The 109,613-nt window shown below is 51.1% G+C and carries 132 protein-coding genes and 2 pseudogenes (2 of these 134 cut by a window edge); 79 read left to right on the top strand and 55 right to left on the bottom strand.

Features of this window, described 5'->3' with window-relative positions; genetic code table 11:
* On the top strand, positions 1-897 hold the 3' portion of the coding sequence (flhA, locus tag AC6I8R_RS12215; RefSeq protein WP_021182941.1) for a flagellar biosynthesis protein FlhA. Its footprint begins 1,191 nt before the window's first position; only the last 897 of its 2,088 coding nucleotides appear in the window; its start codon lies beyond the left edge, outside the window; its stop codon occupies positions 895-897.
* A 1-nt stretch (position 898) separates the two neighbouring features.
* Positions 899-1,294 (top strand): flagellar protein FlhE, encoded by a 396-nt coding sequence (flhE, locus tag AC6I8R_RS12210; RefSeq protein ID WP_497832385.1) that lies wholly within the window; start codon positions 899-901, stop codon positions 1,292-1,294.
* A 36-nt stretch (positions 1,295-1,330) separates the two neighbouring features.
* Here the strand turns inward: flhE and argS are convergent, their stop codons facing one another.
* Positions 1,331-3,061 carry an arginine--tRNA ligase gene (argS, locus tag AC6I8R_RS12205; protein WP_497832384.1) on the bottom strand — a complete coding sequence of 577 codons (1,731 nt, stop codon included), beginning with the start codon at positions 3,059-3,061 and terminating at the stop codon, positions 1,331-1,333.
* Positions 3,062-3,241: 180 nt separating this feature from the next.
* Positions 3,242-3,364 (bottom strand): hypothetical protein, encoded by a 123-nt coding sequence (locus AC6I8R_RS12200; RefSeq protein ID WP_013509482.1) that lies wholly within the window; start codon positions 3,362-3,364, stop codon positions 3,242-3,244.
* 314 nt (positions 3,365-3,678) lie between these two features.
* Between AC6I8R_RS12200 and AC6I8R_RS12195 the strand changes: the two genes are divergently transcribed.
* Complete coding sequence (locus AC6I8R_RS12195) at positions 3,679-4,239, top strand: VOC family protein (RefSeq protein ID WP_021182944.1); 561 nt, start codon at positions 3,679-3,681, stop codon at positions 4,237-4,239.
* Here AC6I8R_RS12195 and AC6I8R_RS12190 read toward each other — a convergent pair.
* Positions 4,236-5,381 carry a MalY/PatB family protein gene (locus AC6I8R_RS12190; RefSeq protein ID WP_497832383.1) on the bottom strand — a complete coding sequence of 382 codons (1,146 nt, stop codon included), beginning with the start codon at positions 5,379-5,381 and terminating at the stop codon, positions 4,236-4,238. The genes AC6I8R_RS12195 and AC6I8R_RS12190 overlap by 4 nt on opposite strands.
* Positions 5,382-5,467: 86 nt before the next feature.
* Between AC6I8R_RS12190 and cutC the strand changes: the two genes are divergently transcribed.
* The gene (gene cutC / locus AC6I8R_RS12185) at positions 5,468-6,220 is read left to right on the top strand and encodes a copper homeostasis protein CutC (RefSeq protein ID WP_021182946.1); all 753 of its coding nucleotides are present in this window, start codon (positions 5,468-5,470) and stop codon (positions 6,218-6,220) included.
* 239 nt (positions 6,221-6,459) lie between these two features.
* On the opposite strand, the gene AC6I8R_RS12180 is transcribed toward cutC, so the two are convergent.
* The 11 genes from AC6I8R_RS12180 to AC6I8R_RS12130 all read right to left on the bottom strand — a co-directional run bounded on the left by AC6I8R_RS12180 (position 6,460) and on the right by AC6I8R_RS12130 (position 11,716).
* Complete coding sequence (locus tag AC6I8R_RS12180) at positions 6,460-6,720, bottom strand: pyocin activator PrtN family protein (protein WP_497832382.1); 261 nt, start codon at positions 6,718-6,720, stop codon at positions 6,460-6,462.
* A gap of 39 nt (positions 6,721-6,759) precedes the next feature.
* Positions 6,760-7,323, bottom strand: coding sequence for a 3'-5' exonuclease (locus tag AC6I8R_RS12175; protein ID WP_497832381.1), 564 nt, complete (start codon positions 7,321-7,323; stop codon positions 6,760-6,762).
* 19 nt (positions 7,324-7,342) lie between these two features.
* Complete coding sequence (locus AC6I8R_RS12170) at positions 7,343-7,687, bottom strand: hypothetical protein (RefSeq protein WP_497832380.1); 345 nt, start codon at positions 7,685-7,687, stop codon at positions 7,343-7,345.
* The gene (locus AC6I8R_RS12165; RefSeq protein WP_497832379.1) at positions 7,680-8,072 is read right to left on the bottom strand and encodes a chromosome partitioning protein ParB; all 393 of its coding nucleotides are present in this window, start codon (positions 8,070-8,072) and stop codon (positions 7,680-7,682) included. Before AC6I8R_RS12165 ends, AC6I8R_RS12170 begins: the two co-directional genes overlap by 8 nt.
* Positions 8,065-8,676 (bottom strand): hypothetical protein, encoded by a 612-nt coding sequence (locus AC6I8R_RS12160; protein WP_497832378.1) that lies wholly within the window; start codon positions 8,674-8,676, stop codon positions 8,065-8,067. The genes AC6I8R_RS12165 and AC6I8R_RS12160 overlap by 8 nt, the downstream gene beginning before the upstream one ends.
* Positions 8,669-8,878, bottom strand: coding sequence for a hypothetical protein (locus AC6I8R_RS12155; RefSeq protein WP_497832377.1), 210 nt, complete (start codon positions 8,876-8,878; stop codon positions 8,669-8,671). The genes AC6I8R_RS12160 and AC6I8R_RS12155 overlap by 8 nt, the downstream gene beginning before the upstream one ends.
* Complete coding sequence (locus AC6I8R_RS12150; RefSeq protein ID WP_497832376.1) at positions 8,878-9,171, bottom strand: hypothetical protein; 294 nt, start codon at positions 9,169-9,171, stop codon at positions 8,878-8,880. Before AC6I8R_RS12150 ends, AC6I8R_RS12155 begins: the two co-directional genes overlap by 1 nt.
* Entirely contained in the window at positions 9,171-9,608 is a 438-nt protein-coding gene (locus AC6I8R_RS12145; RefSeq protein ID WP_497832375.1) for a hypothetical protein, read from the bottom strand. The genes AC6I8R_RS12150 and AC6I8R_RS12145 overlap by 1 nt, the downstream gene beginning before the upstream one ends.
* A 10-nt stretch (positions 9,609-9,618) precedes the next feature.
* Entirely contained in the window at positions 9,619-9,780 is a 162-nt protein-coding gene (locus tag AC6I8R_RS12140) for a DUF1317 family protein (protein ID WP_497832374.1), read from the bottom strand.
* Between the two features lie 411 nt (positions 9,781-10,191).
* The gene (locus AC6I8R_RS12135; RefSeq protein ID WP_497832373.1) at positions 10,192-10,587 is read right to left on the bottom strand and encodes a hypothetical protein; all 396 of its coding nucleotides are present in this window, start codon (positions 10,585-10,587) and stop codon (positions 10,192-10,194) included.
* Between the two features lie 457 nt (positions 10,588-11,044).
* Entirely contained in the window at positions 11,045-11,716 is a 672-nt protein-coding gene (locus AC6I8R_RS12130) for a LexA family transcriptional regulator (RefSeq protein ID WP_497832372.1), read from the bottom strand.
* A 133-nt stretch (positions 11,717-11,849) separates the two neighbouring features.
* On the opposite strand from AC6I8R_RS12130, the gene AC6I8R_RS12125 reads away from it, so the two are divergent.
* From AC6I8R_RS12125 to AC6I8R_RS12075, 11 genes are all read left to right on the top strand, one after another.
* The gene (locus AC6I8R_RS12125; RefSeq protein ID WP_071783556.1) at positions 11,850-12,080 is read left to right on the top strand and encodes a transcriptional regulator; all 231 of its coding nucleotides are present in this window, start codon (positions 11,850-11,852) and stop codon (positions 12,078-12,080) included.
* Positions 12,081-12,111: 31 nt separating this feature from the next.
* The gene (locus tag AC6I8R_RS12120) at positions 12,112-12,648 is read left to right on the top strand and encodes a YmfL family putative regulatory protein (protein ID WP_497832371.1); all 537 of its coding nucleotides are present in this window, start codon (positions 12,112-12,114) and stop codon (positions 12,646-12,648) included.
* A 283-nt stretch (positions 12,649-12,931) separates the two neighbouring features.
* Positions 12,932-13,189, top strand: coding sequence for a hypothetical protein (locus AC6I8R_RS12115; RefSeq protein ID WP_497832370.1), 258 nt, complete (start codon positions 12,932-12,934; stop codon positions 13,187-13,189).
* Positions 13,186-13,404, top strand: a complete 219-nt coding sequence (locus AC6I8R_RS12110) for a DUF4222 domain-containing protein (protein ID WP_497832369.1) — start codon at positions 13,186-13,188, stop codon at positions 13,402-13,404. Before AC6I8R_RS12115 ends, AC6I8R_RS12110 begins: the two co-directional genes overlap by 4 nt.
* A complete protein-coding gene (locus AC6I8R_RS12105; RefSeq protein ID WP_497832368.1) occupies positions 13,401-14,288 on the top strand; it encodes a conserved phage C-terminal domain-containing protein in 888 nt (295 codons plus the stop codon). Before AC6I8R_RS12110 ends, AC6I8R_RS12105 begins: the two co-directional genes overlap by 4 nt.
* On the top strand, positions 14,285-14,698 hold the full coding sequence (locus AC6I8R_RS12100; protein WP_497832367.1) for a MarR family transcriptional regulator: 414 nt from the start codon (positions 14,285-14,287) through the stop codon (positions 14,696-14,698). The genes AC6I8R_RS12105 and AC6I8R_RS12100 overlap by 4 nt, the downstream gene beginning before the upstream one ends.
* Positions 14,695-14,817 (top strand): hypothetical protein, encoded by a 123-nt coding sequence (locus tag AC6I8R_RS12095; RefSeq protein WP_497832366.1) that lies wholly within the window; start codon positions 14,695-14,697, stop codon positions 14,815-14,817. The genes AC6I8R_RS12100 and AC6I8R_RS12095 overlap by 4 nt, the downstream gene beginning before the upstream one ends.
* Entirely contained in the window at positions 14,814-15,650 is an 837-nt protein-coding gene (locus tag AC6I8R_RS12090) for a ParB/RepB/Spo0J family partition protein (RefSeq protein ID WP_497832365.1), read from the top strand. Before AC6I8R_RS12095 ends, AC6I8R_RS12090 begins: the two co-directional genes overlap by 4 nt.
* A gap of 723 nt (positions 15,651-16,373) precedes the next feature.
* Entirely contained in the window at positions 16,374-17,153 is a 780-nt protein-coding gene (locus AC6I8R_RS12085; RefSeq protein WP_497832364.1) for a KilA-N domain-containing protein, read from the top strand.
* Between the two features lie 7 nt (positions 17,154-17,160).
* Positions 17,161-18,177: a DUF968 domain-containing protein gene (locus tag AC6I8R_RS12080; protein WP_497832363.1), complete on the top strand. Its 1,017-nt coding sequence runs from the start codon at positions 17,161-17,163 to the stop codon at positions 18,175-18,177.
* 20 nt (positions 18,178-18,197) lie between these two features.
* Positions 18,198-18,560, top strand: coding sequence for an antiterminator Q family protein (locus tag AC6I8R_RS12075; RefSeq protein ID WP_299454614.1), 363 nt, complete (start codon positions 18,198-18,200; stop codon positions 18,558-18,560).
* Positions 18,561-18,585: 25 nt separating this feature from the next.
* On the opposite strand, the gene AC6I8R_RS12070 is transcribed toward AC6I8R_RS12075, so the two are convergent.
* Both AC6I8R_RS12070 and AC6I8R_RS12065 read right to left on the bottom strand, forming a co-directional pair.
* Positions 18,586-19,455: a hypothetical protein gene (locus AC6I8R_RS12070; RefSeq protein WP_497832362.1), complete on the bottom strand. Its 870-nt coding sequence runs from the start codon at positions 19,453-19,455 to the stop codon at positions 18,586-18,588.
* 1 nt (position 19,456) lies between these two features.
* Complete coding sequence (locus tag AC6I8R_RS12065) at positions 19,457-19,978, bottom strand: KwaA family protein (protein ID WP_497832361.1); 522 nt, start codon at positions 19,976-19,978, stop codon at positions 19,457-19,459.
* Positions 19,979-20,222: 244 nt separating this feature from the next.
* Here AC6I8R_RS12065 and AC6I8R_RS12060 point away from each other — a divergent pair.
* A protein-coding gene (locus tag AC6I8R_RS12060) for an IS3 family transposase (protein WP_303465396.1) occupies positions 20,223-21,427 on the top strand; the annotation gives its coding sequence in 2 pieces (ribosomal slippage) (positions 20,223-20,541 and positions 20,541-21,427; 1,206 coding nt in all).
* A gap of 298 nt (positions 21,428-21,725) precedes the next feature.
* On the opposite strand, the gene AC6I8R_RS12055 is transcribed toward AC6I8R_RS12060, so the two are convergent.
* Positions 21,726-22,148 (bottom strand): type II toxin-antitoxin system HicB family antitoxin, encoded by a 423-nt coding sequence (locus AC6I8R_RS12055; protein ID WP_497832360.1) that lies wholly within the window; start codon positions 22,146-22,148, stop codon positions 21,726-21,728.
* A 46-nt stretch (positions 22,149-22,194) separates the two neighbouring features.
* The gene (locus AC6I8R_RS12050) at positions 22,195-22,377 is read right to left on the bottom strand and encodes a type II toxin-antitoxin system HicA family toxin (protein WP_497832359.1); all 183 of its coding nucleotides are present in this window, start codon (positions 22,375-22,377) and stop codon (positions 22,195-22,197) included.
* 216 nt (positions 22,378-22,593) lie between these two features.
* Between AC6I8R_RS12050 and AC6I8R_RS12045 the strand changes: the two genes are divergently transcribed.
* Genes AC6I8R_RS12045 through AC6I8R_RS12020 form a run of 6 tightly spaced genes read left to right on the top strand, consistent with a single transcriptional unit; the run spans position 22,594 to position 24,549 of the window.
* Positions 22,594-22,932: a phage holin, lambda family gene (locus AC6I8R_RS12045; protein ID WP_497832358.1), complete on the top strand. Its 339-nt coding sequence runs from the start codon at positions 22,594-22,596 to the stop codon at positions 22,930-22,932.
* Between the two features lie 3 nt (positions 22,933-22,935).
* A complete protein-coding gene (locus AC6I8R_RS12040) occupies positions 22,936-23,565 on the top strand; it encodes a glycoside hydrolase family 19 protein (RefSeq protein ID WP_497832357.1) in 630 nt (209 codons plus the stop codon).
* 1 nt (position 23,566) lies between these two features.
* On the top strand, positions 23,567-23,773 hold the full coding sequence (locus tag AC6I8R_RS12035; RefSeq protein ID WP_497832356.1) for a DUF7940 domain-containing protein: 207 nt from the start codon (positions 23,567-23,569) through the stop codon (positions 23,771-23,773).
* On the top strand, positions 23,770-24,162 hold the full coding sequence (locus AC6I8R_RS12030) for a DUF2570 family protein (RefSeq protein WP_497832355.1): 393 nt from the start codon (positions 23,770-23,772) through the stop codon (positions 24,160-24,162). Before AC6I8R_RS12035 ends, AC6I8R_RS12030 begins: the two co-directional genes overlap by 4 nt.
* Entirely contained in the window at positions 24,050-24,310 is a 261-nt protein-coding gene (lysC, locus tag AC6I8R_RS12025) for an Rz1-like lysis system protein LysC (RefSeq protein ID WP_497832354.1), read from the top strand. Before AC6I8R_RS12030 ends, lysC begins: the two co-directional genes overlap by 113 nt.
* A complete protein-coding gene (locus AC6I8R_RS12020; RefSeq protein ID WP_497832353.1) occupies positions 24,307-24,549 on the top strand; it encodes a DUF1378 family protein in 243 nt (80 codons plus the stop codon). The genes lysC and AC6I8R_RS12020 overlap by 4 nt, the downstream gene beginning before the upstream one ends.
* A gap of 139 nt (positions 24,550-24,688) precedes the next feature.
* On the opposite strand, the gene AC6I8R_RS12015 is transcribed toward AC6I8R_RS12020, so the two are convergent.
* Positions 24,689-24,946, bottom strand: a complete 258-nt coding sequence (locus AC6I8R_RS12015) for a biofilm development regulator YmgB/AriR family protein (RefSeq protein WP_013511370.1) — start codon at positions 24,944-24,946, stop codon at positions 24,689-24,691.
* Between the two features lie 374 nt (positions 24,947-25,320).
* Here AC6I8R_RS12015 and AC6I8R_RS12010 point away from each other — a divergent pair, with 374 nt between their 5' ends.
* From AC6I8R_RS12010 to AC6I8R_RS11900, 23 genes and pseudogenes are all read left to right on the top strand, one after another.
* A complete protein-coding gene (locus AC6I8R_RS12010; RefSeq protein ID WP_497832352.1) occupies positions 25,321-25,716 on the top strand; it encodes a hypothetical protein in 396 nt (131 codons plus the stop codon).
* 159 nt (positions 25,717-25,875) lie between these two features.
* A complete protein-coding gene (locus AC6I8R_RS12005) occupies positions 25,876-27,333 on the top strand; it encodes a glycosyltransferase family 2 protein (RefSeq protein WP_497832351.1) in 1,458 nt (485 codons plus the stop codon).
* Positions 27,315-27,905 carry a hypothetical protein gene (locus tag AC6I8R_RS12000; protein ID WP_497832350.1) on the top strand — a complete coding sequence of 197 codons (591 nt, stop codon included), beginning with the start codon at positions 27,315-27,317 and terminating at the stop codon, positions 27,903-27,905. The genes AC6I8R_RS12005 and AC6I8R_RS12000 overlap by 19 nt, the downstream gene beginning before the upstream one ends.
* Positions 27,906-28,125: 220 nt before the next feature.
* A complete protein-coding gene (locus AC6I8R_RS11995) occupies positions 28,126-28,632 on the top strand; it encodes a DUF1441 family protein (RefSeq protein WP_208725512.1) in 507 nt (168 codons plus the stop codon).
* 2 nt (positions 28,633-28,634) lie between these two features.
* Positions 28,635-30,734: a phage terminase large subunit family protein gene (locus tag AC6I8R_RS11990; protein ID WP_497832349.1), complete on the top strand. Its 2,100-nt coding sequence runs from the start codon at positions 28,635-28,637 to the stop codon at positions 30,732-30,734.
* The gene (locus AC6I8R_RS11985) at positions 30,731-30,946 is read left to right on the top strand and encodes a DUF6148 family protein (RefSeq protein ID WP_208725188.1); all 216 of its coding nucleotides are present in this window, start codon (positions 30,731-30,733) and stop codon (positions 30,944-30,946) included. The genes AC6I8R_RS11990 and AC6I8R_RS11985 overlap by 4 nt, the downstream gene beginning before the upstream one ends.
* Entirely contained in the window at positions 30,946-32,418 is a 1,473-nt protein-coding gene (locus tag AC6I8R_RS11980; RefSeq protein WP_497832348.1) for a phage portal protein, read from the top strand. The genes AC6I8R_RS11985 and AC6I8R_RS11980 overlap by 1 nt, the downstream gene beginning before the upstream one ends.
* Positions 32,419-32,467: 49 nt before the next feature.
* Positions 32,468-34,432 (top strand): ClpP-like prohead protease/major capsid protein fusion protein, encoded by a 1,965-nt coding sequence (locus AC6I8R_RS11975; protein ID WP_497832760.1) that lies wholly within the window; start codon positions 32,468-32,470, stop codon positions 34,430-34,432.
* Positions 34,433-34,511: 79 nt separating this feature from the next.
* Positions 34,512-34,871, top strand: a complete 360-nt coding sequence (locus AC6I8R_RS11970) for a DUF2190 family protein (protein WP_497832347.1) — start codon at positions 34,512-34,514, stop codon at positions 34,869-34,871.
* Entirely contained in the window at positions 34,861-35,139 is a 279-nt protein-coding gene (locus AC6I8R_RS11965) for a DNA breaking-rejoining protein (RefSeq protein WP_497832346.1), read from the top strand. The genes AC6I8R_RS11970 and AC6I8R_RS11965 overlap by 11 nt, the downstream gene beginning before the upstream one ends.
* A 3-nt stretch (positions 35,140-35,142) precedes the next feature.
* Positions 35,143-35,697: a phage tail protein gene (locus tag AC6I8R_RS11960; RefSeq protein ID WP_497832345.1), complete on the top strand. Its 555-nt coding sequence runs from the start codon at positions 35,143-35,145 to the stop codon at positions 35,695-35,697.
* Positions 35,694-36,098, top strand: coding sequence for a phage tail terminator protein (gpU, locus tag AC6I8R_RS11955; protein WP_497832344.1), 405 nt, complete (start codon positions 35,694-35,696; stop codon positions 36,096-36,098). The genes AC6I8R_RS11960 and gpU overlap by 4 nt, the downstream gene beginning before the upstream one ends.
* A gap of 7 nt (positions 36,099-36,105) precedes the next feature.
* Positions 36,106-36,570: pseudogene (locus tag AC6I8R_RS11950) on the top strand (phage tail tube protein); the annotation flags it as partial.
* Positions 36,571-36,600: 30 nt separating this feature from the next.
* Positions 36,601-37,002 carry a phage tail assembly chaperone G gene (gene gpG / locus AC6I8R_RS11945; protein WP_497832343.1) on the top strand — a complete coding sequence of 134 codons (402 nt, stop codon included), beginning with the start codon at positions 36,601-36,603 and terminating at the stop codon, positions 37,000-37,002.
* A gap of 20 nt (positions 37,003-37,022) precedes the next feature.
* Positions 37,023-37,328 (top strand): phage tail assembly protein T, encoded by a 306-nt coding sequence (locus AC6I8R_RS11940; protein ID WP_208725196.1) that lies wholly within the window; start codon positions 37,023-37,025, stop codon positions 37,326-37,328.
* Positions 37,309-40,002 (top strand): phage tail length tape measure family protein, encoded by a 2,694-nt coding sequence (locus tag AC6I8R_RS11935; RefSeq protein WP_497832342.1) that lies wholly within the window; start codon positions 37,309-37,311, stop codon positions 40,000-40,002. Before AC6I8R_RS11940 ends, AC6I8R_RS11935 begins: the two co-directional genes overlap by 20 nt.
* Positions 40,002-40,466 carry a hypothetical protein gene (locus AC6I8R_RS11930; protein WP_497832341.1) on the top strand — a complete coding sequence of 155 codons (465 nt, stop codon included), beginning with the start codon at positions 40,002-40,004 and terminating at the stop codon, positions 40,464-40,466. Before AC6I8R_RS11935 ends, AC6I8R_RS11930 begins: the two co-directional genes overlap by 1 nt.
* Positions 40,463-40,945 carry a DUF1833 family protein gene (locus tag AC6I8R_RS11925; RefSeq protein ID WP_497832340.1) on the top strand — a complete coding sequence of 161 codons (483 nt, stop codon included), beginning with the start codon at positions 40,463-40,465 and terminating at the stop codon, positions 40,943-40,945. Before AC6I8R_RS11930 ends, AC6I8R_RS11925 begins: the two co-directional genes overlap by 4 nt.
* Positions 40,946-40,955: 10 nt before the next feature.
* The gene (locus tag AC6I8R_RS11920) at positions 40,956-41,336 is read left to right on the top strand and encodes a nitrite transporter (protein ID WP_497832339.1); all 381 of its coding nucleotides are present in this window, start codon (positions 40,956-40,958) and stop codon (positions 41,334-41,336) included.
* Positions 41,333-44,407 (top strand): host specificity factor TipJ family phage tail protein, encoded by a 3,075-nt coding sequence (locus AC6I8R_RS11915; protein ID WP_497832338.1) that lies wholly within the window; start codon positions 41,333-41,335, stop codon positions 44,405-44,407. The genes AC6I8R_RS11920 and AC6I8R_RS11915 overlap by 4 nt, the downstream gene beginning before the upstream one ends.
* Positions 44,408-44,462: 55 nt before the next feature.
* Entirely contained in the window at positions 44,463-46,598 is a 2,136-nt protein-coding gene (locus tag AC6I8R_RS11910; RefSeq protein WP_497832337.1) for a hypothetical protein, read from the top strand.
* 31 nt (positions 46,599-46,629) lie between these two features.
* Complete coding sequence (locus AC6I8R_RS11905) at positions 46,630-46,917, top strand: hypothetical protein (protein ID WP_497832336.1); 288 nt, start codon at positions 46,630-46,632, stop codon at positions 46,915-46,917.
* 269 nt (positions 46,918-47,186) lie between these two features.
* Positions 47,187-48,230 carry an acyltransferase family protein gene (locus AC6I8R_RS11900; RefSeq protein ID WP_497832335.1) on the top strand — a complete coding sequence of 348 codons (1,044 nt, stop codon included), beginning with the start codon at positions 47,187-47,189 and terminating at the stop codon, positions 48,228-48,230.
* Between the two features lie 92 nt (positions 48,231-48,322).
* Here AC6I8R_RS11900 and AC6I8R_RS11895 read toward each other — a convergent pair whose 3' ends face one another.
* Positions 48,323-49,369: an acyltransferase family protein gene (locus tag AC6I8R_RS11895; RefSeq protein WP_497832334.1), complete on the bottom strand. Its 1,047-nt coding sequence runs from the start codon at positions 49,367-49,369 to the stop codon at positions 48,323-48,325.
* 216 nt (positions 49,370-49,585) lie between these two features.
* Here AC6I8R_RS11895 and AC6I8R_RS11890 point away from each other — a divergent pair, with 216 nt between their 5' ends.
* Together AC6I8R_RS11890 and AC6I8R_RS11885 are read left to right on the top strand one after the other, a co-directional pair.
* Entirely contained in the window at positions 49,586-49,825 is a 240-nt protein-coding gene (locus AC6I8R_RS11890) for a DNA polymerase V (protein ID WP_497832759.1), read from the top strand.
* Positions 49,825-50,148, top strand: a complete 324-nt coding sequence (locus tag AC6I8R_RS11885) for a S24/S26 family peptidase (protein WP_497832333.1) — start codon at positions 49,825-49,827, stop codon at positions 50,146-50,148. Before AC6I8R_RS11890 ends, AC6I8R_RS11885 begins: the two co-directional genes overlap by 1 nt.
* 1,059 nt (positions 50,149-51,207) lie before the next feature.
* Here AC6I8R_RS11885 and AC6I8R_RS11880 read toward each other — a convergent pair.
* The 3 genes from AC6I8R_RS11880 to AC6I8R_RS11870 form a co-directional block, all read right to left on the bottom strand.
* Positions 51,208-51,615: a hypothetical protein gene (locus AC6I8R_RS11880; protein WP_497832332.1), complete on the bottom strand. Its 408-nt coding sequence runs from the start codon at positions 51,613-51,615 to the stop codon at positions 51,208-51,210.
* Between the two features lie 151 nt (positions 51,616-51,766).
* Positions 51,767-52,846: a site-specific integrase gene (locus tag AC6I8R_RS11875; RefSeq protein ID WP_497832758.1), complete on the bottom strand. Its 1,080-nt coding sequence runs from the start codon at positions 52,844-52,846 to the stop codon at positions 51,767-51,769.
* A gap of 197 nt (positions 52,847-53,043) precedes the next feature.
* Positions 53,044-53,232 carry a hypothetical protein gene (locus AC6I8R_RS11870; protein ID WP_021182947.1) on the bottom strand — a complete coding sequence of 63 codons (189 nt, stop codon included), beginning with the start codon at positions 53,230-53,232 and terminating at the stop codon, positions 53,044-53,046.
* Between the two features lie 523 nt (positions 53,233-53,755).
* Here AC6I8R_RS11870 and AC6I8R_RS11865 point away from each other — a divergent pair.
* Both AC6I8R_RS11865 and AC6I8R_RS11860 read left to right on the top strand, forming a co-directional pair.
* Positions 53,756-54,604 carry a hypothetical protein gene (locus AC6I8R_RS11865; protein WP_021182948.1) on the top strand — a complete coding sequence of 283 codons (849 nt, stop codon included), beginning with the start codon at positions 53,756-53,758 and terminating at the stop codon, positions 54,602-54,604.
* A gap of 290 nt (positions 54,605-54,894) precedes the next feature.
* Positions 54,895-55,878 carry an IS110 family RNA-guided transposase gene (locus AC6I8R_RS11860; protein ID WP_497831835.1) on the top strand — a complete coding sequence of 328 codons (984 nt, stop codon included), beginning with the start codon at positions 54,895-54,897 and terminating at the stop codon, positions 55,876-55,878.
* A gap of 27 nt (positions 55,879-55,905) precedes the next feature.
* Here the strand turns inward: AC6I8R_RS11860 and AC6I8R_RS11855 are convergent, their stop codons facing one another.
* Positions 55,906-57,003 (bottom strand): glycerol dehydrogenase, encoded by a 1,098-nt coding sequence (locus AC6I8R_RS11855; RefSeq protein ID WP_497832331.1) that lies wholly within the window; start codon positions 57,001-57,003, stop codon positions 55,906-55,908.
* Between the two features lie 175 nt (positions 57,004-57,178).
* On the opposite strand from AC6I8R_RS11855, the gene AC6I8R_RS11850 reads away from it, so the two are divergent.
* A complete protein-coding gene (locus AC6I8R_RS11850) occupies positions 57,179-57,799 on the top strand; it encodes a LysE family translocator (RefSeq protein ID WP_021182950.1) in 621 nt (206 codons plus the stop codon).
* A gap of 3 nt (positions 57,800-57,802) precedes the next feature.
* Here AC6I8R_RS11850 and cmoB read toward each other — a convergent pair whose 3' ends face one another.
* From cmoB to AC6I8R_RS11835, 3 genes are all read right to left on the bottom strand, one after another.
* Complete coding sequence (cmoB, locus tag AC6I8R_RS11845) at positions 57,803-58,771, bottom strand: tRNA 5-methoxyuridine(34)/uridine 5-oxyacetic acid(34) synthase CmoB (RefSeq protein ID WP_497829116.1); 969 nt, start codon at positions 58,769-58,771, stop codon at positions 57,803-57,805.
* The gene (gene cmoA, locus AC6I8R_RS11840) at positions 58,768-59,496 is read right to left on the bottom strand and encodes a carboxy-S-adenosyl-L-methionine synthase CmoA (protein ID WP_013509473.1); all 729 of its coding nucleotides are present in this window, start codon (positions 59,494-59,496) and stop codon (positions 58,768-58,770) included. Before cmoA ends, cmoB begins: the two co-directional genes overlap by 4 nt.
* Positions 59,497-59,588: 92 nt before the next feature.
* Positions 59,589-60,410: a DUF72 domain-containing protein gene (locus AC6I8R_RS11835; RefSeq protein ID WP_415174510.1), complete on the bottom strand. Its 822-nt coding sequence runs from the start codon at positions 60,408-60,410 to the stop codon at positions 59,589-59,591.
* Positions 60,411-60,631: 221 nt separating this feature from the next.
* Between AC6I8R_RS11835 and aspS the strand changes: the two genes are divergently transcribed.
* From aspS to ruvB, 6 genes are all read left to right on the top strand, one after another.
* Positions 60,632-62,413, top strand: coding sequence for an aspartate--tRNA ligase (gene aspS / locus AC6I8R_RS11830; RefSeq protein ID WP_036624961.1), 1,782 nt, complete (start codon positions 60,632-60,634; stop codon positions 62,411-62,413).
* A complete protein-coding gene (gene nudB, locus AC6I8R_RS11825; RefSeq protein ID WP_021182954.1) occupies positions 62,413-62,844 on the top strand; it encodes a dihydroneopterin triphosphate diphosphatase in 432 nt (143 codons plus the stop codon). Before aspS ends, nudB begins: the two co-directional genes overlap by 1 nt.
* Before the next feature lie 161 nt (positions 62,845-63,005).
* On the top strand, positions 63,006-63,749 hold the full coding sequence (locus tag AC6I8R_RS11820) for a YebC/PmpR family DNA-binding transcriptional regulator (protein ID WP_021182956.1): 744 nt from the start codon (positions 63,006-63,008) through the stop codon (positions 63,747-63,749).
* A 37-nt stretch (positions 63,750-63,786) separates the two neighbouring features.
* Positions 63,787-64,314, top strand: coding sequence for a crossover junction endodeoxyribonuclease RuvC (ruvC, locus tag AC6I8R_RS11815; protein ID WP_084875399.1), 528 nt, complete (start codon positions 63,787-63,789; stop codon positions 64,312-64,314).
* 91 nt (positions 64,315-64,405) lie between these two features.
* Positions 64,406-65,020 carry a Holliday junction branch migration protein RuvA gene (gene ruvA, locus AC6I8R_RS11810; RefSeq protein ID WP_013509467.1) on the top strand — a complete coding sequence of 205 codons (615 nt, stop codon included), beginning with the start codon at positions 64,406-64,408 and terminating at the stop codon, positions 65,018-65,020.
* A gap of 8 nt (positions 65,021-65,028) precedes the next feature.
* On the top strand, positions 65,029-66,033 hold the full coding sequence (gene ruvB, locus AC6I8R_RS11805; protein WP_021182958.1) for a Holliday junction branch migration DNA helicase RuvB: 1,005 nt from the start codon (positions 65,029-65,031) through the stop codon (positions 66,031-66,033).
* 7 nt (positions 66,034-66,040) lie between these two features.
* Here ruvB and znuB read toward each other — a convergent pair whose 3' ends face one another.
* On the bottom strand, positions 66,041-66,826 hold the full coding sequence (znuB, locus tag AC6I8R_RS11800) for a zinc ABC transporter permease subunit ZnuB (protein ID WP_021182959.1): 786 nt from the start codon (positions 66,824-66,826) through the stop codon (positions 66,041-66,043).
* Positions 66,823-67,578: a zinc ABC transporter ATP-binding protein ZnuC gene (gene znuC, locus AC6I8R_RS11795; protein WP_036624966.1), complete on the bottom strand. Its 756-nt coding sequence runs from the start codon at positions 67,576-67,578 to the stop codon at positions 66,823-66,825. The genes znuB and znuC overlap by 4 nt, the downstream gene beginning before the upstream one ends.
* Before the next feature lie 77 nt (positions 67,579-67,655).
* Between znuC and znuA the strand changes: the two genes are divergently transcribed.
* The 3 genes from znuA (at position 67,656) to lpxM (ending at position 71,074) form a co-directional block, all read left to right on the top strand.
* Complete coding sequence (gene znuA / locus AC6I8R_RS11790; protein WP_021182961.1) at positions 67,656-68,624, top strand: zinc ABC transporter substrate-binding protein ZnuA; 969 nt, start codon at positions 67,656-67,658, stop codon at positions 68,622-68,624.
* A 14-nt stretch (positions 68,625-68,638) separates the two neighbouring features.
* Positions 68,639-69,973 carry a murein DD-endopeptidase MepM gene (gene mepM / locus AC6I8R_RS11785; RefSeq protein ID WP_497832330.1) on the top strand — a complete coding sequence of 445 codons (1,335 nt, stop codon included), beginning with the start codon at positions 68,639-68,641 and terminating at the stop codon, positions 69,971-69,973.
* A 126-nt stretch (positions 69,974-70,099) separates the two neighbouring features.
* Positions 70,100-71,074 carry a lauroyl-Kdo(2)-lipid IV(A) myristoyltransferase gene (gene lpxM, locus AC6I8R_RS11780; RefSeq protein WP_021182963.1) on the top strand — a complete coding sequence of 325 codons (975 nt, stop codon included), beginning with the start codon at positions 70,100-70,102 and terminating at the stop codon, positions 71,072-71,074.
* 42 nt (positions 71,075-71,116) lie between these two features.
* Here the strand turns inward: lpxM and AC6I8R_RS11775 are convergent, their stop codons facing one another.
* From AC6I8R_RS11775 to AC6I8R_RS11760, 4 genes are all read right to left on the bottom strand, one after another.
* Positions 71,117-72,055 carry an omptin family outer membrane protease gene (locus AC6I8R_RS11775; RefSeq protein ID WP_021182964.1) on the bottom strand — a complete coding sequence of 313 codons (939 nt, stop codon included), beginning with the start codon at positions 72,053-72,055 and terminating at the stop codon, positions 71,117-71,119.
* A gap of 503 nt (positions 72,056-72,558) precedes the next feature.
* Positions 72,559-73,791: an MFS transporter gene (locus AC6I8R_RS11770; RefSeq protein ID WP_497832329.1), complete on the bottom strand. Its 1,233-nt coding sequence runs from the start codon at positions 73,789-73,791 to the stop codon at positions 72,559-72,561.
* A gap of 86 nt (positions 73,792-73,877) precedes the next feature.
* Positions 73,878-75,320, bottom strand: coding sequence for a pyruvate kinase (gene pyk, locus AC6I8R_RS11765; protein ID WP_021182967.1), 1,443 nt, complete (start codon positions 75,318-75,320; stop codon positions 73,878-73,880).
* Between the two features lie 106 nt (positions 75,321-75,426).
* Positions 75,427-76,305 carry a MurR/RpiR family transcriptional regulator gene (locus tag AC6I8R_RS11760; protein ID WP_200864652.1) on the bottom strand — a complete coding sequence of 293 codons (879 nt, stop codon included), beginning with the start codon at positions 76,303-76,305 and terminating at the stop codon, positions 75,427-75,429.
* Positions 76,306-76,670: 365 nt separating this feature from the next.
* Here AC6I8R_RS11760 and zwf point away from each other — a divergent pair, with 365 nt between their 5' ends.
* Positions 76,671-78,146, top strand: a complete 1,476-nt coding sequence (gene zwf, locus AC6I8R_RS11755) for a glucose-6-phosphate dehydrogenase (RefSeq protein WP_021182969.1) — start codon at positions 76,671-76,673, stop codon at positions 78,144-78,146.
* A gap of 77 nt (positions 78,147-78,223) precedes the next feature.
* Here the strand turns inward: zwf and dhaR are convergent, their stop codons facing one another.
* A complete protein-coding gene (gene dhaR, locus AC6I8R_RS11750) occupies positions 78,224-80,209 on the bottom strand; it encodes a dihydroxyacetone kinase operon transcriptional regulator DhaR (protein WP_497832328.1) in 1,986 nt (661 codons plus the stop codon).
* A gap of 447 nt (positions 80,210-80,656) precedes the next feature.
* Here dhaR and AC6I8R_RS11745 point away from each other — a divergent pair, with 447 nt between their 5' ends.
* From AC6I8R_RS11745 to AC6I8R_RS11725, 5 genes are all read left to right on the top strand, one after another.
* Positions 80,657-81,385, top strand: a complete 729-nt coding sequence (locus tag AC6I8R_RS11745; protein WP_497832327.1) for an MIP/aquaporin family protein — start codon at positions 80,657-80,659, stop codon at positions 81,383-81,385.
* Positions 81,386-81,433: 48 nt separating this feature from the next.
* Complete coding sequence (gene dhaK, locus AC6I8R_RS11740; protein ID WP_415174513.1) at positions 81,434-82,498, top strand: dihydroxyacetone kinase subunit DhaK; 1,065 nt, start codon at positions 81,434-81,436, stop codon at positions 82,496-82,498.
* 73 nt (positions 82,499-82,571) lie between these two features.
* Positions 82,572-83,195, top strand: coding sequence for a dihydroxyacetone kinase subunit DhaL (gene dhaL, locus AC6I8R_RS11735; protein ID WP_021182973.1), 624 nt, complete (start codon positions 82,572-82,574; stop codon positions 83,193-83,195).
* A 31-nt stretch (positions 83,196-83,226) separates the two neighbouring features.
* Entirely contained in the window at positions 83,227-84,651 is a 1,425-nt protein-coding gene (dhaM, locus tag AC6I8R_RS11730; RefSeq protein WP_497832326.1) for a dihydroxyacetone kinase phosphoryl donor subunit DhaM, read from the top strand.
* 141 nt (positions 84,652-84,792) lie between these two features.
* Positions 84,793-85,431 carry a bifunctional 4-hydroxy-2-oxoglutarate aldolase/2-dehydro-3-deoxy-phosphogluconate aldolase gene (locus tag AC6I8R_RS11725; protein WP_208724168.1) on the top strand — a complete coding sequence of 213 codons (639 nt, stop codon included), beginning with the start codon at positions 84,793-84,795 and terminating at the stop codon, positions 85,429-85,431.
* Positions 85,432-85,469: 38 nt separating this feature from the next.
* Here the strand turns inward: AC6I8R_RS11725 and purT are convergent, their stop codons facing one another.
* Positions 85,470-86,648: a formate-dependent phosphoribosylglycinamide formyltransferase gene (purT, locus tag AC6I8R_RS11720; RefSeq protein ID WP_497832325.1), complete on the bottom strand. Its 1,179-nt coding sequence runs from the start codon at positions 86,646-86,648 to the stop codon at positions 85,470-85,472.
* A gap of 163 nt (positions 86,649-86,811) precedes the next feature.
* Here purT and AC6I8R_RS11715 point away from each other — a divergent pair, with 163 nt between their 5' ends.
* Positions 86,812-87,465 carry a tellurite resistance TerB family protein gene (locus AC6I8R_RS11715; protein WP_208724169.1) on the top strand — a complete coding sequence of 218 codons (654 nt, stop codon included), beginning with the start codon at positions 86,812-86,814 and terminating at the stop codon, positions 87,463-87,465.
* 120 nt (positions 87,466-87,585) lie between these two features.
* Positions 87,586-89,649 (top strand): prolyl oligopeptidase family serine peptidase, encoded by a 2,064-nt coding sequence (locus AC6I8R_RS11710; RefSeq protein WP_497832324.1) that lies wholly within the window; start codon positions 87,586-87,588, stop codon positions 89,647-89,649.
* Here AC6I8R_RS11710 and exoX (AC6I8R_RS11705) read toward each other — a convergent pair.
* Both exoX (AC6I8R_RS11705) and AC6I8R_RS11700 read right to left on the bottom strand, forming a co-directional pair.
* Positions 89,643-90,311 (bottom strand): exodeoxyribonuclease X, encoded by a 669-nt coding sequence (gene exoX, locus AC6I8R_RS11705; RefSeq protein WP_497832323.1) that lies wholly within the window; start codon positions 90,309-90,311, stop codon positions 89,643-89,645. The genes AC6I8R_RS11710 and exoX (AC6I8R_RS11705) overlap by 7 nt on opposite strands.
* Positions 90,312-90,314: 3 nt before the next feature.
* Positions 90,315-90,545: a DNA polymerase III subunit theta gene (locus AC6I8R_RS11700; protein ID WP_497832322.1), complete on the bottom strand. Its 231-nt coding sequence runs from the start codon at positions 90,543-90,545 to the stop codon at positions 90,315-90,317.
* Between the two features lie 153 nt (positions 90,546-90,698).
* Here AC6I8R_RS11700 and copC point away from each other — a divergent pair, with 153 nt between their 5' ends.
* Genes copC through AC6I8R_RS11685 form a run of 3 tightly spaced genes read left to right on the top strand, consistent with a single transcriptional unit; the run spans position 90,699 to position 92,338 of the window.
* Complete coding sequence (gene copC / locus AC6I8R_RS11695) at positions 90,699-91,076, top strand: copper homeostasis periplasmic binding protein CopC (protein ID WP_497832321.1); 378 nt, start codon at positions 90,699-90,701, stop codon at positions 91,074-91,076.
* The gene (gene copD / locus AC6I8R_RS11690) at positions 91,076-91,957 is read left to right on the top strand and encodes a copper homeostasis membrane protein CopD (RefSeq protein WP_497832320.1); all 882 of its coding nucleotides are present in this window, start codon (positions 91,076-91,078) and stop codon (positions 91,955-91,957) included. Before copC ends, copD begins: the two co-directional genes overlap by 1 nt.
* A 33-nt stretch (positions 91,958-91,990) precedes the next feature.
* A complete protein-coding gene (locus AC6I8R_RS11685; protein WP_497832757.1) occupies positions 91,991-92,338 on the top strand; it encodes a YebY family protein in 348 nt (115 codons plus the stop codon).
* 316 nt (positions 92,339-92,654) lie between these two features.
* Here AC6I8R_RS11685 and AC6I8R_RS11680 read toward each other — a convergent pair whose 3' ends face one another.
* The 14 genes and pseudogenes from AC6I8R_RS11680 to AC6I8R_RS11615 all read right to left on the bottom strand — a co-directional run bounded on the left by AC6I8R_RS11680 (position 92,655) and on the right by AC6I8R_RS11615 (position 101,582).
* A complete protein-coding gene (locus AC6I8R_RS11680; protein ID WP_497832319.1) occupies positions 92,655-93,740 on the bottom strand; it encodes a tyrosine-type recombinase/integrase in 1,086 nt (361 codons plus the stop codon).
* Positions 93,709-93,981, bottom strand: coding sequence for an excisionase (locus AC6I8R_RS11675; protein WP_497832318.1), 273 nt, complete (start codon positions 93,979-93,981; stop codon positions 93,709-93,711). The genes AC6I8R_RS11680 and AC6I8R_RS11675 overlap by 32 nt, the downstream gene beginning before the upstream one ends.
* A gap of 142 nt (positions 93,982-94,123) precedes the next feature.
* Positions 94,124-94,780: pseudogene (locus tag AC6I8R_RS11670) on the bottom strand (phage N-6-adenine-methyltransferase); the annotation flags it as partial.
* Positions 94,781-94,885: 105 nt separating this feature from the next.
* Positions 94,886-95,011 carry a hypothetical protein gene (locus tag AC6I8R_RS11665; RefSeq protein ID WP_497832317.1) on the bottom strand — a complete coding sequence of 42 codons (126 nt, stop codon included), beginning with the start codon at positions 95,009-95,011 and terminating at the stop codon, positions 94,886-94,888.
* 251 nt (positions 95,012-95,262) lie between these two features.
* A complete protein-coding gene (locus AC6I8R_RS11660; protein ID WP_497832316.1) occupies positions 95,263-95,514 on the bottom strand; it encodes a hypothetical protein in 252 nt (83 codons plus the stop codon).
* 106 nt (positions 95,515-95,620) lie between these two features.
* Complete coding sequence (locus AC6I8R_RS11655; protein WP_497832315.1) at positions 95,621-96,409, bottom strand: MAE_28990/MAE_18760 family HEPN-like nuclease; 789 nt, start codon at positions 96,407-96,409, stop codon at positions 95,621-95,623.
* Positions 96,396-97,625 (bottom strand): GmrSD restriction endonuclease domain-containing protein, encoded by a 1,230-nt coding sequence (locus tag AC6I8R_RS11650; protein ID WP_497832314.1) that lies wholly within the window; start codon positions 97,623-97,625, stop codon positions 96,396-96,398. Before AC6I8R_RS11650 ends, AC6I8R_RS11655 begins: the two co-directional genes overlap by 14 nt.
* A gap of 603 nt (positions 97,626-98,228) precedes the next feature.
* A complete protein-coding gene (locus AC6I8R_RS11645; RefSeq protein WP_497832313.1) occupies positions 98,229-98,768 on the bottom strand; it encodes an HD family hydrolase in 540 nt (179 codons plus the stop codon).
* A gap of 70 nt (positions 98,769-98,838) precedes the next feature.
* Positions 98,839-99,537 (bottom strand): hypothetical protein, encoded by a 699-nt coding sequence (locus AC6I8R_RS11640; protein ID WP_497832312.1) that lies wholly within the window; start codon positions 99,535-99,537, stop codon positions 98,839-98,841.
* A complete protein-coding gene (locus AC6I8R_RS11635; protein WP_497832311.1) occupies positions 99,537-100,202 on the bottom strand; it encodes an ATP-binding protein in 666 nt (221 codons plus the stop codon). The genes AC6I8R_RS11640 and AC6I8R_RS11635 overlap by 1 nt, the downstream gene beginning before the upstream one ends.
* A gap of 1 nt (position 100,203) precedes the next feature.
* On the bottom strand, positions 100,204-100,878 hold the full coding sequence (exoX, locus tag AC6I8R_RS11630; RefSeq protein WP_497832310.1) for an exodeoxyribonuclease X: 675 nt from the start codon (positions 100,876-100,878) through the stop codon (positions 100,204-100,206).
* Positions 100,847-101,056: a hypothetical protein gene (locus AC6I8R_RS11625; RefSeq protein ID WP_497832309.1), complete on the bottom strand. Its 210-nt coding sequence runs from the start codon at positions 101,054-101,056 to the stop codon at positions 100,847-100,849. The genes exoX (AC6I8R_RS11630) and AC6I8R_RS11625 overlap by 32 nt, the downstream gene beginning before the upstream one ends.
* Complete coding sequence (locus tag AC6I8R_RS11620; RefSeq protein ID WP_497832308.1) at positions 101,047-101,181, bottom strand: hypothetical protein; 135 nt, start codon at positions 101,179-101,181, stop codon at positions 101,047-101,049. The genes AC6I8R_RS11625 and AC6I8R_RS11620 overlap by 10 nt, the downstream gene beginning before the upstream one ends.
* Complete coding sequence (locus AC6I8R_RS11615; protein WP_497832307.1) at positions 101,178-101,582, bottom strand: hypothetical protein; 405 nt, start codon at positions 101,580-101,582, stop codon at positions 101,178-101,180. Before AC6I8R_RS11615 ends, AC6I8R_RS11620 begins: the two co-directional genes overlap by 4 nt.
* Between AC6I8R_RS11615 and AC6I8R_RS11610 the strand changes: the two genes are divergently transcribed.
* A complete protein-coding gene (locus tag AC6I8R_RS11610; protein ID WP_497832306.1) occupies positions 101,583-101,981 on the top strand; it encodes a hypothetical protein in 399 nt (132 codons plus the stop codon).
* Positions 101,982-101,993: 12 nt separating this feature from the next.
* On the opposite strand, the gene AC6I8R_RS11605 is transcribed toward AC6I8R_RS11610, so the two are convergent.
* Entirely contained in the window at positions 101,994-102,584 is a 591-nt protein-coding gene (locus tag AC6I8R_RS11605) for a hypothetical protein (protein WP_497832305.1), read from the bottom strand.
* A gap of 672 nt (positions 102,585-103,256) precedes the next feature.
* Between AC6I8R_RS11605 and AC6I8R_RS11600 the strand changes: the two genes are divergently transcribed.
* Positions 103,257-103,418, top strand: a complete 162-nt coding sequence (locus AC6I8R_RS11600) for a hypothetical protein (protein WP_497832304.1) — start codon at positions 103,257-103,259, stop codon at positions 103,416-103,418.
* Between the two features lie 137 nt (positions 103,419-103,555).
* Here the strand turns inward: AC6I8R_RS11600 and AC6I8R_RS11595 are convergent, their stop codons facing one another.
* From AC6I8R_RS11595 to AC6I8R_RS11585, 3 genes are all read right to left on the bottom strand, one after another.
* Positions 103,556-103,978: a hypothetical protein gene (locus AC6I8R_RS11595; protein WP_497832303.1), complete on the bottom strand. Its 423-nt coding sequence runs from the start codon at positions 103,976-103,978 to the stop codon at positions 103,556-103,558.
* 276 nt (positions 103,979-104,254) lie between these two features.
* On the bottom strand, positions 104,255-104,353 hold the full coding sequence (locus AC6I8R_RS11590) for a YoaK family small membrane protein (protein ID WP_310616665.1): 99 nt from the start codon (positions 104,351-104,353) through the stop codon (positions 104,255-104,257).
* Positions 104,354-104,587: 234 nt separating this feature from the next.
* Entirely contained in the window at positions 104,588-105,283 is a 696-nt protein-coding gene (locus AC6I8R_RS11585; RefSeq protein ID WP_497832302.1) for an XRE family transcriptional regulator, read from the bottom strand.
* A gap of 109 nt (positions 105,284-105,392) precedes the next feature.
* Between AC6I8R_RS11585 and AC6I8R_RS11580 the strand changes: the two genes are divergently transcribed.
* The 7 genes from AC6I8R_RS11580 to AC6I8R_RS11550 all read left to right on the top strand — a co-directional run.
* Positions 105,393-105,605, top strand: coding sequence for a transcriptional regulator (locus tag AC6I8R_RS11580; protein ID WP_497832301.1), 213 nt, complete (start codon positions 105,393-105,395; stop codon positions 105,603-105,605).
* 31 nt (positions 105,606-105,636) lie between these two features.
* The gene (locus AC6I8R_RS11575; RefSeq protein WP_497832300.1) at positions 105,637-105,939 is read left to right on the top strand and encodes a CII family transcriptional regulator; all 303 of its coding nucleotides are present in this window, start codon (positions 105,637-105,639) and stop codon (positions 105,937-105,939) included.
* Complete coding sequence (locus AC6I8R_RS11570; protein WP_497832299.1) at positions 105,926-106,117, top strand: DUF4222 domain-containing protein; 192 nt, start codon at positions 105,926-105,928, stop codon at positions 106,115-106,117. The genes AC6I8R_RS11575 and AC6I8R_RS11570 overlap by 14 nt, the downstream gene beginning before the upstream one ends.
* A gap of 209 nt (positions 106,118-106,326) precedes the next feature.
* Positions 106,327-107,379 (top strand): replication protein, encoded by a 1,053-nt coding sequence (locus AC6I8R_RS11565; RefSeq protein ID WP_497832298.1) that lies wholly within the window; start codon positions 106,327-106,329, stop codon positions 107,377-107,379.
* Entirely contained in the window at positions 107,376-108,758 is a 1,383-nt protein-coding gene (locus tag AC6I8R_RS11560) for a replicative DNA helicase (RefSeq protein ID WP_497832297.1), read from the top strand. Before AC6I8R_RS11565 ends, AC6I8R_RS11560 begins: the two co-directional genes overlap by 4 nt.
* Positions 108,758-109,114, top strand: a complete 357-nt coding sequence (locus tag AC6I8R_RS11555; protein ID WP_497832756.1) for a RusA family crossover junction endodeoxyribonuclease — start codon at positions 108,758-108,760, stop codon at positions 109,112-109,114. Before AC6I8R_RS11560 ends, AC6I8R_RS11555 begins: the two co-directional genes overlap by 1 nt.
* A gap of 37 nt (positions 109,115-109,151) precedes the next feature.
* Positions 109,152-109,613: the 5' portion of an antitermination protein Q gene (locus AC6I8R_RS11550; protein ID WP_497832296.1), read on the top strand. The gene runs 324 nt beyond the window's last position; 462 of the gene's 786 nt are visible here — the first part of the coding sequence; the start codon lies at positions 109,152-109,154; the stop codon falls past the right edge of the window.

Here is a 109,613-nt window from a genome sequence, read left to right as displayed (position 1 = left end):
GCGCAGGAGGTCGGTTTCCTTCCGCCGGTGGTGCATATTCGCGACAATATGGAACTGCCGCCAGCGCGCTACCGTATTCTGATGAAAGGGGTAGAGATTGGCAGCGGTGATGCCTATCCGGGACGCTGGATGGCGATTAACCCGGGTACCGCAGCAGGCACCTTACCGGGTGAAGCCACCGTCGATCCGGCCTTTGGTCTGGCCGCGATCTGGATCGACAGCGCGCTGAAAGAACAGGCACAGATTCAGGGCTTCACGGTGGTGGAAGCCAGTACCGTGGTGGCGACACACCTGAATCATCTGATCGGTCAATACGCCAGCGAGCTGTTTGGTCGTCAGGAAGCGCAGCAACTGTTGGATCGTGTCACGCAGGAAATGCCGAAACTGACCGAAGATTTGGTGCCGGGCGTGATCACCCTGACCACGCTGCACAAGGTGTTGCAGAATTTGCTGACCGAACGTGTGTCAATTCGCGATATGCGTACCATTATTGAAACCCTGGCGGAGCATGCGCCGGTGCAGACTGATGCGCAGGAGCTGACCAGCGTGGTACGTGTGGCGCTGGGCCGTGCGATCACCCAGCAGTGGTTCCCGGGTAACGGCGAAGTGCAGGTGATTGGCCTGGATGCGACGCTGGAACGTCTGCTGTTGCAGGCGTTGCAGGGCGGTGGCGGTCTGGAGCCGGGTCTGGCTGACCGTCTGTTGCATCAGGCGCAGGATGCGCTGCAACGTCAGGAGATGCTGGGAGCACCGCCGGTGCTGCTGGTGAACCATCCGCTACGTGCGTTGTTGGCACGCTTCCTGCGCCGCAATCTGCCTCAGCTGGTGGTGCTCTCCAATATGGAGCTGACGGATAATCGTCAGATCCGTATGACCGCCACCATCGGAGGCAAATAAGATGCGCCGTGCGTGGCCGGGATTATTTCTGCTGCTGCCCTTGTGGGCGGTGGCTGCCGAGGGGGCATGGCATGCCAGCGCCAGTGGACCGAGTCTCGGGGCGCGTGGCAACTGGCTAAGCTCGCCACCGCTGCGCGCTGCTGGCCCGGTGCAGGGCGTTATTTCTCAGGTCAGTTGGCGTTATAAGCTGAGTCGTCCCGCCCCGTCAGGGCTGGTGGTCCGGCTGTGTGCCAACCAGCGTTGCGTGTTGCTGGATGGCGCCAACGGCACCACGCGTGGGCTGGCACATGTCGCTGCCGATGAAACCCTGCATCTGGCGTTTGGTTTTAATGGCCGGGGAGCGATGCCACCGGGTTTGCGCGTGGTGAGCAGTGAAGTGACGGTGAATTATCAGTAGCCAATAAAAAACCCGCCGGTTGGCGGGTTTTTCGTATTACATACGCTCGACGGTTTTGATACCCAGGGTATCAAGACCTTGTTTGAGGGTTTTCGCGGTAAGCGCCGCCAGTTGCAGGCGGCTGTTGCGCACCTGCTCATCTTCCGCCGCCAGAATCGGGCAATGTTCATAGAAGCCGGAGAACAGGCCAGCCAGATCGTAAAGATAAGCACACATCACATGCGGCGTGCCATCGCGTGCCACTAGGGTGATCACTTCTTCGAATTGCAGCAGTCGGGTTGCCAGTTGGGCTTCACGCTCTTCAGACAGAATGATGTTGCCTTGCAGGCTGTCGGCATCGATCCCGGCTTTGCGGAACACCGACAGCACGCGGGTGTAGGCATACTGCATGTAAGGCGCGGTGTTGCCTTCAAAGGCCAACATATTATCCCAGTCGAAAATGTAATCGGTGGTGCGGCTTTTTGACAGGTCGGCATATTTCACCGCACCAATACCTACCACTTCTGCCAGCGCCTGTAACTCGACGGCAGACATTTCCGGGTTTTTCTCGCTCACCAACGCCAGCGCGCGTTCCACCGCTTCATCCAGCAGGTCGGCCAGTTTGATGGTGCCGCCGCTACGGGTTTTGAACGGACGGCCATCTTTGCCCAGCATCATGCCGAACGCGTGGTGTTCAAGCGGCACCGATTCCGGTACATAACCGGCTTTGCGTACGATGGTCCAGGCTTGTTGCAGGTGCTGATGCTGACGTGAATCGATGTAGTACAGCACGCGGTCAGCATGCAGGGTTTCATAACGGTATTTCGCGCAGGCGATGTCGGTGGTGGTGTAGAGGTAACCGCCATCTTTCTTCTGCACGATGACCCCCATAGGTTCGCCTTCCTTGTTTTTGAATTCATCAAGGAACACCACGGTTGCGCCTTCGCTGATCACTGCCAGACCTTTTTCTTTCAGATCAGCAACGATGCCCGGCAGCATATCGTTGTACAGGCTTTCACCCATCACATCTTTGCGCGTCAGGGTGACGTTCAGACGGTCATAAACTTTCTGGTTCTGACTCATGGTGATGTCGACCAGCTTCTCCCACATGGTACGGCAATACTCATCGCCACCCTGCAATTTCACCACATAGCCACGGGCACGTTCCGCGAAGGCTTCATCTTCGTCATAGGTGCGTTTGGCTTCGCGATAAAAGGCTTCGAGGTCGGCCAGCGCGATATCTTCATGATGCTCGCTTTGCTGTTTCTCCAGATAAGCGATCAACATGCCGAACTGCGTACCCCAGTCGCCAACGTGGTTAGCGCGGATGACATGATGGCCGAGGAACTCCAGCGTACGTACCGCAGCATCACCGATGATGGTGGAACGGACGTGGCCGACGTGCATCTCTTTCGCGACGTTGGGGGCAGAATAGTCGACGACAATGGTTTGTGCTGCCACATTGCTGACGCCAAGACGCGGTAAGTTCAGCGCCTGCGCGGCCTGGTCAGCCAGCCACTGGTGATCAAGGAAAATGTTGATAAAACCCGGCCCGGCGATTTCAACCTTGCTGGCAATGCCGTGCAGATCGAGATGCTGGATCACCTGTTCAGCCAACTGACGCGGTGCCTGACCGAGCTTTTTCGCCACGGCCATGATACCGTTCGCCTGGTAGTCGCCGAATTGCACTTTAGCGGACTGACGTACCTGTGGTTCGCAATCGACAGGCGCACCTGCCGCGATCATTGCCTGACCGACTTTGTCGGAAAGAAGAGCCTGAATATTCACCGCGTTACCTTCATATGCTGAAATTGCTCGCCTGCCATGTGCGAGCCGATGTCGTCATCCCGCAGAGGCGCTGTTGGGCGGGCGGGACGGAAAAAATAAGAGGGGAAGTATACGTGAAATGTTAGAGTGCGTCAGCTATCGGATAGACGCCGGAATCAGGCAGGGAAACTCCAGCGCCGATTAACGGCGCCGTTGAAAGCGACGAGGATTTTTGACGCTTTTGTCTTCACGTACCTTCCAGTGGCGGGAAATAGCAAATCCCATCAATGCAATCAGGACCGCGACAACAATGAGCATAGACATAGGGCCATTCCTTTAATTTGTGTAGCCACAAATTTATAAGAAAGGATTTCAGGCTGCAATTGTTCGCAGGCTAAATAAGACTTATCTCATTGTATTAATTATTGTTATATTAAACATGTCGTTAAGGTGCTTTCATAAAGTAACAACTGGACCTGTGCCTGCGATTAATCTTAATTCAAAGGCACTTTTATACGGTTTTTCGGGGATTTTGCGGCTAAATCAGAGGATTCCGACTATTTTGCCGTCAGAAGCTCTGGAAAAGCAATGTGCTGGATTGATTAAAATATCTAAACTGATAGCGGAGTAATTGACGCATGACGATGATTTTTCCTTCAGAACTGAAGGATTTGGAACAAGACCTGCTGCGCTTTGAACAGGCATTGCAGCAATTTGCTGAACGTTTAGGTCTGCAACTGAATGAACACGACGCCGATCATGTGGCCGTTCGTTGCCATCAATACGCGACAGCGGAGCGCTGGAAGCAAGGTTTGCTGCAAATCGGTAGCCAGTTCTCTGAAGCGATGATCAATGGTCGTCCGATTTGTTTGTTCAAACTGCATCAGCCGCTGCAACTGGCGGGATGGCAGATCGATGTGATTGAGTTGCCGTGGCCGGGGGAAAAACTTTATCGCCACGAGGGCTGGGAACATGTGGAAATTGTGCTGCGTGGTGAACCGGACACGCTGGGCATGCGGGCGATGGCGCTGCTGGCCGATGAGGCGTTGACGCAGCCTGGCATCTCCTTCAAAACCAGCGCCCCGCAGGGCGAAAAGGAGCGTCTGCCCAATCCGACCCTGGCGGTCACGGATGGGCAAACAACCATCAAATTTCATCCGTGGCGACTGGAAGAGATCGTCGCCAGCGAGCAAGACTAGCGCCGTGCAGCGATCGCCCGTTGCAGCCGCGCGATCGCTTCCTCCAGCGTGGCGCGGGTACAGCCGAAATTAAAGCGCACGAAGCGGCCATCACCAAAATCGTGCCCTGGCGAGAACCCCAGACCGTGCTGTTCGAAATAACCCGTCGGGTTATCGACACCCAGCCCGCTGGCATTGATCCAGCCAAGATAAGTCGCTTCGGGCGCGACCATACTCAGTCCCGGCAACGCATTCACCTGCTCAACCAGCCGGTCGCGGTTGGCGCGCAGATAGGCGATCTGCGCCGCCAGCCAGTCATCTCCGCCACGCCATGCGGCTTCTGCGGCCACCAATGCCAGGATATCCACGCCGGGCACAATCCCCTGACGTGTTTGTTTAAAGCGCTTGCGCAATTCCGGGTTGGGGATGATCGCCATTGAGGCACCAAGACCCGCAATGTTGAAGGTTTTTGAAGGGGAAATCAGCGTAATGCTGCGCTGGGCTGCATCCTCGCTTAAGGTGGCAAAGGGAATATGCTCCACGCCTGGAGTGAGAAGCAAATCACAATGAATTTCATCGGAGCAGACAATCAAATCGTGCTGTTGGGCAAACGCCAGTTGTGCCAGCAGTTCTGAACGGCGATAGACCGTGCCACCGGGATTTTGCGGATTACACAGCATCAATAAACGTTCATTGCCCTGCAATCTTTCAGGGGCAGTGTGTAAATCCATAAGCCAGCGCTGACCTTCTAATCGCAACGGCAGACTGATCTGCGCGCGTTCAGCCAGTTTCGCCGCCGCGCGAAACGGTGGATAAATGGGTGCCGGTGCGACCGTGCTTTGTTCGGAGTCGGTAAATGCACGGACCGAAAGATTGAGGCCGCATACCACGCCTGGCAGCAAGACAATCCACTCCGGCTGAATGCGCCAGCCATAACGCTGCTCAAGGCGGGAAATTGTGATATCTATCAAACCGCTGGGGGTGTCGCCATAACCAAAAACCCCATGCTCAGCGCGCTGCTTTATCGCTTCAATAACGCATTCAGGGGAGCGAAAATCGGTATCCGCAACCCAGAGTGGCAGTACATCCTGATCGCCATATTTGTGCCATTTCAAACTATCGCTGTGACGACGGTCTATCCATTGGTCAAAATTGAATGCCATAGTGAGTTTTCCACGTAAACTGTCTCCAATGAGCAGACTAACTTAAGCAATCTTCCCGAGCCAGCTGTCATGTAAAGGAGAAAAGTATGACGAAACTGGAAATATGCTGCTACGGCATCGACTGTGCAATGACTGCGCAGCTGTCCGGTGCTGACCGTCTGGAGCTGTGCAGCGCACCGCGCGAAGGCGGGTTAACCCCATCCGCAGGGGTGCTGGAAGCCGTACGACGAGAAATTACCATTCCGGTCCATCCGATTGTTCGGCCACGCGGCGGCGATTTTTGCTACACCGACCGTGAGTTTGAAACCATGAAGTCGGATGTGGCGCTGATACGCGAGCTGGGTTTCCCTGGGCTGGTGATCGGTATGCTGGACGAAGATGCCCATGTGGATATCGCCCGGATGCGGCAGATTATGGCGCTGTGTGATGGGATGGCGGTGACCTTCCATCGCGCCTTTGATTTGTGCCACAGTCCGAAACGCGCGCTTGAAGTGTTAACTGATCTGGGTATCGCGCGGATACTGACTTCGGGCCAGCAGCAAAGTGCGGAAACCGGAATTCCATTATTACGGGAACTTAATGAACAGAGTAGCGGTCCAATTATTATGGCAGGGGCTGGCGTCCGTTTAAGCAACCTGCAAAAGTTTCTCGATAGTGGTTTGCAGGAGGTTCACAGCTCGGCCAGCCGCTTAGTTGCTTCCCCGATGCGCTACCGTAAAGCGGGTGTGTCGATGTGTTCAGAAGCGGAAAACGATGAATTCAGCCGCTACTGCGTTGATGGTGATGTGGTTGAAGCCATGAAAAGCATGATGCAAATGAACAGCATCCGGGTCGCCTGACATCGTACCATTTTTGCCGCACAGCACGCCGATAGCCTGACGTGATGTTTGCAAGTACCAAACCCCAGTCTTCTTGCTGGGGTTCTTTTTATCTAAATCAATAGCTTACCATGCTAAGGGGTCCCTGTGGGGACCTGATGCATGGAAAAATAGCGCGGCTAAAATCGATAATCAACAAGTTTAAGCGAAACCTGATGCCTGCTGGCGGAAGTAAAAAAGGGCCTTTCGGCCCTGTGATTTTACTGATGTGTGTAAGTCGCCGCGTGTAGCTCCTTGCTTGCTTTTCGTTGACTGTCTATGTATTCGGCAAGGTCAGCTATATGAACCATTCTTGGGGCCTTTTGGCTTTCAGCGGTTCTGAAGGTTGCAATCGGCAACTTGTTTTCGGAAGCCTTTCTTTCGGCAGTCGCTGCCTTCATACCGAAATACTTTTCACAGACATCACTAAGCGGTACAGCGGCGGTTTCGTACTCAGCCATCAATAAAAACATCGTATTCATACTTAATCTCCATACCTGGCCTGCTGCAACAGGGAGTGTTTAAATTTCGCTGGTGGTCGGGATAAGGCGCTGCCAGATCGCTGAAACGTACTTGGCCTGGTGAATGGCATCATCAAGTGCGTTATGCACTTCGCCGGTAAACGGCATATCTTTTTTCGGGTCAAAACCAACAGCGCGACCCATATCAACGATGGTGCGCACATCACGGTCATTCCAGAACTTCCACGGGCATTCGATGCCAGAACGATCGAAAGCAGAGCGAACAATAATATTGTCGAATCCGGCTCCGTTACCCCACACCTTTACCCACTTAAGATCACACTCATTGGCAATGAACTCACTCAGGTTGGTTAATGCAAGGTTGATTTCAACCGCACCAGCAATGATCGCCGACCGGGCTTCAGATGACTGTTCCAGCCACCAAATAACAGTTTCCGGTTCTATATGGCCGCCATTATCAACAGCAGACTTGAGGTCGATACAACGGTAAAAGGTAGGGCCGATATTACCGGTTTCTGGTTCAAAGAAAGCCGCGCCAATAGATACGATCGCTGCATCTGATTTCCGGCTCATGCTTTCGACATCAATCATTAAGTTATTCATAAATTCCCTTCGTGACATGTCACGGAATAATTTTAAGTTTCAGGTCATGCCAGCCGCGAGTTAACCAGCAAGCATTTTCACCACTAAAGCAACATTCAGTAACCGGCAACTGATCACCACAGCGGCCACAGTTGCGTTTATTCAGTTCTGCCACCTGTCGTTTAAGTTGGGCGTTATCGATACGAATAAGCGTGGTGATGTACTCATTCAGCTCATATGGTTCACGACCAGGGCGACGACCGGCGCAATTCTGCGCCAGCATTTCGAGTTCCTGATTATCGAGCACAAGCTCAAGTTTCTTATCACCGGCAGCGGCCTGACGTGCTCGCTGTTCCTTTTTGCGTCCTGCGGGTGACTTAGCCATGACCGAGCACCCACTGATTATTTACATGCACCGCAATGGGATGAGAGGTATCCGGTAACACTAAATCCTCAACCACTTCCCCGGTTTCAACAAAATAGTAATGGCTGTCCGTGATGTTGTTGATGAAGTGGGCTTCCCGCTCTTTCTCAGGCATCGCATTAAGAATCCGCAATACTTTCTTGCCTACAGGCCGGTAATCGGGAGTGGCCCTAACGAGTTTCGCAGCAGCATAGTTGTGATGCCCGTCCATCAAGACGGTGTATTGCTTTCCGCGCAACACAATTGGATATACAGCCACAATGAAGCGCTTAAACCGGGAGGCTTTGTCTAAAACCTTTGCCCTGTTGATGTAACGCTGGCAACTGATCAAATCCCCCTTAATCATGGCTGCCACCCTCCACACGCTTAAACTCAATGACCCACACCCACGGGTTAGCCTGCCAGCTTTCCTCTCCGTAGATAGACGCCCATGCCCTCGAAAACTCATCAATATCGCCGAGCACATGGCTGTCTTCATAAGCGAAGCCTTCGCTCCGTGCATCTTCACCACTCATGCTCTGCAACCGCTCCACACGAACGCCGGTAATCTCCAGCGTTATACGGGAATACTTGCGGCGCATATGTAGGGAAGGCGTCCATTTCATCGGGTACGGCTTGCCGTTGCAGTCATACAAACGCACCGCGTCAGGCTTAGATGCGCGATAAACAAGCTGTTCATGAGGCGCGCCGCCAACTGAGCGGATTTCAAATCCGAACGTCTCACGCACCCACAGGCGATCACCTACTGCACCGAACGGGCAGGCATGCCAATAATCACCGCCATTCTCACAATCTTCTGACCACGGCCAGTTGCTACCATCATCACGCTCCGCAATTTCAGTAGCGCGAGTAGTGCGCCGCCAGTCAATCAACCGGCGCGTCTGCGTCTTGCTGCCGTTCAGAACTGCCCGAACCATGTCGGCGTTGAAAATCATTCCGCGTTCACGCATTGTTTTCCTCCTCGATTTCACGACCGAGAAAGGAAAGTGAGGTGATTGCTTGGGCTTTGAAATTCAGGTCACTTACAAGCGCTTTGAGTTTCCCCAAGTCCTCTTGAGTAACGATCCTGAAATTAAGTAGAGCAACGCCCGACATGGTTGCGTTACCGTCAGCGGCACAATAGTGATAGATATAACGGTTTGTTTTAGCCATCACTCACTATCCTCCAACTTGTTGCCGCACAGCGGGCAATACGTCATTTTCAGCGAGCACTCTTTACGGGTGAAATTCTTAGCCAACTCCCCGTTTTTCTTTTTCAGGCGATAAGCAAGTCGGTACCTGAGCATGACATGTACCCTGAAATTCTTTCCGAATGACATAACTTGGTTGTCCCAACCACACCCATCCCATGAAGAACCTAATTCACTGCCTTCCGGGACGCCTTCCATCAGATGCGCGTGTAGCTTTTCTTTTGCCTGATCCAGGCAGTTGCATTTGGTAGGCATCAGTGGACCTCAGTTGGCTGATTGGCGCGTAACAGGTCCATCTCCAGTTGGGAGATGAGATTGAGGCAGTGCGAAACACCTGGCTGCTGTTGGTTTACCCGGAGCTGGACGTATTTATGGGTTTGCCCGACCGCCTCTGCGTGCAGCTCTTTAATCCACTGGTCGGAAGTAGGGGTGATCATCGCTTCGTTAAGGTCAGCGATGAGGCTGTCATGATCACCTACAGACTGGAGCACCTTAATCACGCCGGGAATCAGAGCATTAAGGCGCAGGACTTCACCGGCCATGACGTTAGCGCGGGTGTTTGCCACATCGAGGCGCGTAGCGAGGTCGCTGATCATCTTCGCGATGTCGATCAGTGCGGTTTCAACGGTCAGTGCTTTAGAAAATTCGTGACCAGCTTTAACCACTTCTCTGTTTGATTTTGTGTTGTGCATGCTGGTGGCCTCAGTGAATGGTGCGGTTAGCATTATTCAGGCGTTCAGCTTCTTTCTGTGCCGCCAGCGGGTTGCTGATGATTGAGCCGTCAGGCAAAACCCAGCCGCCCAGGATGATGCTGTAGGGAAGGGTGATAATCCCGACAACGATGTGAGCGTGTGGATGCTGCATATATCTCTCCATACCGTTTTTTGGTTGCACGAATCCCTTGCCGGTATTGGCAATAAAGCAAAAAGGGATTCATTCAAATTGGCAGGTGAGCACTGCAACACTCACCGCCGTTACTCCATACCTGAAAGGATGTGTGGTGCCGGGTGCCTCCCGGTGCCCTGTGTAAGCTGACAAAGTGCAGGGCGGTGACTGATAGTATTGACGCACCGGATACTACGGTTATTGTCAGTTTTACCGCGAGCGCTGAGCCGCATTCACCACAACGGTAAGAGCACTGTCAGGGTGCTTCAGGCGCTATACCCGCCTTCGGCCAATGCTCTTGCCTGTTGTGTGCCGGAATGTTTCACGGCGACTTACTTTTGTTGAATAACCCGCCTTGCGGCGAGTTAATTCAAATACTGAGATTGCTGCTTAATTGACTTTTGTCGCCTGAATAGTGGCGCTACCCACATTGTTGCTACACGAATCGTCACTAATGAAAGCCTGGAATGTTGCAGTAGGCTGTGTAACCGTGACGGTAGTCGGTGAGCTGCTGACTGTTGCACCCCAGCGCGCATTACCCATACCACCTTGCAAAAACACACGATCAATGGGGCAACCAGTGCCGCCCTGGCAGTTCATGGTGTTAGATGACAAAGAAAAGGTGTAAGTACCCTGACTCAGACTGAACAGAATAGGGTTACCTTTTTGAATCTGGGTATTACTGAGCGGTGGGTAAATACAGTTGCTGATAGCACTGACATTAAACGTTTCAGCCTGGCTACCAAATGACAGCAAACCGAGGAGAAACAAAGCCTTTAATTTCATGAAAATTCCTCTTTGATTTATAAACGAACTCAATTACCACAAAAATCAAGGGCACTTACTCCACGTCTCTAAAGCGTTCGAAAACACCCGTTTTGCAAATGCCCTTGTCGTTGTGAAAAAAGGGCGGTTAAACCAGAGCAATCACCAGAGAAACCGCCAAACAACTACTTGCTCAAAGCGCCTAACACTCCACCGTCACTACACACAGATCACCATCACAAATAAGCTCAGCCTCGGGGAATAGTCTCAGGAAGGTGAGTAAGTCGGCCAGGCTGGTGTTCGCCATGTTCTTTACCATCTTCATCTGATGTTCCTCAGAAATCGCTCGATAGGGTGATTAAACTATATGTTTATAAGTGAGTCAACTATGAGTTGATAAATATTTTGTTTACTTCGAGGGGCCAGGCTTCAGGCATAAAAAAACCGGCACTTGGCCGGTTTATTCATTGATTCGGGACTATTCTTTGCCAACGTCATCGGCAGAAATAAAGCGTGTTGCTTTGATTATTCCTGAGACAAAGTGGATTTTTTCTACTTGGTTAACTGGTAAGGTGAAGGGCTTATGATCGTTGTTTATGCTCGTGAATTGGTAATCACCTGCGCGATTGTAATTGAGAATCTTGATCATGTTGTGACCATCTGAAGTTCTAATGAATACTTCATCACCAGGGTGAACCTTCGTGTTTGGTTCGATCACTACAAACTCACCTGATTGGATACGGGGCCACATGCTATCCCCTCGAACCCTCAAGCCATAAGCTTCACGGTCATCGCTATAAATTCTAAGCCAACCGGCGTGAAACTCCATCATATCAATAAGCCCATCCATGCCCAGAACAGCATCACCTTTAACGGGGATAACCCCATTCATGATGTTGCCAACTACTTCAACCTCGCTTGCAGGTTTCTGGTGTGGTGTTGAATACATCTGCTCACTTTCACCAAGAACCCAGGATAAATCCAAACCCGTAGCCGCCGAAATTTTTATGGCCGAATCTTTACCAATTTCTCCGCGCTTAAACCAGTTATTAACCGCTTGAGGTGAAACCCCCGCAATCCTCGCAAGGTCCGCTTTACTCAAATTTGCAGCCTTCAGCAGCTCATCCAGCCTTGTCGTCGCCTTACTCATAAGTGGTATCGCACTGTTCATATTCAAAACTCGATTGTAAACGTTCTGTTTACATAGGGGAATAAACACATAGTTGACTGCACTGTAAACTTATTGTTTAATGTTCCTGTCAAATATAAACCGGAGATGAATAATGGAAGCTTTGAACAAAGCGATTAAAGCGGCAGGTTCCGCGCGCGCTTTGGCTCTGAAACTTGGTGTATCTCCAATGACTGTAAGTTACTGGCAGAGCCGCTCATCAGGGGTAGTACCTGCTGAGCGAGTCATCAGCATCTTCCAGATCACTGGTGTGACACCTCATGAACTTAGGCCCGATTTGTATCCAAGCCCATCTGATGGTGTGGCTGATGTTAAACAACTCTAACAAACCCAGTAACTACCAAAGGAAAACCGAAATGGTAGACACACTTAAAACAGCAATCCGCCAGATGTGTAAAGCTCACCCCTCTGGTCGTTTGGGAATGGCTTATGACTTAGGCATGACCCTTGACCAGTTTCACAACCACCTTTACCGAAAGTGCCAGAGTCGTTTTTTCACGGTTGATGAGCTGATGAAGATGGAAGACCTGTCGCGCACTAACTACCTAGCTGAATACTTTGCCGCTCGTCGTCGCCTGACGCTGGTGGACATCTCAGCAGTGCAGAACGTGGACAAAGTTGATCTCTTTGACATCGAACTGAAAACCAGTGCAGCCGCTGGTGAGCTTGCGACTGCCAAACTTGCAGCCGTGTCAGATGGTGTGATTGACAACCACGAACGCAAAACCCTTTCCGAGCTGTTTAACAAAAAAATCCGTCATCAGATTCACGGCTTTATGGGCTTTCTCGCGCTGTATGGCGTGGGTGTCTCGGATCATTCGGTGGATATGTTTGTAGCGAGCAATCGCAAAGCAGAGATGGCGGGAATGCATTTTGAGTCGCCGGAGGCGTGATGAAAGTTTTAACAGCATCAGAAAGGTTGACGCCCAAGGTTGCAGCCCTGGGCGTCGATTCGCGAGTAAATCAACTGGTATGGAGAGTTAATCGCATGAACATTTTAAGCAGAAACAAGCCATCAGTGCAATTTCGCTGCCGCTTGGTAGCTGGTGCGCTGGTGTTTGAACAGAGATTACCCGCTGCTAGTGGACCCGGCAACTACCAGGAAGTGAGCATGATGGTAGTTCGGTCTGAGTGGCCTAAGTTCTATTGCAAGTCTTCGGGCTTAGGTGGTGCCGTATGAACCCCACCGAATTCATCCATCAGCATATCGTTAAGGTTCTTGTGGGGGAAGGCTACCCGGCTGACGTTGCTCAGCGCGGTGCTAACAAGGGCGTTGACCACTACCGCAAATGCTCACAGGCATCCAAAAAAGGCGCGATGTTTGATGACTGCCTCCATTATGCGCGCCTTGAAGCTCGTTACCAGACTCCAAAGCATGAGCGCAAAGCCAAACCGGCACGTAATCCGAAAACACCACAGGAGAAATTATTGTGACATGTCACGAAAACAATTCTCCGGGATTACCGGGTGAAATCATTAAGCCGTGGGTTGAGCAATACAGGGATGATCACGGGCACATCGTTGAAACCGTTGGTGTTGACGTTGTTAACCACCGGGTCATTTTCATGCGCACAAGCCAGGGATACCCGTTGCCATGTGCGCAGCCCCGAGAGTTATGGGGGAAGAAGTTCAGGAAGGTAACACCATGAGTTTACTGCTAAAGGTTAAACCGCTGGTGGTTAGTCCAGAGCTTGCTACTCGCATTGGTCTGCCTGAAGCGATCGTGCTTCAGCAGATTTGCTATTGGCTGGAAGAGACGCCATCAGGCATCGAAAAAGACGGTAAGAAGTGGGTTTATAACACGCATGAGCAGTGGGGGGAGCAATTCCCATTCTGGTCAACTGACACCGTTAAGCGCGCATTGAACAGCCTCAAAAAGCTGGGGCTTATCTACGTCGAGCAACTGAATAAATCGAAACATGATCGCACCAATTTCTATGCGATTAACTACGAAAGCCCGCTACTTACCGATGAGTGCAAATTGCCCTCATCGAACAGTGCAAATTCACCCTCATCGATAGGGGATAAATTGCCCTCATCGAACAGGGCAAAAACACCCTCATCGATGGGGGGCAAAATGCCCTCATCTCTTACAGAGAATACAACAGAGAATACTACAGAGATTACAGGTAAAGACTCTTGTCAGGTTTCTGCGAAACCCGACCGGGAAGTCGAGATTACCGATCTGGCTAAAGAGGTTTTGACCCACCTGAACCAAACCACAGGCTCAAAATTCCAGGTAAGTCGCTCATCACTGGAAAACATCCGCGCTCGCCTGGTTGAGGGTTACGAGCCAGCAGAGCTGAATCTGGTAGTGGACTACAAAAACGAGCACTGGCGCGACACCGATCAGGCTCAGTACCTGCGACCGGCAACGCTTTTCATCCCGAAAAACTTCGCTGGCTATCTCCAGTCGGCAACGAAGTGGGACAAGTCAGGCAGACCGCCATGCGTGAATGGCAAATGGCAGCGTGATGTTAACCAAACCGCGAATGTTGATTACACCATTCCAGATGGCTGGCGGGGGGCATGATGAACACAGAAACGTTAATTCTGACTCACCTGATGAGTTTTCCCGGCCAGACCCCGGCACAGATTGCCAATGCAATCGGACGCACCCGCAGCACTGTTGGCGCATCTCTGCCAGTGATGGTTGCTGTTGGTGATATCTGGAGTGATGCCGAAGCCCGTTACTACACGGCAGAGCCAGCAGGCGAGGGTGATGAGAAATACATTGCGCTTTGTGACGAGGCATATCGCCTTCAGGAGCGAAATCTGTGGAACCCCGCCGCGCACGTCTGGCATCAGGCCCAAAAGGCAACACTCAAGCCAGGGCTGCGCGAAAAGGCACGAATCAAGGCAATCCTGTGTGTCGAGAAAGCCAGAGAGAAAGACCCTCGACCTGGTCCTGATCCTTTCTGTCGCAGGGGTAACTTCCGATGAAAGCAGCCATACAGCGCCAATGGCGGCGCAATGAAGATTTCTACCGTGGAACCCGTTTAGCGGTCCTGATGATAACCGGTCTGATTATTACCCTGGCATGGGAGCTGGAAACCAAATGAGCACTTTATCCCTGGTGTACAAAGGCAAAGAGAAAAACGGTACAGGCATCACTGTCAAAAAAACCTATATGGTGCCGATTGATGAGCTGTATCTGGAGGAAGGCTTTAACATTCGCCCACTGGACATGAAGCACGCTGAATACATGCGTGACTGCTGGATTGCAGGAGCCGACCTTCCCCCGCTTTCTGTAATCGTGACAGAGCAGGGGATCAAGGTGCTCGATGGTCAACACCGATTTATCGGTGCCAAACTGGCCGCAGAAATGGGGCATCCAATTCCACGCATTGAGTGCAAAGACTTTGTGGGAACCCCTCTACAGGCTCTTGCGCATCAGGCTAAATCGTCTCAAGGCAAGCCAATCAGCGCTATTGAGCGTGCGCTGGGGTATGTGCGCGCGAAAAATCAGGGATACTCACTTACTGAAATTGCCAAAGAGTTTGGGCGTTCAATCACTGACGTCGAAACCCATCTCCAGTTGCTTTCATCAGGACAAGAGTTGATCGACATGGTTGAGTCCGGTGAAGTTGCACCAACAACAGCCGTTGCTCTAAGCCGTGAGCATGGTGCAAGTGCTGGGCGGATTGCTACACAGCAACTGGAGAAAGCCAAAGCCAGCGGCAAGAAGAAACTGACCCGTTCCGCTGCCATGCCGCAGTTCAGCGCAGCCAAAGCACGCCGCTTGGCAGAATTGCTGGTGGATGCTGAATTTGAAAGTGAAGAAGTTACCCGCAGTGGTGATGTTCTCACTCTGTCCCCCGGCACCGCTGAAGAGATTAACCGCATCCTCGCTGAATATCGTGCTGGAATCCAGCTGAACGTGGAACGAACTTAACTTTACAAATATATTTTCACCAATCAAATAACAACAAATCAACAATGCCATTAATGGCATTGTTGATTAAAGCATTTCATTAGGATTTATCACACTGAAGTTAACTTTCGATGTGTTATTGATAGTTATTCCAGTTGTCAACAAGCCATTGCCATACATTCTTGTGACTACGTATATTTGACGGTAGATAATTTTTAATCAATCGCTCTGCTTTAAGAGCGGGATTTTTATTCACCCACTTACTTGCTCTCGCCAAGCGATTAAGGAAAGCGAGAACTTCGTAACCTTCACTCCGGTTTAACAGAGTACTGTCAGGAACGCCAGTTATGCGAGCATCATCGGGTGCTACTGTAGTCCAAGAGTATTTAAACTGTAGGTCATTTGCGCTTAGAAGAGTCATAAAACCTCCTGATGAACAAATAATAGAAGGAAAGGCGGTGTTATCAGCTGATTTCGATAGATAAAATCGATTGATAATCAATATTCAATCATCGCATTGTATCTATATGTATAAAGTTAGAACACAAAAATTTATTAATTTTGCTGCCAGTATTTACAGGAGTTGTCGGTTTTAGCTAAACGATAAATGTTTTTTCTTTTCATAGCCGCTATCATGAATTCGCTGATGGTTGTTTGCAGACACCACTAGCAAAGGTTGGTCCCGTTCATTTGCAGATGATGGGGCGGGGCCGGATAACAACAAAATGGTATGGAGTAGTAAGCATGAATCAACTTTTAGTGATTGATGGTGTTTCTGTTCGTCAGGATAACGAGGGACGCTATTGCCTCAATGATTTGCATAGGGCCGCCGGTGGTGAACGCCGAAATGATCCACATGACTGGATGCGCCTCAAGCAAACCAAAGACCTTGTTGAATTGTTGAGCGATACGGGAATTCCCGTAACGGTCATTAAGGGCGGGAAAGACCAGGGCACATTTGTGTGTAAGGAGTTGGTTTATTCCTTCGCTATGTGGATCAGCCCTGAGTTCAGTTTAAAAGTAATTCGCACGTATGATGCGATAGCGAGCCAACAAAAACCGGTATCAATGCCCGATGAGGTTCAGGCAAGCATTCTCCTGCTTGAGTCAGCCTCAAAACTCCTAAATTTTTCCAATTCGTCAAAACTGGGCGCATACCAGAAAATTCAACAGCACTACGGTATCCCCAATATGATGCCTGCGTATGCTATTGACGCCCCAACTGATGCCGCAGACGGATCAAGCAGAGCAAGTTTCTCACTAACCTCATCCCTGAAAGCTCACGGAATTAAATTAACGGCAAGCCAGGCATACAAACTGCTGGAGAAAGTTGGCGTTGTTGAGCAAAAGGTGAGGGTTAGCCGGTCAGCACCCGGAGGCGTTAAAAATTTCTGGTCACTCACTGCCAAAGGCTGCATGTACGGTAAAAACGTAACCAGCCCTGCTAATCCCCGTGAAACACAACCACACTTTTTCGAGTCGCGGTTTCCTGAACTGCTGCGCCTGCTTGAAGCTGTGCACTGAGGTGTAAATGCGAGCATTACTTACACCTGAAATAGCACCGCGCACAGGGATTGTGCTGCTTAAACCGGGGAAAGATTTACTCCCCTTATTCCGTGGACGTGTTCTGGTATGCACTCCGCCGCACGACCTTGCATTAACACCATCGGGGTTAATAAACGACAGCAGCCAGCCACTACTGGACGAAACATTGCTGTCTGGATTCTTTAACGATGACCGGGTGATTAACGCTGCTGGTGGATGGGAAGCGCATGACGCGTGGGTGCAAAAAATTAACGCCTGCCAGCTTCAGAAAAAGGATTCCTGGCATCATCCGCATTACACTACCTTGCGCACCGAATCGGGAACGGTTTGCCTGTGCTATCACGATGATAATTACTGCCGTGAGAATGGTTTACCTGAGTCACTTGAAAGTGTTGCCGCTGGCAATATGGCGCGGTGGGTTATCGAATCAGCCTGCATTCAGATGGGGTTAGGTTCGGACCATCGGATGACATTACCAGAGCTGTGCTGGTGGGCCTGTCTTAATGACGTAACGGACCTGATACCCGAAGCGCCAGCGCGCCGTGTGCTTCGTATGCCAGCAGAGAAACCGGCAACAGGTGAACTGAAGGAATCACACATCCAGCCGGAACGGGCCGCAAAGGAAGTGATACAGGAAGCGGCAGAGGTGGTACAAGCCGCCATCAACCTGGCTATCGACCCGGAATCACCAGAATCATTCATGAAGCGGCCAAAGCGCCGCAGAATGGAAAACGAGAAATACACGCGTTGGGTAAAAACGCAGCCATGCGCCTGCTGTAACAACCCGGCAGACGACCCACATCACATCATCGGACACGGACAGGGAGGGATGGGAACCAAGGCACACGATTTGTTTGTGATACCGCTTTGCAGGGCGCATCACGACGAACTCCACCGCGACCAGGTGGCATTTGAAAACAAATACGGGAGCCAGCCAGAACTGCTGTTGAGATTCCTGGATCACGTCATAAGCATTGGCGTAATCGGGATAGCAAAAAAATAAATCGGTATGGAGAAATAATGATGCGTGACATGTCACAAGTTTTGGATTGCTGGGGAGCATGGGCATCAGCTGATAGCAGCGGCGTTGATTGGCAGCCAATTGCTGCAGGTTTTAAGGGATTAATTCCACATGGTAAAAACGCAAGAGTTCAGTGTTGTGATGACGACGGTATTGTTATTGACAGCTGCGTTGCAAAGCTAAAAAAACATAAACCCGAAGAATACGAACTCGTCATAGCACATTACGTGATAGGAATTTCACTACGAAGTATTGCAAAAAAAAGGAAGTGTTCTGATGGTACGATTAGGAAAGAGCTTCAAACAGCAGAGGGTTTCGTAGATGGATGTCTTTCTGTACTTGATATCAAGTTAGAGATGCAATGAAAAGAGGCCCAGCAAGGGCCTTTTTTTATGCAATTCGCTTTGAGTTTGATCTGTATCTAACTTGAGTAAGCTCTGAGTTGAAATAGTCTTCATCAAGAAAGTCTAGTAGCTCTTTTATTTCTTTTTTTGATGTTGGCATTGTTATTTTCATTGCCGGTCCCGCACCAGATGTGATTAGTGGGAAGTTTAAATTCTGAGCTGCACTTAATATCTTGCTTACAGGGATTGATTTTAATATCCCGCTTTTGTTAATAAGTGCAACTTTCTTTCTAATCACGTTGTCGGCAACAGCGTCAAGGTTGAATCCTTGTGGTACGTCGAATGCAGGCTCTTTCGTAAAGTTATCTAGGTCGGTTTTTGTTGCAGTTGCAAAATACTGGTTCATATCAAATATACTGCGAAGATTTGTAAAGCTTCGGAATTTTATCCTTTGACCATCAATTATTGCAACAAGTTTATCATCTAAGTTAAAGCCCAGCAGGTCAGACATGCTAAATACATTTTTATTTAGCCATAAGTATTTTGAGGCGGATAGTATTTGTCTCTTGCTAAAAGTCTGTATTGCGATTTTATCTTTATTATTTGGGAAATCTGGTGCCATAAACATTGCTGTTACTGTGTCAAGGCCTATTGAATTATCCCACTTTGGAATCGCAGTGCTTCTGTTTATAGCGTCAAGCAATGGTGCGGCTTCTTGAAAGCCAGTGATTGAATGGCACTCATCGGAGCTTGGAGTGTATCCTGCCTCGAAAGGTAGAACTTTATGATATTGAGTTTCAAAGTCTGCTTCCTGTTTTCTGAATGCAGACGTTATCTTAGTATCGGTTTTTTTATCTGTCTCAACCCTATAAATCCTCACAGCGGAAGTTTTATTCATTATCGCAAAAAGTGCCATTTTAATTCCTTATTACGTGTATAAATGTGTAGTCAGTTAGTTGTATTACCTCGAAATCTTTTCCCTGTACGTCAGTAATAACTTTTTTTGATATTAAAACAAACCCCACTCCAGTATCATCTTCAGCTTCATAAAACTTATAGCCCAGAATAGAGATTAAGGGGTTGAAGTTATAGTTTTCTGAAAAACTCACATAAATAAGTAAGGATGCATAGAAAAATAACGCATACTGCCATTTGTCTGCAATTGAGTCAGTGCCAAGCAAAGGGAATAAATAACTCAGGAAGTAGTTTGTTACCTCTTTATTGGCTGGAGAAATTGAACTTATGTTTTTAAATAATGGTGTTATGTTTTGTGATGCATATCTTAGAAAGAAAACTACGGACATAAAGCTTACCAGACATACAGCAAACGACGACCAGATGAGCCACGGCTTGCACTTCATAAATCCTATGAATATTAAAGTTATGCTCACTGGCGCAATTGAACTGGCAGTGAGTAGAATGCGTGCGAGCTTGTTCATTTTTCTTCCTAGTATGTAACTGTATATAAATACAGTATACGTGCGCACTTCCTTTCTGTCCTTTTTTCTTACTCCAATTTTTTTTAAGTGTCATCACTTTTTTACTAACGCGTACGCAAAAGCTTATGTAACCTGTTAAGAGTGGTCACTTAGTAGATTAGCCCCTTAGATCACCAGACACTTCGCCTCTCTTAAAATAAGAGGTAGTCTTGGAACTATGTTTAACACCAGTCAGAATAATAAGATGGTTGAAGTGTTATCAGGACCTGAGCGACGTCGGCGTCGTACTCCGCAGGAAAAAATTGCCATTATTCAGCAGACTATGGAACCGGGCATGACCGTGTCTCACGTCGCACGACTGCACGGTATCAATGCTAATCAGATCTTCAAGTGGCGCAGGCAATATGAAGACGGCTCACTGACCGCCGTGACCTCAGGCGGAGAAGTCGTTCCCGCTTCCGAGCTTGCTGCTGCCAATAAGCAAATCCGCGAACTTCAGCGTCTTCTGGGCAAAAAAACGATGGAAGCCGAAATACTCAAAGAGGCCGTGGAGTTCGGCCGGACAAAAAAATGGATTGCGCATGCGCCCTTGTTGCCAGAGGACGACGAATAAGCGATGTCAGCCGCAGTATTGGTGTGTCGCGTGCGCAACTGAGTCTCAGGGTCCACCGTTCGCCTGACTGGCAGGATCGCAGGCTGTATGCCAGTTTTGACGATACTGCGGTGTTATCCCGGATACATACCCTGGTCGCCGAACTGCCCACATATGGTTATCGCCGGGTATGGGCGCTGTTGCGGCGACAGTCAGAGCGTGACGCGCTTCCTGTTGTGAACGCAAAACGCGTGTACCGGATTATGCGTACTCATCACCTGCTGCTGGAGCGCAAACCTGCTGATCCTCAGCGTAAGCGTGCACATAAAGGTCGCGTGTCGGTCACGGAGAGCAACCGGCGCTGGTGTTCAGATGGCTTCGAGTTCCGTTGCGACAATGGTGAAAAGCTGCGGGTAACCTTCGCACAGGACTGCTGCGACCGGGAGGTCATCGACTGGGCAGCGAGCACTGGTGGCTATGACAAAGAAACGGTACAGGACGTCATGTTGGGTGCGGTAGAAAAACGCTTCGGCCAGCATCTGCCGTCAGAACCGGTGGAATGGCTGACAGATAACGGTTCAGCCTACAGAGCGCATGAAACGCGGGCGTTCGCCCGGATGCTGGGGCTTGAGCCATGTACGACCGCAGTTCGTAGCCCGGAAAGCAATGGCATAGCAGAAAGCTTCGTGAAAACGATAAAGCGGGATTACATCAGTGTGATGCCAAAACCGGACAGCCAGGTAGCGGTGATGAACCTGGCGGAAGCGTTCAGTCATTACAACGAACATCACCCGCACAGCGCGCTGGGATATCGCTCGCCGCGGGAATATATACGCAGAAAGTTATCACAACCGTAAGAGAGAAAAGGCGTCTGGATATATAGGGTCAAATCCACTTAGACACGCAGCTTAAACATTGAAACCCTGCCTTATGACGAGATTTTTTAGTTTCTACGCAATACCAAAGGCGCTAAGGCATGACGGGTCCATACCCCATCCATGCCGTTAACTGCAAATACCCAGCACCTTTCATATTGTGGTGAATCCACAACAGCATTATCCCTGCGGCTGACGAGCCAGGTAATCAACGCCGATGCGCGGCAGGGTCCAAAAAGAAAGGCCGCACAGAGCGGCCTTGAGAGACGAAGGAAGTGAATTACAGCTGAGAAAGCTCTTTGCGTGCCGCTTCCGCAATGAAATGGCTACGACTCGAATAGCGTGAATTCTGCCCCACGGCCTTATCGATTTTCTCGATTAAGAGATGGGGCATAGTGATGTTGATGCGCTCTGTCTTACCGAGATATCTGGTAATATCGACCTCGACAAAGACCCAGCGACCATCTATTACATCAACGCCGCTACCGTGCTCAGGTGACAGACTCAGATGCCAGGAGCCGGATGACTCAGGAATCTCCAGCCCTTTTTCAGACATTAATTCAAAATGCGCCTCCAGCGCTGACTGAGCGTCCTTAATGGTTTCTTCTGGCGTGTCACCCGCAAAAAAACATCCGGGAACATCAGGAAAGTAACCACTGGCTGAACCATCGGCATCAATTTCGACGAATGCTGAATACAACATGCGTTTACCTCTTGCAATAAAGAGCGCCCTTGCGGGCGGCTCCTGATTATTTAAGTTTCGCATCCTTGAGGATTTGATGAACCGTTCCAGTTTTCAAATCTTTCTTAGGGTGCGGAACCGTTATTACGTTAGAGAAATCCGGGTGGCTGAACTGGTGATGACTTCCTTTTACCCTTTCAAGTTGCCAGCCGTTTTTTTCTAATAGCTTTATCAGTTCCGAACTTTTCAAGCATCCTCCGTCTCGCTAACTGATGAAAGGATTATACACACGATACACACCATGATGCAAGATGATTGGTGTGTATCGTGTGTATATATTTCTGTTTTATCCTTTTGCCCCTTCAAGAGCTAAGCCATTACGAGTGCCGGAGATAAGCGCCGGGTGGGGTAATTATTTCCTTGTGACTACAGACAGCACCGACCGTAACTACGGAGGTGAGAGAACATGAAAATGCATAGCATTCACTCCTGGACAGAATTTTGGGAACTAATTCAGTCGTGGTGGAGCGGTGATGTTCCACTTGGTGGAGTCATCATGGCGATAGTTATTACAGCTCTGCGCGTGGCTTACACCGGTGGCGGATGGAGAAAAATGCTACTGGAAGCGCCGTTGTGCGGATTGTTGACTCTTTCCGTGTATTCGTCACTGAACTATTTCGGCCTTCCCACTGCGCTATCTGTTGGCATCGGTGGCGGTATTGGTCTGATTGGGGTTGAGCACATCCGTAATCTGGCTATCCGCGTTATCAACTTCCGCTTTGGTGGCGGCAACCCACAGGCTTAATCCATGAATCAGAATCAATTTCAGTTGGCGGCTGGCTTAAGCGCCGGATTAGCCGCGCGCTGGTTTCCGCATATTGATGCGGCGATGAAGGAATTCGGTATATCAGCACCGTTTGACCAGGCAATGTTTATTGCGCAGGTCGGGCATGAAAGCGCCAGTTACAGCAGTCTGGTCGAGAGTTTCAATTACAGCGTTCCGGGGCTTGCTGATTTCGTTCGTGCCGGACGCCTGACGCAGGACCAGGCTAACTCGTTAGGTCGCCGCCCGAATGAGTCATCGCTTCCACTGATCCGCCAGCGCGCAATCGCCAACCTGGTATACAGCAAGCGAATGGGAAATAACGGGGCAGGTGATGGCTGGTTCTATCGCGGTCGCGGTCTTATCCAGGTAACCGGCCTGACAAACTACCGGAATTGCGGTAACGGTCTGAAAGTTGATCTGGTGGCAAAGCCAGAGTTACTTGCGGATGACTCCTACGCTGCCCGAAGCGCCGCATGGTTCTACGTCGCTAACGGTTGTCTGAAGTACTCAGGTGATATCAGCCGCGTCACTCAGATCATCAATGGTGGACTCAACGGCCTTGAAGACCGTCGCGAACGCTTCCTGAAAGCGAAAGCGGTTCTGGTGGTGTGATATGCGACTTGTTGAAGACTGGCGGCGCAGTTGGAAATGGTTCTCTGTGCACTGCCTGACGCTTGCCGGTGCTATTCCGGCAACCTGGGCGTCATTGCCTGATGACCTGAAATCACACATTCCTGCTGAATGTATGGGAACCGTAACGGCAGTTGTTGCTGCCTGCGGTCTTATTGGTCGCCTCGTTGACCAGAGGAAACGCCCATGACAGCAGAGATTAAAGCGGCGCTTGTTGTGCTGCTGCTGATCATTCTCCTTAGCCTGATTAGTGGTGGTGCCTGGTTCGGGTATCAGTACAAAAGTAACAGCGCCCGCGCCGATGCTGCTGAGAAAACGGCGAACCAGTCCAACATGGTGGCAGCCAACGTTCTGAAGACGGTTTCTATCATCAACGGCATTGTCCAGGCGAATGCAGATGCAAAGCAGAAAACAGACCAGCAATCAGCGGGGCGTATCGTGGTTATTCAAAAAGCCATTGCTGCTGATGAGTGCGCTAAGCGCCCTGTGCCTGCCGCTGCTGTTGAGCAGTTGCGGGACCACGCGGACCGAATACGTGCAGGTGCCACCCGTACAAATACCGGCAAGCCTTCTGGTTGATTGCGTCATCCCTGAAATCCCTTACCAGATGACGTGGAGTGACAGCCTCACGCTTAACGAGCAACTGCTGGCCGTGATTGAGAAATGCAATCAGGACAAAGCAGACATCCGCACCATTGAACAATCCAGACAGGAACAAACTAAATGACCTTATACCAAACCGTAATGCTGTGGTTCTCAACCCTTGGTGTTGCCCTTTACCTTATCTCGGGTGGCTGGGTAAAAATCCGCGATTACTTCAAAGCCAAAGCACAGAACAAAGCTGACGCGATTGAAGCTGAAGTGCAGGCCCGCCTTAAGGTAGCGCAGGCAACAGCAGCAGACGCCCCGGCAGCGACTGCTACATCAACTGATGGGCCGGTAGTTGCAGGGACTGCCACGGCATAAAGTTGTCATCACAAGGCGCATTCTTGCGAGTGCGCCTGATGATGAAAAAAAGCCCCCTGGACAGAAGGGGGCTAACCAATTGAGGGAAGGGATCGAAATTCCGTTTTATATTTACGGATAAATTATAGTACACAGGATCTCAGTTGATGGTGTCATCCGGGGTAAGTTGGACGACCATCTCAAGAGCTTGACGATAAACATCGAGCTTTATCACATCGTTTTCGGATTCAAGCTTTTCGAGTAAGGAATGGATGATGTCTTTGTTGCCAACAACCGCCTTACGAGATGATAAATCCTGATAAATCTCTACTAACACAGCTTTCTCGCTTACGAATTGTGAATCCATACTTTTTAAGTAAACGGAGAGCTGAGATTCCATCGGTGTTATCTGTTCCATCTTAAGCCTCAAATGAGTGGCTGCTTTATGAAGCATACCGGGCTGTGGGAATAGTAAGTTTAGCTGTGTATCTGTTAGTCGTTCAAAAAATAGCCTCTGAAGGTGAAAATCCGTAACACCTTCAGAGGCGATGCAAAGCACCATTCGTTCAAGGAACTTATTGACACCTAAAAACCTATGCAACAAATCTGATCTTGTACAATTTATTTTTGATCATTGTGTGTGGTCATATGAGTTGATAGCAAACTGATTCAGTGCATTAAGAAGAATCCACCGACAAGGGATAACGGTTAACTATGCTGTGAAGTTTATTCTCTTCACTCGGATTATTCCTGGCGTTAATGTATAGCCTCCACTTTGAAAAGGAGGCTTTCATGTCAGTCCAATTCCCAAAAGTTATTGATATTGATTTGGCTAAGTCAGAATATAATGAACACAGCGGAAACTTTTACTTTAAGTTGGATAAGCAGGTGGAAGAACGCTGGAAACAGCATTTTAGAGAAGCTTGCCAGCAAGAACGCGCTGATTGTTTTTATACTAAACAACCTACAATTAATGAAAACGAGTGGGTAGTAGCTTATGCTGAGATAGATGGCGAGAATGACCTTAATACTGTCTTGTATCATATCAAGCATGCGGTTGCGGTTGCTAATCAGGAGCTAAGAGAGATTGTTGATGCTGAGAAGGCTGAAGAAGCCAAGAAGAAAGCAGCTCGCAACGAACTTGAACAAAAAGTGAAGAGAATTGCCGGTGGACTTGATTTTAATTAACTCGCTACGCTCTTAACAGACCGCCTTAGGGCGGTTTTTTATTTTGTGCTCAAAACTGCATTCACTGAGTTCACTTTTCAGCATAAACACAATGAATCATCGGCTGGTGGTCTCACCATTGCTGAGGGTTATATTCATCTGACCAGCAGGAAACTCTGAATGAACGTTGTGATTGATGGTGTGAGATACGCGCCAGTGACAAACCGCGCTTCAAATATCGGAATCGCGATCAGCACGCACAACCGCCATGACGTTTTATCCCGCGCACTGGATCACCATCTCAAATACCTGCCAGCCGGTGCGCTGGTGGTTGTTATTGATGACGGGTCAGCCAAACCGGCAACAGTACCTGATGGCGTAGAGCTGATTCGTCGTGACATGTCACGCGGCATTGTCGCATCAAAAAATGCCAGCCTTGAGGCGCTGATTGATGCAGGCTGCGAACATCTGTTTCTGTGGGACGATGACGCATGGCCCGTTGCTGGTGGATGGGAACAACCCTACATCGAATCACCTGAACCACATCTGGCTTATCAGTTTATGGATTTTGCAACAGGCCAGAAGCTGGGTGATATCGCCGTGCTTTACTGTGATGAACGGCACATAGCTTACACCGGCCAGCGTGGTGTGATGCTGTATTACCATCGCAGCGCAATTGAAAAGGTTGGCGGCTTTGACCCCATCTATCAGCGCGGCATGTATGAGCATTCAGATTTAGCGCTGCGCATTCACAACGCCGGGTTAACGAGCTGGGCCTTTGCTGATGTAGTCGGTTCGGAAAAGCTGATTTATTCGCTTGATGAACACCAGGCCGTAGAGCGATCAGTGGCAAAGCCGGACCGTGAGTTGCAGGTTAAGCGCAACGTCACAATTCACAATGAGCGGAGAAACAACGGTTATTCCGGGTATGCTCCGTTCCGCATTCAGCGCAATGTGGTTATCACAACGCTGCTGACCAGCCAGCCAGACCCGCAACGCAGCACGAAAATGGCTGCATCGTTTGAAGTACTGGCTAAATGGACTGCATCGATTAAAGGTGGTGACGCGGTAGTGCTGGCCGATGAGCTGAATGCGGTTTCCGCTGACGCATGGCTGGCGCGTGTGCCCGATGTGAAAATGAATGTTTATTTTCGGCGTTGGCTGCACATCTGGCAGCACCTTCGTGATCATCCTGAATATGAGTTCGTGTGGTGCACCGATGGAACTGACGTTGAAATGCTGCGCGAACCGTGGCAGGAAATGGAGCCGGGCAAAATATACTCCGGTTCGGAACCCAAAACCTACGCAGATAGCTGGGCTGCAAAACATCACCCGGAGTCTGTCTACCAGTCGTTCCTCAGTAAACACCAGAATGATGTGATGCTGAATGCTGGTCTGTTGGGTGGGTCACGCGCTGACGTGATGGCAATCGCACACGGCATCGTCCGACTGTATTACCACATTGAATCCCTGCGTTTCTGGAATCAGGAAGTAAAAGCGGCAGCGGTTGGCGACATGATTGCCTTTGGCATTGTGGCGCATCGCTATAGTGACAGGTTGGTGACTGGCCCGCGCGTGCATACCGTATTCAAGTCTGACGGCATCGGTAAGGAGTGTGCTTGGTGGCAACACAAATAAAGTTTGTGGTGGTCGGCCATCACACCCGCAGTTATGCCGCTGTGCGGCTGGCTAATTCGATTGGCGCGCATCTGCTGATTGATGATGAAAGCCGAGGAGCTAACTGGAATCACCGTCGTGCTGTCGAATGGGCAGCACAACAGGGCTGTCGCGTTGTCATTCTTGAAGACGATGCACTGCCGGTTGAGGGGTTTCGCCTGCTGGTATCTGAATGGCTGTTGCGATTCCCTGATGATCTGGTGAGCTTTTACCTTGGCACCGGCAGGCCTCCGCAGTACCAGCCTGTGATAGCGCAGCGACTTATCGAAGCTGACCGGCATCGGTGGGACTGCATCACGCTACCGCGCTTGATTCATGGCGTATGCTACAGCCCGCCACAGTCTGCGCTCACTGGCATTCTGTCGCGGTGGGACGAATCGAAGCCAGCAGACTATGCGGTTGGCGATGCGTATGGCGCAGGCATCATCTACCCGTGTTACTCGCTGGTCGATCACGCAGATGGAAGAGCGGTTGAGGTGCACCCTGATGGCGAGGGCAGGACTGAGCGTCGCCGGGCCTGGCGGCTGGTGTGAATGATAACGGTTCCCATTCTCGTCCTGACAATGCATAAGAATGAGAATAGTTATCATTTGCGGGTCCCTCCGGAGGGGGACCCAGCCACGGGGCGGCACACTCGCGGAAAACGGCTAGTTTTCTGCATTTCATCAGAATCATCATCATCCCATTAACTCTCTGATATTTCAGTCGTGAAATTTTTCGCGATGTCGAAATGATTAAATTTTGTTCATCATCATGGATAACGAATTAAAGAATTTCCGACTCAATATCAACCAGATCGCCACGCTCACCGATTTGCACCGTCAGACGGTGTCCAGCAGGCTCAGTAATGTGCAGCCTGCGCCGGGGAGTAACGCAAAACTCAAACTGTATTCACTGCTGGATGTGCTGAAAGAGCTGCTCAGCAGAACTACGTCTGATGAACTGCTGGACGTGGACAAAATGCTGCCGCCAGACCGGAAAGCCTGGTTTCAGTCAGAGCGTGAAAGGCTCAAGTTTCAGCAGGAGACAGGGGAGCTGATACCGGCCTCTGAAGTCGCCAGAGAGTTTTCTTCTATGGCTAAAGCAGTGGTGCAGGTTCTTGAAACGCTGCCCGATATCCTGGAGCGCGACTGCGCCATGACCCCGGCTGCGGTTGTGCGTGTCCAGAAAGTTATTGATGACCTGCGTGATCAGATCGCTTTGAAGGTAGAGATGGCCGATACACCCGAATACGAGGAGGATTTGCCAGAAGAGGAGTAGCCATGCGTCAGGCCACGGCAGCAGCGATCAGGAAAAATACTGCCACGATATTACGTGCGCCTCGCAAGTTACCCGTTGCGGAAGCAGTGAATAAGTTTATGCGCGTTCCTGTCGGGGTGGGTAACTCTGTTGAATGGGACCCCGATGTCGCTCCTTATATAATTGAGCCGATGAACTGCCTGGCGTCCCGTGAATATGATGCTGTGGTTTTTGTCGGACCCGCGAGGACGGGTAAAACAATCGGCCTGATAGACGGCTGGGTTGTTTATAACGTGGTCTGTGATCCTTCTGACATGCTGGTTGTCCAGATGACAGAAGAAAAGGCGCGTGAGCACTCCAAGAAACGCCTTGCCCGAACCTTTCGTGTCAGCCCTGAAGTCGCTAAGCGGCTCAGCCCGCTGCGCAATGATAATAACGTTCATGACCGTACTTTCCTGGCGGGCAACTACTTAAAGATTGGCTGGCCGTCAGTCAACATCATGTCATCGTCCGACTTTAAGTGTGTGGCCCTGACGGATTATGACCGCTTCCCGGAAAATATTGACGGTGAAGGGGATGGATTCTCGCTGGCCTCAAAACGTACCACAACGTTTATGTCAGCCGGAATGACGCTCGTTGAGGGGTCGCCGGGCAGGGAAATTACCGATACCAAATGGCGTCGGCAGACCCCGCATGAAGCGCCGCCGACCACAGGTAGTCTTTCCCTTTACAACCGTGGCGATCGCCGCCGGCTTTACTGGCCGTGCCCGCATTGTGGTGAATACTTTCAGCCGTCTATGGATGCGATGACCGGCTACCGGGATGATGCTGACCCGGTGAAAGCCAGCGAAGCCGCACATATCTGCTGCCCGCACTGCAATAAAATCATCACGGCTGATAAAAAGCGGGAGTTAAACAAGGCCCATGTCTGGTTACGCGAAGGGGAGAAAATCGACGCTGCTGGCAACCGATCAGGTGAGCCACGGCGGTCACGTATCGCCTCCTTCTGGATGGAAGGTCCGGCAGCGGCTTATCAGACCTGGGCGCAGCTGACTTACAAGCTGCTTACCGCCGAACAGGAATACGAGACGACCGGCAGTGAGGAAACACTGAAGGCGGTTATCAACACTGACTGGGGGCTTCCTTATCTGCCACGGTCAGCGACCGAAACCCGTAAAGCTGAAACCCTGATGGCGCGAGCCGAGACGGTTAACCGCCGCACGGTGCCGGATGGCGTGCATTTCCTGGTGGCAACGGTAGACGTTCAGGGCGGGAAAAATAAACGCTTTGTCGTTCAGGTGGTGGGCTACGGCGCGCACGGTGAGCGCTGGATTGTGGACCGCTACAACATCCGTCACTCGTTGCGCTGTTGCCCGGATGGTGAAAGCCTCCCCATCGATCCGGCAGCATACCCGGAAGACTGGAACCTGCTGCGATCAGATGTTCTGGATAAACACTGGCCGATGTCCTCTGACCCGTCGACCACCCTGCCGGTACTGGCAATGGCCGTGGACTCAGGCGGCGAGGATGGTGTGACAGATAACGCTTACAAGTTCTGGCGCAAATGCCGCCAGGACGCCGTTCACAAGCGTGTTTATCTCTTCAAGGGTGACAGTACCAGCCGCAGCAAGCTGATCACCAAAACGTTACCCGACAACACCGACAGGCCAAACAGGAGCGCTGAAGCGCGTGGCGATGTGCCGCTGTATCTGCTTCAGACAAATCAGCTTAAGGACAGGATAAATAACGCGCTTCTGCGTGATTCTCCCGGTCCTAATTACGTGCATTTCCCTGACTGGCTGGGTGAATGGTTCTACGACGAACTGACCTACGAAGAGAGAAGCACAGACGGCAAATGGCACAAACCGGGCAAAGGCGCTAACGAGGCGTTTGACCTGCTGGTCTATGCCCAGGCGCTGGTAATCCTACGTGGCTACGAGCGTATTAACTGGGACAGCCCGCCTGAGTGGGCGCGGTCACCTGAAAGCGCCTCCGCTCCACGCAGAATTCAGCAATCTCAGCCGGTGGCCCGGCAAACCGAACCCGAATCAAAACCAGTGGAGACACGCCAGGCCGCAGCGCCTTCAGCGTGGGCACCCGCATCTAACGGAGGCTGGCTGTGAATCAGGCCGATATCGAACGCATGTTACAGAAATACATTGATGCGGAAATGGCCGTCCTTGATGGCAAGTCTGTAGAAATCAACGGCCAATCCATGACGATGGAAAGCCTCAGTGAAATCAGAAAAGGGCGTGAATCGTGGGAGCGCCGGTTGCAGCAGGCTATCGATGCGCAACGCCGCCGACCGCAGTACAGCCTGGCGAGGTTTCGATAATGACGCTACTGGATAACGCCATCGGGCTGATTTCCCCCGGATGGAAGGCGGCACGCCTGCGCTCCCGTCTTGAAATCAAAGCCTATGAAGCAGCCATGCCAACCCGCACGCACCGCGCGAAGCGTGAAAACCGCAACGCCAACCAGGTTAATCAGTTCGGCGGTCGCTCCATTCGGGAGCAGGCCCGCTGGCTGGATAACAACCACGATCTCGTTATTGGCCTGCTGGATAAGCTGGAGGAGCGCATTGTGGGCGCGCGCGGCATTGTTGTTGATCCGCAACCGATGCTTAAAGGCGGCCTTCTGGCTGATGACCTTTCCCGGCAGATTCGCACAGCGTGGGCGGAATGGTCCGTGTCGCCTGATGTGACCGGACAGTTTACCCGACCGGTCCTTGAGCGCCTGATGGCCCGCACCTGGCTACGCGATGGCGAGATATTTGCGCAGTTAGTGCAGGGCGCAGCGGCAGGACTGACGCCGTCAAACGGGGTTCCTTTCTGGATAGAGGCGCTGGAGCCTGATTTTGTCCCGATTGAGCTTTCCGATCAGAGCAACAACCTGGTTCAGGGGATATATCTCAATGAATGGGGATGCCCGACCAAATACGCGGTGTGTAAAAACCTGATAACCAAAGGCATTGCACTTGGCGATGTTAAGCAAGTAAACGCAGACAACATGCTGCATCTCAAGTTTATGCGCCGACTGCATCAGATTCGGGGTAACAGCCTTCTCACGGGCATTCTGATCCGTCTCAGCGCCCTGAAAGAGTATGAGGATTCAGAGCTGACAGCGGCACGGATTGCGGCAGCGCTGGGGATGTACATCAAAAAGGGTGACGGGATGAACTATGACGACACGAGCGCATCAGGCAAGCGGGAACTCGACATCCAGCCAGGCATGCTTTTTGACAATCTTCTGCCCGGTGAAGATATCGGCATGATCAAATCTGATCGCCCTAACGCCAACCTGGAATCATTCCGTAACGGCCAGCTCCGCGCAGTGGCCGCAGGCAGTCGGGGCAGTTTTTCCAGCATTTCACGTAATTACGATGGTAGTTACAGCTCACAACGTCAGGAGCTGGTGGAGTCTTTTGAAGGCTACAGCATCCTTCAGGATGCCTTTGTTGCCGCCGTCACCCGCCCGATGTACCGGAGCTGGCTGAATATGGCAATGGTATCCGGGGTGATCAAGGTTCCCGGTGATGTGGACCGCGCAACGTTACTGAATGCGGTCTACAGCGGCCCAGTTATGCCCTGGATTGACCCGCAGAAAGAGGCAAACGCCTGGAAAACGATGATTCGTGGTGGTTCTGCGACGGAAAGTGACTGGGTGCGCGCACGCGGCGCGAATCCGGGGGAAATTAAACGCCGCCGTAAAGCGGAGGTTGATGAAAACAAAGAACTGGGCCTGGTGTTTGATACCGACCCGGCAAATGACAAAGGGGCGACCAGTGGTCAGCAAAAAGAAGAGTAAAACACGCTTTTCTCCGCGTGCGTCATCCGGCGATCACAGCTGGTTTCGCATGAAAGCCAGCGGTGAGAGCGCAGCAGATATCTTTATCTACGATGAGATTGGTTACTGGGGCGTTACTGCCCAGTCCTTTGCCGCCAGCCTGAAGGCGCTGGGCGACATTGATCACATCAATCTGCACATTCACTCACCAGGCGGCGATGTGTTTGACGGCATCGCTATTTACAACCTGCTGAATGCCCATTCCGCAACCAAAACGGTGTATATCGACGGCCTTGCCGCGTCGATGGCTTCCGTGATTGCAATGGTGGGCAACCCGATCATCATGCCGGAAAACGCCATGATGATGATTCACAAGCCCTGGGGCATTACCGGTGGTGATGCCAACGATATGCGCGATTACGCCGATCTGCTGGATAAGGTTGAGGCGGTATTAATCCCGTCTTACGCCAAAAAGACCGGTAAAACCACCGAGGAACTTGCCGGAATGCTGGGTGAAGAAACCTGGATGACCGCGCAGGAATGTATCGAACACGGCTTTGCCGACCAGTTAACCCCCGCAGTGCAGGCAATGGCCCGCATTAACTCCAAACGTATCGAGGAATTCGAAGCTATGCCACGTTCTCTGAAAACCCTGCTGAATACTGCGCCAAAAGCGACTACTCAGGCTGTACCACAACCGACTGCACCGACAACACCGGCCAATCCGGTTGCGGCTCCCGATGAGGCGGCTATTCGTGCACAGATTCACGCCGAACAGCGCCAGCGCTCGGAAGGTATCCAAAACCTTTTTGCCAGCTTTGGCGGTCGTCACCTGGAATTGCAGACACAGTGTCTGGAAGATATCGACTGCACGGTTGATGATGCCAAAGATAAGCTGCTGGCAGCACTCGGCAAAGAGGCCACGCCGACCAACCGCAGCGCGGCGGCTACCCACATTCATACCAGCAACGGTAATTTTACCGGTGACAACATCCGTCAGGCGCTGATGTCGCGTGCGGGCTATGAAAAACGCGACAGCGAAAACCCGTTTAACGCCATGTCCATGCGTGAATATGCCCGCATGTCACTGACTGAACGCGGTATTGGTGTTGCATCGTACAACCCGATGCAGATGGTGGGTATGGCACTCACTCACAGCACTTCAGATTTCGGTAACATCCTGCTGGATGTGGCGAATAAATCCATTCTGATGGGCTGGGATGACGCACCGGAAACGTTTGAAGAGTGGACCAAGAAAGGCCAGTTGTCTGATTTCAAAACGGCGCATCGCGTTGGCCTGGGCGGTTTCCCGTCCCTGCGTCAGGTGCGTGAAGGTGCGGAATACAAATATGTCACCACGGGCGATAAAGGTGAAACCATCGCGCTGGCTACTTATGGTGAAATCTTCTCCATCACCCGTCAGGCAATCATCAATGATGACCTGAATCAGCTGACGGACGTTCCGCTGAAGATGGGGCGTGCTGCCAAAGCGACCATTGGTGATCTGGTCTACGCCATCCTGACCGGCAACCCCCAAATGTCTGATGGCAAAGCTCTGTTTGGTGCCGACCACGGCAACCTCGCCAGCGGTGGCATTGATGTAGCTGGTCTGGATGCGGCCCGTCAGCTTATGCGCCGTCAGAAAGAGGGTACGACCAAGCGTACCCTGAATATTCGCCCTGCTTTCCTCCTGGTGCCGACTGCGCTTGAGACCCTGGCTAATCAGACCGTTAAGTCTGCCAGCGTGAAGGGTGCCGATGTGAACGCCGGTGTCATCAACCCGATCCAGAACTTCGCAACGATCATCGCGGAACCGCGACTGGATGATAAAAGTGCTTTCGAGTGGTATCTGGCCGCAGCTCAGGGCATGGACACCATTGAAGTGGCCTATCTAAACGGGGTAGACGCGCCTTATATCGACCAGATGGAAGGGTTTAACACAGATGGCATCGCAACCAAGGTGCGTATCGATGCCGGTGTGGCTCCGCTTGATTATCGCGGTCTGGTCAAATCAAACGGCGAACAGGGTTCCTGACAGTCAGCCAGCAGTTAACCGCCCGTAAGGGCTTTTTTTATACCTGAAATCCGGCTTCCGGGCCGGATGGAGAAAAAACATGGCTAAGAATTTCGTACAGAACGGCATGACGATTTCCATTCTGAATGCAGGAGCTGAGGCTATTGCGAGCGGTGATGTTGTGCTGATCGGCAATATCGTGGCCGTTGCCATCACCAATATTGCGGTACAGGACAGCGGTGACGGTTTCACAGAGGGCGTTTTCCAGTTACCGAAAGCCAGCGCTGATGTGTTCACACCCGGTGCAGCAGTGTATGTCAGTGACGGTACAGCTCAGGCCAGTGCAGATGGTGGCGTGTATGCCGGTATTGCCTGGGAAGATGCCGCCTCCGGGACAACAGTGGTTAACGTGAAGATCAACGCGGGTGCGGCTCCGGCTGTGACGGAAAGTGGCAGCTAATCCGTTTGAACGGCTGGCTGCGCGTATGGATACCGTCACTGCCAGCCGTTTAGGACGGGATGCAACCATCAACGGGCGGGTTATGACGGCTGTTGAAAGTCATTTCCTGCCGGAAATGGGGGTGCTTGGCGGCGACGGTCTTTCCCTGGTGGTGTTTGATGCGGGCTACAGTGCCAGAGCAGGCGACACCGTTATTTACAACGGCAATGAATACAGCGTGACACGTCACGTTAAGTTCAACGGCAAACCGCAAATCTGGCTGGAGTAACGGATGAGCATAAAAGGCCTGGAGCAGGCGATTGCCAACATGAACAGCATCAGTCAGACCGCCGTTCCGCGTGCATCTTCGCAGGCAATTAACCGTGTGGCTGTGCGTGCCATCGGGCGCAGCAGTTCAGTTGTCTCGCGTGATACCCGCGTGCAGCGCAAGCTGGTGATGCAGCGATCGAAGCTGAAAAAAGCCTCCGTCAATAACCCTGTCGCCACTTTGCGGGTGAATCGGGGTGATTTACCCGCCATCAAACTGGGGGCCGCCCGTGTTCAGTTGTCCAGACGTATCGGACGGACACGCGGCGCAGACAGCGTGCTGAAAATCGGGAAATTTAGTTTTCCGCACGCCTTTATTCAGAGGCTTGCAAATGGTCGCTGGCACGTACTGCGCCGAACAGGCAAAACCCGCTATCCGGTCGAAGTGGTCAAAATCCCGATGTCAGTGCCGCTGACCACAGCTTTCAGAGATCAGCTACCAAAGCTGATGGAAAGCGATATGCCTAAAGAGATGGCCGCAGCCCTTAAAAACCAGCTCAGGATCATCATAAAACGATGAACAAACATACCCTTATCCGCCAGGCGGTCATCAGCTCTCTGCAAACGGTCATCACTGACCCTTCGGTGCGCTGGTATGACGGACGCCCGGCAGTGATTAACGCCGAAGAACTGCCCACTGTTGCCGTTTATCTGACGGATGCGCAGCCTACCGGCAGAGTGCTGGATGAAGACGAATGGCGTGCTGTACTGCATGTTGAAGTTTTTCTGAAGGCCTCTAACCCTGACTCTGCCCTCGACCTGTGGATGGAGAACAGCATTTATCCTGCATTTTCAGATATGCCAGCTCTGTTTTCGCTGGTGGAAATGGTTGTTGCTGACGGTTATGACTACCAGCGCGACGAAGAAATGGCGACGTGGGGATCAGCAGACCTCCGTCACAATCTGAATTATTACCTGTGAGGCAATTATGGCGGCAAATGACCCAACCACACCTGTAAAAGGTGCCCGTACCACGCTCTGGATGTACAGCGGCAACGGGGATGCATATACCAATCCGACATCAGATGATGACTGGACCCGCCTGGCGCAAATCAAGGACCTGACACCTGCTGAGCTTACTGCTGATTCTTATGATGATTCCTACCTGGATGATGATAACGCAGACTGGGCGTCCACGACTCAGGGACAGAAATCAGCAGGGGAAGCGAGCTTTACCCTGGCATGGAAACCCGGCGAAACCGGCCAGCAAACGCTCATTGCCTGGTTTGATGATGGCAGTGACAAGCCTTACAAAATAAAATACCCCAACGGTGTGGTGGATGTGTTTACCGGATGGGTCAGCAGTCTGGGGAAAGCGGTCGCAGCCAATGAGGTGGTAACCCGCACGGTTAAAATCGCCAATAAAGGCAAGCCGCTGCTGGCTGAGAATCAGCTTGCTGAGTCTGGTTCATAAGGAGAAACCATGTTTCTGAAAACGGAAGAATTCAGTTTTGCCGGGGCAAGTCTGACGCTTTATGAGCTGTCAGCACTTCAGCGCATCGAATACCTGAGTTACCTGGCGGAGATGGAAAAGAAGTTACCTCCGGCAGAAAGTGATCCTTCAGTTCGTCACGCTGAGCTGGTGGCAATGGGTATCCGGTCAAGTGCCATGCTGGTGGCTATGTCATTGTGGCAGGGGGACAGGAAAGGTCCTCCAGTGCCGGAGCTTTATGACGAAATTCTTGCGACGTGGCCGGTAACCGCACTGGGTGAGGCCGACCGGCAGATTAAAATCCTGTCGGGAATGGTGCCACCGGATGACAAGGAACAGTCTGATTCTGAAGGCGCACCAGTCTCTGAGGCTGTCACAGCGGAAAAGTCTTAGCCGGGGAACTGAGGTTCGTGATGAGGCTGGCCCGTGAGTTCGGACGCCCGGACTGGCGGGCAATGCTTTCCGGCATGACTTCGACGGAGCTGCGTGAATGGTCACAGTTTTATCGGGACCACTATTTCAACGACCATCTTTTAGATGCGCATTTTGCCAGTCTCAGCCACCTGGTGATTTCTCTTATGTGCAAAAACGACATGACGCCTGCCAGTTTCAGTCTGCTGCACCCTGATAAAAAAGATGTTGAACCCAGCGATGAGCAACTGATGTTGCTTGCTGAAGGTATTTCCGGAGGTGTGCGTTATGGCCCAGTCAGTGGGTGATCTGGTCGTCAATCTCGATCTTAATTCCTCATCCTTTACTGAGCAGGCAGCGTTTGTACGCAAACAGTTTGTCGGTATGGGTAAAGATTCTGACGCAGCAGGAAAGGCCGGTCAGGATGCATTCAGCAAGCAGGAGTTGGCCGCAAAACGCGCCGGGATTTCCGTAGGTCAATATAAGGCAGCTATGCGCACGCTGCCTGCACAGTTCACCGACATCGCGACTCAGTTAGCGGGGGGCCAGAGTCCCTGGCTTATTCTCTTGCAGCAGGGCGGCCAGATCAAAGACTCTTTCGGCGGTCTGCGCCCGACTTTTAGCGCGCTGTTCGGGGCCATCAATCCGGTTATGGCCGGTGTTGTTGGGCTGACGGCAGCAGCCGGTGCACTGGCTTACTCTTTTGCCACCGGTCAGGCGGTTACCAGTGAGTTTAATAAAGTCCTGGTAATGACGGGCGACCGCGCCGGTCAGACTGCCAACAATCTGTTATTTATTTCTGAGTCAGCCGAAAAAGCGGGCAGCTCGTTCAGTGGTGCTACCGCAGCTGTTACTGCTCTTGCCCAGGCAGGGGCTAATCTGGGCAGTGATTATCAGGTAGTCGCTGAATCCATTTCCTCGCTGTCAGATGCAACCGGCACAAAGGTTGCCGATCTGGCTGCGGTTTTTGGCCGGATAACTTCAGACCCGACCAGCGGTCTGACTGCAATGGCGAAGCAGTACGGTAACGTTACTGCTCAGCAGCTGGATTACGTCAAATCCCTTCAGGACGCCGGTAAGTATACCGACGCCCTCAGTTATGCCAATGGTATTGCTGCACAGGGATTTAAGACGATGGCCGGTGATATCCAGAACAATATGGGTACGCTGGAAACAGCTGCTGACAGCGTCGGCAACGCCTTCAAATCCATGTGGAATGCGCTGCTTGATATTGGCCGTGCCAAATCACTTCAGTCACAACTGGCTGATGCCACAGATAAACTCTATGAGCTTGATCAGGCTCTGCGTTCTACCAGCGCACAGGGTCAGCAGCGTGTGGGTCTGGAGAATGCGCGCGATCTGGCCCGGCAGCAGGTGTCATCGTTAACTGATCAACTTCATGCCGAACAGCAGAAAACCGAGGAAAAGCAGAAGCAGGCCACGCTTGAGCAAAGTTCGCTGTTAAATCAGCAGCATTTTCAGTCCATCTCTGATGCCGGTCTGACAAAGGAACAGCAGCGCACCGCTGAGTATCAGCGTCTGAATCAGTATATTTCTGAGCGTCGAAAACTTAATCAGGCGCTGAGCGATGAGGAAATCGCGCAGATTAAAAAGGGGATTGAAGAGAAGTATAAGGACCCCAAGACACCAAAACAGAAAGGGTACAGCGTTTCAGCCGGTGATCAGGCTGCTGACAGTGTAAATGCTGAAACCCTGGCGTTGCAGACCCAGCTGAAGGTGATCCAGCAGCATGCCGGTATCAATGACACCATCAGCCAGCAACGTAAAACCCTGTGGGAAACCGAAGCGAAATTTTCTGTACTGGAAGAGGCAGCGAAAAACCGCGCCCTGAGCAAAGACGAGCAGTCATTGCTTGCCAGTAAAGATAAAGTCCTGGCGCAGGCAGAGGTTAATGCACGTCTTGGTGACCAGATTGTAGCGCAGCAGGCGCTGGCTAAGCTCCAGGAAGACCTGCGCGGTAAAGAAGAGAAAACGCTCAGCATCACCAAACAGCGTCTTGATTTACTGGATCGCCTGAAAGCAGAGGGTGGCATATCGCAGGCAGATTACGATAAAACTTCGCGGGATGTGGCGAGTAAATCCCTTACGGATTTGCCTAAAGACGTTCAGCGTTCTGTGAGGAAATCCAGCGAATTTGGCGGCACGCTGTCGGGTACGTTTGCCGGAGATGCCAACCAGTTATCGCAACTGGATCAGCAATCCTCGGAGCTGGAAAAATGGTATCAGAGCAACCTGGCCTCACTCGCACAGTACAGGCAGCAGCGTTCCGATCTCAATGTTCAGTGGGATGCGCAGGAAGAGGCACTGCGTAAGAAGCACTCACAGGCCGAACAGAGCATTGAAGATCAGAAAAATAAAATCATCAGCAGCGCCACGCAGTCCAGTCTGGATTCTGTTGTAGATATAACCCGCACGGCATTTGGCGAGAAATCAGCAATCTACAAAGCAGCTTTTATTGCGGATAAAGCCTATGCAATCGCTCAGTCTATGGTTGCTATCCAGACAGGTATTGCTCAGGCAGCGGCAAACCCGTTCCCTTATAACCTGGTAGCAATGGCCTCTGTGGCCGCAGCCACGGCAAGTATTGTTTCTAATATCCAGTCAGTGGCGCTGACGGGGATGGCGCATGACGGTATTGATGCTGTGCCGGAAACAGGCACATGGTTGCTGCAAAAAGGTGAACGGGTGATGACAGCTCAGACATCCGCAAAACTGGACTCCACTCTGGAGAGTCTGCGCGGTCAGCAGCAGGCAACGGCTGGCGAAAATGCATTCCACTATTCACCGACCATCCAGGTAAATGGAGACCCGGACCAGCGCACAATGCAGATGATTCAGGACGCTGTTGCGCAGGGTGGCAAAGAGACCTACCAACTGGTTACGGATCATATTGCGACCGGTCGGGGGAGAGTATCAAAGGCATTAGCAGCAGGATGGTCCAATAAAAGGAGAACAGGTTAATGGCTGATATTTATTATCCCCATGATTATCTCCCGCTGCCTCTGCAGTCCGATCTGTCATTCAAGCCTGTAAGCCCTTTTTTGCGCACTAATTTAACGTCAGGTCGTTCAAGGCAGAGGCGGCTTTACACCTCAGTTCCGACTCAGGTTCCGCTTAAATGGTTTTTCAAAAAACAGGGCATGGCGCAGTACTTCGAAGCCTGGTACAGAGACCGTCTTACTGACGGTGAATCATGGTTCTATATGAAGGTGAAAACACCGCTTGGTGTTGAACTGTATAAGTGCAGGTTTACTGATATTTATGAAGGGCCAATGCTGCTGGCGGGTAAATTCTGGCAGTACACGGCCACGATTGAATTATGGCAGCGTCCCATTATTTCACCGGAGTGGACCGATTTCCCGGATTTTGTCGTCAACAACGACATTATTGATCGTGCAATGAATCGTGAGTGGCCTGAATCATGACGGTGCTTAACCGGCTTTATGCCTCATCCGGTAATGAAGTCATCATTGAAACACTGGAAATCAGTATCGGTGATGAAGTCCATTATCTCTGTAAAGGTTATGAGGACATTACGGCAGTGACCGAGGATGGCGATACTGTAACATTCAAGGCATGCGCTATTGATATAGCCCTTCCGGCAAGAAACAGTGATGGTACTCAGGATTTACAGTTTGCCATCAGTAATATCGAAGGTGTGGTATCCACAGCAATCCGAGCGGCGCTGGATAACCTGAGCAGCGCCACGCTCAAATATCGCAATTTCATCTCCACTGACCTCAATGCGCCTGCATCCAAACCCTACACACTGGTTGTGAAATCCGGTTCCTGGACGGCTTTGCAGGTTCAGATTAAGGCAGGCTACATGAACATTCTTGATACTGCGTGGCCGCGTAACCGATACACACTTCCGTATTACCCCGGGCTTCGGTACATCAGCTAAGGAGAATCCTTTGTTTGATCCAGATAAATACCGTTCAGTCACCTGGCTGAAGGGTGGCCGCGTATATCCTGAACTTGACTGTTTCGGCATTGTGAATGAAATCCGCCGTGACATTGGCTTTTCTGAATGGCCTGATTTTTCAGGTGTAACTAAAGACGGGGACGGTCTCGACCGTGAGGCGAGAAAGCTAATGCTGTCTCTTGAGAAATGTGAGCCATGTGCAGGCGCAGGTGTTGCCTGCTATTCAGGGTCAGCAGTCACGCATGTGGGTATTGTGGTCGAAATTAACGGCCTGCTCTATGTTGCGGAATGCAATCCTGCCACCAACGTGACTTTTCTGCCGCTTTCCCGTTTCAGGCGTCGCTTTGTTAAAGTGGAGTTCTGGCAGTGACAATAAGCATATTTCCTTCCCGTCTCCCTGGTGAGCCTCTGGAGGTGCATCAGCATGGTGAAACAACAGTTCATGGCTGGTTGACTGCGAATGTTAAGGGATTTCACTCTGATATAGCGCATCCCATCAGCATTGATGTTGACGGTAAACAGATACCGTCATCTGTCTGGTTTGAGTGCCATATTTCGCCGTCCAGCGATGTGCGTATTTACCCGGTCCCTTACGGGATAGAAACACTGGCGTGGATAGCCGTAGCGGTGTCAGTAGCTGCGGCTGCGTATTCCATCTTTATGATGGCAAATATGGACACCGGTTCATATACATCATCAACCGGGAAAAGCCTGGACCTGAATCCGGCTGAGGCCAACTCCGCAAAACTTGGCGATGCGATCCGTGAGGTCTTTGGGCGGACCCGTATTTACCCGGATTATGTTGTTTCTCCCGTAACCCGGTTTGATTCCACCGATCCCACTATCATGCGTGTCAGCATGTTGATCTGCGTCGGGATGGGTAATTTTGCATTTACTGATGGTGATATCCGGGTAGGGGATACGCCAGCATCATCGCTCACGGGTTTCGATTATACCGTTTACCAGCCCGGTGCGGATGTGTCCGGTGATGAGCGCAGTGAAAACTGGTTTTCATCTACCGAAGTCGGCGGCACGTCATCAGGCGCAGGGCTGGATATGGCGCAGACTGCCCCTGAAGCCGATGACATCATTGCAGACAGCATGACGGTTTCCGGTGCCAGCGTGTCGTTCACCGGCCTTGATACTGATGATGATACGGATGATGATGATGAAGCACTGCCGGATTCGTGGGTAGAGGGGGCGACCGTTGAGATTATTGCGCCAACGACCTTCAACGTCAGCTCATCTTCCGGTTACAGCGTGCTGGCGAGTGACTTCCTGTCTGAAATAAATCCATATGTTGGTATGCCGGTGACAATGACTTACGGCAGCATCGATTATCAGCTTTTTATTGCCAGCTATACACCGACACAGGCAGCCGTTCCAGGCGCGGGTGGGAGCGCGGCATCTGTTCAGGCCAGCGCAGCGCCGACAACGTATGATTTTTCGACGAGTACAGCCACGTTTGACGTGACCTGGCAGGGTATAACTTACACCGTATCCCTGATAGCTGATTACGTCACGATGTCCGGTCTGGTTGCGGCCATTACCGAAGCGCTGGAGGGTTCCGGCCTGGTCGCGCAGGACAACAGCGGCACGGTGCTGATCACTGAGCCATCAAGCCCCTATGCGGGCGGCAGCATCACGACATCATCACTACCATCAGGCGTATTCGGGGCATCCCCTGTAAACGCGGCTGGTACAGCATCATCGGGCGGCAGTGCAGCAGTAACGGCTAATGTCACTCTGGCTTACGACAGCGCTACCGGCACAGCATTTACCGGCGTTCCAACCGGCCAGCAGCGTCTGTCAGTTTCCCATCGTGGTTATGAATACCAGATTGTTTCTGCCTCCGGGGCCACAGCTACAGTTCAGCGCCTGATAGATGGTGTGGTTGATGAGGCATGGCCCGGTTTTTCGTCCAGGACGATGATCGATTATGAAGCCAGCGGCATCAATGATAACGATACCTGGATGGGACCTTTTCTGGCCGGCCCTGAAAATGAAACCTGCGATATGTTTGAGGTGAATTTTTCGTTTCCGAGTGGCATATGTGGATTTAACAGCAAAGGGAAAAAGCAGAGCCGCACCGTAGAGTGGGAAATTCAGTATCGTGTCTATGGCTCCGGCACCGGATGGATAAGCCATACCGGTAATTACAGTCTTAAGAACATCAACGGGCTGGGTTTCACCGAGAGAATCACCCCGTCTGCTGCGGGTCTGATTGAGGTTCGCTGCCGCAGGCTGAATGAGCAGGGAAGCGATAACGCCCGTGATTCGATGTACTGGCAGGCATTACGTGGGCGACTGCTTACCCGGCCATCTTCTTATACAGGTGTCACACTGATGGGTGTCACCGTTGAAACGGGTGGAAAGCTGGCCGCACAGTCAGACAGACGGGTTAACGTCGTCGCGACCCGGCAGTATGACACCGGTACGGCAAGAACGATCTCCGGTGCGCTATTGCACGTTGGTAATTCGCTGGGTCTTGATATGGATGAGGAAACCATTGTGGCGCTGGAATCAGCCTGGTGGACTCCCGAAGCGGATTATTTTGATTTCTCTTCCGATTCATCCGGTTCCGACTCTTTATCAGCTCTCGACATGCTTCAGAAAATCACGAATGCCGGGAAAAGTTATTTCCTGCTAAGTGATGGCCTGGCATCGGTAGGACGTGAAGGGGTGAAAATCTGGACCGGAATTATCAGCCCACAGGAAACCACCGATCACCTTGAAACCTCATTTTCTGCCCCTTCGGATGATGATTATGATGGTGTCGATGTAACCTACATCAACGGCAGTACCTGGGCAGAGGAAACCGTTCAATGCCGGTTGCCGGGAAATCCAACGCCGACAAAGATCGAGTCATATACCCTTGATGGTGTGTTAGATCAGGATAAAGCCTATCAGATTGGCATGCGCCGCCTGATGAAGTATCAGCGGCAACGACTGACGTTCACGGCCACAACTGAAATGGATGCGCTCTGCTACAACGTTGGCGATCGCATCATCTTCACGGATGATATTCCGGGAAATAAAACGGTTTCATGCCTCGCGGTTGCCATGAGCACCGCGGATGACGTAACGACATTTACTGTCAGTGAACCGTTGGACTGGTCTTTTGATAACCCGCGTGCGGTGCTGCGCTACCAGGACGGAACAGCGTCCGGGCTTATGGTGGCAACCAGAGTCGGGGATTATGAACTGTCAGTGCCTTATCTTGAGGCGTTCGATGAAATTGTTATGGATGACCCGGCGATTGAACCACCGAGACTGATGTTCTGCGATTCTTCCCGTGTAGGCTATGACGCGCTGATAGCAGAGATTGAGCCGCAGTCAGATGGAACATGCCAGGTAACCGCTAACGAATATCGCGACAGCTTCTACAGCTATGACGATGCCACATACCCCGGTGACACAGATTCAACGTCCTCAACCTGACCATTTAATTTTCTGACGAACCCGCTACGGCGGGTTTTCTTTTTATGAGGCCTGTATGACCACATACAACACCGGCAACCCGCTGGGGTCAGCTGCTGCAAAAGATTTATTCGATAATGCGCAGAATCTTGATTATGCATTGAACGATATCACTGCCGCCATCTGGCTTGATCGTCGCGGAAATAGCAGGCGTTCATGGTATGGAATGGAATCAGCTTTTTCCACTGCGCAAACTGAGCGTGAAACTGAATTCAGTGAGGCCCAGGAGGACAAGGAAACGCGTTTTCTTACATTCCTGAACAATGCTGGTTATGTTTTTCTCGGAGACTATGAAAATGGCCCTTATCAGTTCTCCGCCCGCAATCAGTATATCCGTTATAGCAGCCAGTATTACCGACTGAACGCGGCAACAGATGTTGGTTTCACGACGACCGGTATTAATGCAGCCAGCTTTGCGAATGATGTAACACACTTTGTTCTGATGGATGGCGATACACTGCGCCAGAACTTAGCATCAATTGCAGATGGCATGGGTGGAAGCATGGTTGCTTTCATTCAGTCAGGGACCGGCGCAGTTGCTCAGACTATACAGGCAAAGAATCGTCGCGTTATTGATGCAGAAGATTACGGTGCGGTTGGTGATGGTGTAACGGACGACACCGTAGCTGTTCAGAGAGCTATTAACGCTGCCGGTTATGGCGAAGTCAGATTGCAGGGTAACAAGACTTACATGACCGGAAATCTGACAATTAATTCCCCGGTCACCATCAGCGGAAAAAGCAAACGTAGTAAGGCTGCCATTCAGGCTATACCTGGAACGACCGGTAACCATATTACGATTTCATCATCTCTTGCCCCAACACTCCGTTATGTAGATTTAGTTGGTGACTGGACATCGACAGGTGATAGATTAAATCCAACGCCGCCAAGTGTTGTTGGTGCTTTAAACGCAATTTATATTAACTCAACCTCTGCGTATTCAACATCAATACAGATGTTTCATGGAAGCGCAGCATACTATTCTGGTCGAGGGTTGTATGCAGCGGCAAACAGAAATATGGGATGTCTTATCTACACATCAATTCTGTATTGCGCGCAGGAATGTTTTTATCTTGCAAGTACATCTGACTGGATTGTAAGCGATTGTTCCTTCGGGTTTTCTCTGGCCGATGGTTTGTTTATAAATTGTGCATCATTTCGCATGTCAAGCTCAGAAAGCTATGCAAACCAGGGCAACGGGATCACCTTTGGACCATCATCTACCGTAACCAGGATTATCGGAAACTGGATAAATACTAACGGTAAAAATGGTGTTTATTATAATACGCAAGGAGGAGTAGAGGGGCATGTAAGTTTAGGTAACATGTTCTTTGCAAACGGATGGAAATCAGCTACAGCCGCAGATGTTGTTACCAATGCATATGCAAACAGAAGGTTCGCAGGCAGTGTTGGGCACTTTAAATGTGCAGACAGGCATTTTAACTACGGATCATCAACCACAGAAAGACGTGTTGCCTACTGTGTTTATCGTGAATCTACTGCTGCATCTCTTAATTTTGAAGGTACAGGTGACCAGTTCGATTCATTTAGCAGCACTTCTGCGTCGGCCAGTGCCGAAGTTGGATATAGCAATTTTGATACGCAGGCTACGAGATTCTCGTCTGCTGGAATGGTTCTTGGCTACAGCCACTCTCTGACACAATATTCATACACACCGACCTCAGTCGTTCAAAGCGTTCGCACTTACTATCAGTCATTTGATTCATTGCAGATTTCACCAACAGGACTCTATGGAGGTAACGGTAGCGCCGCGCCTCAACTTATGATTTCTTGGTCAAGTACCAGGCTTTTCCTCAAGCTATTAGGATTTCAGACCATTACGAAAGGATCTCTTAGTAGTGGGGCTACAATTCCATCAACGGATATAAATCACACCTATTATTCTATTAATGCATCAAATTCAACATTCTATCTACCTGCGACATTGTCGCTTACTGACGGAACATTGATAAGGTTTAAGAAAATTGTTAGTTCACCAACCTATACATTCCTTCCAACGGTGAATGCGGATTCTACAGTCGCAACTATTTACGGACCAACTGGATCTGGCCTTACATCAGTTGCAGCCACTACAGCGGGTACATATGAATTTATTTGGGATTTATCAAACAACAGGTGGTTATTTAGCTAGTTAATCTTTTGTCATTTATGGAGGTAGAACTATGTCATTAACGTTGGTAAAAACAATTCAATTCTCGAAAATTTCCACTGAATACGGAATCACACTTGGCGACGACACAGCAAGTGCGAGCCTTGTTTATACCGTTAAGTCAGTTAACCTTGTTGATACAGCTGCAACCGCTGTTGTAGGGCTTTCGGTTAACGGAATCTCTACTCCCGCTGATACCGAATATCAGTTTACTTATAGCACCACTGGTGGGGATGTGGTGAAACAGGCAGAGGCTTATCTTCTTTTACAAGCTGATTTCGTCGGAGCGACACAGTCTTAAGATCAGGTCAAGATGTTTTGCCTCTCACCAGCAAGGAGCTGGTGGTGGCAGGCATCAAATTTTAAACCGAAAGTAAACCAATTGAATAGTATTAATCATCTGTTTTATAAGGCTACTTCTCAATAATCATTCATTGTTTTATTGAGGTTTTAAGACTATGGATCAATATGTTTTAGGACTAAATCTCAATCTTAAGGGTTTGTAAATATTTACAGTTTACTTACAATTCAGATATCAAAAGCTGTCATTCGATATAGGTGGATATAAGAATGAACAATAAAAGAGATATATCAACTGATATACTCAGATGCATTGGCCTTTTTATGATAGTTCTGGCCCATGTTAATCCTCCCGGTGTCATTGCCCAGCTAAGAAACTTCGATGTTCCATTGATGGTTTTTGTTTCAGGCGTATCATTCTCATTTTCTAAGGGGAATCGAAGCTATACCGAATACATCTATTCAAGAGTGAAGAGACTTGTTTTACCTGTCTGGATATTTGTTTCTATGTTTTACTTGTTTGTTTCTCTTTTCTCTGTTGATATTTTTAATAGGTACAATGACATCTATTCATATGCTAATACTCTATTTTTCAAAGATGCAGTTGATAATGCACTTGGTTATACTTGGATAGTAAGGATTTTTTTGATGATTGCGATTATTGCACCCTTGATCAGGTCTGCTACAAAATCTTTGAGTCAATTACAGGTTTTCTTATCTTTCATCATTATTCTTATCTTAAACCAGGTGTTGTGCGCGTATTATCTTGCTCATGATGATGTGGCATTGAAAACAATCTTTATAAACTACATTCTTCCATGCATATCTTATGGGGCAATATTTTTATTGGGATTCAATAACGAAAAATTCTCTCTTTACTTCAAGTTTTTTTTCTCTATTCTTGCTTTTGTCTCTTTCGTGTTTTTTGTCTTATTCTATAAGAGAATGCATGGAGGGTTTGTTTCAACGCAGGGGTTTAAATATCCTCCCAGTGGGTATTATATTAGCTATTCTATAATGGTGATATTTACACTTTCTTTGGTGATGAAAAAAATAACTCAGGTTGTTGAGGGGCAGGTAGAAAAGTTCGTTGTATTTTGCTCGTCAAACAGCATATGGATTTACCTTTGGCACATACCTGTTGTTGAGTATTTTTCCAGCTCCCATGATGATCATGGTTTTTTAATAAAGTATGTAATTGCGTGCGCCATTTCATTGTTGCTGATGTTTATCCAAGTTAGATTAGTAAATGGATTAAAAGAAAAGGTATCTCCAACAAATTTCAAGCATCTTAGGGATATTTTTACTGGTTAAATTAACACTATGTGCAGAGGTGGTGGTTTTATTTATGCCTCATGCGGCAGACTCTATATAAATACAGTCATGAAGCATGAGGCATTTAATGCTTACGTGGTCTGATTTTCCTGAATTATATGCTTTTTCGTAGGGTATGTTACCAAAAACATTAAATTCAACCCCTTAATTACTCGAAAAAAAAGCAAAGGCATTACGATTCCTGCTATAGTCCCAACAACGATGTGAATGTACCAGTTTTCAATGCCAAATATCTTCGTTAGCATAATTCTTGTCCCGCTTCCACAGATGATATGAGCAAGAAATATAATCATGCTGCCTGCTCCTATCACCTTAAGAAGGTTAAATTTAACAAGGCTTAAACTTAGCGAGAGTGCATATATGAAAAATATAGAAGTTATAGCCACAACAAATGTAGAGAACCCTTTGTCATCGTGTAGCATTTCATCAATGAAATGAGACTTGTACTGGATTAGTATGAAAGATAAAGCAGAAGTAATTGTAATCGCGATGACATTTTTTTTGTTTGTCGTATCAATTTTCAATGTGTTAAAAATGCATCCAGAAAAGAAAAATACAATGTTGTTTGTGATATAGTCCACATGAAGACTATTGCCGATATTTAAACTGTAGATATAGAGCAAAAATGATATTATCGTTAATATGGGAAGGAGTGTAGTGAAGTATTTCTTGTTATATATAATGCATGAAACCATGAAAATCATAAATAGTGCATATAGAAACCAAAACTGCCCTATCGGATGTGTTGGGAAAAGGAAAACTGACATCATGTCTGTTTTCTTATTTGTTAGATTTGAGAGAAGTACAGTTATCCCTCCTTGAATGATTGACCATATAACATATGGATATGCAATCGTACCAATCTTTTTCTTAACAAATTCTATTTTTCCACTTTTTTCAATGGAACTTATGAAAAATAACCCGGAGAGGAAAAAGAATAATGGCATGTGAAATGAGTAAATTATGCCATCAAATGATTTGAAGAACGCATTAGATAAATGAATTCCTGCGCTATCCAACCCTCTATTCACATGCCCCATGACAACTAGAATTATCCCTATTCCTTTAGCATAATCCACCCAGTCACTAGATTGATTTTTCTTCAGATTTTCAATCATATAATAAATCTCACCATTTCAGATTTTTGGTGATGTTAATATCTATACACTTGTCCATACAATAAACTTACAATCAAATAGGAATTTTACTTTTCCTGTCGCTATTAAAACCATTTCATATCAATGTCTTATTTAAAATCATACAAATCTACTTGATCTTCCCTTGTGGATAACAATACTGTATATAAATACAGTTATTTTTCGGGGGTGATCGCCATGCCGCGCGACTACGAAATCATGATTGCCTTCAGGCAGGCGATAAAACGGGACGCCGTCGGGCGGTTCACTGTCAGCACACGCGATTTTGTGCGGGAACTGGACCGGCTCAACTGGCATTACACACTGCGAGCTGCCAACAAGTGGATCGAGACTCACACAACAACTTTTCGTGATATCTCAACATCCGAAGGTGAAGAACGCCTGTTCCAGGTGTTTAACCCGAATGGAGGTATCTGATGGGCTTTCCTTCACCTGCAAAAGACTACGCTGAGCGCCGACTCGATCTGAACGAGTTAATGGTTTCCAGTCCCGCCAGTACCATTATGGTAGATACCGCTGATGGCCTGGCTGTGGTGGACAAATCACTTAAGCCTCGGCAAGGAGACACGATTTATTTTGTAGCCTGGGACAGATTGCAACTTGGGCGGCTTGCCCGGAACGAGATCATCTGTGAAGACGGAGACACTATTGAGGGTGAAACGCTGGAGGAGGTGACGGTGATTGGTGTGGTTACGTGGGGAATTATTAGAGCATGGAGCGACGAGCGGCCAACGATTTAGAGGATAAATATAAAAAAGCCCGCGCTGCGGGTGGAGTGCAAGAGCGGGCAATATTTATCATGGATACGATACTTGAATTGAAAGTGTCATGGTGGTTCAACATGTCACCTCTTAACTTTAGCAGAATGCCAATGACGCGCAAAAAATACCCGCCCAGAGCAGGTATAATTAATTAAAATTGCAAATCTCTCATGTTCGCTACGCATGCTGTGTGTAGCTTGCCCATACAATGTATGAACAAGCATTATACATAAATATTTTGAAACTGGTACAACCTGTCCTTGCTAAGAGAATAAATGCTGTTTTAGCAGGAACAGAAATCCTCATATTGATTAATCTATATGATTTTTAAGGAGTTCATTCTAGGGAAAAGTTCATCGATACGTTCTATGCTTATTACTAAGTCAAATTAATGGTCGTAACGTATACATGAAAGAACTGAAGTCTCAGAGAGCAGGGATGATAGGTTGTGCAATAGGAACAGCAGTGATTGAGTTGAGTGCGAAAGGTATCCCACTGAACCGGGCCAATATTTTGTACGAGCTAGAGCGTATCGCAGCTGCATCGAAAGAATTGCCCGTAAAGGCCATCGCAAAGGATGCAGCAAATCTTCTTAGAAGAGGGTGTAATTAAAGCTACCTATGCTTGAGGTTGTCCGACCGGCCCCTTGCTCATCGGTCCCCCAGGAATTGATTGCTCAGCAGGTACATTTGGGCGACCATCGGGGCCAATCGGTCGATCTGAGTGATAACATCCCGCCAAAGCAAGCAGACTCACAAAGATAATCATCATCCAACTTAACGAATGTCTCATACGTGGCATTCCTTTTCATACAACTTAATGTTGCCACTTAAGCATAGTGCATCCTCGGGGCCTTTGGTCGCAGCCTGGATTTGCCTCATGCGAGTAGGTGAGTTTTACCACCATTTTGCCATCGTTTTACCATTGCGAAATTCGAGCAAAAAAAAAAGCAGCCACAAATGGCTGCTTTCTCAGGGAATTTTGGTCGGCACGAGAGGATTTGAACCTCCGACCCCTGACACCCCATGACAGCGCGTGTCAGAAAGCCCCTTTACAAATATTGCATCTATATTTAGCTATCGTCATCCCTTTTGGTAAGGGGCTAAGGCTAGTAATTCTCTTAGGGCTTCCTTCAAAACACGTTGGGCAAAATGGCCCATTAGGTTTTCCATCAATTTCAACCTTCCTGTAGTAGACGCCATTTCGAAATACGATGTCGTCTGATTCATTCTTTGTTTCAGTGAGTTCTTTTATTTTTTTATTGAGGGAATGAATTTCCTCTTGAGAATCAGCAAGCTCAATCCTCGCCTGAGAAAGAGCTGAATATAATTCACTGATTTTTAATCTAATTTCAGCCTCATTATATGCTGATGTGGCGCTATTTAATTCCTTTGCAATATCAAATGCTGTTTTGAGTGCAGACAAGCCAGAGATGATGTCAACCATAAACCCTCACTTTTAGATGTGATTTATTCATAATATGGGAGCATAAGGAGCCGTAACCCACTGAAACATCAAGTGCGATTTTTTACCTTAAATTATGAAATGTCAATATAACCTATTGTAAAGTAGGAATAAAAATGCTGATTTAAAATCCCTACTTTTTTTCCTGTAACTCACGCAACCTATCATGAAGTGATCGAGGATATAACTCGGTGTAAATCTGCCAAAGCGTCTTAAAAGATCGGTGCCCCGTCACCTGGGCAACTTCCTCTAAAACAAATCCCGCCTCAAAAAGTCTACTTGCGCCTTCGCGTCTGAGATCGTGATAACGCAAATCCTCAATACCTAGCTTGTTCCTCTCTTCACCGAAAACAATCGAGATACGTTTCAGCTTAAAGGGAAAGATGAACTCACTTACTTTAGGCTGACTCATCACGATATCCCACGCTTCACCAAGTAATGCTACATACATGTGATTACCGATTTTTTTCCTGGGATGCTTACGATCGCGAACAAGAATGGCTTTCTGTTCCTCATCAATATCTTCCCATCTGAGCCGAGTAACCTCACCAATCCTCATGCAAGAAAGTATTGAGAAAAGGAAAATCCGATGAAACGGTATTTTCTTGTAAGACGTTAGAGAACGCTTTTCGAGTGCGGCGAGAAGCGCGTTAGTCTCGTCGGTAGTTGGTCGTCTGCTCCGTTTTTGAGAGCTTGCAGTCATGCCTAATTTGTTCAGTTGATACTTTGCTCTTAGATAACTCTGCAAATCAACTTTGAGGTTAAACATTGGCCCAGCGGAGTTAAGAACCGCCCCGATAAAAACAATGTCGTTGCGGATAGTAGAAGGTCCAGCACCCTGAGATCCGCGAAACCGGGCGTGGGTAATGAAGGTATTCTCGTTGAAGTCAGTAAGAGGTATGTCGCAGATTTCACACTTACGGATCAGCTTCAGAGAGGATGCTTTGCTTTTACCGTATTTGATGTTCGGGTCGTCCATGTAGAGGTCAAGAAGTTCCCCAAATGTTGTAGCCTGGTTTTTATCCTTTAATGGAACGCCATTTTTTTCAATATCAGCGGTCCTAATCACCCCCCAGGCTTTAGCGTCAGATTGTTTTGCGAATGTCTTTCTCTCGCGGTGTACAATCTCACCATCTTCCTTAATGCCAACGGTGCAACGGTATCTGATTTCACCTTTGGATGTTTTTCTCTTTTCGATGCTGTAAAAGGCCATTTCGTTATCTCTCACCCAGGGTGCTCAGGGGGACCTGTAGGGGGGCCCGAGCAAACAAAAACACGCATAAATACTGTTATAATATACAGTAATGTGCAAGCCAAAAATAAGCGAAAGTAAGTAACTGATTGATAGATAACGCTGTGTAAAACCCCGTCAAAAGACGTGGCGCAATCTTCTTGCTGGGGTTCTTTTTATCAAACGCGCTTTAACGACTGCTCATAAATATCAATGGCCGTGGCAATGATAGCCGCCTGCGACACCCCGGTATCACTTGCCAGCAACTCGATACGATCGATGGTTTGCAACGGCAGTTTATAGGTTTTAGGTTTGACCCCCCGTTTTTCGTCGCTGCGTTTCTGAATATCACTTGCTGATTGAATCATGCTCAACCCCTTAGTATCGAGTCAGGTAAGGTAGGGTACTACTCGTTTTATTAAGATTGCCTTGGGGAGTTTAGAAGATGGTACTTGAGAGTAATCTTATGATTAACCAAACTATAGACGCTTAATCAGGCTTGACTTTATTCAGAAGGGTTCCGCATTGGGATGCTGGATTAAATGCAACATCGATCACGAAAGTGATATTTCCGTGGTGAGACCGGGGTTAAGTAATTAAATCAAAGTATAAATAAACTTTTGCGCTGCGTAATTTGGCCGTTATGCGGTGAATCCCCCTGTGCGGAGGGGCAAAGCCAAGGTTTCTGACGTGTCATGCGGGCCGGGATAGGGGCTTATCCGGCTCACCGGGAGGCACCCGGCACCGCACATCATTCAATTTCAAACAGTTAATCAATACGCACTGGCGGCGGTCTTTCCCTTCCACGCAATAGCAACTTTTAACCAGGCCATAGCGCATCATGGAAAAAGATGCTTACATTGACGTTAAGGCTATTCACGGATAACCATCATGAAATCCATCTCTTGTGCCGTTTTACTGCTGCTTTTTCCGCTCAGTGGTGCTGCGCTGGCCGTCAGCACGCAATGCCCACCGCTGAGCAAAAATATCACCAATAGCAACAACTGGATCATGCTGGGTGGCAATGCCAAAGGCGCGGTACGTCAGGTTATTGCCGGTGAGTTTGGCAAAGATGTGGATTCACAAAAACGGATTCTGGGGCAGTTTGATCCCTGCGGTGATTTGATGGTGGCAGATATCACTTACGATAAAAGTGAAAGCAATGTCGTCCTCAGCATGGAGCAACATATCGCACGGGTGCAGGGAGGCTGGGTCGCTGAATATGCTTATCTGGTCAAGGTGCTGAAAGAAGGTAAAGAAGTGGTGGTAGATAACCGGCAGGGTACCATCAACTGGCAGATGGGACAGCGCGGAAACATCATCAGCTCGTCGGATAAATTTACCAGCATGGGCAAAGATGGCTTCACCGATACCACCTATCGCTATGACAAACACTTTCGGTTGGAGCGCAGTATCGCGCGCGGCAGCGATGAGCTGACCAACGGCGAGAGTGTCTACAACTGGAATCCACAAGGGCTGGTGACCAGCGCCACCAGTGCACGCAGCAAAGATACCTACACCTACGATAACCAATGGCGTGAGCTACGTCTGAACGGCACGGCCAGCACCCCCGTCAGCACCATCCGTTCTGTTGATGAATGTCAGCTATGGGACGAGGTCGGCAACTGCACGCTAAGTTATTTGCATGAAACGGAAGTGTTTGAGAAAGGGACTATCGAGCGCCACCTGAGTTCGGCATATAAATATCAGTATTGGGATAAGCCAACGGAAGAACAGTAATTGCACCTGAACGTAGCGGCGCGATTTATCGCGCAATTTCGTGCACGATGCAGGAATAATCCGCGCGATAAATCGCGCCGCTTGTATCTTGAAGTTGTAACTGGTTAGCTACCCGTTACACGAAACGGAGGCAGCTTGTCGCGCCGCTTAAGACTCGATCTTGTGTCGTAGCTTAAAGCCCTCCGTTTCTCCTTTCACGCCAGCATCTACTCTGAACGGTAACCAGAAGCTCTGACTTCGTATGTACAAGGCAAGATGGCGTGATGGTTCATGTGAAAGGGAGCTGTCTTATGATTTATCTCGGTATTGATGTCAGTAAAAACAAACTCGACCTCTGCCTGTTGCCCGGCAACGGGAAAAAGAAAACCAAAACCCTCAAAAATCATCCCGACGCCGACCGGGAGATAAATGACTGGTTAATCAGGCAAAAATGCCATCCTGAACAGGTGATGGTGGTGCTCGAAGCGACCGGCATTTATCACGAAAACGTCGCCTTTGGTCTTCATGAAAATACCCCCGTCACAGTCTGCATCAGCAACCCTCAGCGGGTCAGGGAGTTCGCCCGTGGAATGGCTATCCTGACTAAAAACGACTCCGTTGATGCTTACATCCTGGCCCGTTATGGCGAGCTGAAACAGCCTGATGCCTGGGTGCCCCCCTCCCCGGAGGTCCGTAAACTTCGGGAGCTGGTGCGTCTGCGGGACTCACTTCAGGCTGATGTCCAGCGGGCGGAGAACCGACTGGAAAAGGCCCATTCAACCCGCACAGCGCCTGAAATCATTGACTCGCTGGAGAGAACCCTGAAAGCCCACAGGGACGAGCTGAAGCGTATTGAAGCGCTCATCTCAGACCACACAGATAATCATCCGGGTCTGAAGGAAGACCGTGAGCTGCTGGAATCGATAAAAGGAATAGGCAGCGTGGTGGGCACGACAATGCTGTCGGTGCTGCGCTCGTGTCCGTTCCGGAGTGCTTCACAGGTCGCTGCGTGGCTGGGTGTGGTACCGGTGGAAAAAACGTCCGGTAGCTCAGTCAGGGGGCGTGCACGGATGTCAAAAACAGGCCCGGCAGACGTAAGGGCGAAACTGTATATGGCGGCGATTGTAGCGATCAGGTGGAATGCCCCGGCGAAGGCGCTGTACCAGAGGCTAATCGCGAAGGGCAAAGCCAGCAAGGCTGCGCTTGGAGCGGTGATGCGCAAGCTGGTTCATCAGTGCTTCGGGGTGCTGAAAACGCGGATGAAGTGGGATGAAAATTACGCAGCTACCGCTTGACGTTCAAGACGGTAGCTACGCAATAACTTATTTCACCGTTTTGCTGAACGCATCGACCGCCAGAATGGCGTTAGCAATATCTTCCGGTGAGAGATGTGGATTGAGGTTTTTGAGCGTATCACCGTCACTGTTCGCCAGCGCGCCGACCCGCACCAGATTCTCCCAGCTTTCACTCTCCAGATGCACCTCTTTCAGGGTGGTAGGCATGTTGATCGAGCGATAGAAACGGATATAGCGGGCAATTTCCTCATCCGGGCGCTGCTCCAGCACCATCTGCGTCAGCGTGCCATAAGCCACTTTCTCGCCGTGCGTCAGATGATGGATATCGCCATCAATGGCGGTAAAGCCATTATGAATGGCGTGCGCGCCCGCCAGTCCGGCATTTTCAAAACCCAGGCCAGAGAGCAGGGTATTGGCTTCCACCACCGCTTCCACCGCAGGCGTCACGCGTTTCTCCGACACGGCGGTCCAGGCACTGAAACCCCAGGTCAGCAACGTTTCTTCACAGGCGCGGGCGATCGCCAGACCGGCGATAGTGGGATCGCCATTGACCATTGATTTGGCATGCGAACGGAGCACCGCCTGGGCTTCAACCCAGGTGGCAAGACCATCAGCAATACCCGAGGCGAACAGGCGCGCCGGTGCAGCGGCACAGACGGCGGTATCCACCAGTACCAGATCCGGGTTTTTGCTGTAGAAGCGATAGCTTTCAAACACGCCGCTATCGGAGTAGATCACCGAAAGCGCGCTACAAGGCGCATCGGTTGACGCGACCGTCGGGACGATGGCGACCGGCAGCTTCAGTTCATCGGCTACCGCTTTTACCGTATCCAGCGTCTTACCGCCGCCCAGCCCGACAATCACGTTACTGCCCTGAGACTGTGCCAGTTGCGTCAGACGTTTGATCTCATTGCTGGACGCCTCACCCTTAAACGCCTGGCGGCTGAACTCGACGCTGGCAGCTTTTAAGGTCTGCTGGGTACGCTCGCCAATCAGCTGCCAGACAATATCATCGGCCACCAGAAACGCGTGATGACCCAGCTCGGCGATGTATGACCCCAGTTCATCCAGCACGCCAGCGCCTTGTACATACTTCCGTGGTGAAGAGAAAATAAATTTGCTCATAGCCATAACTCCTTTGGGTTAGAAAAGAGACTGGCACCACACTGACACAGAAGCCTGACGGTAATTTAACCTTTGGTGGCAAGTTGAGAATCATTCTCAATTAATCACGGGAGGAAACTATCGTGTTCACGCAGGCACAGCGTTAAGATGTAGGCCAATTCACCGGGAGTCGGCCATGACGTTACTGATTTCATTTCTGTTTGCCATCACCATTCTCACCTTAACACCGGGTTTCGATACGGCACTGGTGCTGCGTACTGCAGCAGCTCAGGGCTGGCAACGTGCTTCCGCCACCGCGTTTGGCGTGACATTAGGTTGTCTGGCCTGGGGCGTGATGGTGGGGCTGGGGTTGGGCGCGTTACTGCTGGCGTCCGAGATGGCGTATAACCTGCTGAAATGGATCGGGGCGGTATATCTGCTGTGGCTCGGGGTGAAGTTGCTGCTGAATCCGCGCACCCAGGCGCTGGAGGGGCAGCCCAGCGCCACCAAAGAGCAAGGCTTTTTCGCCTGCTTCGTACGCGGTTTACTCGGTAATATGCTGAACCCGAAAGTGGGGGTGTTTTATGTCACTTTTCTGCCGCAGTTTATTCCAGCCGGCGCTTCCGTGCCGTTGTGGTGTACCTTGATGGCGCTGACCCATATGGCGATTGGCCTGGTGTGGAATGCCGTGCTGATTGGCGGTAGCCACTACTTTGCTGCGCATCTGCGCCGTCCGGCGGTGATTAAAGTGATGGACCGACTGACCGGTTGCGTGTTTATCGGGTTCGCCGCGAAGCTGGCGCTGTCGCGGCGTTAAGGCTTACGGTTTGCGGGCTATCAGCACCGCGCGCAGCGGAGCCGGGTAACCTTCTACCGTTTTACTGCTGTCGTGCGGATCCAGGAATTCGGCTAGTGACTCACTGGTCATCCAGTCGGTGCGACGCTGCTCCTCCACCGAGGTGATAGCGTAATCAGCAATGCGCACATCCACAAAGCCACACTTCTCCAGCCAGCTTTTCAGTGCAGCGGCAGACGGAATAAAGTAAACGTTACGCATCTGCGCATAACGTTCACCGGGCACCAGCACCGCGTTCTCATCACCTTCAATCACCAGCGTTTCCAGCACCAACTCCCCCTCGCTGACTAACTGATTTTTCAGTTGCAGCAGATGGTCCAGCGGTGAACGGCGGTGATACAACACGCCCATCGAAAACACGGTATCGAACGCCTGTAGCGCCGGGAGCTGCTCAATGCCGAGCGGCAGCAGATGCGCGCGGCGATCGTCGCCCAACAGTTTACGCACCGCTTCGAACTGACAGAGGAACAACTGCATCGGGTCGATGCCCACCACCAACTGCGCGCCCGCACCGACCATGCGCCACATGTGATAACCGCTACCGCAGCCGACATCCAGCACGGTACGGCCCGCCAGCGGCGAGATATGTGGCAACACGCGCTGCCACTTCCAGTCCGAACGCCATTCGGTGTCGATCTCGGTGCCGTACAGGGAAAACGGCCCTTTGCGCCACGGCATCAAATTACGCAGCAGTTTCTCAATCCCGGCGCGCTGACGCTCGGTTAAATCATCCTGCTGGGCACTGACGCTGTGGAGTAAATCAAGTTTCTGCGGCACCAGCGCCGGAAGGTGTTCAACCGACTTTTCCCAGTTGCGAAAGTGGCCGTGCAAATTTTCACGCTGCCAGGCCGCAACCTGTGCCGGTAACACTTCCAGCCAACTGGCGAGCGGGCCGGTCGCGATTTGTTGATAGAACCTGCCAAAATCAATCATTTCAACGCCACCAGTGAGCCAAAGTTAAAGCACTGGAACCACAACTCTGCGTGACCAAAACCGGCCTGTTTCAGGCGGGCCTTATGGGTTTCTACGCTGTCGGTCAACATCACGTTTTCCAGCATGCTGCGCTTTTGGCTGATCTCCAGCTCGCTGTAGCCATTGGCCCGCTTAAAGTCGTGATGCATGTTAAACAGCAACTCGCCGACTTCAGCATCTTCAAAGCTGAATTTCTCAGACAGCACCAGCGCGCCGCCCGGGTTCAGCCCCTGAGCGATTTTCTCCAGCAGCAGCACGCGTGCATCGGGTTCGAGGAATTGCAACGTAAAGTTCAACACCACCAGGGAGGCGTTTTCGATCGGGATATCGCGGATATCCGCTTCTAACACCTGAACCGGCGTATCGGCACGGAAAGCGTCGATATGACGACGGCAGCGTTCCACCATCGCCGGGGAATTATCGACAGCAATGATCTGGCAACCCGGCACATGGATATTGCGGCGCACCGAAAGCGTCGCCGCACCCAGCGAGCAGCCGAGATCGTAGACCTGGCTGTTGGGCTGGACAAAGCGTTCTGCCAGCATGCCAATCATCGAAATGATGTTGGAATAACCAGGGATCGAGCGCTGAACCATATCAGGAAAGACTTCAGCCACGCGCTCGTCAAAGGTCCAGTCACCCAATTTATTAATGGGCGCGGAAAATAGCGTATCGCGGTCAGACATAATGAAATATCCGGAGAGAAAACGGAAAGGGCGCTATTCTGGCAGAAACTGCCGCAGGCTGCACCCGTTTCCCATGAGTGTAGCCTGCGCGATTAGAACAGGCTCGATTGCTGCGGCCAGACGGGCAGGGCGGGCAGACACGGTTCCAGTTGCTGCAACTGCGGCCACAATGCCTGAATCAGCGGGAAAACCTCGCCCATATCCGGGGTATGGATAAACAGCAGTGGATCGCTCTCCACCTGCCATTCTGCCAGCTTACTCTGCCACGGTTGAAACAGCGGCAGGCTTTCGGTCACGCTATCGCTCCCGATAAAACGGACCATCGGTTGCTGGCCGGTGCGCACAGCATGCGGTGGTACGCGCGGCTTCTTTCTGCGTGCTTCAATGGCGGCGGCAGTTTGCGATTGTGAAGCATGCACCGGGCGGCTATCGAGGATCACCCGATTTACCCCACGCTGTTGCAGGCCGCGATTCAGGGCGCGCTCGGCTTCCCCTTTGGCGAAGAACGCCGCGTGGCGCACTTCCACGCCATAGCTGAAGCGGCGTGGCAGGATATCCAGAAATTGCCACAGGTCATGCAGCTGTGCCGGAGCAAAGGTGGCGGGCAGTTGTAGCCAATATTGGCCGATGCGGTTGGCTAACGGGTCCAGCAGGCGGAAAAACTCGGCCAGCAAGTCATCGCACTGACGCAGTGCAGCCTGGTGGCTAATGCTGGCGGGAAATTTAAAGCAGAAGCGGAAATCATCGTGGGTCATATCGTACCAGCGCTGGACGACTTCCGGTTTCGGCAGGGCGTAGAGGGTGGTGTTGCCTTCGACACAATCGAATAACTGCGCGTAATCCGCCAGCGTCTCCAGGCCAAATTGTTTCCAGTGTGGATGCTGCCACTGCGGCAAACCAATACGTAGCGTCAAAAATGATCTCCAGGCGGTAAAATCCGCCACAGGTTAACCGGTTTTCGCAACCGTGGGATAACAAGCTGTGACAAAAGCAGATGTTTTGTTGGCTTTGGCGCGGCTCTACTTATCCTGTCTGGCTTTTTCCATTATAATAGCCGCCTTTTTTGCGGCAGCATCTCAGAAGGTTACGCGGCCTGATGTTGTCAGCAGCAGCGGCGAAGTTAAAAGGATACGTTATGCGTACAGAATATTGCGGACAGCTCAATCTGTCTCATGTGGGTCAGCAAGTCACTCTTTGCGGCTGGGTAAACCGCCGTCGCGATCTGGGTAGCCTGATTTTTATCGATATGCGCGATCGTGAAGGCATCGTGCAGGTGTTCTTCGATCCCGATCGCCAGGAGGCTTTCCAGCTGGCGTCTGAGCTGCGTAACGAATTCTGTATTCAGATTACCGGCACCGTGCGTGCGCGTGATGAGAAGAATAAAAACAGCGACATGGCAACCGGCGAGATTGAAATCTTTGCCCACGACCTGAACATCATTAACCGTGCTGAGCCGCTGCCGTTGGACTCCAACCAGGTCAACAGCGAAGAAGCACGCTTAAAATACCGTTACCTCGACTTGCGTCGTCCGGAAATGGCGCAGCGTCTGAAAACTCGCGCGAAAATCACCAGCTTCGTGCGTCGCTTTATGGATAGCGAAGGTTTTCTCGATATCGAAACCCCGATGCTGACCAAAGCCACACCGGAAGGCGCGCGTGATTACCTGGTACCGAGCCGCGTGCATAAAGGTAAATTCTATGCGCTGCCGCAGTCTCCGCAGCTGTTCAAACAGCTGCTGATGATGTCCGGTTTTGACCGTTACTATCAGATCGTTAAATGCTTCCGTGACGAAGACCTGCGCGCTGACCGCCAGCCTGAATTCACCCAGATCGACGTTGAAACCTCCTTCATGACCGCCGAGCAGGTGCGTGAAGTGATGGAACGCCTGATCCGTGAATTGTGGTTGGATATCAAAGGTGTTGATCTCGGAAGCTTCCCGCAGATGACCTTCGCGGAAGCGATGCGTCGTTACGGTTCCGACAAGCCAGACCTGCGCAACCCGATGGAACTGGTAGATGTTGCTGATCTGCTGAAAAACGTTGAGTTCCAGGTGTTCTCTGGCCCGGCGAACGACGTGAAAGGCCGTGTGGCAGCGTTGCGTGTTCCGGGTGGCGCTACCCTGAGCCGTAAACAGATTGATGAATACGGTAAGTTCGTTGAGATCTACGGCGCGAAAGGCCTGGCGTGGATGAAGGTCAACGAGCTGGCGAAAGGCTTCGAAGGGGTTCAAAGCCCGGTTGCGAAGTTCCTGAGTCCTGAGATTGTGGCCGCGATCCTGGAGCGTACCGGTGCGCAGGATGGCGATGTGATCTTCTTTGGTGCTGACCGCGCCAAAGTGGTGTCAGATGCGCTGGGTGCGCTGCGTCTGAAAGTGGGTCGCGACCTGCAAATCACCAATGACAAAGCCTGGGCACCGCTGTGGGTGATCGACTTCCCGATGTTCGAAGCGGATGACGAAGGCGGTCTGGCGGCGATGCACCATCCGTTCACCTCGCCGAAAGAGATGACGGCATCAGAGCTGGCGGCTAACCCGGAGCAGGCAATCGCCAACGCTTACGATATGGTGATCAACGGTTATGAAGTGGGCGGCGGTTCGGTACGTATCCACAATGGCAACATGCAGCAGGCGGTGTTCAGCATTCTCGGCATTGCTGAAGAAGAACAACGCGAGAAGTTCGGCTTCCTGCTGGATGCACTGAAATATGGTACGCCACCGCATGCGGGTCTGGCCTTCGGTCTGGACCGCGTCACCATGCTGCTGACCGGCACTGACAACATTCGTGATGTTATCGCCTTCCCGAAAACAACTGCGGCGGCCTGTCTGATGACCGAAGCGCCAAGCGAAGCCAACCCGGCCGCGCTGGCGGATCTGGGGATTCAGCTGGCACCGAAGAAAGACAAGCTCGAGAATAAATAATGGGTTATAAGCATCCGGTTTCGGTTCTGGTGGTGATTTTTGCTCAGGACTCGGGCCGGGTGTTGATGCTGCAACGCCGTGATGACGACAGCTTCTGGCAATCGGTCACCGGCAGCCTCGAAGCCGGGGAAACCCCGCTTCAGGCCGCTCAGCGTGAAGTGCAGGAAGAACTGGCGATTGATGTGGTGAATGAACAGCTGGCGCTGGTGGATTGCCACAAACAGATCGAATTTGAGATCTTCCCGCATTATCGCCACCGCTACGCCCCGGGTACCACCCACAACCGCGAGCACTGGTTTAGGTTGGCACTGCCCGCCGAGCGCGAGGTGATCCTCAGCGAACACCTTGCCGCGCGCTGGCTGGCTCCCGCGGATGCAGCAGCCCTGACCAAGTCCTGGAGTAACCGCCAGGCAATTGAAGAATTTATCTGAATGCCAGCCGCCGCGCGTTTTTCCGGCGGCAAATTCTTTAAGATTTTTATTTATTCGATGCGGTTTAACTGCATTGCAGACTTAAACAGACGGGCGTTATCGGCGCAGCGAGGTTGTACACCGCCAGCAAGATAGCCCGTGCAATAGACGAGAGATGAGAAATGGCCGGACATAGTAAATGGGCAAACACCAAGCACCGTAAGGCTGCTCAGGATGCAAAGCGCGGTAAAATCTTCACCAAAATCATTCGTGAGCTGGTCACTGCCGCGAAACTGGGTGGTGGCGATGCCGGTTCTAACCCGCGCCTGCGTGCTGCAATGGACAAAGCCCTGTCCAACAACATGACCCGTGACACCATGAACCGTGCAATCGCGCGTGGCGTGGGTGGTGAAGATGATTCCAACATGGAAACCATCATCTATGAAGGCTACGGTCCGGGTGGTTCAGCGGTCATGGTTGAGTGTCTGAGTGACAACCGTAACCGTACCGTGGGCGAAGTGCGTCATGCCTTCACCAAAACGGGTGGCAACCTCGGCACAGACGGCTCCGTTTCCTACCTGTTCAGCAAAAAAGGCGTGATTTCGTTTGCTCCGGGCCAGGATGAAGATACCCTGATGGAAGCTGCGCTGGAAGCTGGTGCGGAAGATGTCGTGAGCTACGATGATGGTGCGATTGATGTCTTCACCGCCTGGGAACAGTTGGGCGCAGTGCGCGATGCGCTGGAAGCCGCTGGCCTGAAAGCCGATGAAGCTGAAGTCACCATGATCCCATCGACCAAAGCCGATCTGGATGCGGAAACCGCACCAAAACTGCTGCGTCTGATTGATATGCTGGAAGATTGTGACGACGTGCAGGAAGTTTACCATAACGGTGAAATTTCTGATGAGGTGGCGGAAACGCTGTAATGGCGTTTTCTCAACCGCAACCTGCCGGAGGCGCGCTATGGCAATAATTCTCGGGATCGATCCCGGCTCGCGCGTCACCGGTTACGGTGTTATTCGTCAGACCGGCCGCCAGCTCAGTTACCTGGGCAGCGGCTGTATACGCACCAACGTGACCGACCTGCCTTCCCGTCTCAAACTGATTTACGCTGGCGTCAGCGAAATCATCACCCAATTTTCCCCGGACTTTTTTGCCATCGAACAGGTGTTTATGGCGAAAAACGCGGATTCTGCGCTCAAGCTGGGACAGGCTCGCGGTGCGGCGATCGTTGCCGCGGTGAATCTCGATTTGCCGGTGTTTGAATATGCGGCGCGCCAGGTGAAGCAGACGGTTACCGGCATCGGTAGCGCGGAGAAAAGCCAGGTGCAGCACATGGTACGAACCTTACTGAAGTTACCGGCTAATCCCCAGGCCGATGCGGCCGATGCGTTGGCGATTGCCATCACTCACTGCCACGTCAGCCAGAATGCCGCACGGATGAGTGACAGCAAACTGGTGCTGACGCGCGGCAGGCTGCGATCGGGCTAACGAACACCCCCATCAGGCTGGATATTCATCCAGCCTTTTTTATGTTATAAATAGCCGCCATACGGGTTCATACAAATAAGGAAGCGTTCAGGTGATTGGTCGTCTACGAGGCAATATTCTGGAAAAACAGCCGCCGCTGGTGTTGATTGAGGCGCACGGTGTCGGTTACGAAGTGCATATGCCAATGACCTGCTTCTATGAGCTGCCTGAACTCAATCAGGAAGCCATCATCTTCACCCAGTTTGTGGTGCGTGAAGATGCGCAACTGCTGTTCGGCTTTAACAGCAAGCAGGAGCGAGCGCTATTCCGCGAGCTAATCAAGGTCAACGGCGTGGGGCCAAAACTGGCACTGGCGATCCTCTCCGGCATGTCGGCTCAGCAGTTCGTTACCGCCGTGGAAAAAGAAGAGATTGCGGTGCTGGTGAAACTCCCTGGCGTCGGGAAAAAAACCGCCGAGCGTCTGGTGGTCGAGATGAAAGACCGCTTCAAAGGGATGCATGGCGACCTGTTTGGTGGTGATAATGCCTTTACCCTGACCACGCCATCTGCGGCACCAGAGAACAACGACGCCGAAGCAGAAGCGGTTGCGGCGCTGGTAGCGCTGGGGTATAAACCGCAGGAAGCCAGCCGTATGGTCAGCAAAATTGGCCGACCCGATGCGGATTGTGAAACCCTGATCCGTGAAGCCCTGCGCGCAGCCATTTGAGGTAATGCATGATTGAAGCCGATCGCCTGGTCTCGGCCGGCAGTGTCAACGAAGAAGAGAGTCTTGACCGCGCCATCCGTCCTAAGCTGCTGGCAGAATATGTCGGTCAGCCACAGGTGCGTGAACAGATGGAGATCTTCATCAAGGCTGCGCAGTTGCGCGGTGATGCGCTCGATCATCTGTTAATTTTTGGTCCCCCGGGCCTCGGCAAAACCACGCTGGCAAACATTGTCGCCAATGAAATGGGTGTCAATCTGCGCACCACTTCGGGGCCGGTGCTGGAGAAAGCAGGGGATCTGGCGGCGATGCTGACCAACCTTGAACCGCATGATGTGCTGTTCATCGATGAGATCCATCGGCTGTCACCGGTGGTGGAAGAGGTCCTTTATCCGGCGATGGAAGATTACCAGCTGGATATTATGATTGGCGAAGGCCCGGCGGCGCGCTCGATCAAGCTGGATCTCCCTCCCTTTACCCTGATTGGTGCCACAACGCGTGCGGGTTCATTGACCTCGCCGCTGCGCGATCGCTTTGGCATTGTTCAGCGCCTTGAGTTCTACAACGTGGCTGACCTGCAACATATTGTGGGTCGTAGCGCTGCCTGTCTTGGCCTGACATTAAGTGAGGAAGGCGCGCTGGAAATCGCCCGTCGTTCACGCGGTACACCACGTATTGCGAACCGTCTGCTGCGCCGTGTGCGTGACTTTGCCGAAGTACGCGCCAATGGCAACATGAGCGGAGACGTTTCCGCCAGCGCGTTGGATATGCTGAATGTCGACAGCCAGGGTTTTGACTATATGGATCGCAAACTGTTGCTGGCGATTATCGATAAGTTTATGGGCGGGCCGGTGGGGCTGGATAACCTGGCTGCTGCCATCGGTGAAGAGCGTGAAACCATTGAGGATGTGATTGAACCCTTCCTGATCCAACAAGGGTTCATTCAACGCACGCCGCGTGGCCGTATGGCAACGCAGCATGCGTATCGTCACTTCGGCATTTCGCGCGAAGAGTAAACCGGCGTCAGGACGCCGGTTTTTTTGCCATGCTGATGATAAACAGCACGGCTGCGCAGAGCACCACCGAAGGACCGGCAGGCGTGTCGTACAACGCTGAAAAGCTTAAGCCGCCGGTCACCGCGAGAATACCGATGATTACCGCAAACCCCGCCATCTGCTCAGGCGAACGGGAAAAGCGGCGTGCGGTGGCCGCCGGGATGATCAGCAATGAGGTAATAATCAGCGCACCGACAAATTTCATCGCCACGCCAATGGTCAGCGCGGTGACCAGCATCAACATCAGACGTGTGCGTTGAATATTGACACCGTCGACCTGCGCCAGCTCCGGGCTGATAGTCATTGACAGCAAAGAACGCCACTGCCATGCCATCACCGCCAGCACAATCGCCACACCCCCGCCCATCATCCACAAATCCTGCGGTGTGACTGCCAGCAGGTCACCGAACAGATACGCCATTAAATCCACGCGTACCCCGGACATCAGGCTGACCACCACCAGGCCCAGCGATAACGCGCTGTGCGCCATAATGCCCAGCAGGGTATCAATTGCCAGATGAGGACGCCGCTCCAGCCACACCAGCCCCAATGCGAGGCAGACCGTGACCACGATCACCGCATAATAGGGGTTAACGTTAAACAGCAGGCCAAATGCCACACCAAGCAGTGACGCGTGCGCCAGGGTGTCACCAAAATAGGACATACGGCGCCAGACGACAAAAGCGCCGAGGGGACCGGCGGCCAGTGCCAGAAACACACCACCCAGCCAGCCAGGTAATAACAGTTCAATCATGACGGGCCGTTTCCTTTGCGCAGAACGATGCGTCCCTGTAAATCGTGACGATGATTATGATGGTGACGATAGATAGCCAGTTGCTGTGCACCGCGCGGGCCAAACATGGCGATGAATTCCGGGTGTTGCGATACCGCCTCCGGGGTGCCGGAACAGCAGATATGATGATTGAGGCACAGCACTTCGTCGGTTTTTGCCATAACCAGATGCAGATCGTGCGACACCATCAGCACACCGCAGTTAAGCTCGCGGCGCAGTTGGTCAATCAGGTCATACAGCGCGACCTGACCATTCACATCCACCCCTTGTGTCGGTTCATCCAGTACCAACAATTGCGGGTCACTGAGCAGCGCGCGGGCCAACAGGACTCGTTGGGTTTCACCACCGGATAATTTCTGCAACGGTGCGTGCAACAGATGGCCCGCCTGCACGCGCTTCAACGCTGGCAGGATGGCATCGGCGCGACTGCCACGCGATAAACGCATAAAGCGTTCGACGCTAATCGGCAGGGTAGGGTCGATATGCAGCTTTTGCGGCACATAACCAATACGTAAATTGGCGTCGCGTTTCACTTCGCCGCTATCGGGCGTCAGCAGACCCAGCACGACGCGCACCAGGGTCGATTTCCCGGCACCGTTAGGGCCAAGTAACGTTAAAATTCTTCCCGGCTCCAGTTTGAGGCTGATACCCGCAAGTACTGGACGCTGAGCGAATTTCACAGAGATGTTTTCGAGCGTAACAAGTGAAGGCATGATATTTACAGGTTGCACAGAATTTCGGATGTTATAATATCACATTCCATCACCTGGTCACGATGGAATGACGCATTATGTTACACATTAAAAAGCACCTTGCTTTTACCCTTCCTGCGGCAGCAATGGCTGCTTCTTTTGCTCTGCCAGCATCGGCTGCGGTTGTTGCTTCGATTAAACCCATTGGATTCATTGCCGCTGCGATCGCCGATGGCGTCACGCCGGTTGAAGTGCTTTTGCCGGATGGTGCGTCTGAGCATGATTATGCACTACGCCCTTCAGATGTAAAACGTATAAAAAACGCGGACTTAGTGGTTTGGGTTGGCCCTGAAATGGAGGCGTTCCTGACTAAATCGGCCGCGGAACTTCCGGCAAATAAAAACCTCGAAATTGCTGATATTGCAGGGGTTAAGCCACTTTTGATTCGTGGTATCGATGATGACGAGCACGAACATGATGCAGAGTTGAGTAAGGAATCAGTAAAGTCTGGTCAACAAGACGTGTCTGATGAACATCACCATCACGGTGAGTTTAATATGCATTTGTGGATGTCCCCAGAGATAGCAAGGCAATCAGCGGTTGCAATCCATGGGAAATTATTGGAACTTATGCCGCAAAGCAAGGCCAAACTAGACGCAAACCTGCAGCAGTTCGAGGCAGAATTAGCGGATACCGACAAACACATTGGCGCGCAGCTCGCGCCGGTGCGGAATAAGGGTTACTTCGTTTTTCACGACGCTTATAGCTACTTTGAGAAACATTACGGTTTATCACCATTAGGGCATTTTACCGTCAATCCTGAGATCCAACCGGGCGCACAGCGTTTAAATCAGATACGAACACAGTTGGTTGAGCAGAAAGCCACATGCGTTTTCGCTGAACCACAATTCAGGCCAGCAGTCATCGATGCAGTGTCACGGGGAACCAATGTGCGTAAAGGCACCCTGGATCCGTTGGGCATGGGGATCAGCTTAACCAAAGACAGCTACGTGAAATTCCTCTCACAGTTGTCGAGCCAGTATGCAAGCTGCCTGAATGGAGCATAGAGGAATAGGTAAAAGTGCAGCAGATAGCCCGCTCTGTCGCCCTCGCATTTAATAATTTGCCGCGCCCCCACCGCGTTATGCTGGGGTCATTAACTGTTATCACTCTGGCCGTCGCAGTATGGCGGCCCTATATTTATCATCCCAGTGACGATACGCCGGCTGTTAAAAGCATCACACTGGACAAGTTCGAATCCCCGCATCTGTTGCCGGAAGCCAGTGAGCCGATCGATCAGACCGCGCCTGAGCCGGAACCGGAAGAAGATATTCCTGCGGATGATATCGATAAAGACGTACCGGATAATCCGAACGTCCATGATTACACCGTATCTTCCGGGGATACCCTGAGCAGCGCGTTGAATCAATACGGTATCGATCTGAGCGACATCAATGCCCTGGTCAGCAGCGACAAAGATCTGCGCGGTCTGCGCGTGGGACAGCAGCTGAGCTGGACACTGAATGCCGACGGTCAGTTGCAGACCTTCAGCTGGGAAATGGATCGCCGTGAAACCCGTAGTTATGAGCGCCAGCCGAATGGCAGCTATAAAATGCAGCAGGAGCTGCAAAAGGGTGAATGGCAGAACAGCGTGCTGAAAGGTGAAGTGCGTGGCAGTTTTGCCGCCAGCGCCCGCAGTGCCGGATTAACCAGTGCGGAAACCAGCAATGTGATCAAGGCGTTGCAGTGGCAGATGGATTTCCGCAAGCTGCGTGCTGGCGATCAGTTCAGCGTACTGATGTCTCGTGAAATGCTGAACGGTAAAAGCGCACAAAGCCAGTTGGTCGGTGTTCGTCTGCGAACTGGTGGCAAGGACTACTATGCGTTCCGCGCCGAAGACGGCAAATTCTATGATCGCAATGGTTCTGGTCTGGCGCGTGGTTTTATGCGTTTCCCAACGGTAAAACAGTTCCGCGTCTCATCCAACTTTAACCCGCGTCGTCTGAATCCGGTCACCGGTCGCATTGCGCCGCACCGTGGGGTCGACTTTGCATTGCCGATTGGCACGCCGGTCCTGGCGGTGGGCGACGGTGAAGTCGTGGTGGCAAAGAATGGCGGCGCCGCCGGTAATTACGTGGCGATTCGACATGGTCGTCAGTATATGACGCGCTACATGCATCTGAGCAAAGTGTTGGTGAAACCGGGCCAGAAAGTGAAACGCGGCGATCGTATCGCCCTCTCCGGTAATACCGGGCGTTCAACCGGTCCACACCTGCACTATGAAATTTGGATCAATAACCAGGCGGTGAATCCGCTGACAGCGAAGCTGCCACGTATGGAAGGTTTGACCGGTAAAGAACGCACCAGCTATCTGGCGGATGTGAAATCGTACCTGCCACAGTTGGCGTTGAAATAACGCTTTATCGCGAGGAGTGAGTAAAAACCGACGGATTCTTCGTCGGTTTTTTGCTATCTAATGCACGAAGATTGCAAAATTAGTCATCGTCACTATTATTGACCGGTCATTGTCAGAGGCGAGTGCATGGAAACCCGTAAAAAAAATAACATTGAGTTTATACCCGTTTTTCAACGTTCTTTTTTAAAGCCGAAATACTGGGGCAATTGGCTGGCGATTGGGGCGCTTGCTGGCATGGCAATGTTGCCTGCTAAAGTTCGCGATCCGGTGCTGGGTGGTCTGGGCAAACTGGCCGGAAAGCTGGCGAAAAGCGCGCGTCGTCGTGCATTGATCAATCTGTATTACTGTCTGCCTGAATTAAGCGAAGCGGAACGCGAAACCATTGTCGACCAGATGTTTGCCACTGCGCCGCAGGCGATGGTGATGATGGCCGAATTAGGCATCCGCGACCCGGCGCGCGTGCGTCAGCGTGTTGACTGGTATGGTCGTGAAATTATCGATCAGTTACAGGCCAATAACGAAAACGTTATTTTCCTTGTGCCACACGGCTGGGGTGTTGATATTCCTGCCATGCTGCTGGCGTCTGAAGGTCAGATGATGGCGGCGATGTTCCATAATCAAAGCGATCCACTGATGGATTATGTGTGGAACACCGTGCGTCGCCGTTTCGGTGGCCGCATGCATGCGCGTAATGACGGTATCAAACCCTTTATCAGCTCGGTGCGTCAGGGCTATTGGGGCTATTATCTACCGGACCAGGATCACGGTGCCGAGCACAGCGAGTTTGTCGATTTCTTTGCCACCTACAAAGCGACATTACCTGCCGTTGGGCGTCTGATGAAGGTGTGTCGTGCGCGCGTGGTGCCATTGTTTCCGGTGTATAACAGCGAAACGCATCGTCTTGAGGTCTATGTCCGTCCGCCGATGGATGATCTGCTGGATGCCGATGATAAAACCCTGGCGCGGCGTATGAATGAGGAGGTGGAGATTTTTGTCCGTCCTCATCCCGAGCAGTACACCTGGATTCTGAAATTACTGAAGACGCGCAAAGAGGGGGATATTGAACCCTACGTGCGTAAAGATCTTTACCCACGCAAATAACGGAAAAACCTGTCGGGATGTGCTCCCGACAGGTTCATTGCATCAGAAGCGATATTGCAGACCAACAGTAACGGTATAGTTCTTGTTGGAGATACCCGCAGCATCACCGCCATAAGAGGCTGATTCGCCGGTAGGGGTGTAGATCACCTGAGTACCGCCTTTCCCTTCTTCATATTTGCTGTAAGTGAATTCAGCAAACACTTTCGCATTCGCAGTGACGTAGTAACCTGCATCTACTGACGCGCCGTAGTAACGTGAGTTTGATGTTTTCTCACGGAAGGTCAAATCACGCAGATAGTGTTCGTCGTTATCGTGTGCGCGAACCCAATCACTGAATTTGAACTGTGCGTTGAATTCAAAATCGTTGATACGGTACTGGCCCACTAACCCGATGTACGGCATAGAGAAGCGCTGGCTGTAGCCAATGCCTGCCTGACCGTTCGGGAAGTTGCCCTGGAATGCGCCGTTATCGTAATTGTAGGAACCACCGGTCGCTGTCCAGCTGAAACGCGTTTCCTGATAACCTGCGACAGCACCCACTTTGTAATCATCACCCTGCAAGAACCAACCTTTAACATTCAGGTCGTATTCGTTGGCGTAGTTCACGTCTGTGCTGGGGTGGGATGAGTGATCGGTCCAGCTTGACTGGTTAGCGTTCTGCCAGTCGTAGTCATCCATATGGCCAGAGCCGGAAGCCAGTGAGGTCCAGCCACGCGCATTCAGGGTCAGGAAGGAGAAGGCATCCCAGGAGAAATCACCTTTCAGGATCGCCACGTTTTTAATTTTCCAGTCGAGCTGGCTAATTTTACGTGCGTTGCTGGTGTCATAAACCAGTTCTTTCGATTTCCCGCCCAGCATCCCGATGGAGGTTGCAACACTGACGCTATCCGCTGAAAAGTTTGGCATAAATTGCGCAGATTCAGCGTAAGCGCTCCCTGAAAGTGCGGCCATCATCATTACCGCAACAGTAGTTTTTTTCATTTTATATCCCGTGTTGAATTACGTTAATCCTTAAACAGCGGGCACAGCCTAATGCGCAGTAAAGTGTCAGGCAAGTGTAAATTTTTGGATAAGAAAATGTCAGGTGAGACTTCAGTAAAATTAACTAATAAAATGAGTTTTTGGGACGATAATAACCGATCCCCTGATGAGTAAACGGGCGTAATTAAATAATTATGTTTATAAGCAGAGGGTTAGAGGGTTTTTCGTGCCCGAAGCAGGAAAGGGCTTTTTCACCGGGTCTGGCGCGTTATTTTCCGATGCGAATTAATTAGAATCGGCCATTGTGCAGTAAATTTTATTTTTATGCACGTTCACGGGCTATTTGAGTTAATGATAAGGTTGGCGATAAAATGCACAAAAATAAAGTTCACTGCACTATCATGAAATCTTTTCATCAATTATCTTAAGCGAAATTTTTCGCTGAAAATATGATCAATTTCAGGCGTTGAATAATGTTTGCCAGATACTCAACGCCTGATTAATCACACCTCAGCCAGCTGGCTACGGCGTTTACGTTCACGCAGGAACAGCGTGACCAGGCCAAACCACATCACTCCGCTGATAAAGTTAATCGCACTGAACCACGGTGTACCCCCGCTGAAATAACCACTTTTTGCCAGCTCGATACCTATCGCCAGGGTAAGAATACTGATCATCCCGAGCATCGCGGCGATACTGCCTTTCCCTTCGTTGCTGGCATACAGCGTCAGACGGTACAAACCGGCGTTAACCATCCCGGCACCAAAAGCGTACAAACTCAATCCTGCCGTCAGCAGCAGGTAGCTGTGGCTATTGAGCAGGTTCGCCAGCAGCGCAATGCTCAGGCCAAGCAAAATTGGCCATGCGGCAAATTTTACCGGTTGCTCAATCGGCACCCGACCGGCCAGCTTACCGAGCGTCAGGTTTCCGGCAATCATCGCGAGGAATACCGGTAATTGCAGCAAGGCATAATGCAGGCGAGATAACCCTTCATCATGCATCAGGATCACCGGGGATAACGCCACCCAGGTCAGGATGGGGATAAAAACCAGACCGATGGCGAAAGAGCCATACATCACCTGGCGGTCACGCGCCAGACGACCATAGCCACGCGCCAGCGTCGGCAGGGCAATGGAATGGCTGCGATCACCGGCCGTCTCCGGCATGATGCGCCACAACACCACAAACGCCACGATGCTACAGGCGGCGAATAACCAGAACATGCTGCGCCAGTCGCCAACGCTGAGCCAGGCGGCCCCCGCCAGCGGTCCTGCTAACGGGGCGAGCAGAGCCACATTGGCCATTAACGCCATCATGCGCACGGCAAGCGCTTCAGCGAAAGCCTCCTGTACCGCCGCATAGCTGACCGCGCCGATAAAGCACAGGCTGATCCCCTGAATAAAACGCAGTGCCACGAATTGTTCGATGCTCTGCACCAGCGTGGTCAGCATACAGGCGGCGGCAAAGAACAGGATGCCGAACAGCAATACGGGCCGTCGACCATATTTGTCGGAGAGCGGGCCAAGCAGCCATTGCAACACCACGCCGCCCATCAGGTAAGCCGTCAGTGAGGTCGATACCCATTCCGGGCCGACCTGAAACTCTTGCGTCACCAACAACATACCGGGTTGAATCATGTCGTGGGCGATATAGGTGGCAAACTCGAACAACACCAACGCCAGCGGAAACAGCAGCACGCGCCCGGTGAGTTGAGTTATCGGTTGATAGCGGGCCATCTGGCCTCCTTGTCAGAGAAAATAAAACGCGACTGCCGAAGCAGTCGCGTTGTCCATAATGTTACAGCCGCTGTCAGAGGGCGTAATTAATCTACGCGCAGTACACGGCTGGTATTGGTGGTGCCTGTGGTCGCCATGACATCACCCTGGGTGACAATCACCAGGTCGCCTGAAACGAGGAAACCTTTGTCACGCAGCAGGTTAATGGCATCGTGCGCAGCGGCAACACCATCATTGTTGCTGTCAAAGTAAACCGGCGTTACACCACGGTAAAGCGCAGTCAGGTTCAGAGTGCGTTCATGACGTGACATCGCGAAGATCGGCAGCCCGGAGGTGATACGGGAGGTCATCAGTGCGGTACGGCCAGATTCGGTCATGGTGATAATCGCGGTCACGCCTTGCAAATGGTTTGCGGCGTACATGGCCGACATGGCGATGGCTTCTTCAATGTTGTCGAACTGCACTTCAAGACGGTGCTTGGACACATTGACACTTGGGATTTTCTCCGCACCCAGACACACTTTTGCCATCGCAGACACGGTTTCCGCCGGGTACTGACCGGCAGCCGTTTCTGCTGACAGCATCACCGCGTCGGTGCCATCCAACACGGCGTTTGCCACGTCCATGACTTCTGCACGGGTTGGCATCGGGTTGGTAATCATCGATTCCATCATCTGTGTCGCGGTAATGATGGTACGGTTCAGCTGACGCGCACGACGAATCAGTGCCTTCTGAATACCGACCAGTTCCGGGTCGCCAATTTCCACGCCAAGATCACCGCGCGCCACCATCACAACGTCAGAGGCGAGGATAATGTCATCCATCGCTTCCTGCGTGGCAACCGCTTCAGCACGCTCCACTTTTGCAACCAGTTTGGCATCGCAACCGGCATCACGCGCCAGACGGCGCGCATAGTTCATATCTTCGCCGCAACGCGGGAAAGAGACGGCCAGATAATCTACGCCAATTTTTGCTGCGGTGAGGATATCGGCCTTATCTTTCTCGGTCAGCGCTTCGGCTGACAGGCCGCCACCCAGTTTGTTGATGCCTTTATTGTTGGAAAGCGGGCCGCCGACGGTCACTTCGGTGAACACTTTCATGCCCTGAACTTCCAGCACCTTTAACTGCACGCGACCATCGTCCAGCAGCAGAATGTCACCTGGCACCACATCCGCCGGCAGACCTTTATAGTCGATGCCGACTTTCTCTTTGTCGCCTTCACCTTTACCCAGGCTGGCATCCAGCAGGAAACGGTCGCCGACATTGAGGAACACTTTGCCTTCTTTGAAGGTCGAAACACGAATTTTAGGACCCTGTAAATCGCCGAGAATGGCGACATGGCGACCCAGTTTGGCCGCAATCTCACGCACTTTATTCGCGCGTAGCTGGTGATCTTCCGGGGTTCCGTGGGAGAAGTTTAGTCGAACAACGTTCGCACCTGCCGCAATGATTTTTTCGAGGTTGTTATCGCGATCGGTTGCCGGGCCGAGGGTTGTTACGATCTTGGTTCTTCTGAGACGTCTGGACATGAAGGACTCCGTTGACTAAGTATCGTGTCCCTGTCATCTGGACACGTTGTGGTCACTATTCTATATGATCGATGGGCTGTGATTCGACTCACATGTGAATGCGATGTTAATTATTTTGCTGTGCATTGATTTCCTGCTGCACATGCTTCTCCAGGCGCGAATCTCTCAGCGCCTCTTTCACCCGTTTCAGATTTTCGCGAAAAGAGGCGCCACGCTCAAGGGTAAAACCCGTTGCAAGGACATCGACCAGGGTCAATTGTGCCAGGCGGGAAACCATCGGCAGATAGATATCAGTATCTTCCGGGACATCGAGCGTCAGCGCCAGCGTGGCTTCTGCTGCAAGCGGTGAACCGGGAGAGGTGATAGCCAAAACGGTGGAAGCGTTTACACGCGCCAGGCGAGCCAGTTCTATCATATTTTTGGTTCGACCAGTATGTGATATGAGAACAAAAACGTCATTTGGTCCACTATTTATGCAACTCATGCGCTGGATCACAATATCCTCTGACCAGATGACCGGCAGATTAAAACGCAGAAACTTATTGGTGGCGTCATGGGCCACGACGGCGGAGGCTCCCAGACCAAAAAATGCAATCTTATTCGCCCGTGTCAGCGCCTTGACCGCCTGATGAATCACCGCCATATCCAGTTGCTGGCTTACGCGACTTAATCCGGCCAACGCCGAATCGAAAATTTTCTGACTGTAGCGCTCGACGCTGTCATTTTCTTCCACACCCCGGCTGACCCAGTTCGGGCCTTTCGCTAAACCTTGTGCCAGTTGCAGTTTAAAATCGGGAAACCCCCGCGTACCCATGCGGTGGCAAAAGCGATTCACCGTTGGCTCGCTAACCTGTGCGGCACGCGCAAGCGTGGCGATACTGGAATGCATCGCTTCCTGGGGTGCAGCAAGGATTTGCTCTGCGACTTTTCGTTCCGATTTACTCAGCGTCGGTAATTGCGCCTTAATCTGTTCCAGCATATTGATAACCCGATGACCACTCACCACTTTTGCCAATTTCATTTCTGGATGAAAGGGCGCTCTGTTCAGAACAATATACCGTGTAAACTGCGGTCGCACGCAGTAGCGGATAAATGTAGACGCGATTTTTTTGTCATACTTTGACGCGCACCAGGTTTTCCCCGACAAATCGCGAAACAGAAAAAAGCGCCGAAAGCGCACGCGACAACACACGTTAGTCGCAAATGGCGTGCAGAGTTATCTGATGCAACACCCCCGTTCGGGTTGTCCTGGAACCGGGAAAAAAGTACATTGTGCTGTAAGAAAATTACAATAAGGACCCGGTAAATGAGGACGCTCGACCGGGTATATCCTGCAACGAGGAGAGGAAAATGGCGGTAACACAAACAGCCCAGGCATGCGATCTGGTGATTTTCGGTGCCAAAGGCGATCTTGCGCGCCGGAAACTGTTGCCTTCACTGTATCAGCTGGAAAAAGCCGGTCAGATTCACGAAACCACACGGATCATTGGTGTGGGGCGCGCGGAGTGGGACAAAGACGCGTATACCAAAGTGGTACGTGAAGCGCTGGAAACCTTCATGAAAGAGAAGATCGACGAAGCGCTGTGGGACAAACTCAGCAGCCGTCTCGACTTCTGTAACCTCGACGTCAACGACACCTCGCATTTCTCTCGTCTGGGCAAAATGCTCGACCAGAAAAATCGCGTCACCATTAATTACTTCGCCATGCCGCCGAGCACCTTTGGTGCGATTTGTGAAGGCCTGGGTTCAGCCAAACTGAACGCCAAACCGGCACGCGTGGTGATGGAAAAGCCGCTGGGCACCTCACTTGAAACCTCTCAGGAGATTAACGACAGCGTCGGTAAATACTTCGAAGAGAGCCAGGTTTTCCGTATCGACCATTACCTTGGTAAAGAGACGGTGTTGAACCTGTTGGCCCTGCGTTTTGCCAACTCGATCTTTGTGAATAACTGGGACAATCGTACTATCGACCACGTACAGATTACCGTGGCTGAAGAGGTTGGTATCGAAGGCCGTTGGGGTTACTTCGACAAAGCAGGCCAGATGCGTGACATGATCCAGAACCATCTGCTGCAAATCCTGACCATGATCGCCATGTCACCGCCGTCTGATCTGAGCGCCGATGCGATTCGTGATGAGAAGGTCAAAGTGCTGCGTTCGCTGCGTCGTATCGACCAGAGCAACGTGCGCGACAAAACCGTGCGTGGCCAGTACACCGCCGGTTTCGTCCAGGGTAAAAAAGTCCCTGGCTACCTGGAGGAAGAGGGCGCGAATAAGCAGAGCGCGACCGAAACTTTCGTGGCGATCCGTGTCGATATCGACAACTGGCGCTGGGCAGGCGTGCCGTTCTACCTGCGCACCGGTAAGCGTCTGCCAACCAAGTGTTCTGAAGTGGTGGTCTACTTCAAGAACCCGGAAATGAACCTGTTCAAAGATTCCTACGCTGAACTGCCGCAGAACAAGCTGACGATTCGTCTGCAACCGGATGAAGGTGTGGATATCGAGATCCTGAACAAGGTGCCGGGTCTGGATCATAAACACAAATTGCAGACCACCAAACTGGACCTCAGCTACTCTGAAACCTTCAACCAGTCCCATCTGGCGGATGCTTATGAGCGCCTGCTGCTGGAAACCATGCGTGGCATTCAGGCGCTGTTTGTGCGTCGTGATGAAGTGGAAGCGGCATGGACCTGGGTTGACTCCATCATGGACGCATGGAGCGCCGATGCGGATGCACCGAAACCTTATCAGGCAGGTACCTGGGGACCGGTTGCCTCTGTGGCGATGATCACCCGCGACGGTCGTTCCTGGAACGAGTTCGAGTAACAGAATGGTAGCGGCGCGATTTTTCGCGCGTTAAAAACGCGCACGATAAATCGTGCCGCTACGCAATATGCCTTCACTCAACGTGATTTATAATCCTCCAGATGAATATTGAAGGCTTTCAGCTTGCGCCATAATGAGGTGCGGCTGATCTTCAGCGTCTGAGTAATCTTTATGGCTTTGCCCTGACACTGGACGGCAGCTTTAATTAACGCATCACGTTCCATGTCGATGAGGCTATGCAAGCCATTCGACGGCGGGACCCTAGCCAGATCGCGAATGCGTTCAATTAGCGCCAGGGGAATATCTTTCACGCGGATTACCGCGCCATCGCTGTAACTAAAAGCCCGCTCGAGCACATTGCGTAACTCGCGGTTATTTCCCGGCCAGCTGTAACGCGTCAACAGTTGCAGCGCATCTTCTGACAACGACAGATTGCTGTCGACTTCACGGCTCATGATCTTCAGATAACGTTTAATCAGCGGCGGAATATCTTCACTGCGTTCGCGCAAAGGGGGGATATGGATATCGAACGACTGCAATTCATACAACAAATGGCGACGAAAACGGTTTTCATCCACGTACTGATTAATATCGACGCTGGTGGTGGTGATTAACCGTACATCCAACGGTACCAGCAGTTGGTTGGCCTTACTCAGCAAGCCGGTTTTCAGCAGTTGCAGCAGGGCGGTCTGGACTTCGGTGGTCAGGTACTCCACATTCTCCAACAAAAGCGTGCCGCCTTTGGCCAGTTCAAACTTTGAGATCACATGCTTGTCGCCATTGACGATGCCGCCGAGAAACTCGCTGGTCATGGTTTCGCGCGGGATTGCCTGGCAGTTGATGGTGATAAAGGGCTTATCCTGACGCTCGCTGGCATTATGGATGGCCTGAGCCAGATAGGACTTACCCAACCCTTCCTCACCATGCAGCAACACCGAACCACGACCTTTCGCTGCCTGTTGTGCCAGGCGTACTACGCGCCGAATGGTATTTGAGGTGCCGACATAATCAAGATCATCAAAGGTGAGCCGAGCACCAATACCGCTATGGCGATGGACCAGTTCGCGGATGCGGTCAATCGGGTGCATCAGGGCGATATAACGATCCGAGGTATTGTTCGGTCCCTTGACGATTTTCAGTGAAATCGCCAGAGAGATGAAGGTACCCGCAAATTCGATGGCGGTTTCAAATAAATCGACCTCACGATTGTGAGCAATCGCGTTAAGAATGCTTTGCGGTAGCTTGATGATATCGTGAATATTTTTGCCGAGAATTTTTTCACTTTTGACCCCGAACAGGTTGCTACCGTGGATATTGAGATAGAGGATAGTGCCTTTATTATCCCATGCCAGTACCCCTTCCTCCACGCCATCCAGCAGGGCGTGAACTTCGCTGAGATGTTGATTGGACTCAGCCAGAATCAAATCGGTATTCAGTTTGGCGGTGAACTGTTGCTCAATGGAATGCACCAGCGCCAACCCCAGCGCCGGGGCGCTCTCCTGAGCGCTAAGTAAAATAATCCCCACCGCCCCCATCAGCGTACTGTCGCTGCCGAACACCGGTGCGGCGCAGATCTCAAACGGGTGCAGATGTCGGTTGAAATGTTCATAGCCCTTGATGCTGAGGGTTTCATGCAACAACAATGCGCTGGAGATGGCGTTATTGCCCATCATGCCTTCGCGCCAATAAATGCTTTCGCGGATCCCGAGCGGTGCCAGCCTGATCGCCATCGACGGCGTAGCATAAAACTTCAACGTGCAACCGGTTTCGTCGGTCACGAAGATGGCGCAATCCGGCGCATCAAGGTATTCGAAAATATCTTCGATGATGGGGGAGGAGATATTCAGCATCTCGGATTGGTTGCGGCACAGCGACTCAAAGGTTATGCCTCGGGCATAAAGTTGTTGTGGCCAGTGATCGTGACGCAACAGGCGTCGGCAACGCAGCCAGGATTGTTTCAGCCAGGGTTTGATGTCCGGGCGGTCCAGACTGGTGAGGTTGTTATATAACTCCGGATCCTTGGCGATGAATGCCCGCCATATTGCTTTCATATTGAGACGCATGCATTGCCTTCCTGCTGAAAATGGCCCAGCTATTAATTGAGTCTGTCAGGGTAAGAGCCGATCACTGGCGCGGAGCATAACGCTATATGTAGTGTATTTTGACGCTTCCCGGTAAAGCAGCGTGCCAATTTGTGACAGCGATCTGGAAATAGTTTCCCGCATCAATGTTTACTATTATTTTAAACTAACCAATTGTATTTAATTTGTTTTTTATTTATTTAAACAGCTGATGTGAAATGTCTCACATCTTTGAATACAGTATGACCGGGTTCAAATAACCCTGTTTTCATCCGTCATTATGTTTCTTTTTGCAACCTTCCCGGAAAAAATAACGTTTCTGAATTAAACAAAAAAATATTTTTTACAGCCTTTTTCTCCCTTTCTATTCTCAGCATGTTCTTGCATAAGACGACCAGTTATATCAACTGTTAATAAAAGGAAAGGAAGATGAACATCTTTTTATCAGAAATGGTCGGCACCATGCTGTTGATTCTGCTTGGCGACGGTGTGGTGGCCAACGTGGTCTTAAAACAAACCAAGGGAGGAAGTAGCGGCTGGATTGTGATTACCGCAGGGTGGGGTTTTGCGGTGACGGTCGCTGTTTACGCCGTCGGCTGGATCAGCGGCGCGCATCTCAATCCGGCAGTGACATTGGCTGTCTGGCTTCAGGGCGGCATTCCATCGGGAATGGTGCTGGTTTACATGCTCGGCCAACTGGTGGGGGCGTTTCTTGGCGCCATCCTCGTCTGGCTGACGTATAAGCGCCATTATGATGTTTCCGATGATCCCGGCTTAATTCTCGCCACGTTCTGTACTGGTCCTGCTATCCGCGACTATAAATGGAACCTGGTCACTGAAATTATCGGTACTGCGATGCTGGTATTCGGCGTGTTGGCGATTTTCAACTCGCACAACGGTATTACCGGTGGTTTTGGGCCTTATGCGGTCGGCGTGTTGGTGTGGAGTATCGGTTTGTCATTAGGCGGACCTACCGGCTATGCGATCAACCCGGCGCGTGACCTTGGCCCGCGTATCGCGCATGCGTTATTGCCGATCAAAAACAAAGGCGGTTCCGATTGGAGCTATGCCTGGGTGCCGATTGTCGGTCCATTAATTGGCGGTGCGGTCGGCTCTCTATTATACAAATTCTTATTACCTCTCTTAACTACCCCATAACAGTCGCCCCCAGGCCGCACCGGCTGGGGACATGACGAGGAAAGATTGATGAAAAAGTTAATCAACAAGGTTGATGATGTTGTCAGGGAACAACTTGAAGGCTTTGCCCTGGCGCATCCGGAATTAACGGTCAATATCGAGCCTTTCTATGTCTGTCGCCGCACCGATAAACCGAAGGTTGCACTGATTTCCGGTGGTGGGTCAGGGCATGAACCGATGCACGGTGGATTTGTCGGTTTTGGCATGTTGGACGGTGCCTGCCCCGGACATATTTTTACCTCGCCAACTCCCGATCAGATGTACGAATGCGCGCAAAAGGTCAACAGCGATAACGGCATCCTGTTGCTGATTAAAAATTACACCGGCGACATTCTTAACTTTGAAACCGCTGCTGAATTGCTGCATGGCGAAGGCATTCCGGTACAGGTGGCGGTGATTGACGATGACGTGGCGGTGAAAGATAGCCTGTACACCGCAGGTCGTCGTGGTGTTGCCACGACGGTGCTGGCAGAGAAAATTCTGGGCGCAGCGGCGGAAGAGGGTTACAGCCTGGATGAATGCGTGCAACTGGCGACGCGTATTGGCAACCGTGGGCGTTCAATCGGTGTGGCATTGTCGGCCTGTACGGTGCCCGCTGCGGGCCGGGCAAGTTTTGATTTAGCTGATGATGAGATCGAGTTTGGTATTGGTATCCACGGTGAACCGGGTATCCGCCGCGAGAAGTACAGTGACTGCGATACCCTGGTCACAGAGATGCTCAACGAAATTCTCGACAATACGCCCTACAGTCGCGTGTTGCGGCAGTGGGACGGTGATAAAGGCGAGTGGGTGGAAAACAGCCAGACTACCGAGCCGTTAAATGAACAGGACAGCGTGATTGTGCTGGTCAATGGGTTGGGTGGCACGCCGTTATCAGAGCTGTATGCGGTGTACCGCAAAACGGCAGAAATCCTGACCGCGCACAACATCCATATCGCCCGCAACCTGGTGGGGACGTTCTGTAGCTCCATCGACATGCAGGGGGTATCGATCACGCTGTTGAAAGTCGACGAAGAGATGCTGACGTTGTGGGATTTTCCGGTCAGCACCCCAGCGCTACGCTGGAAAATGTAACCTGGTGTCGCGGTCTGGTCAGTAAAGCCAGGCCGCTGTGACGCGGGAAGAGAGCATTCTGTGGGGGATAACAATGGTCGTAAGCAAAAAACAGGTGATTGATTGGCTGGATGCCTCAGCAACGGTTTTTGAGCAGCAGCAAGAGTTTCTGACCAATCTGGACCGCGAAATCGGCGATGCCGATCACGGGTTGAACATGAATCGTGGCTTCAAAAAGGTAAAAGAGAAACTGCCGACGCTGGAAGATAAGGATATTGGCACCATTTTGAAAAATACCGGGATGGTGTTGTTGTCGAGCATTGGCGGTGCCAGCGGGCCACTCTATGGCACTTTTTTCCTGAAAGCCGCCGAATGTGTCATGGCGAAAGAAGAATTAACGGTGACGGATTTATACAACCTGTACCGCGAAGGCACGGAGCGGATCATCGCACGCGGAATGGCACACCCGGGTGATAAAACCATGGTGGATACATTGTCAGCCATCGTCTCATCGTTGCAAACCCAGCAGGAAGCACCGCTGACCAGTGCATTGAATAGCACGTTAGTGGTGGCCGAGGCCGCGATGAAAAGCACCATTCCGATGCGGGCCGGAAAAGGGCGTGCCAGTTATCTTGGTGAACGTTCTATCGGACACCAGGACCCCGGTGCGACCTCCAGTTATCTGTTATTTAAAACACTTTGTGAGGTTGTTGGCTAACAAACGTGGTCCTCAATAAGGTGATCCAACTATGGTCAATATTGTGGTGGTTTCGCATAGCAGGAAGCTGGCTGAAGGCGTGATTGAGCTGGCGTCACAAATGACTCAGGGAAAAGTAAAGTTCGCCCTCGCGGCTGGCATTGATGATCCTGAAAACCCGATTGGTACTGATCCGGTCGCGGTGATGATGGCCATTGAGGAGGTGCTGGATGACGATGTGCTGGTGATGGTCGATATGGGAAGCGCGATCCTCAGTACCGACATGGCGAAAGAGCTGCTTGGCGAGGAAAAGATGGCACGGGTGCAGATTTGCGCCGCGCCGCTGGTGGAAGGCACGGTGGCGGCAGCTGTCGCGGCGGCATCCGGGCTATCGGTTGAACAGGTTATGGCGGAGGCACATCAGGCGCTGACAGCAAAGTACGCCCAGTTGGGGCAGAGCGAGGCGTTGCCAACGATGTCGCTCCCGGAGGGGGCAACTGATACGCATAACGACAGCAAAAGCTTTTCCTGGACAGTAACCAATCCGACCGGCATTCACGCCCGTCCGGCATCGGCGATTGCCCGTTGTCTGAATCAATTTGATGCTGAGGTACAAATCGTTAATGGCGACCGTGTGTTGAATGCCAAGAGCATGAACAATGTGGCGCTGTTGGGTATCAAATGTGGTGATGTTATTACGTTGCACGCTCATGGACCCGAGGCGCAGCAGGCAATCGATGCATTTGCCGCGCTGGCAGCAACGCAATTCGGCGATGACAACGCGGTACCCGAGGCGGTGGTGAAAAAAAAGTCCGACGTGCTGGCGGTGACGATCTGCCGCATCGAACGTGGCCTGCCACAATTGACGCAACGTGCAGCGGCCGCAAAAGACGTCGAAATTGCCCGGCTGAGTCAGGCGATTGCGGCGGCGAAGCAGGAACTGGAGATATTGATTGCCACCACAACTGAGCAACTGACGGACAATGAGGCGGCAATTTTTTCCGCACACCAGATGATGTTGGAAGATGGCGAGTTGTTCGACACCACCCTTGAACGGCTGGAGCAACAACCAGCACCTGTCGAGCAGTTGTGGCTTGGCGTGATTAGCCAGATGGCCGATGAATACCGGGCGATTGAGGATACGTATCTGCGTGAACGGTATATCGATGTTTATGACGTTGGTATGCGGGTGCTGGGGCTGTTGCTCGGCCATCCTCTGTCTACTCTGCCGCCAGCGCATTCGCCCACATTAATTATCGCTAATTATCTCTTGCCCTCGGAAATTATGGCCTTAGACAGCACGCTGACTGAGGGCGTCTGTTTTACCACCATCGGTGCCCAATCTCATGCGGCGATTTTGGCCGCCGCACGCGGGATAGCGGTGTTTATCGATCGCAATGGCAAGCGTACCAGACAATGGCAGGATGGCACGCGGGTGCAGCTGGCAACGGATTCCGGCGAGATCATGGCGGTATAACCTTTTCATCATCCTGAATTGAACCGTGGTTTCAAAAACCTGGCGTCACCGATAGACGTAAGTCACGCCGATCTTGTATGGTAATGCTCAGGAACATCCTGCGGGCCAGCTACGGCCTGACTGAAACCCTTAGGAAACGTGATGAAAAACTGGAAAACAAGTGCAGAACAGATCCTGACCACCGGACCGGTTGTTCCGGTGATTGTGGTAAACAAACTCGAACACGCCGTACCCATGGCTAAAGCGCTGGTGGCGGGCGGTGTTCGCGTGTTGGAAGTGACCCTGCGCACGCCAGTGGCGATGGATGCGCTGCGTGCCATGATTAAAGAAGTTCCGGAAGCGATTGTCGGGGCGGGAACCGTTATCAACCCCCAGCAGTTGAAAGAAGTGACCGACGCGGGCGCGCAGTTTGTCATCAGCCCCGGTATCACCGAACCGCTGCTGAAAGCGGCCGTAGAAGGCCCGGTGCCGTTGATTCCGGGTATCAGCACCGTATCCGAGCTGATGACGGGTATGGATTACGGTCTGCGCGAGTTTAAATTCTTCCCGGCGGAGGCCAACGGTGGCGTGAAAGCGTTGCAGGCGATTGGCGGACCCTTCCCGCAGGTACGTTTCTGCCCAACTGGCGGTATCTCACCGGCTAACTATCGTGACTATCTGGCGCTGAAGAGCGTGCTGTGTATTGGCGGCTCATGGCTGGTGCCGAACGATGCGCTGGAGGCGGGTGACTGGGATCGTATTACCCATCTGGCTCGCGAAGCGGTAGCAGGCGCGAAATAAGTGATGAGCGGTGAGCCGGGTGCTCACCGCATCAGGTGTTAACCTTCGACTTTCACCGCGGCTGCGGCTTTGATAGCGCGAGCAACGGCGTCATCGGTATTCTCACCGGTGGCGAGCGCCACACCCAGACGGCGTTGACCGGCAATTTCCGGCTTACCGAACAAACGTAACTGCAAGCCCGCACCCAGTGCCGCTTCAACATTTACGAAGCGTACATTGGTGCTTTCCAGTTGCGGCAAAATCGCCGCGCTGGCCGCTGGGCCATACTGACGAATACCGCCAACCGGTAAACCGAGGAAGGCACGGACGTGCAGCGCGAACTCAGACAGATCCTGAGAAATCAGCGTTACCATGCCGGTATCGTGTGGACGCGGTGACACTTCGCTAAAGATCACCTCATCGCCACACACGAACAATTCCACGCCAAACAGGCCGTAACCACCCAGCGCCTTAACCACTTTTTCCGCGATAGCTTGCGCGCGTTGCAGGGCGAGGTCGCTCATTTGCTGGGGTTGCCAGGATTCACGGTAATCGCCATCTTCCTGACGATGGCCGATCGGGGCACAGAAATGAATGCCATCGACAGCGCTGATGGTCAGCAGCGTGATTTCGAAATCGAACTTCACCACGCCTTCAACAATGACACGACCGGCACCGGCGCGCCCACCTTGTTGCGCATAATCCCAGGCCTTGTCGAGCTGGCTGGCTTCACGAATAAAACTCTGGCCTTTACCGGAAGAACTCATCACCGGCTTGACGATGCATGGAAAACCAATGGCGTTGGCGGCGGCAACAAAGTTTTCTTTGCTGTCGGCAAATTGGTAGGTGGAAGTCGGCAATGCCAGTTCCTCGGCAGCCAGACGACGAATCCCTTCACGATTCATAGTCAGACGCGCGGCGCGCGCGGTGGGCACCACTTTTTGCCCTTGCTGCTCCAGCTCAAGCAGTTTTTCGGTGGCGATGGCTTCGATTTCCGGCACCACGAAATCCGGTTTCTCCTGGGCAATCAGCGCGGCCAATGCGTCGCCATCCAGCATGTTAATGACATGGCTGCGATGGGCAACATGCATAGCAGGCGCATCGGCGTAGCGATCGACAGCAATCACTTCCACACCCAGACGCTGGCACTCCAGTGCCACTTCTTTACCCAGCTCGCCTGAACCTAACAGCATGACACGCGTTGCGGCAGGACGCAGCGCGGTTCCGAGAGTCGTCATAATTTCACCTTAGCAGTCAAAATGCGCGCGCAGTATATACGAAAACGTTTGCGTTCTCATCTTTTCAGCACGGCAACGTTTGCCTTACTTTGCGTCGTTCTGACGTTTCCTGACATCCACTGCGGCAGCATGTGAAACCCGGATCTTAAACAGGAGTTAAACGATGAATAACTGGTTGCAGCAAATTCAATCGGTACTGAAAAAGCAGGGAAGCAGCGGTAAGGGTAGCGGGTTAAGCGACATGCTGGCACCGGGGGCGTTAGGTGGGCTGGCGGGTTTGCTGATTGCCAGCAAATCCTCCCGTAAGTTGCTGACCAAGTACGGTGGGCAGGCGTTGATTATTGGCGGTGGAGCCGCAGCGGGTGCCGTGCTGTGGAATAAATATAAGCAACGGGTACGTGAAACCCATCAGGATCAACCGGGTTTCGGCCAGGTGCAAACGCCGCTGGATCAGCGTGCTGAACGGTTGGTCACCGCCCTGGTGTTTGCGGCCAAGAGTGATGGACATATCGACGATCGCGAACGTGCGGCGATTGAGCAGAATATTCATCAGGCGGGTTACGGCGCGCAAGCGGAAGCCCTGATTCAGCAGGCGATGAACCGCCCGCTCGATCCGCACTGGCTGGCAGCTGATGTGAAAAATGAAGAAGAGGCACTGGAACTCTATTTTCTCAGTTGCGCAGCCATTGATGTCGACCACTTTATGGAACGCAGTTACCTGACCGCATTGGGCGATGCCTTAAAGATCCCGCAGGATGTCCGCGACGAAATGCAAAAAGATCTCGCCGCTGAAAAAGCCAGCTTACCCGCCAGTTAACCCCCGCACAGGCCACCTGGGTGGCCTTGTTTTACATTTTCCTTGTACTCAATGGCTTGGCTTCCTGCGCGATCGGTGCCACGCTTGCACAATGTTGTCTCTTCAGGGAAATGAACCATTATGAATCAGCCTCAGGCAAAAAAAGTCCCTCACCAAATGACCCTGCATGGGGAAACTCGCACCGACAATTATTTCTGGCTACGTGATGATGATCGGGAAAATCCCGAGGTGCTCGACTATTTGCATGCTGAGAATGACTATGGCAAAGCGATGATGGCTACGCAGGTGCCACTACAGGATCGGGTGCTGAAAGAGATTATCGACCGCATTCCTCAGCAGGATCATTCGGTGCCCTACGTGAAAAACGGCTACCGTTACCAGAGTCGTTATGAAACCGGCAATGAATATCCGGCCTATTATCGCCAGCCGAAAGAAGCTGATCCCGATGCCGAATGGCAATTGCTGCTTGATGGTAATCAGCGCTCGTCGCACAGCGATTTTTACACTATGGGGGCGCTGGCGATTAGCCCGGATAATCAGGTGATGGCATTGGCGGAGGATTTTCTTTCTCGCCGCCAGTATGGCATTCGCTTTCGCAACCTGGTCAGTGGCAGCTGGTATCCCGAGGTGCTGAGTGATGCCTCTTCCAGCCTCGCCTGGGCCAATGATTCGCGTACCGTCTATTACGTGCGTAAACATCCCAAGACTTTGCTGGCTTATCAGGTCTGGCGTCACGAATTAGGGCATCCGCAATCTGATGATCAACTGGTCTACGAGGAGAAGGATGATACGTTCCATCTCAGCGTGCACAAAACCACCTCTGAACACTTCATCCTGATTGCGCTGTTTAGCACCACCACCAGCGAGATTCAGCTGATCGATGCGGAATATCCTGATGCTCAACCCCAGGTTTTTTGCCCACGCCGTCGCGACCATGAATACACCATCGATCACTACAATCATCAGTTTTATATTCGTTCGAATCGTGAAGGGAAGAATTTCGGTTTATACCGCAGCGCCTGGTTGGCGGAAAATCGCTGGCAGACGCTGATTCCGGCTCGCGATCAGGTGGTTCTGGAAGATTTTCAGCTGTTTAAACATTGGCTGGTGGTAGAAGAGCGCTCGCGTGGGATGACCAGTCTGCGTCAGATTCATTGGGAAAGCGGTGAGAGCACCGGCATTGCTTTTGACGATCCCACCTATGTGACCTGGTTGGCCTACAATCCAACGCCGGAGAGCGATACGCTGCGCTACGGCTACTCGTCAATGACCACCCCAACGACGTTATTTGAACTCAACATGGAAAGCGGCGAACGGCGCGTGCTGAAGCAGACGCCGGTCCCGGGCTTCAATCCGGATGATTATAAAAGTGAACATCACTGGATAACCGTTCGCGATGGCACGGAAGTTCCGGTTTCGCTGGTCTACCATCGTAAGCACTTCCAGACGGGCAATAACCCGATGTTGGTTTATGGCTATGGTGCTTATGGCAGCAGCATGGACGCCAGCTTCGGCACCAGCCGCATCAGTTTGCTGGAGCGTGGCTTTGTCTATGCGATTATCCATGTGCGGGGCGGTGGCGAGCTGGGTCAGCAATGGTATGACGATGGCCGGCTGCACAACAAGATGAACACCTTCACTGACTTTATTGACGTCACGGAAGCGCTGGTTGCGAAGGGATTTGGTCACCCGCAACGGTTATACGCGATGGGGGGCAGTGCCGGGGGATTATTGATGGGCGCGGTGATCAATATGGCTCCACAGCTTTATCATGGCGTGGTGGCGCAGGTGCCATTTGTAGATGTGGTGACCACCATGCTGGACCCTTCCATCCCGCTGACTACCGGGGAATATGATGAATGGGGTAATCCAGAGGAGGAGGCGTATTATCACAGCATCCGACAATACAGCCCGTATGATAACGTGGCAGCACAAGACTATCCGCATTTGCTGGTGACCACCGGCCTGCACGATTCACAGGTACAGTACTGGGAACCGGCAAAATGGGTGGCGAAATTGCGCGAGCTAAAAACCAACGATACGTTGCTGTTGTTGTGCACCGATATGGATTCTGGTCACGGTGGCAAATCAGGCCGTTTTAAATCTTATGAAGGGGTCGCGCAGGAGTTTTCCTTCCTGATTGGTCTGGCGCAGGGTGTTCTGCCAGACCGTCATGACTACTGATCATTTTTGACGTACTTGCGCAGCGCCTGCCGCAGTGGTGGGCGCAAATCGCGCACATTCTCCAGCACCCAGCGCAGATAACCGGGATCTTTGCGCACCACGCTGCCGATACTTTGCCCGCGATATTTTCCAAACGGGAACACATCATCGGCCACCGGCGCGGGCTGGCAACGGCTGACCATCTGCTCAGCATCCCAACCAGACTTCTCCATGATGCGAATCAGCAACGCCGCGGTGACGTAACAATCGTACAGCGCGCGGTGCGCGTGCAAATTGGCGGGCGGGGTGACGTCCAGTTTCAGGCTGTGACGCAGGGCCTGGTTACCGTATTTCTGACCGGGCCAAAGTTGACGCGCCAGCGTCATAGTGCAAATCCACTGCCCCGGCATTTCCGGCAGCATTCGCCTGTCAAAACTGGCGTTGTGCGCGACGTAATGGGGGCTACCGTGGTAGCGACCGATGGCCTGCTCAATGGTGGGCTTCCCCACGACCATCGCTTCAGTGATGCGATGCACGGCCATCGCCTGGCGGCTGATGGGGCGATCCGGGCAGATCAGATCACTCATCGGATTGAGGATCTGTCCGTCAATCACATCCACGGATGCCACTTCAACCACACCACCCTGTAAACCGCAGGTTTCGGTATCGATTACGCGTAGCATGGCTTATTTCTGCTTCGGTTCGTAGGGCAGACGAGAAAGGCTGAGTGACGCCTGACGATATTGCATCAGACGCTGGCGAAACCAGTCACGCAGCGCTTCCGGTTGCTCCCTTTCGACCAAATCCGCCACTACCGGCATGTTGTAGCGCTCTTTAAACGCCACGCCAGCGGCTGCCAGATCGACATTCACTTTGTCTTTATCTTCCTGCGACAGCAGGGCAAGGTTTTGACTCATGTTTTTCTCCTGATAAACAGGGGCAAAAGTAATGTTTTCCCCGTTCAGGATCAAGGGAAAAGGGATCGCATTGCAGGTATCGACACCTGCGGAACAGCAGCGTATCCTGCTGCCACGCTTGCGGCAGATTGCCGTAAAAAAGAGGATAGCCTGATGAAGAAGACGAGATTAAGCCGCCTGGCGGCGCTGTTGCTGGCGTCATCCGCGCTGGCCTTCAGTCAGTTTGCGCTGGCGCATGCCCACCTTAAGACGCCGGTTCCGGCTGACAAATCTACCGTTGATGCTTCACCCAAGTCGTTAACTCTGACGTTTACCGAAGATGTCGAACCGGCATTTAGCGGCGTTGAAATCCGCAATGCACAGAATCAGACCGTACCGGTTGGGAAAGCTCAGATTAACGCAAAGCAACATGATCAACTGATTGTACCGCTGAGTCAGCCACTGCCAACGGGCAGTTATCAGGTGAACTGGCGTGTGCTCTCGGTTGATGGTCATAAAACCAAAGGTAGTTATCAGTTTAGCGTGAAGTAATGGGGCTAAGCACGTTGTGGGTTAGCCTGCGGGCGATCCACTTTTTGTCGGTGTTATTGCTGACTGGCAGTGCGTTTTACACCGCACTGCTGGCGCCGGCGCGTTTTCGTCCGGTACTGGCGTTTCGACTGCGTGGCATCCTGGCGTTAAGCGCACTGGTGAGTTTGCTGGCGGCAGTGTTAATGCTGGCGACGCAAACAGGCCTGATGAGCGGTGACTGGCGCAATGTGTCCGATGCAGAAACCTGGCTGGCGGTACTGAGCACCCGTTTTGGCGGGGTATGGCGCTGGGAGATTATCTTCGCGTTAGCGAGCGTGTTGGCGTTATTGCTTCGAGGCAGGTTGTGTCAGCAATTGTTGTTACTGACCGGATTACTCCAGCTTATCGCATTAGCGGGTGTGGGCCACGCGGCGATGCGTGATGGCTGGCTGGGAAGCTTGCAGCAGGCAAACCACGCCTTGCATCTGATTTCTGCCGCGTTCTGGAGTGGTGGTTTGCTACCACTGCTGCTACTGATGCGCGACGCACGCAACATAGCCCATCGGACTGATGCCATCCGCAGCATGATGCGTTTCTCTCGCTATGGGCATCTGGCGGTTGCGCTGGCGTTGCTGACCGGGATGTTCAACAGCCTGTTGATTGCCGGTGATCCATTGCAATGGCAGCCCACATGGTGGAGCACGCTGCTGATTGTCAAAGTGTTGCTGGTCATGTTGATGGTGACCATTGCTGTGATTAACCGCTACTGGTTGGTTCCTCGTTTTCGTCTGGCCGGAAGCGATGCAGCAACACTTTTTATTCGTCTGACGCAGCTTGAGCTGCTGCTGGCGATCGCTGTAATTGGGTTGGTCAGCGTGTTGGCCACGCTGGCACCAGCCTGAATCATTGATACCGATTGAATGTATGAGGTCGACATTTTGCTGAAGAAACTGATTCCAGCTTGTGTACTGATGGCACTTTGCAGCCAGACGATGGCTGCTGAAATTATCACCATCAGCCGTTTTGAGATTGGCAAAGACAAGTGGCCGTTCACGCGGGAAGAAGTCATGTTGAGCTGTGAGAAGGGGGGAGCGCTGTTCGCCATCAACCCCAGCACCTTGTTGCGTTACCCGTTGAATGATAAAGCGGAAGCGAACCAAAAGTCCGGACGCGGCACCACTGAATCGATCAGCTCAATTCAGGCTGATGATAAAGCCCATCCCGGACAGAAAATGAGTCTGGAACCGATTATCGCCCGTGCTCAGGCACTCTGCGACAAGTAAATCCCGCCGCATGGCGCGGCAGAGCCTGCTGCGCCTCATCCCACAAGTATTCTGCCGTCGCGATCACAGAGTCGACAGCTTTCCGCCCGCCCGGTGACAGTTGGCTGGAAAATAATCACCCTTGGTCTACCTTTAAAAGGCAAGGCGACCTCGCCCTGCATTAATGCCAACTTTTAGCGCACGGCTCTCTAAGAGCCATTTCCCTGGACCGGATACAGGAATCGTATTCGGTCTTTTTTTATGTGTATGACTTATAACGATTTATTTTTATTCGTCCGAAAATGTCCGAAATTTGTCCGAACTTCCGATATCCGGTTTAAACCATAACGTATTCCTGACCTCGCGAATCCAGGTACTTTTTGGTCATGGCGATGTTTTTATGACCGAGCAACCTTTGAGCGAATTCCTCTCCATTCTCTACTTCATATAATCGACTGGAAAGGCTTCTGATCTCATGGAAAGTCGGTGGATTTGCCCCGAACTGAATCCCGCTTAAATCACGAGCTTCAGCAAACGCCCCGGTCATGGCATCTGGCATAACCGGTCCGGCTTTACGGCCACCACGCCGAACTGATGAATAAATCAGGTTGTCGGAAGGGTTGCCTACCCGGCAGCGTTCGATCACTTCATTCAAGTCCATACCGATGATCTCCAGCCGCAACGTCACCGGCAGCGCCAGTTTGTGGCTGGTCTTGCTCTGCGTGATAAACAACCTTCCGTCTGCAATGTCACTGAACTTCATCCTGGTGATATCTTCACGCCGCTGCCCGGTTAGCAACCCGATATTCATCGCACACTCAAGCCAGCCCCCCATAGACGCCGCAGCAGTGCGGATCGCGATGAAGTTATCGAGAGATAGCCGCTCGCGTTTAACCTCTGGTGGCGGGGTCTTGGTTGGCTCTACCGGGTTGCGCTCAATGATCCCCTCCACGACAGCTTCCCTGAAAACGTCCAGCATTAAAGAGCGGAGAGCAACCGCCATACTCCGCTTACCGCATTCAACGTAGGTTTCAAGAAACAGTGCAATTTCGCGCGTGGTAATCCCTTCGATTGGCTGTCGGCCAAATTCAACCTTAAGTGTGGAAAGCTGATTGCTCCGGATCTTCATTGTGTTCGGCTTCAACTGTCTGCGTTCCAGAATGACACTGTAACGTTCAAGCCATTTGCTGAAAGTGAATGTTGGTTTCTCTTTCAGCCTGTCGAGCAGTGCCGAAGGAAGATAATTTTCCTCGATATAGTTGTTTGCCTCGATAGCCTGGGCAACCGCTTCCCTGCGTGAAATGCGTCCGAGAGAAATTTCCTGACCAGTTACGGGGTTTCGCCAGTAATAACTCTGCCTGGACTTTCGATAAGTCAGATTCCTTGGCAGATTAGCGTCGTACCGTTCCGGTCTGTTCGACATGTTTTAACTTCTCCAGTAGCGACCCCTTTCTGGGTGGGGCAACGTGTGCCGGTTTGCGCTTCATCTTGCTTTTTCGCGGATCAACATAAACTGAATCGGGCGAAAGTTTATATTCTCTTCCGTGTAACTCGGGGCATGGATAAATACGGCCTTCCCGTACCCAACGACGAAGTGTGGAAAGGGAAGGTGGGCGCGAGTATGTATCCGCCGCCCACTCCTGCAAAGTGAGTAGTTTCGCCATGTTTTACCTCTGGGTCTTTTTACCAGGTTTTAAGCGCAACGAAGCGCAATATATGAATATTTTGCGTTGCTATTCATCACGCAGAGCGTGGAATAGCTAATGGGAAGCACATTTCCGGCAAATTGGCGCGCACCAGCCCATCGTTGACCGGCAGTAACTTCGCCGCGGCGCGTTCTATTTGATCCATGAACGCAGCGCCGCGCGTTTCGAGATGGTCTCGGCTGACATAATCGAACTTTGGCCCACGCCACGTTTTATCGAATACCGCGATGGCCGCGCCGAACCCGGCGGATGACTCTTCCGGCTGTCCCGGTTCTGGCCGGTACCATGTTGGCAGGTCAAAGCTGATGCGCCCGCGAATGAAGGCGATGTGATCGGCATCTTCCGGCCACCACACCTCGCCGGTTGCTGCTTTGATGAGAAATACATAGCGACCGCCAGCTTCGCGCATTGCCAGCGTGTGGGCGATAATGTGGCGCATGCCGGTAATGTAATTCCCCTCATGCTGGCTGGCGCGGCTGTAGGGCGGGTTGGCGTATGCCGCGCCGCTGAGTTGCGCCAGGCGCACTGACCAATCCTGCACCAGCGCGTTATCCTCAGCGGTGTAAAACGCATCGCATTTGGCATTGCTGGCGTCGGCAAACAGGTCCAGCACGAATGGGCCGAACATCGAGTTGATTCCCCACCAGAGCGGATCCGGCGTGCGCCACTGATCGCCAACCTGCTTAAGTTTGTGGGTGGGCTGCGCGCGTAGCGCCTCCAGCGCTGCGCAGTATGGGTTGATGATGTTATCGGTCATTGTTCTGACACCTCCTGTCAGCGCGTGGTTTTTCATTTAAATCAATCTGATGGTATGAACAGAAATCCAGCACATACGGGCATTCAGCCGTGCTTTCTGTCCCGTTTACAACGTCGCAGCCGCCAGCATGAAGGCAGTTGCAGTTCTGGCATCCGAGGCGGTTTTCGAAGCAGTTTTTAGCCATGTGGTAGCCATTGCACCGGCCGCCAGTGAACCGGTGCGGGAAGTCATAAGCGGAGCACCAGCAGGTAACCTGTCTGCCGCTCCAGTAGGCTTTCCCGATGGCAATTGAGTTTTCATACCTCACCTCACTGGAGATAAAGTTTTGCGGTCAGTGTCGCGATGAGAAGGATGATCCACACGACAGCTATTGCGGCGACATCGTAGAAAGGCTGGTGGCGCGCATAGTGCGCACGGAGACGTTTTTTCATGGGGAGGAGGGCGTAAAAAAACCTGCCGGAGCAGGTTCATGGTGAGCAATTTTATTCTATCGGGACTGCATTCAACTCTATGATCGCTCGCTCTATTTCTTCAACAGATGGTTCGGAGTCATAAGCGATTTGATACACAGCTTTATCTTTGGTTTCGGGATCTACCTTGACATACTCATGAACCCGATAAGCATCCTTTTTTCCAGTGCTTATGTTTGAAAAGTAATACACCGGTGAAACTAGGTGTATTTTCAGATCCATAACAGGCCCATCATTTCTAAAAACAAAACAACTTGGCATCATTTTTCCTCATTTTGATAAATCGGGACTATACAGTATGGGATCTCCAAATCGACATCCCCTGTTATGCGGCAATGTTGTGTGTTAAAAATTATCAAAATTATAGTTCTTAAATATTTTGACAAATATGCTCATTAACTGATTCTGCGAGTGCAGAGGTAAAATCTAAAGCCTGTAGCAATTCCGTTAGACTTACAGTTGAGGTGATATTTCCGTGTACCATGTCATTTCTTTTTTCAATCATTGATTTAAGTCTTTTAGACGCTTCTTTAACATTGTCAGCAGATTTTCCAGATCCAAAAAAATTTTGTAGCTTTGAGTTTTTTCCCACAGAACTTGTTTTTTCATCAAAAGGCGATGGTAAATCTAAATTTCTGAATAAAACATCAATTCTATCAGGAGTGCAGTTTCCCATGAGAAGCGTAAATACTTCTTTATTTAATTTAAGTGGCATTACATCTAACAGGCAGTTGCCTAAATTTGTCGTGGTAGCCGAAAAATTATGGGCAATGCCATTTACGCTGCCTGACTTAAGATGACTTAAGACCTTCGCTGATAGGACTAAATGGGTGTCTCTAAAATTCGTTGTCAAAGATGAATATTTGGTTTTTCCAGTGCAAATGACATCAATTATTTCTTCAGTTACTGACTTTATATAAAATTCAAATATACTATAAATCTGAATGAATAAACTACGATGGAATGTGTCACTCCCAACGCTTCTTTCTTTCAGGGCGGCAGTCAGTTCGGCTTTTGAAGGGGCATCATAGATCACACCGAATATTGCCGTTGAATGCTTTAATAAGATGTTTTTATAGCTATTCCAAATCCTTATGCTCGATGTTATCTCGTTAAACTGTAAATTAGCTAAGTTCAATGAGGTTTCAACCTTGCTCATTCAAGGTTCCCTCAATGATTTCCTTTATAAAGGATATTCTATCTTTTAATGCTGCGGCGGTATTGGCTCTGCCAATAATTAATTCATAATGTTCACTTTCAACTGTAGTAACTTGCAATATGCGTTCTTTAATTATGTCTTTTTTCTGTAAGATTTCTCTATGTCTTTCTCTCAAATGATAAATTGCAATCATTTCTGCATCATAGAGAGGTCTTGAAAGCTGAGGCGGCTTGTTTTCCGTTGTATGGAAAACTTTGAATGCTGAATCACCCAACAACTCAATAGTTAAATTAAGCGTCAAGATAAAATCGGTCTTATATTTTTCAATTTCATCATCGGAAACGTGAGCATTCCTTATCATAGCTCTATCTAACATGCTTCGTACAGATCCAGAAATATGCTCTTCATTTTTAAATGCAAAAAAGCGTAAAACTATTTCTACATCAGTCATCTTTCGATAAAGAGAATTTTTTTTAAGAAGCTCAGTAGGGCTACCATCACTTAATATGTTTTCGTTATGGTTTGGTATCTCCCATGAGTTAGTAAAGGCTTCTTCTTTAGCCAGATCAATAAGCATCCGGTTAAATTTTCCTGAATATAGCGAATTCCTAAGCTCTTGAGGATTTAAACGTTCTCCTCCAGTATTCAATCGCTCGAAAACCTGCGCCCTTAAATCTAATGCATTCGCCTCAGTTTCAGATGAATCAGACATTAAAGTAATCGCTGATATTTTCGCTCTTTCTAAACCTTTTCTTATTAAAGGGGGGAGGCGAGAAAAGTTGCGACCATTTAATGATGGCCAAATCTTTAGCCCTGAAAGTTCAAACCTGCCTTGAAAAAAATCAACAACTGCGTTCAATCTCTGTTGGCCATCCATTACCTCAAACTTTCCTATATTTTCTTCGTAAAGAAAAACTGGAGGGACTGGCACATTCATAATGAAACTTTCAATTAATTTAGATTTTTTTGCGGTATCCCACCTCAGTCTTCTTTGATACTCAGGGTTTAAGTTTCCCCAACTTCTTCCTTCAATGAAATCAAGAACATGTGGTAAAAAGAAATCATTTTTATCTTGAATTACTCTAAGCCGTCCAGTTGCGAAATGTTTCTCAATTGTCCTATCTGTAGCACTTGAAGGAACTGAGCTATTTATAACATCTAATTCCTCGAAGTCGTCATCTTCATTTATTTCAATATCTTTAACCTTGTCGCTCATAATAACCTCATGTTGATTTATACTTTTACTTCTTGTGTTTTAATGATTTTTCGGGTTGATTAATATTATGATGTGAAATTGTATAAATTTCAAGGGGTACCCTGCATGAAGCGCTAAATGGAACGTATAAAATTTTCTGATATGGAAGTGAATGGTTTAAGTTGTCGATTCAAATTTCCAAATTTTAAACCGTGACTTTGTGTGAGGAGTGTCACTGAGAGACATGCCCAAAATGATTTTTAATCCCCTCCGCCGCAGATGTGGTCGTGCTACTTGAATCCACTATTTGGATAGTTAATGTGGCGATAGCCGGGCAACTTGTGCATAGACTCGCCCATGTTTCGTCCAACTCCGCTTTGCGGATCAGATAAACCTCTGAAGCCTTCTCAGGGGGAGGCATTATCAGTCAACCTTGTCCCATATATCTGGATAATAGGTTGAGATGCGACACTGAATCAGCATTCAACAATGATTCGGTGAGATTATCAAGAACCTCATCCGTCGTGTGCGCTGGTGCACTGGTGTTTGTCGCTGGGTAAATTTCCCGCGCGCCGCATCCACATAATCGCGTTCGATTCGATGGAGATGCCGCGTGCACGCTCTTTAGCCATGGTTACCGCCTTTCAGGTCGTTGTAGCGCTGAAGAAACAGAACACGGGCCTGGCGAGGATTGAACGGTGAAAGCAGGAACGGAGCAGGCTCAACACCCTCCAGAATTTGCCACGGTCGGGCATCATCTAAATCGAGGTCGCGCCGCTCGGTCGCCAGCATCACCAGATCCGCCTGCTTAACCTCAGTGCTCATTGCCAGTGGCAGACCGTATTTGGCGGCGATCACCTCTTCAACTGATTTGATGATTCGCTGGTAATCCGGCAGCAGATACTTCAGCGGGGCGCTGATGTCATTGCAGTAAGCCTCCGCCGCGTCGTGCAGCAATGCTTCCAGCGCGAATTCGGGCGGTACCAGATAGCTGACGTGTACTGAGTGCTGCGCCACGCTGTAGAAGTCCTGAACGTGGCCGGTGAAACGGCAGAGGTTCGACAGCGCGCAGGCGATGTCTTCAATGTTGATGGCATCTGGCGACATGTTGAGAAAATTGAAGTGTTTGCCAGATTGCGTGATGATCCAGGTGTCACGACTCATTGTTAATCCTTAGAAAAGAAAACCGCCTCAGGCGAGGCGGTTATGATGACCGGTTGACAAAATCCATACCTCAGAACGGGATGTCGTCGTCCCAGTCCTGTTGCTGAGTTTGAGTCTGCTGGTTGTTGCGTCCACCTGAGTTCTGAGCCAGTCGGGACTGCGTCTGTTGCTGGCTGCCCAGCATGGAACGTTGCTGATTACCGCCGATGCCACTCATGGTGCCCTGAGGCTGCTGCTGGCGTTCATCGCGGTCAGTGAGGGATGCAACCAACTTTTCAACCGCTTCGGCAGGCAGATTCTCGGCTGCCTCTTTGAATGTCTTGCGGGTGTTAGCACCGAATGCCTGGCGGATTTCAAACCGATAACCGTCCTGGCCGTTGTTTTTGGTGTAAAGCACTTTCTGAAGAACAAACCCAACCGGCTTACCTTCAAGTTCACGGCAATGAAGTTCTGTTTCGTTCTGATCATTGACGACTTCAGTTGCGTGTAGTGCTTTTACTTTCGTAAGGCCCATGATGGCGTTAATCATCGCTGTGCCGCCTTTAAGCGCCGAACCATCCCGCCCGATGTAAGACACACGAAGATAGTTGACCAGGCCTGCATCAGAATCGAGTGCAAATTCCATCGACTCAGATTGCGAATTTGGGTCCTGCGATTTGGAGAAAAGAGCAGTTTTAATTGTGCCAGCGTAAGCGCCGCCTTCAGATATACCGCCTGAGCCGGATGCTTTTGCTGCTTCGGAATCAAAAGTGAAAATTGGTTGCTGCATTATGCGGTTACTCCGTCATTAAGTTCGTAATAATCCCGGATCGCCGCATCGACGGCGTTCAGGTCGTTGTCGATCTGGAACTGTTCAAAGAGGCCAATCGGCGACTTCACCGGGTCGGTGCCGTCGGATTGTGTGGTGAAGTAGTAGCGGCCATCCGTCACACCGGTGCGCAGCGCGATACTGAACATGCCCTCTACGGTGATTTTCTCGTCCAGCATCTTGCCGATGGTCTTCATCTTGATTCGGCCGGCAGGCGTCTCTTCGGTATGCGCGAGGAAGTAAACAATCAGGTCATCTTCCGCCGCTTGGGCAGCGCGGATCACGTCCCATGCACCGCCGCCGATCTCGGTGAACTTCTCGAACGATTTTTCACTGCGACGACGCATGAACTGGTTGCCCATCACATACTGAAAATCGTCTACCACCACGAACCGCTTACCGGCGCGCCGGGCGAAATTGATGATCGTGACAATGTCGTTCGACACATCGGTGAAAAACACATTGCCGGTTTTGGCGGTAAAATCTCGCGGTTTCCAGCCACTGGATTTAAAGGGGAGCCGCTTGTTTTCAGGGTTAACAAGGAAACCGTGATCCGGGTTCAGGTGCATTAAACTGGCTGACTTGCCAGAACCTGAGTCACCCAGAATAAGTACCGGAATACCCATATCAATCACCCCGCTGTAAGAAGTGTTGCATGGTGAATTCTTGATCCTCATCGAGGTCCATGTTTGCGAGTGCCCAGCGCAGATAACCCGGATCTTTTGCAGCAATCTCTTCGAACGTTTTGCCCTTGTGTTTGCCAAAACGCATGGTGTGAAGCAGAGAAGGGCGTGAGCTGATCTCGCGCATCTGGGCAATCGTGAATCGCGCATCGCGGTTCAGACGCAGCAGCAACGCAGCTGTGACGTAGCAGTCGTACAATGCGCGGTGGGCGTGTAATCCTTCTGGCACATCTACATCGAGCATGAAGTGATAGCGCAGGTACTGGTTTGAATGGCTTTCCAGTTCAGCGTGAAGTTTGCGCGCCAGCTTCAGTGTGCAGATCCACGGTGCCGTGATTTGTGGCAGCTTGGGGCGGTCAAAAGCGGCGTTGTGCGCCACATAAACATCAGCGCCCAGGTAACGGTCAATCACATCGCCAATCGGCGGGGCGTCGGTGACCATGTCGTTGGTAATGTGATGAATCGCCATGGCACCAACGGTGATTGGCTCTGGCGGTTTAACAAAGTCGCTCATCGGGTTACAGATTTTACCTTCGACGATGTCGACGCTTGCCAGCTCACAGATACCACCCTCAAAGCTGGTGGTTTCAGTGTCGATCACGCGAATGATTGTGGACATAAAACTCTCCTGTGAATGCGTCGGCGTTCGCTTCGCGCTGCGCCAGTCTGTGGGCCAGCGTCACCAACTCAGCCGGGGTAATCTGGTTCTGCTCGCAGATAGTTAAAATCGTGTCGAGCGTCAGGTTATGCATCGCCTCTTTCAGGGCGAATTCGGTGGGAATAATGGTTACATCCATCCGGCACACATCCCCGCCACGACAAGCGCGGCTACTGCGAGAGGAATCAGCCAGGTGCGGCGGCGAGGGCGGAAATCAGCGCCAGTAAGGCGATATTTGAATTGCAGTCGTTCGACAGGGGTCATGATGCACGTCTCCGGGGTTTGCCCGGCCGCGCTGCCGGGACACGTATGGATTGCTGATAAAGCCGGGCGCATTCCCTGTCATTGCAGAAATTGCGCTGCTCGGTGCGATTCCAGAAGCGGATGACTGCCAGTTTTGTATCGCCTGGGTGCCGGAAACGCCCGCAGTAATCACACAGCTCTGATTCGGTGAATTCGGTTCCGGACTGGAGTACCGAGAATTCCATGTGTTTGCGCTGCTGGCCGGTGCCGTCGATATAGTGAACAAAGGTTTCGTCATGCCCTTTGTAGTCCTGCTCAATCGAGCAATGGTCGAAAATAACGTTCTGGTTACCGATGCGGATCGGCGTGCCGGGCGGCAGCTCAGCGAGGCGCTGTCGCGTCAGCTTGGGAATGATTTGCATGTGAGTTACCTCGGCTTGCTGGGAAAAAGTCAAAAAAATGCCCCCGAGGCGGGGGCTAACAACTACACACAGCATTTATTGGGTTGTGGCGCCAGGCGCTGGTCTTCTGGTTGTCTCGATGGACTGCAATTCACCACAACGGGGAGAGCACTGCATTTGACCACCTTGCGCCGGGTTGCCCGTAACGTCGCCTTTGCGACCTCACTACCTCACCGCCAGGGGGAGTTACACAGGTGCTGGCCAGATATTCGGCGCAGTGCTCTCTCCGTTGCGTGCCTGGATGATGCCCGGTTTATCCGCCGCCTTTCTTATCTGGAATTGAGATTGATTTTTTCATTAGTGGCCTCAAATGTAGGTAATAAAAAAGGCCGCATAAGCAGCCTTGTTATTAATGTATGATGATTTAAATTTTTACTGTTTGGGTTTAATTGATGGCTCATTAATAAAACTATTTATTGAAAATGCTTGTGAGCTATCCTTTGCTATCCTGTCTGCTTCAGCAGTGATTTTGCTTTCAAATCGTTCATTTTTATCAATTATTACATCTTCATCTTTAATCATAAGCGTATACATAGGCATATTCTCAGATATGTACTTTATGTAAGTTTTGATATTTAACTTGAAGGCTACGTTACCTACTAAATTTTCGGCTTTTATTTCCTTATCGCCAGTTAGTTTCTGGCTTTCATTAACATCTTTTGCAATCTTCACTAAGGCATCATGGAGTTCTTTCGAAAAACTGTTGGGGTCAACATCGACCAGATGTATGGCTGCCGGTGATTTGTCTGAAGTGTTAATAAGGGTGATGTCCATTCCACGACTTTCACTGTACACCTTACCTAAATTCACATGGCCGACAGTTGTGGTCAGGATGTTCTCTCTTGGCTGTACCTGTTCTTTTTGAAGAACCAAGCCTTTGTTAACCAAAGATGCGCCAAAAATTGATCCGCCCAGAACAAAAGAAGCAACTACAATAGCAATGCTATTAACTTTCATAGTCATTATTTCAAGCCTTATGCTTAGTTTAGTTTACTATGCAATTCTACAATATATTCATATGAATAATCCTTATAAAAAACGGAGATTTAGGCGCTTTTTCAGTTGTTGAACTTACTCAGGCACAACGCATATGTACCGTCTTTTCAGTAAGTGCACTTGCCGCACCCTATTTCAATTTGCAGATTTCAAGTCGCTTCTCAGTTCAATCTGAGTGGTACAGGGATTAAGCTCCACAGCGGTTTTTGCTAAAACCAACTCTGCTACTGGTAATACATTCCACGGCCCAATCCGCTAATCGATTACATAATTCATCTCCTCTGATAGCGCCCCATCATCGGGGCGTTCAACTTGCGTGACTTATCAGCTCACCGTTTTGTAGTCCTCTGTGCCTACCATACGCATATGGACTCGGCACTTACCTCGATCCGATCGGGTGCTATTTCGTTTGCCAGGAGCGCATCGGCTTGCCTGTCACGCGGGTTAAATTGTTAAAGAGCGGTCAGCTTTCTGCGGTGGGCTGCGTCGTGCTGTGGAATGAACAATAGCAATGAGTATTGATTGCATCAATACCTAAAAGTATTAATTTGTTCATTTATCGGTTAGTTGACTGATACGGAAAGGAATTTATTTTTAATGTGATAACTTGAATTGGCTTTAAATTGAGCAGGAATGAGCATGAAACCAGACAATGAAATGGTCGTGATGATAGCCAACGCGATTGTCAGGGCGGTGCTGGAGCTGAAATTCAGCGGGGAGGGTATAGCTGAATACACGCTATCTGAGAAGCTGGAAGAGATGAGGCGTAACGAGATGAATGTGATTGGGAAGGGGGTTTAAAGGGATGCGGCTGAACTGGTCAGGACGGGGCGGCCGCCCGTGGCATAAAAAAACCGGCGGGGTGGCCGGGTTGAAATAATTCCAGCGCTACCAGCGCCCCAGCTTGGCTTTAACCGAATGTGTCTTCCGGCCACTGGTTACTTCAGCTTTATGGCACTGGTAATCGCCGATGCCAGCCTTGCAGCTTCAATGCAGCCGATTTCCTTATCTTCCTGCTTCATAACTTTGGGGTTGTTGAATTTATTGCTCAACTCCACATAAGGTACAAACGCTCTCTCAAAAACAGTGGATTCTTTCTTAGAGAACCTGCGTCTGAGAGGGATTATCTTGTCGAAAGGAATGTCCATGCCAAGATAGAAATGACCTTTGCTGTGCTCCCGCGACTTCTTGAAGAAATAGTCGATAACCGGCTCAGCCAGGGCGTTCCATTCCTTGCGCTTTTCACCCTTAACCGCATAGTGATAGCTCAAATAACCACTTGCAGGTACTGCAATAGTCGCTACAATCATTGCAATAGTTGAAATGATGTCGCTGTATTTTGCAGAGGTTAACACATCCATTATGTTCACTTTTTCAGACCTTCTATCTACTGCTGCGCTAGCTATTGCCCTAACTAATGCCGCGTGGCTTGTTATGATTTACTTTGCCATGAGGCGGCATGGCTATTTCGACTAGGGGCTAACAAAACGTCTCTTCCGGCCTACCAGATGTGTATCACAAATCCCGTAAGGAGTAAGGACATCGCCAAAGTTACAGCTATCGCAGCCAACCTTTTGAGCGACTTATTAAGAATGACCATCCTTTCATTCCTCTCTCAGGTACTCTCTTGCTTTCCATCACCCACCCGGCGCATAAGCCCCGCTTGCGATGAACCACACCAGTAATGCAACTCCGGCTACGATGATAGCCACCGGGAACAGATAGCCAATCTTCATGATAAAATCCTTGTTAACAGAGCATATCTTCCGTCTCATGGGCAGAAGAAGAACAAAGCAACCTCCAGGTAAACAAATCCGACTATCGCAAAAGGAACCCAGAGAGGAGCGGGTTTAAAGTACCGTTTTGCCATGCCAATTACCCCCATTCCAGAGAATCTCATCCCTGAGCAACTTCTTCCTGCCAGCTCCCCAGCGTGGCTTTAACTGAATGCTTGTTCGGGCCACTGAGCCTTACAACTTGTTGTACTTAAGTGATTCATGGATCAGTGCTTTTCCCATTACATAAAACTGATCCTGTGACGTCTCGGTCACATACCACTTTTCGTAAGACGGGTTGTCCGAGAGTACGGCTAGTTTTTCGCCTTGCATCTGCAGGCGCTTCACATGAAAGGTCTTCCCATACACGAACGCATAAACACCATCTGTGCGGAAATCACGAACTGACACATCGAAGAACAGCCGATCGCCTGAGATAACTGTTGGTGACATGCTGTCGCCATCAACAGTCATTACTTTGATGCTTTCTGCTGACCTGTTACCGAACAGCGATCTGGCATGCTCTGTGGTGAATTCGATAGCGTGAAGAACCTCTGCCATTTCAGAAAGCATATATCTCCCTGGCCCGGCACTAACGGTCAAGTCCAGCACATCTATACGAAAGACATTTGCGTTAACAGGTTTGGATTCTTCCTTCACAGGTAGCGGATCACTGTTACGCATGGGTCCTTCACCTGATGATAACCACTCAACTCTCACACCTAATGCATTGGCTATCTCGACAATTTTTGTCGAACCACGGGCATTTCCTGAGGTTAAACGCCAAATTGTGGGCTGTGCGACACCCGAGGCCTTAGCTAAGCCCCCCTGTGACATCCCCGCCATTTGTAAGGCTTGGTTTAAGCGTTCTGCAAGAGTTTCATTTTTCATAATCAGAATTTATACGCCTAAGTATTGCCAGTCAAAACACGTATAGCTATTGATAAAACCAATACTCATTGCTATTGTTTGCATTGATCAATTCTCAAAGGTATCAGTTATGAATAAAGCTATTCAGGAAGCCATCGATCTTGTCGGCAGCCAAAAAAAGCTGGCTGAACTGTGCGGAGTGGCTCAGCCAACAGTATGGCGCTGGCTTCATGGCGGCGGAATTGATGCCAAATACGTCATCAAAATCGTCAAAGCGTCAGGTGGAAAGGTGACCGCCAAACAAATTCGCCCGGATCTCGCTTCACTTTTGGAAGCCAGCTGAATTCATACCAATCGATAAAGGAAAAATACTAATGGAATCAAACGCAACGTCACGCAACAAGGCGCGTGATATAGAAAGCGAAATTGTCAGTCGTATTGCCGCCCAGGGGGTGACGGCAGTTGCCAAAAAACTCGGCGTGGATAAATCGCAGGTCAGCCGCTGGCAAAGCCGCGGCGGAATGATTGAGAAAGCTAGCTGCTTGCTGGCCGCCCTCGATTTCCAGCAGCCATCCGGAATGGTGATCTTTAAGGGTGATGAGACAGCCGATTTGGCTCGTTGCCTGATCGGGATGCTCGAACATCTCCGGGCAGAGAACGGGGGTGCTGGTGGATGAAAGGGTTGTTAAAACCGACAAGCTATACCGGGACCGGCGCGGGATTATCGTTCGTGTCACTGGATATGACCGTCAGACCAGATGGGTCATTTTCAGGAGGCCAGCGTATCCGGACGACTGTTGCGTGCCTAAGTGGTACTTCGAGAAGTATTTCAGAGAGTTTCAGAGGGAAGGCTGAACAGCGCCAACTGTTCAGCCGGGTACAGCATTGCTTTCCACAAGCGAGGTCAATTATGCGACAGAAACGCCGTAATCTGCAACCAGAAACTACTGTACATAAAGACATGGCGCGTGATGAGTTTGCGCGCCAGATATCGCCCGGCGTCGGGCGCCATCTTCGTGATGCTCTCGAACAGGCCAAACAGCTGAAGCGCGAGAGGTCCGGGGATGAGTAACACCGCCGAAATTATCAATTTTCGCGCCCGTCAGGAGCGTGAGGAGCAGCGTGTGGCAGATACCGATGACGGGTATGCCAGGCTGGCAAATATGCTGCTGGAAGAATACGCCGGTGCTGATTTAACGAAGCGCCAGTTTAAAGTGCTGCTTGCCGTTCTGCGGCTCACCTATGGATGGAATAAAAAAATGGACCGCATCAGCGATTCGCAGATCGCCAGCATTGCCAAACTCCCCGTTAAGCGCTGCAACGAAGCCAAGCTGCAACTGGTTTCAATGAACATTCTTATCCAGCACGGTCGCCAGTTTGGACCCAACAAAAACGTCTCAGAATGGTCTATCCCTCAAAACGAGGGAGAATCCCTCAAATTGGGGGATAAAAAATCCCTCAAATTAGGGGACAGCAATCCCTCAAAACAGGGGAACACCAAAGACATTATTCCAAAGACAGTAAAAACAGATCCCCCTAACCCCCAGAAGGGGGAATTTTCGGAGGAGGTTCTCTCACAGGCAAAACAGGTCCTGGAGTATTACAACGAGGTCACAGGCACTGCCTGCCGCTCTGCCGAAGCCTTTGCCGTTTTACTCACGGAACGCTCTGCCCGTTCGGCCTACACCGTTGCTGACCTGAAGCTGGTGATCCGCTGGGTTGCCCTGACTTGGAAGCGTCGTAATGGCACCGTGGCGAAACCGGTCAGCATCTGCCGTGTGAACAGCTTTGACGGTTATCTGGCCGATGCCACCGCGTGGAATGCAAGCTACGTGGATATTGATTGCGCTGCTGTTGTTGAGGCATGGAACCAAATCACCGATGGCCGCCTGGCACCGGCTGAACTGGATCGGGACCGTGAGAATGCGATTCGCGAACTGGTAACCAAACATATGTCGAAAAAGACCGTGGATGCTTTCCGATCCTACTTTGTCGCTTTCATGGCTGATGCCCGAGATTTCCACTTTGGTGGTCCCGATGGAACCGGCTGGCGTGCCAACTTCGATTACCTGATGAAACCCGAAACGCTCCGTAAAGTCCGGGAAGGTGCACTATGAGTGATCTGCACCTCGAAGCCAGCGTGATTGGTTGCCTGCTGCGTTCCGGCCTGACGCCCGATGCTTTGGACGTTCTGAACTCGGTTGAATCCACCGCGTTCACCAACTCGTTCTACAGCCGTCTGTACATCGAGATTAAGCGCCAGGCGACGCACAAGAAAATGATTGACGCGCTGCTGGTGGCGGAGTCTATGGGCAATGAGCCGGGCATCTTTGCGGATGTGATGGAAACCGTGAAAGTGGTTCCGAGCCCGGCCAACCTGAAGGGCTACGCCAAACGCCTCAACGAGAAGGCCATGATTAGCGGATTTGCCCGGCTGATGGAAACGCATTACGACAAAATAACCGGCGCGATAAATCATGATCTGGCAGTCGAGCAGATCCAGGCATTCACGCGTGAGCTGATGACCATCAATCGCACGGATGATGAAGTGCAGCCGGTTCGTGTTAGTGACCTGCTCGATGGTTACCTGGAAAATCTGGAGAAGCGTGTCAGTGATCCGGAAGATTCTTTTACCGTCAAAACCGGCATACCCGAACTCGATGAAATTACCGGTGGGCTGAATGACACTGACCTGATCATCCTTGCGGCTCGTCCCGGTATGGGTAAAACCGAACTGGCGCTGAAGATTGCCGAATGCATTGCTCAGCGTTCTGTCACCCTCGGCACGGAGAAGGTGAAGCGGGGCGTGCTTATTTTCAGCATGGAGATGCAGGGCCAGCAGATTGTCGAGCGCCAGCTGGCAAACGCTTCAAATTTATCGGTTTCCAAACTCCGTAAAGCGCAGGAGCTGGAGGACGAGGATTGGGGCCGAATTTCTATGGGTATCGCACAACTCGCAAACCTCGATGTGTGGGTGGTCGATGCCACTAACCTAAGCATTGACCAAATCCGGGCAGTAGCCACGCGTCATAAGCAGCGTTATCCAGGCCTGTCGCTCATTTTGGCTGACTATCTCGGCCTCATCAGAAAACCCTCAGCCGAACGTAACGACCTGGCGATTGGCGAAATCACTCGCGGCCTGAAGACGATGGCAATGGGACTGCACACCCCCGTGATGTGCCTCAGCCAGCTTTCTCGCGATGTGGAAAAGCGCCCGAACAAACGTCCGGTTAATGCCGATCTGCGCGACAGCGGCAGCATTGAGCAGGATGCCGACGGTATCTGGTTTATTTATCGCGATGGTGCATACAACCCCGACAGCCCGGCGGCCAACATTGCTGAAATCATCATTGGCAAAAACCGCCACGGTGCCCAGGGCATTGTTTATCAGGAATTCCGTAACGGCCATTTCATCGACACCGACCAGGCTGTCGCGGCGCAACTCGCCCGCGAGAAACCGGCCTATGGTGGCAAGCATGACAGGAGAGACTTTTGATCCAGATTTACGACATTAAGCCTTTGGGAAAGCCACGTATGACACAGCGTGACAAATTCCAGAAACGTCCCGAGGTGCTACGTTACCGGGCGTTTTGCGATGAGGTTCGCCTGAGGGGCGTAACTCTGCATGCAGCCGGATGTCACATTACTTTTGTCCTACCGATGCCTGACAGCTGGAGCAAAAAGAAAAGGGCTGAGTTAGTTGGTCGCCCGCATCTGCAAAAGCCTGATGTGGACAACATGTTTAAAGCGCTGATGGATGCAGTGTTCAGAGACGACAGCGCGGTATGGGATGCGCGGATCACCAAGATTTGGGGGGAGAAGGGACAAATACGGATCGATAGCAATACCTGACTGATGTACCACGCCAATAAATATCAGGAGAATCACATTGAATCTGGAAAGCTCTATCAAATTTTTCGCGCCTAAATCACCCATGTTTAGCGATTCTCCACGGGCAACGGCCAGTGACAGCCTGACCATTACGGATGTGATGGCATCCTTTGGCCTTACCGAAGCGCAGGCACGCTTCGGTTTTGAGCTGTTTCTGTCGAAACACGGCATCACTTCCAGTGACCGCGCCGTGGAGATGCTTACTGATTTTGGTCTGAGTCAGGCGGTACGCTACCGGGCGATTGCCGTACTCGAAAACGATATTAAACGCGACCTGGTGCAATTGCTTGCAACGTTCGCCTACCAGGATTATTCACGCAGCGCGGCCAGTACCCGGCAATGTCCGTGTTGCGGCGGTACCAGATTTACTGAAGCGGATGTATTCAGCATGAAATCGGTGATGTCCCGACCAGGTAACTGGCAGGTGAAAGAGTCTGTCCGGGTTAAGTGTTCGTCCTGC

This window comes from Pantoea sp. X-Soil-OKNW-713 (assembly GCF_059730685.1).
This window is presented reverse-complemented; position numbering and strand designations above follow the sequence as displayed.

What these genes read in the sequence shown, in the direction of transcription:
- AC6I8R_RS12075 (WP_299454614.1), top strand. Translation starts at nt 18,198, where the DNA reads ATGCGTGACATGTCACAAGTTTTGGATTGCTGGGGAGCATGGGCATCA.
- AC6I8R_RS12035 (WP_497832356.1), top strand. Translation starts at nt 23,567, where the DNA reads ATGCGACTTGTTGAAGACTGGCGGCGCAGTTGGAAATGGTTCTCTGTG.
- AC6I8R_RS12190 (WP_497832383.1), bottom strand. Translation starts at nt 5,381, where the DNA reads ATGGCATTCAATTTTGACCAATGGATAGACCGTCGTCACAGCGATAGT.
- AC6I8R_RS12155 (WP_497832377.1), bottom strand. Translation starts at nt 8,878, where the DNA reads ATGGCTAAAACAAACCGTTATATCTATCACTATTGTGCCGCTGACGGT.
- AC6I8R_RS12090 (WP_497832365.1), top strand. Translation starts at nt 14,814, where the DNA reads ATGAGCACTTTATCCCTGGTGTACAAAGGCAAAGAGAAAAACGGTACA.
- AC6I8R_RS12120 (WP_497832371.1), top strand. Translation starts at nt 12,112, where the DNA reads ATGGTAGACACACTTAAAACAGCAATCCGCCAGATGTGTAAAGCTCAC.
- AC6I8R_RS12030 (WP_497832355.1), top strand. Translation starts at nt 23,770, where the DNA reads ATGACAGCAGAGATTAAAGCGGCGCTTGTTGTGCTGCTGCTGATCATT.
- pyk (WP_021182967.1), bottom strand. Translation starts at nt 75,320, where the DNA reads ATGTCCAGACGTCTCAGAAGAACCAAGATCGTAACAACCCTCGGCCCG.
- AC6I8R_RS11595 (WP_497832303.1), bottom strand. Translation starts at nt 103,978, where the DNA reads ATGGATGTGTTAACCTCTGCAAAATACAGCGACATCATTTCAACTATT.
- AC6I8R_RS11575 (WP_497832300.1), top strand. Translation starts at nt 105,637, where the DNA reads ATGGAATCAAACGCAACGTCACGCAACAAGGCGCGTGATATAGAAAGC.
- AC6I8R_RS11900 (WP_497832335.1), top strand. Translation starts at nt 47,187, where the DNA reads ATGAACAATAAAAGAGATATATCAACTGATATACTCAGATGCATTGGC.
- AC6I8R_RS11745 (WP_497832327.1), top strand. Translation starts at nt 80,657, where the DNA reads ATGAACATCTTTTTATCAGAAATGGTCGGCACCATGCTGTTGATTCTG.
- copC (WP_497832321.1), top strand. Translation starts at nt 90,699, where the DNA reads ATGAAGAAGACGAGATTAAGCCGCCTGGCGGCGCTGTTGCTGGCGTCA.
- dhaK (WP_415174513.1), top strand. Translation starts at nt 81,434, where the DNA reads ATGAAAAAGTTAATCAACAAGGTTGATGATGTTGTCAGGGAACAACTT.
- gpU (WP_497832344.1), top strand. Translation starts at nt 35,694, where the DNA reads ATGAACAAACATACCCTTATCCGCCAGGCGGTCATCAGCTCTCTGCAA.
- AC6I8R_RS12115 (WP_497832370.1), top strand. Translation starts at nt 12,932, where the DNA reads ATGAACCCCACCGAATTCATCCATCAGCATATCGTTAAGGTTCTTGTG.
- AC6I8R_RS11885 (WP_497832333.1), top strand. Translation starts at nt 49,825, where the DNA reads ATGGGCTTTCCTTCACCTGCAAAAGACTACGCTGAGCGCCGACTCGAT.
- AC6I8R_RS11650 (WP_497832314.1), bottom strand. Translation starts at nt 97,625, where the DNA reads ATGAGCGACAAGGTTAAAGATATTGAAATAAATGAAGATGACGACTTC.
- AC6I8R_RS11625 (WP_497832309.1), bottom strand. Translation starts at nt 101,056, where the DNA reads ATGGATGTAACCATTATTCCCACCGAATTCGCCCTGAAAGAGGCGATG.
- purT (WP_497832325.1), bottom strand. Translation starts at nt 86,648, where the DNA reads ATGACGACTCTCGGAACCGCGCTGCGTCCTGCCGCAACGCGTGTCATG.
- AC6I8R_RS11580 (WP_497832301.1), top strand. Translation starts at nt 105,393, where the DNA reads ATGAATAAAGCTATTCAGGAAGCCATCGATCTTGTCGGCAGCCAAAAA.
- AC6I8R_RS12140 (WP_497832374.1), bottom strand. Translation starts at nt 9,780, where the DNA reads ATGCAGCATCCACACGCTCACATCGTTGTCGGGATTATCACCCTTCCC.
- cmoB (WP_497829116.1), bottom strand. Translation starts at nt 58,771, where the DNA reads ATGATTGATTTTGGCAGGTTCTATCAACAAATCGCGACCGGCCCGCTC.
- AC6I8R_RS11995 (WP_208725512.1), top strand. Translation starts at nt 28,126, where the DNA reads ATGGATAACGAATTAAAGAATTTCCGACTCAATATCAACCAGATCGCC.
- AC6I8R_RS11935 (WP_497832342.1), top strand. Translation starts at nt 37,309, where the DNA reads ATGGCCCAGTCAGTGGGTGATCTGGTCGTCAATCTCGATCTTAATTCC.
- AC6I8R_RS12085 (WP_497832364.1), top strand. Translation starts at nt 16,374, where the DNA reads ATGAATCAACTTTTAGTGATTGATGGTGTTTCTGTTCGTCAGGATAAC.
- AC6I8R_RS12200 (WP_013509482.1), bottom strand. Translation starts at nt 3,364, where the DNA reads ATGTCTATGCTCATTGTTGTCGCGGTCCTGATTGCATTGATGGGATTT.
- AC6I8R_RS11775 (WP_021182964.1), bottom strand. Translation starts at nt 72,055, where the DNA reads ATGAAAAAAACTACTGTTGCGGTAATGATGATGGCCGCACTTTCAGGG.
- AC6I8R_RS12065 (WP_497832361.1), bottom strand. Translation starts at nt 19,978, where the DNA reads ATGAACAAGCTCGCACGCATTCTACTCACTGCCAGTTCAATTGCGCCA.
- AC6I8R_RS11585 (WP_497832302.1), bottom strand. Translation starts at nt 105,283, where the DNA reads ATGAAAAATGAAACTCTTGCAGAACGCTTAAACCAAGCCTTACAAATG.
- AC6I8R_RS11875 (WP_497832758.1), bottom strand. Translation starts at nt 52,846, where the DNA reads ATGGCCTTTTACAGCATCGAAAAGAGAAAAACATCCAAAGGTGAAATC.
- AC6I8R_RS11605 (WP_497832305.1), bottom strand. Translation starts at nt 102,584, where the DNA reads ATGACTATGAAAGTTAATAGCATTGCTATTGTAGTTGCTTCTTTTGTT.
- AC6I8R_RS12045 (WP_497832358.1), top strand. Translation starts at nt 22,594, where the DNA reads ATGAAAATGCATAGCATTCACTCCTGGACAGAATTTTGGGAACTAATT.
- AC6I8R_RS11560 (WP_497832297.1), top strand. Translation starts at nt 107,376, where the DNA reads ATGAGTGATCTGCACCTCGAAGCCAGCGTGATTGGTTGCCTGCTGCGT.
- AC6I8R_RS12055 (WP_497832360.1), bottom strand. Translation starts at nt 22,148, where the DNA reads ATGTTGTATTCAGCATTCGTCGAAATTGATGCCGATGGTTCAGCCAGT.
- AC6I8R_RS11865 (WP_021182948.1), top strand. Translation starts at nt 53,756, where the DNA reads ATGAAATCCATCTCTTGTGCCGTTTTACTGCTGCTTTTTCCGCTCAGT.
- AC6I8R_RS11895 (WP_497832334.1), bottom strand. Translation starts at nt 49,369, where the DNA reads ATGATTGAAAATCTGAAGAAAAATCAATCTAGTGACTGGGTGGATTAT.
- flhE (WP_497832385.1), top strand. Translation starts at nt 899, where the DNA reads ATGCGCCGTGCGTGGCCGGGATTATTTCTGCTGCTGCCCTTGTGGGCG.
- AC6I8R_RS11930 (WP_497832341.1), top strand. Translation starts at nt 40,002, where the DNA reads ATGGCTGATATTTATTATCCCCATGATTATCTCCCGCTGCCTCTGCAG.
- AC6I8R_RS11910 (WP_497832337.1), top strand. Translation starts at nt 44,463, where the DNA reads ATGACCACATACAACACCGGCAACCCGCTGGGGTCAGCTGCTGCAAAA.
- AC6I8R_RS12125 (WP_071783556.1), top strand. Translation starts at nt 11,850, where the DNA reads ATGGAAGCTTTGAACAAAGCGATTAAAGCGGCAGGTTCCGCGCGCGCT.
- AC6I8R_RS11615 (WP_497832307.1), bottom strand. Translation starts at nt 101,582, where the DNA reads ATGCAAATCATTCCCAAGCTGACGCGACAGCGCCTCGCTGAGCTGCCG.
- AC6I8R_RS12100 (WP_497832367.1), top strand. Translation starts at nt 14,285, where the DNA reads ATGATGAACACAGAAACGTTAATTCTGACTCACCTGATGAGTTTTCCC.
- AC6I8R_RS12020 (WP_497832353.1), top strand. Translation starts at nt 24,307, where the DNA reads ATGACCTTATACCAAACCGTAATGCTGTGGTTCTCAACCCTTGGTGTT.
- aspS (WP_036624961.1), top strand. Translation starts at nt 60,632, where the DNA reads ATGCGTACAGAATATTGCGGACAGCTCAATCTGTCTCATGTGGGTCAG.
- AC6I8R_RS11665 (WP_497832317.1), bottom strand. Translation starts at nt 95,011, where the DNA reads ATGACTTCCCGCACCGGTTCACTGGCGGCCGGTGCAATGGCTACCACA.
- AC6I8R_RS12175 (WP_497832381.1), bottom strand. Translation starts at nt 7,323, where the DNA reads ATGAATAACTTAATGATTGATGTCGAAAGCATGAGCCGGAAATCAGAT.
- AC6I8R_RS12095 (WP_497832366.1), top strand. Translation starts at nt 14,695, where the DNA reads ATGAAAGCAGCCATACAGCGCCAATGGCGGCGCAATGAAGATTTCTAC.
- znuB (WP_021182959.1), bottom strand. Translation starts at nt 66,826, where the DNA reads ATGATTGAACTGTTATTACCTGGCTGGCTGGGTGGTGTGTTTCTGGCA.
- AC6I8R_RS11675 (WP_497832318.1), bottom strand. Translation starts at nt 93,981, where the DNA reads ATGGCGAAACTACTCACTTTGCAGGAGTGGGCGGCGGATACATACTCG.
- AC6I8R_RS11860 (WP_497831835.1), top strand. Translation starts at nt 54,895, where the DNA reads ATGATTTATCTCGGTATTGATGTCAGTAAAAACAAACTCGACCTCTGC.
- AC6I8R_RS12150 (WP_497832376.1), bottom strand. Translation starts at nt 9,171, where the DNA reads ATGCCTACCAAATGCAACTGCCTGGATCAGGCAAAAGAAAAGCTACAC.
- AC6I8R_RS11710 (WP_497832324.1), top strand. Translation starts at nt 87,586, where the DNA reads ATGAATCAGCCTCAGGCAAAAAAAGTCCCTCACCAAATGACCCTGCAT.
- AC6I8R_RS11905 (WP_497832336.1), top strand. Translation starts at nt 46,630, where the DNA reads ATGTCATTAACGTTGGTAAAAACAATTCAATTCTCGAAAATTTCCACT.
- lpxM (WP_021182963.1), top strand. Translation starts at nt 70,100, where the DNA reads ATGGAAACCCGTAAAAAAAATAACATTGAGTTTATACCCGTTTTTCAA.
- AC6I8R_RS11645 (WP_497832313.1), bottom strand. Translation starts at nt 98,768, where the DNA reads ATGAGTCGTGACACCTGGATCATCACGCAATCTGGCAAACACTTCAAT.
- AC6I8R_RS11700 (WP_497832322.1), bottom strand. Translation starts at nt 90,545, where the DNA reads ATGAGTCAAAACCTTGCCCTGCTGTCGCAGGAAGATAAAGACAAAGTG.
- dhaL (WP_021182973.1), top strand. Translation starts at nt 82,572, where the DNA reads ATGGTCGTAAGCAAAAAACAGGTGATTGATTGGCTGGATGCCTCAGCA.
- AC6I8R_RS11620 (WP_497832308.1), bottom strand. Translation starts at nt 101,181, where the DNA reads ATGACCCCTGTCGAACGACTGCAATTCAAATATCGCCTTACTGGCGCT.
- AC6I8R_RS12160 (WP_497832378.1), bottom strand. Translation starts at nt 8,676, where the DNA reads ATGCGTGAACGCGGAATGATTTTCAACGCCGACATGGTTCGGGCAGTT.
- AC6I8R_RS12135 (WP_497832373.1), bottom strand. Translation starts at nt 10,587, where the DNA reads ATGAAATTAAAGGCTTTGTTTCTCCTCGGTTTGCTGTCATTTGGTAGC.
- AC6I8R_RS12180 (WP_497832382.1), bottom strand. Translation starts at nt 6,720, where the DNA reads ATGAATACGATGTTTTTATTGATGGCTGAGTACGAAACCGCCGCTGTA.
- cmoA (WP_013509473.1), bottom strand. Translation starts at nt 59,496, where the DNA reads ATGTCTGACCGCGATACGCTATTTTCCGCGCCCATTAATAAATTGGGT.
- AC6I8R_RS11990 (WP_497832349.1), top strand. Translation starts at nt 28,635, where the DNA reads ATGCGTCAGGCCACGGCAGCAGCGATCAGGAAAAATACTGCCACGATA.
- AC6I8R_RS12195 (WP_021182944.1), top strand. Translation starts at nt 3,679, where the DNA reads ATGACGATGATTTTTCCTTCAGAACTGAAGGATTTGGAACAAGACCTG.
- dhaM (WP_497832326.1), top strand. Translation starts at nt 83,227, where the DNA reads ATGGTCAATATTGTGGTGGTTTCGCATAGCAGGAAGCTGGCTGAAGGC.
- znuA (WP_021182961.1), top strand. Translation starts at nt 67,656, where the DNA reads ATGTTACACATTAAAAAGCACCTTGCTTTTACCCTTCCTGCGGCAGCA.
- AC6I8R_RS11855 (WP_497832331.1), bottom strand. Translation starts at nt 57,003, where the DNA reads ATGAGCAAATTTATTTTCTCTTCACCACGGAAGTATGTACAAGGCGCT.
- AC6I8R_RS11890 (WP_497832759.1), top strand. Translation starts at nt 49,586, where the DNA reads ATGCCGCGCGACTACGAAATCATGATTGCCTTCAGGCAGGCGATAAAA.
- AC6I8R_RS11655 (WP_497832315.1), bottom strand. Translation starts at nt 96,409, where the DNA reads ATGAGCAAGGTTGAAACCTCATTGAACTTAGCTAATTTACAGTTTAAC.
- AC6I8R_RS11970 (WP_497832347.1), top strand. Translation starts at nt 34,512, where the DNA reads ATGGCTAAGAATTTCGTACAGAACGGCATGACGATTTCCATTCTGAAT.
- copD (WP_497832320.1), top strand. Translation starts at nt 91,076, where the DNA reads ATGGGGCTAAGCACGTTGTGGGTTAGCCTGCGGGCGATCCACTTTTTG.
- AC6I8R_RS12130 (WP_497832372.1), bottom strand. Translation starts at nt 11,716, where the DNA reads ATGAGTAAGGCGACGACAAGGCTGGATGAGCTGCTGAAGGCTGCAAAT.
- AC6I8R_RS12105 (WP_497832368.1), top strand. Translation starts at nt 13,401, where the DNA reads ATGAGTTTACTGCTAAAGGTTAAACCGCTGGTGGTTAGTCCAGAGCTT.
- nudB (WP_021182954.1), top strand. Translation starts at nt 62,413, where the DNA reads ATGGGTTATAAGCATCCGGTTTCGGTTCTGGTGGTGATTTTTGCTCAG.
- ruvB (WP_021182958.1), top strand. Translation starts at nt 65,029, where the DNA reads ATGATTGAAGCCGATCGCCTGGTCTCGGCCGGCAGTGTCAACGAAGAA.
- AC6I8R_RS11590 (WP_310616665.1), bottom strand. Translation starts at nt 104,353, where the DNA reads ATGAAGATTGGCTATCTGTTCCCGGTGGCTATCATCGTAGCCGGAGTT.
- AC6I8R_RS12165 (WP_497832379.1), bottom strand. Translation starts at nt 8,072, where the DNA reads ATGATTAAGGGGGATTTGATCAGTTGCCAGCGTTACATCAACAGGGCA.
- AC6I8R_RS11880 (WP_497832332.1), bottom strand. Translation starts at nt 51,615, where the DNA reads ATGGTTGACATCATCTCTGGCTTGTCTGCACTCAAAACAGCATTTGAT.
- AC6I8R_RS11960 (WP_497832345.1), top strand. Translation starts at nt 35,143, where the DNA reads ATGAGCATAAAAGGCCTGGAGCAGGCGATTGCCAACATGAACAGCATC.
- AC6I8R_RS11870 (WP_021182947.1), bottom strand. Translation starts at nt 53,232, where the DNA reads ATGATTCAATCAGCAAGTGATATTCAGAAACGCAGCGACGAAAAACGG.
- exoX (WP_497832323.1), bottom strand. Translation starts at nt 90,311, where the DNA reads ATGCTACGCGTAATCGATACCGAAACCTGCGGTTTACAGGGTGGTGTG.
- AC6I8R_RS12040 (WP_497832357.1), top strand. Translation starts at nt 22,936, where the DNA reads ATGAATCAGAATCAATTTCAGTTGGCGGCTGGCTTAAGCGCCGGATTA.
- dhaR (WP_497832328.1), bottom strand. Translation starts at nt 80,209, where the DNA reads ATGCGTCTCAATATGAAAGCAATATGGCGGGCATTCATCGCCAAGGAT.
- lysC (WP_497832354.1), top strand. Translation starts at nt 24,050, where the DNA reads ATGAGTGCGCTAAGCGCCCTGTGCCTGCCGCTGCTGTTGAGCAGTTGC.
- AC6I8R_RS11640 (WP_497832312.1), bottom strand. Translation starts at nt 99,537, where the DNA reads ATGCAGCAACCAATTTTCACTTTTGATTCCGAAGCAGCAAAAGCATCC.
- AC6I8R_RS12010 (WP_497832352.1), top strand. Translation starts at nt 25,321, where the DNA reads ATGTCAGTCCAATTCCCAAAAGTTATTGATATTGATTTGGCTAAGTCA.
- AC6I8R_RS12145 (WP_497832375.1), bottom strand. Translation starts at nt 9,608, where the DNA reads ATGCACAACACAAAATCAAACAGAGAAGTGGTTAAAGCTGGTCACGAA.
- ruvC (WP_084875399.1), top strand. Translation starts at nt 63,787, where the DNA reads ATGGCAATAATTCTCGGGATCGATCCCGGCTCGCGCGTCACCGGTTAC.
- AC6I8R_RS11925 (WP_497832340.1), top strand. Translation starts at nt 40,463, where the DNA reads ATGACGGTGCTTAACCGGCTTTATGCCTCATCCGGTAATGAAGTCATC.
- AC6I8R_RS12005 (WP_497832351.1), top strand. Translation starts at nt 25,876, where the DNA reads ATGAACGTTGTGATTGATGGTGTGAGATACGCGCCAGTGACAAACCGC.
- AC6I8R_RS11715 (WP_208724169.1), top strand. Translation starts at nt 86,812, where the DNA reads ATGAATAACTGGTTGCAGCAAATTCAATCGGTACTGAAAAAGCAGGGA.
- AC6I8R_RS11820 (WP_021182956.1), top strand. Translation starts at nt 63,006, where the DNA reads ATGGCCGGACATAGTAAATGGGCAAACACCAAGCACCGTAAGGCTGCT.
- AC6I8R_RS11635 (WP_497832311.1), bottom strand. Translation starts at nt 100,202, where the DNA reads ATGGGTATTCCGGTACTTATTCTGGGTGACTCAGGTTCTGGCAAGTCA.
- AC6I8R_RS11725 (WP_208724168.1), top strand. Translation starts at nt 84,793, where the DNA reads ATGAAAAACTGGAAAACAAGTGCAGAACAGATCCTGACCACCGGACCG.
- zwf (WP_021182969.1), top strand. Translation starts at nt 76,671, where the DNA reads ATGGCGGTAACACAAACAGCCCAGGCATGCGATCTGGTGATTTTCGGT.
- AC6I8R_RS11680 (WP_497832319.1), bottom strand. Translation starts at nt 93,740, where the DNA reads ATGTCGAACAGACCGGAACGGTACGACGCTAATCTGCCAAGGAATCTG.
- znuC (WP_036624966.1), bottom strand. Translation starts at nt 67,578, where the DNA reads ATGCCTTCACTTGTTACGCTCGAAAACATCTCTGTGAAATTCGCTCAG.
- AC6I8R_RS11975 (WP_497832760.1), top strand. Translation starts at nt 32,468, where the DNA reads ATGAAAGCCAGCGGTGAGAGCGCAGCAGATATCTTTATCTACGATGAG.
- AC6I8R_RS12170 (WP_497832380.1), bottom strand. Translation starts at nt 7,687, where the DNA reads ATGGCTAAGTCACCCGCAGGACGCAAAAAGGAACAGCGAGCACGTCAG.
- AC6I8R_RS12080 (WP_497832363.1), top strand. Translation starts at nt 17,161, where the DNA reads ATGCGAGCATTACTTACACCTGAAATAGCACCGCGCACAGGGATTGTG.
- AC6I8R_RS12070 (WP_497832362.1), bottom strand. Translation starts at nt 19,455, where the DNA reads ATGGCACTTTTTGCGATAATGAATAAAACTTCCGCTGTGAGGATTTAT.
- AC6I8R_RS11600 (WP_497832304.1), top strand. Translation starts at nt 103,257, where the DNA reads ATGAAACCAGACAATGAAATGGTCGTGATGATAGCCAACGCGATTGTC.
- AC6I8R_RS12015 (WP_013511370.1), bottom strand. Translation starts at nt 24,946, where the DNA reads ATGGAACAGATAACACCGATGGAATCTCAGCTCTCCGTTTACTTAAAA.
- AC6I8R_RS11850 (WP_021182950.1), top strand. Translation starts at nt 57,179, where the DNA reads ATGACGTTACTGATTTCATTTCTGTTTGCCATCACCATTCTCACCTTA.
- gpG (WP_497832343.1), top strand. Translation starts at nt 36,601, where the DNA reads ATGTTTCTGAAAACGGAAGAATTCAGTTTTGCCGGGGCAAGTCTGACG.
- AC6I8R_RS11565 (WP_497832298.1), top strand. Translation starts at nt 106,327, where the DNA reads ATGAGTAACACCGCCGAAATTATCAATTTTCGCGCCCGTCAGGAGCGT.
- AC6I8R_RS11770 (WP_497832329.1), bottom strand. Translation starts at nt 73,791, where the DNA reads ATGGCCCGCTATCAACCGATAACTCAACTCACCGGGCGCGTGCTGCTG.
- AC6I8R_RS11660 (WP_497832316.1), bottom strand. Translation starts at nt 95,514, where the DNA reads ATGATGCCAAGTTGTTTTGTTTTTAGAAATGATGGGCCTGTTATGGAT.
- cutC (WP_021182946.1), top strand. Translation starts at nt 5,468, where the DNA reads ATGACGAAACTGGAAATATGCTGCTACGGCATCGACTGTGCAATGACT.
- exoX (WP_497832310.1), bottom strand. Translation starts at nt 100,878, where the DNA reads ATGTCCACAATCATTCGCGTGATCGACACTGAAACCACCAGCTTTGAG.
- AC6I8R_RS11980 (WP_497832348.1), top strand. Translation starts at nt 30,946, where the DNA reads ATGACGCTACTGGATAACGCCATCGGGCTGATTTCCCCCGGATGGAAG.
- AC6I8R_RS11940 (WP_208725196.1), top strand. Translation starts at nt 37,023, where the DNA reads ATGAGGCTGGCCCGTGAGTTCGGACGCCCGGACTGGCGGGCAATGCTT.